A 93,897-nucleotide genomic window follows, 5' to 3' on the forward strand; every position below is an offset into this window, starting at 1 on the left:
CGGAGGCGGCGGCCGGCAGACGGTCCAGCAGGTGCACGAGGAAGGCGCGCTCGTACCGGTGCGAGGTGACCAGTTCCCGGTCCCGGAGCGAGGGCACGGCCTGCATCAGTTCGTAGCGTGCCAGGGAAGTTTCGCGGTGGCGCAGGTGGTGCTCGAACACCAGCAGGGCGGCGTCCTCGACGGCGGCGAGCGGATCCTGCCGGGAGTCGGCCAGCCGTCCGGTGACCTGCGCCAGGATCCGCTCGTGGTCGGCGAAGACCACGTCTTCCTTCGACCCGAACTTGCGGAAGAAGGTGCTGCGGCTCATCCCGGCGGCCTCGGCGAGTTCCTCCACGGAGGTGGCGTCGAAGCCCTGCCGGGCCAGCAGCCCGATGGCGGCGGCCGCCGGGCTGTCGGCGTCGTGGGTCAGGGGCTGGCTGGTCATGGCCCGAAAGTAGCACACCGCCGGGCCCGGCCCGGGTCGGATCGCCCCGGATCGCCCAGGCCCGGGCCGGCGCCGGATTCCTGGCTGGCCGGCGGGATGAGCCGTCCCATCAGGGACCCGGCACCGCTGCCCGGAGCCGGCGTGTAGACCACCAGGTGAAGGTCCGGCCGGTCCGAGGGGGAGAGCTGATGGTGTTCCAACCGCAGGATGCCGACGCTCGGGTGGCGGAAGACCCTCTCCCGCGACTCGAAGCCAAGAATGTCGTACCGGTCCCAGCCCTCCTTGAACTCCGGGCTGGCGGACTTGAGCCGTTCCACCAGGTTCCTGACGTCGACGTCGCCCAGGCGCTGCCCGGTTTCGGCGCGGAACTCGGCCAGGAACCGCTGGCTGGTCACCTCCCAATCCGGCAGGAGGTCCCGGACGTAGGGGTCGGTGAAGACGAGCCACAGCAGGTTGCGGTCGGCAGCGGGCACGGTGGCGATGTTGGGGAAGAGGGCCGCGTAGGCGCTGTTCCAGCCCGCAATGCCCCAGTCAGGAAACAGGGCGAACGATGGGTTCGGGTCCAAGGCGTCGAGCAGGCGCTGGAGATGGGCGGGGGCGGTGGCCGCCGCGGCGGGACCCGGCCCGACGGCGGCGTAGCCCCCGAGGGAGAGGACGTAGTCCAGTCCGGCGTCCGAGAGATGCAGGGCCCGGCCGACCGCTTCGAGGACCTGGCGGGACGGGTTGATGTCCCGTCCCTGCTCCAGCCAGGTGTACCAGGTCACGCTGACGCCGGAGAGGAACGCTACCTCCTCGCGGCGCAGGCCCCGCTCGCGGGTGCGGGACAGGGGTGGGAGGCCGTAATCCACCCGAACGGCCTGGTTCCGACGGGCCCGCAGGAAGAGCCCCAGTTCTTTGCGACGATCGGCGTGCTGCACCTAGAAATACTATTACTCTGTTAGTTCTACTACTAGTATCAAGGCCGTCTTCACCCCGGCTGCGGCGCAGTGCAGGATGATACACATGCCTGCACTTCGCTCTAAAACAGTCACCCACGGCCGGAACATGGCCGGAGCCCGCGCCCTGCTGCGCGCCTCCGGCGTCGCCAACTCGGACATCGGAAAACCGATCATTGCCGTGGCCAACTCCTTTACGGAGTTCGTCCCCGGCCACACCCACCTCGCCCCCGTGGGGCGGATCGTCTCCGACGCGATCCTGGCCGCCGGAGCGGTTCCCCGCGAGTTCAACACCATCGCCGTGGATGACGGCATCGCCATGGGCCACGGCGGCATGCTGTACTCGCTGCCCTCCCGCGACCTGATCGCCGACTCCGTGGAGTACATGGTCAACGCCCACTGCGCCGACGCCCTGGTCTGCATCTCCAACTGCGACAAGATCACCCCCGGCATGCTGATGGCCGCGCTGCGCCTGAACATCCCCGTGGTGTTCGTCTCCGGCGGCCCCATGGAGGCCGGCCGCGTCACCCTGACCGACGGCTCCGTCCGCTCCCTGGACCTGGTGAACGCCATCTCCGACGCCGTGGACGAGTCCATTTCCGACGCCGACATCAACCTCATCGAAGAAAACGCCTGCCCCACCTGCGGATCCTGCTCCGGCATGTTCACCGCCAACTCGATGAACTGCCTCACCGAGGCCATCGGCCTGTCCCTGCCCGGCAACGGCTCCGTGCTCGCCACCCACACCGCGCGCAAGGCGCTGTACGAGAAGGCCGGGGCCACCGTCGTCGAGCTCGTGAAGCGTTACTACGACGGCGACGACGAGTCGGTGCTGCCCCGTTCGATCGCCACCGCCAAGGCCTTCGACAACGCCATGGCGCTGGACATCTCCATGGGCGGATCAACCAACACCATCCTGCACCTGCTGGCCGCAGCCCAGGAGGCGGGCGTTGACTATGGCCTGGCCGAGATGGACGCCAAGTCCCGCCAGGTACCCTGCCTGGCCAAGGTTGCCCCGAACGTGGCCAAGGACCGGACCTACTACATGGAGGATGTACACCGTGCCGGCGGCATCCCCGCACTGCTGGGCGAGCTGAACCGCGGCGGCCTCCTGCACAAGGACGTCCACTCGGTGCACTCGTCCGACCTGGACGGCTGGCTGGACGACTGGGACATCCGCGGCGGCAAGGCCACGGAGGAAGCCAGCGCCCTGTGGCACGCGGCCCCCGGCGGCGTCCGGTCCTCCACCGCGTTTTCCCAGTCGAACGAGTGGACCTCGCTGGACACCGACTCCGCCGAAGGCTGCATCCGCTCCGTGGAGCACGCCTACTCCAAGGACGGCGGGCTGGCCGTGCTCCGCGGCAACGTGGCCGTGGACGGCGCCGTGGTGAAGACCGCCGGTGTGGATGAATCCATCTGGACCTTCTCCGGCCCGGCCGTGGTGTGCGAATCCCAGGATGAGGCCGTGGAGAAGATCCTGAACAAGACGATCAAGGAAGGCGACGTGGTGGTCATCCGCTACGAGGGGCCCAAGGGCGGTCCGGGCATGCAGGAAATGCTGTACCCGACGTCGTTCCTCAAGGGCCGCGGCCTGGGCAAGAAGTGCGCCCTGATCACCGACGGCCGCTTCTCCGGCGGCACCTCCGGCCTGTCCATCGGGCACATCTCCCCGGAGGCTGCCTCCGGCGGAACTATCGCGCTGGTCGAAGACGGGGACATCATCAGCATCAACATCAGCCAGCGGTCCCTGCAGCTTGAAGTCAGCGATGAGCTGCTGGCCGAGCGGCGGGAGAAGCTGCTGATCAACGGCGGCTACAAGCCCAAGGACCGGGAACGCGAGGTCTCGGCCGCGCTGCGGGCATACGCCGCCATGGCCACCTCCGCCGACAAGGGCGCCGTCCGCGACGTAACGCTCCTGGGCGGCTAGTCCCCGCCGTCTTACTGTCCGCGCACGGCAGCGGCGGCCCGTTGCCCTATCACCTATGGTGCCTATGACTCCTCCGAGGCACCCGGAAGTGATAGGGCAACGGGCCGTTCGTGTGCCAGCATGGGCGGACGAACGACGCCAGGGAGGGAATGGAATGAAATCCAACGAACTGCTGCTCGATGCTTTTGGCCGGATCCGCGAAACGGTGGAGGCCGTGCTGGACGGAACGGGCGAACGAGACCTGGCCCGGCGCCCGGGAGGGACCGGTAACTCCATCGCCTGGCTTCTCTGGCACCTGGCCCGGGTGGAGGACTCCCAGGTCTCCTCCGCCGCCGGCCTTCCGCAGGTCTGGACCGCCCAGGGCTTCGCCGGCAGGTTCGGCCTCCCGCTGCCCGAGCGGGACACCGGCTACGGCCACTCCTCCGCCCAGGTGGATTCCGTGACCGTCGGGCCGGACCTGCTGTTGGAGTACTACGACGCCGTCCACCGGCAGACCGCCGGCTTCATCGAAGGCCTGGACGACGGCGCGCTGGACCGGGTGGTGGATGAGCGGTGGGATCCGCCCGTCACCCTGGGCGTGCGCCTGGTCAGCACCGTGGCGGACTGCCTCCAGCACGTGGGCCAGGCTGCGTACGCCAAGGGCCTGGGCGGCTGATCCGCCCAGGCCCCTGGTCAGGCTGGTTGCTGCGTGTGAAACCGCCGGCGGTTACCTGCCGGCGCTGAGCACCATGGCCGAGCCGCCGCCGCGACGGACCGGTTCGGCGGCGGCGGTCAGCCGTCCGCCGGGCCCGAACTCGATCGCCGTCGCGGCGCCGATCTCCGCCGCGGACGTGAAGGCGTCACCCGACGGGGTGAACTGGTGCCCGAACGGCGTGAGCTGATCGCCGTAGGCCGCAATGAAGGCAGGCTCCGCGGTGACCTTCGCCGTGTTCCGCTGCGAGGCGCGGGGCGCGGCGATGGCCTCCGAAATGGTCATGCCCAGGTCCACCCGGTTCAGGATGGTCTGCAGCACGGTGGTGATGATCGTGGACCCGCCGGGCGAGCCCAGGGCGACGAACGGGGCGGCGTCCTTGAGGATGATGGTCGGGGACATCGAGGAACGGGGACGCTTCCCGGGTTCGATCCGGTTCGGGTCCTGCGCGTCATAGACCGTGGAGAAGTCGGTCAGCTCGTTGTTGAGCAGGAAACCGCGGCCGGGAACCACCATGCCGGAACCGCCGGTCTGTTCGATCGTGAGCGTGTACTCGGCCACGTTGCCCCACTTGTCCGCCACCGTGAGGTTGGTGGTGGAGATGTTCTCGGTGTCCTTTTCGCTGGCCGCCGGCGCCGTGGAGGCGGGGCACACGCCGTCGTAGTTGGCGACATCGCCCGGCGCCACCGGCTTGGTGGCCGCGTGCAGGGGATCGATCAGGCAGGCGCGCTCCTTGCCGAAGAGCGGATCGGTCAGGGCCGCCGTCGGGACCGTGACCTTGGCCGGGTCGCCGACATACTTGCCGCGGTCGGCGAAGGACAGGGCGCTGGCCTCCAGGTAGTGGTGCAGCGCGCCGGCGGTGGACAGGCCGGAGAGGTTGGTGGGGGCCAGGATGTTCAGGGCCTCGCCCACGGTGGTGCCGCCGCTGCTGGAGGGAGCCATGCCGTAGACGTCCAGTCCGCGGTAGCCCACCCGCGTGGGGGCCTGGTCCGCGGCCCGGTAACCGGCCAGGTCCGCCGTCGTCATCGATCCCGCGGGCACGGGCAGCGTGGTCCCGGGGGCCTTGGCGGGGTTCTGGACGGTGGCCGCGATGTCGGCGGCCAGCGGCCCGGTGTAGAAGCCCGCGGTGCCCTGCTTGGCCAGGAGCCGGTAGGTCGCGGCGAGGTCGTGGTTCTGGAAGATGCTGCCGACGGCGGGGGCGTCGCCGCCGGGAAGGAACAGCTCGCTGGTGGCCGGGAACGCGGCGAACCGGGCCTTGTTGTCCAGGGTCTGCTGGCGGAAGGTGGGGTCGACGACGAAGCCGCGGTCGGCCACCTTGATGGCCGGTTTCAGGGCCTCGCCCAATCCCAGGCTGCCCCACCGTTCCAGGGCGCGCTGCCAAGTGGCCGGGGTACCCGGGACGCCGACGGCGACGCCGCTGGTGACCAGTTCCGGGGTGAATCGGTAGGGCTTCCCGGTGGACTTGTCGATGAAGGCGTCGGGGGTGATGCCGGCCGGCGCGGTTTCCCGGCCGTCGATGGTGCCCACTGACTTGCTCTTGGCGTCGTAGTACACGAAGTACCCGCCGCCGCCGACGCCGGCGCTATACGGTTCGGTGACACCCAGGGTGGCGGCCGCCGCGACCGCCGCGTCGGCCGCGTTGCCGCCCTTGCGGAGGACCTCGATCGCCGCAGCGGACGCCTCCGGATCGACGGTGCTCACGGCACCGCCGTACCCGGTGGCGGTGGGGGTCTTCTCCGTCTCGCGGGGATCGGCGACGGCGGGGCCCGCGACGGCGCCGCCGGCCACGGTGAGTGCCAGCGCCGCCGTCAGGGCGGAGAGCCTGCGTCCTGGTGTTTTCATGAATGCTCCCGGTGAAGAGGTCAGTCGATTGATGTCACACTACGTGTCGATTTTGTGACATTCAATGACAAGACGTTCTGCGACGAGGCGTCAGGTCGGTTCCGGCCTCCTGTCGAGGCGCCGGACCAGGGCGTCGAGTATGGGGAGCTGGCCGCGGACCAGCCGGAGCCTGGCCTCGTCCTCGCCAACCCATTCGGCTGCGTCGATCTCGGGGAATTCCCGGATGGTGCCCGAGCCCCTGGGCCATTCCAGCGGGAAGGTGTTGCTGACGATCCGCTCCGGGGCGAAGTCCGTCTCCGCGGCGAAGACGGTGACTACCTTCCCGGATGACTGCCGGAAGCTGCCCAACTGAATGTAGTCGGCCTCGGGCGGTGGGGTGCCGATCTCTTCGGTGAACTCACGCCGGGCCGCGGCGAGCGGGTCCTCCTGGTCCGTGTGGATGCCCTTCGGGATGGACCAGGACGCGGTTTTCTTGCGCGCCCAGTAAGGACCGCCCATGTGGGCGATCCAGACCTCCAGCCCGGCGCCGGTCCGGCGGTAGAGCAGCAGGCCCGCGCTGTGGACGGTCACTTGGCTGCCGGGTCCGCTTCGTTGCCGGTCCCGTGTTCCGGCGCGGCGTCCTTGAGCGCGGCCACGGCCGAACGCACCGCGTCGGGCATGGTGGTGGCCGGCCGCCCGATCAGGGATGCGAGCTGGCCGGAGGTGACCAGAAGGTCGCCGCGGGCAATGCCGACGTCGGAGTCGGCGAGGATGCCGGCGAAGTCCGCGGGGACCCCGAATCCGGCCAGCATCGCGGCGTAGTCCGCGGCAGGGAGGTCCTGGTAGGCCACGGGTTGTCCGGCCGCCGCGCTGATCTCGGCCGCCAGTTCCGCCATGGTGAAGGCCTGGTCGCCGCCGAGTTCATAGACCTTGCCGGCCTGGTCATCGGCCAGGAGCACGGCTGCCGCCGCGTCCGCGTAGTCGGCGCGGGCGGCGGCGCTGACCTTGCCGTCACCGGCGCTGCCGGCGAAGCCGCCCTGGGCCAGGGTGCCCGGCAGCTGTTCGGTGTAGTTCTCCAGGTACCAGCCGTTGCGGAGGAGGACGTGGGGCAGTCCGGACTCGGCGAGGAGCTTCTCGGTGGCCTGGTGTTCGGCGGCGAGCTTCATCCCCGTGCTGTCCGCGTTGGCGATGCTGGTGTAGGCGAGGAGTTCCACGCCCTCGGCCCGGGCGGCGTCGATGACGGTCCGGTGCTGTTCGAGGCGCTGGCCGACGGCGCTGCCGGAAATCAGCAGCACCTTGGACGCACCCTTGAGGGCCGCCGCGACCGACCCGGCGTCGTCGTAGTCCATGGCCCGGACCTGGACGCCGCGGCCGGCGAAATCATCCAGCTTGTCGACGGCGCGGCCGACGGCGACGAGCTCGCCTGCGGGGGCGCCTCGGCGGAGCAGGGATTCCAGGACGAGGCGGCCCAGGTGGCCGGTGGCGCCGGTGACAACGATGCTCATGATGGTTCCTCTCGGGTGGTGTGCTCTTCCGAGGGCTTCAACACGCGGGCGGCACCGGATCATCCCGGCGGCTCACGCAGTCCAACCATCCGGCCCGGGGGGCGCCTGACCCGGGAGGCCGGGCCCGGGCCGCTACCAGTTCTGCGGGTCGTTGAGCCGGCACAGCTGCGAGCTGCACTGCCGGTCGCTGACCTGCCAGTCGGGTTGCCGGGCGGACGCCTGCCGCTGGTCGGTCCAGTTCGGAACCACCCGGGATCCGCAGGCCGGACAGGGCGGCTCAACGTGGGCGCGTCGCTGTGCCTTATTCATATTTCCCCCAAGAAATGTTGAAACGTACCCGCCACGGTAGCAATAACTCCAGTGACGTTACAAAACCCGGGGGCGGGGGTGGCTCCTAGGCGTCGTCGTCGGTGTGGCGGCGGAAGTCGCGGGATAGATAAAACGCCAGCGCGGCGAAGTTGCCGCTGTCCACCGTAACCGCCACCGTGTTGCGGCCCTGTATCTGGAGGGTGTCGAGGCAGTGGCTAAGCAGTTCGTCAGCCAGGCCCTGGCGGCGGAAGTCGGGGTGGGTGAAGAGTTCGGCGATCACGGCGTCCCATTCCCCGTCGCTGCCGGGGGCCGGTTCGGTGACGATGATGGCCGCGGTCAGCTGGCCCTCTGGTCCGGTCAGGACGGCGGAGGCCTCGGGAAGGTGGGCGCCCTCCGCTCCGGAGAGCAGCGCGTCGATCCAGCCCGTGGCCCGGTCGGGCGGCTGGGGAAGGCTCTCCGCGTACGACTCGTGATACATCCGTGAGAGTTCGTCGACGTCGTCGGCCTTGATGGGGCGGAGGGGCACGCCGCGGCGGGCGGAGCCGCCAGTGGCCGTTTCAGCGGTGAGGACGAACAGGGGATTCACGGCGACCTGCACTCTCTCCTGGGCGGAGTCGGGGGATGCCCGGGCCGGGGCGGTGCGCTCCGGCCTTCCATCCAGACTGTACCGCCAATATTGCGCCCCGGTTTCGGGCCGGTGATATTTGTGGAGATCTTTCGGTTGGCCCACGGCCCGGACACAGGAACGGCCCGGCGGCACAGGGGATTCCTGCGCCGCCGGGCCGTCTGCCGGCACCGCGGGCGGGCCACACGCGGCGGACCATCCCGGTGACGGGGTGCCTAGCTGAGCGTGGCCGTGTCGATGACGAAGCGGTAGCGCACGTCGGAAGCCAGGACGCGCTCGTAGGCCTCGTTGATCTTCTCGGCCGGGATGACCTCGATCTCGGCGCCAAGGTGGTGCTCGGCGCAGAAGTCCAGCATCTCCTGGGTCTGGCGGATGCCGCCGATCATGGAGCCGGCGAAGGAGCGCCGGCCGCCGATCAGGGCGAACGCGTTGACCGGCAGCGGCTCGGCGGGGGCGCCGACGTTGACCATGGTGCCGTCGAGGCGCAGCAGCTGCAGGTAGGAGCTGATGTCGATCGAAGCGCTGACCGTGTTGATGATCAGGTCGAAGCTGCCGGCGAGCTCACTGAAGGTGTTCTCGTCGCTCGTGGCGTAGTAGTGGTCGGCGCCCAGCTTCAGGCCGTCTTCCTGCTTCTTCAGCGACTGCGAGAGCACGGTCACCTCGGCGCCCATGGCGTGGGCGATCTTGACGGCCATGTGGCCCAGGCCGCCCAGGCCGACGACGGCGACCTTCTTGCCGGGGCCCGCGTTCCAGTGCTTCAGCGGGGAGTAGGTGGTGATGCCGGCGCACAGCAGGGGAGCGGCGACGTCGAGCTCGATGCCCTCCGGGATCCGCACCACGAAGTCTTCGGTGACGACGACGTGGGTGGAGTAGCCGCCCTGGGTGATGGTGCCGTCACGGTCGACGGCGCCGTAGGTGCCGGTGTTGCCCTTGAGGCAGTACTGCTCTTCGCCGGCCTGGCAGTTCACGCAGTCGCCGCAGGAGTTGACCATGCAGCCGACGCCGACGCGGTCGCCGACGGCGTGCTTGGTGACGGCGGAGCCGACCTCGGTGACGATGCCGGCGATCTCGTGGCCGGGAGCGAGCGGGTAGGACTGGGGGCCCCAGTCGCCGCGGACGGTGTGGATATCCGAGTGGCAGATGCCGGCGAACTTGATCTCGATCAGGACGTCATGGGGTCCGACGTCGCGGCGTTCGATCGTGGTGGGGACCAGGTCGCCGGTGGCGGACGGTGCGGCATAAGCGTTAACGGTAAGCATGTATCTCCAGTGTGTATCTGTGATTCGTTAGCGGTCTGGGGAGAATCAACAACAGCTGCCGGCGGGGGATCAGCCCAAGGCTGCGCCGGAATGTGACCCCGGCCGGCGAACCGATCGGAGCCTCAGTGGGAGACAACAGCGCACCCGGCGGGATTGTTCCGCAGTGTGCTGATTAATTTTTTGTTTGAGTCCGACGCCGGCGCCGTGGGGGTGGTTGGTCAGGCGCGTGGGTGGCGGGTGGAAGACGGGTCAGGCGCGTCCGCGGGCCATGTGCGGGTGGACGCGGACGTACTCGATCCGGTTGCCGGAGTTGGTCCGTGCCTTCGGTGTCCGGGAGAAGCCCTTCGCGTCCAGGTTGTTTCCGGCCCGGAACTCGGCCAGCGACCGGTCGTAGGCGGCGTTGAGGTCCCATCCGGTGAACTCCGCGGTGGAGCCGTCGCTGAAGGTGATGGTGACGGGGGTGCCGGCCGGAAGGTGCCGAGGCATCCGGATGAAGCCCTCGTCGTCCTGCTGGAAGTGCATCAGGGGGTCTGCTCTCTGTGGGGGACAGGCTCAGCGCCAGCCCAGTTGCGGGGCGACGTGCTTGAGCACGGACTCGATGACGTGGGCGTTGTAGTCGACGCCCAGCTGGTTGGGGACGGTCAGCAGCAGGGTGTCGGCCGCGGCGATCGCCTCGTCCTCGGCCAGTTTGGCGGCAAGTTCGTCCGGGGCTCCGGCGTAGGAGCGGCCGAAGATCGCCCGGGTCTTCTCGTCGATGTTGCCGATCTGGTCCGAGCTGCTCCGGTCACGGCTGAAGTAGTGCCAGTCCCGCTCGTCCGTCAGGGCGAAGATGCTGCGGCTGACCGACACACGGGGTTCGCGCTGGTGGCCGGCGTCTTTCCAGGCCTCCCGGTAGAGCTCGATCTGTTCGGCCTGCTGGATGTGGAAGGGCTTGCCGCTCTCGTCGTCCTTGAGCGTGGAACTCTGCAGGTTCATGCCGAGTTTCGCAGCCCAGACCGCGGTGGCGTTGGAGCCGGAGCCCCACCAGATCCGCTCACGGAGCCCCGCCGAGTACGGCTCAATCCGCAACAGCCCCGGCGGGTTCGGGAACATCGGCCGCGGGCTCGGCGCGGCGAAGCCCTCGCCCTTCAGTACCTCGAGCAGCCGTTCGGTGTGGCGGCGGCCCATGTCGGCGTCGGATTCGGCGTCCGCCGGGGTGTAGCCGAAGTGCCGCCAGCCGTCGATGACCTGCTCGGGTGACCCGCGGCTGATGCCGAGCTGCAGCCGCCCGCCGCTGATCAGGTCCGCCGCCCCGGCGTCCTCGGCCATGTAGAGCGGGTTCTCGTAGCGCATGTCGATGACGCCGGTGCCGATCTCGATGCGGCTGGTCCTGGCACCGACCGCCGCCAGCAGCGGGAAGGGAGAGGCGTACTGCTGGGCGAAGTGGTGGACGCGGAAGTAGGCGCCGTCCGCGCCCAGTTCCTCGGCCGCGACGGCGAGGTCGATCGCCTGCAGGAGTGCGTCCGAGGCGCTGCGGGTGCCGGACTCCGGGTGGTCGGTCCAGTGGCCAAAGGACAGGAAGCCAATGTTTTTCACACCAGCCCCAACGCGCCACCGGGGGTTCCTATTCCGTCCGTCGGGCCGTTCTGCGGGTGGGGAACGGCGGCGTGCGGCCCGGTGCGCCGGGGCGGGGAGAATGGAAGCGTGACTGCACCCGCCCGGAATCCGCGCCCCTATCGCCGCCCGTTTGATGTGGCCGCCATCGGCGCGGGCCTGGTATTCGCCGGGTCCCTGGAAGAGCTGGCCGGGGCGCTGGCGGCCGGTGGCCCCGGGGCTGCCGCGGTGGTGGAGGCGCCGCCGGGGACCGGAAAGACCACGCTGGTCCCCCCGTTGCTGGCGAACCTGGCCCTGGCCGGCGCCGCGGCCGCGGACACGAACGGGGCGCCCGCCCGGATCGTGGTCACCCAGCCCCGCCGGGTGGCCGCCCGCGCCGCCGCCCGCCGCCTCGCGGCCCTGGACGGCAGCCCGCTGGGGGATCGGGTGGGCTACGCCGTGCGCGGCGAGCGGCGGACCGGCCCGGACACGCTCGTGGAATTCGTCACCCCCGGGATCCTGCTGCGTCGCCTGCTCGCCGACCCTGGACTGGAGGGGATCGCCGCCGTCGTGCTGGATGAGGTGCACGAACGCGGGCTGGAGACGGATTTGCTGCTGGGCATGCTGGCCGAGGTGCGCCAGCTCCGCGGCGACCTGGCCCTGGTCGCAATGTCCGCCACCCTGGACGCGCGCCGCTTCGCCGAACTGCTTGGGGACGCCGATGCCTCCCCGGCCGTGCCGGCGCCCGTCGTCGGCTGCCCCAGCGCGCTCCATCCGCTGGAGGTGCAGTGGGCGCCCGCGCAGGGACCGCGGCTGGACGCCCGCGGCGTGACCCGCTCCTTCCTGGACCACGTCGCGGACACGGCGGCCGCCGCGCACGCCGCCGCCCTCGCCGCCGGGGACGATCTCGACGCGCTCGTCTTCGTGCCGGGCGCCCGGGAAGTCACGCACGTGGCGTCCCGGCTGCGGGGACGGACGACGGCGGAGGTGCTGGAGCTGCACGGCCAGGCAGACCCCGCGACCCAGGACCGGGCGGTGTCCGGGCGCGTCTCCGGCGAACAGCCGCGGATCATCGTCAGCACCGCGCTCGCCGAATCATCCCTCACCGTCCCGGGCGTCCGCCTGGTGATCGACTCGGGCCTGGCCCGCGAACCGCGCCGCGACGCCGCCCGCGGAATGACCGGCCTGGTCACCGTGTCCTGTTCCCGGGCGTCCGCGGGCCAGCGGGCCGGCCGTGCAGCGCGCCTGGGCCCGGGCCGGGTGGTGCGCTGCTACGACGAGCGCAGTTTCGGTGCCGCCCCCGCGCACCCCACCCCCGAGATCTCGGTGGCGGACCTCACCGGGGCCGCCCTGGTGCTCGCCTGCTGGGGTTCCCCCGAGGGCCGCGGCATGGCCTGGCCGGATGCCCCGCCGGCCGCGGCGATGGCCGACGCCGCCGAGGTCCTGCGGGAACTGGGCGCCGTCGGCCCCGACGGCCACGCCACCGGCCTCGGCCGCACCCTGGCACGCATCCCCGCCGACCCGCGGCTGGGCCGCGCGCTCCTGGAGGGCGGTACCGCGGTGGGCCCCCGAGCGGCCGCCGAGGCCGTCGCCGCCGTGTCCGGCGGCCAGCGCGCCCCCGGGGCGGACCTGCCCGGGCTGCTGGCGGCACTGCGCTCGGGCAGGGATCCCGGCGCCCGCGCCTGGGCCGACGAGGTGCGGCGGCTGGAGTCGATCGCCCGTACCGCGGGCGCGCGTGGCCGAATTGCGCCCGAACCGGCGCCCTCCGCCGCCGCGGAGAGCGGGAAGAAACCGGCCGGCCCGGGGGCGCCCGGTGAGGAGGCCGGCCACGTCGTCGCCCTCGCCTTCCCCGACCGGGTGGCGTGCCGGGTGCCCGGCCCCGGCGACCGTTACCTGCTCGCCTCCGGCACCCGCGCCGCCCTTCCCGGCAGCAGCCGCCTCTCCGGGCAGGACTGGCTCGCCGTCGCGGAGGTCAGCCGCGCCGACGGTCACGAGGCCGCGGGCACCGGCGCCGTCATCCGCGCCGCGGCGCCGCTTGTCCCGGCAGATGCCGAAACCGCCGCCGCGCACCTGCTCACCGACACGGTGGTCGCGGCCTTCGACGGCGGCCGGGTAACCGCCCGCCAGGAACGCCGGCTGGGTGCGATCGTGCTGTCCTCCACCCCGGTGCGTCCGACGCCGGAAACGGGCCGCGCGGCCGTGGGCCGCGCCCTCGCCGGGGCGGGGCTGGGCGCCATCGGCTGGTCACCGGCCGCCGACGCGCTCCGCCGCCGGTTGGCCCTGCTCCACCGGGAGCTCGGCGCGCCGTGGCCGGACGTTTCGGAGGAGGCCCTGTTGGCCCGGCTGGAGGACTGGCTGGCGCCCGAACTCGAGGCGCTGGCCGCGGGCGGCCGCACTGCCGGTGTCGACCTCCTGGACCCGCTGCGGCGACTGCTGCCCTGGCCCGAAGCGTCCCGCTTGGCCGAGCTGGCGCCCGAATCCCTGAAGGTTCCCAGCGGCTCGATGGTCCGCATCGACTACCCCGCGGCGGACGACGACGGCGGCCGGCCCGTCGTCGCGGTCAAACTGCAGGAGTGCTTCGGCTGGGACCGGACGCCCCGGCTGGTGGAGGGCCGGGTGCCGGTGCTTTTCCATCTGCTGTCCCCGGCGCGGCGGCCGCTGGCGGTCACGGACGACCTTGCCTCGTTCTGGTCCGGGCCGTACGCCCAGGTCCGCGCGGAGATGCGCGGACGCTACCCGAAGCACCCGTGGCCGGAGGACCCGTGGACGGCCCCGGCCACCGCGAAGGTCAAGAACCGGATGTAGGCGCCTAGTGGGGCAGGTGCTCCTGGTCCCGGTGGGCCGCCGGTTCGAGCTGGAAGGTGGAGTGCTCCACGGAGATGTCGAAGTGTTCGGCAACGCAGCGCTGCAGGTCGGCCAGGATGGTCGCGGCGTGGCCGTCGGTGAGGCACTCGTCCTCGAGGGTGACGTGCCCGGTAATGACCGGGGTGCCGGACCCCACCAGCGAGGCGTGCAGGTCGTGGACGTCGATCACGTGCGGCAGCGCCAGGATGTGGGTCCGCACCTGGCCCAGGTCGAGGCCCTTAGGGGTGCTCTCGAGCAGGACGTGCACGGTCTCCATCAGCAGTTTGAGGGTCCGCGGGATGATCAGCGCACCGATCAGCAGGGACACCAGCGCGTCGGCCCGGGTCCAGCCGGTCCAGGCGATCACCAGGGCAGCGACGATCACCGCCACGGAGCCCAGAGCGTCATTGAGCACCTCGAGGAACGCGGCGCGCATGTTGAAGTTGTGCTTCCGGCCGGCGGCCAGGACCAGCAGGCCCACGGCGTTGCCGGCCAGGCCGATCACGCCGAACCAGAGCATCAGCGAGGATCCCACCTCGGGGGGCTCGAACAGGCGCCGGATGCCTTCGACGATCACGAACGCGCCCACGATCAGCAGAAGCCCCGCCTGCAGGGCCGCGGCCAGGATCTCGGCGCGCTTGAAACCCCAGGTCCGCTTCATGGTGGCGGGCCTGAGCGCCAGGGACGCCGCGATCAGCGCGATCAGCAGGCCGGCCGCGTCCGTGAACATGTGTCCGGCGTCGGCCAGCAGGGCCAGGCTGCCCGAGAGCACCGTGCCGGTGATCTCCGCAACCATGACCAGGACCGTGATGCCGAAGACCAGCAGCAGCCGGGTGCGGTTGCCGTCGGCGTCGACGGCGTGGGAGTGGTCGTGGTGCCCGCTCACGGCGCGCAGTCCTCGTCCGGGCAGGTGCAGATGGGCTCCACGGTGAGGATGACCTCCAGCAGGTCCCCGAGGGCGTGGGCGAGCTTGGCGTCCGAGAGTTCGTAGCGGACCTTGCGCCCGGCCGGTTCGGCGACGACGAGGCCGCAGTCCCGCAGGCAGGCCAGGTGGTTGGAGAGCATCTGCCGGCTTACGCCGAGGGACTCGGCCAGCTCGCCCGGGAACGCCGGCCCGTCCTTGAGCCTCAGCAGGATCGAGGACCGGGTGGGGTCCGCGAGCGCCTTGCCGAACCGGGCCAGGACGCCCGTGCTGGTCAGTGTCTGCATGCGAAAATACTACAGCGATTTCTGTACTGTCGAAGCGGGTATCTTCGCAGCGGTTGGTGTCGGGGGCTAGCCGGCCTCGGCGCCGTCCCAGGCGACGTGCACCCAGCGCTGTCCCTCGTCGTCCCAGGATTCCGAGTGGCCCAGCAACGCCAGGTCCTGGAAACTGACCTCGATGCCGTCGCGCTGCAGGGTGTCGCGGAGTTCGTTGGTGGCCTCGCGGACGGCGGACGTCACCGCCTCCGGGTTGTCGGACTCGATGGGGCGGGACGCTTCATAGGGTTTCGTCATGGGACCCATCATTCAGGCTCGGCGCGGATAAGGGAACAGCTGAAGGACCAGCGCCGTCCCCGATCAGCCGGGCGCCGTTGTCCCAGCACACGGCTCGCAGCCAGGCGTCGTCGAGCCGCGGTTCCCGGTCCCGCAGCCGTTCCAGCGCCTCCAGCTGGTGGGCGTAGGGATAGGGGATGTTGGGGAAGTCGCTGCCCAGCACCACCCTGTCGCCGAGGTCCGCCAGCCGGGGGAGCAGGTCCGCCGGGAACGGTGTCACGGACTCGAAGAAGTCGGTGAAGGCCATGGTGGTGTCCAGGTGGACGCGGGGGTAGCGGTCCGCCAGGTCCAGGAACTCGGCGTACTCCGGGGCGCCGAGGTGGGCGACGACGGCGGTCAGGTCCGGGTGGCGGCGCAGCACCCCTTCGAGCTTGTCGGGGCCGGTGAATCCGTGCCGGGGGACGGGGCCGGAGCCGACGTGGATGACGACGGGGATGCAGGCGTCGGCCAGGAGTCCCCAGGCCTGGTCCAGGATGGGCTCGCGCAGGTCGAAGCCGCCCACCTGGGCATGGATCTTGAAGACCCTGGCACCGCGGGAGAGGGCCCGCTCCATCTGTCCGACCACGCCCTCCTCCGGGTAGAAGGTTGCGCTGGGGACGCAGTCCGGCTCGGCGGCGGCGAGGTCCAGGGCGAAGTCGGTGAGGTCCGCCGCCATGTCCGGCCGGTGCGCATAGGTCAGGGCGGTGAAACGCCGGACGCCGAGGGCGCGGAGGGTGGCGAGCCGCTGGTCCTGCGCGGTGCGGTAGGTGATCGGCCAGGGCCGGCCGACGAGGGGGCCGGCCTCGTCGAAGTGGGCCCAGACCCGGCGGAGCATCCGTTCCGGGAGGAAATGCGTGTGGATGTCGATCAGGCCGGGCAGGCCGAGCCGCTGCCACCAGGCCGGGACGTCGGCGTCGGTGAGCGCGGCATGACCGTGGCCGCCGCTCACTTCCCGGTTCCTTCCGGGGCATGGGACCGGAGGAAACGGGCCACCGGTTCCGCCAGTCCCGCGCCGATCTGGTCCGCGGGGCGCTTCCTGCCGGCCACGGCGAAGGAGTGGTCCCCGCCCTCGACCCACTGCACCTCGGCGGAGGGCCCGATCCGGGCGGCAACCGTGTCCAACAGGTTCCCGGTGGCGAAGGTGTCCCGGGTGCCCTGCAGGAACAACATGGGCACGCTCACGCCGTAGAGGTGTTCGTCCCGGAGCTTCTCCGGCTTGCCCGGCGGGTGCAGCGGGTAGCCGAGGTAGACAAGGCCGGCCGCCGGCATCCCCTCGGCCACCGCCATGGACGCCATCCGGCCGCCGAAGGACTTCCCGGCCGCCCAGACCGGCTCGCCGGTGGAGCGTTCGCGTGCGGCAGCCATCGCGCCCCGCCACGTTGCGATGGCGACTGGCGGGCGGTCCGGGAACTTCCGCCCGGCCTCCCGGTAGGGGAAGTTGAAGCGCAGGGTGGCGACGCCGTCGTCGTTCAGGGCGGCGGTGAAGCCGGTCATGAAGGGGTGGTCCATCCCGGCGCCGGCCCCGTGCGCCAGCACCAGCGTGGCCACCGGGTGGTCGGGCCGGGCATAAACGGCGGACACCGCGGTGCCGTCCACGTCGATGCTCAGCGCCTCCTCAACCACGGGCACCTGCCGCCCGCGTTCCGGGGACCAGGGCCCTCAGCGCCCAGCCCGCGGCGCACACCAGGGGCACCGCGGCGGCCATCAGGACCACCGGGTTGGGTCGGAATACGCTCCGGCCATCGCGGCCGCCCGCATACACTCCCAGCGGCAGGACAAACCCGCCCCCGCCTCCGCCGGCCCCGCCGGGTTCCTCCCCGGATGCCGGCGCGCTGCCGCCGCCGAACCCGAAGGACACCAGCGCAACGGGCAACACCCGCTCTCCCGCGAGGTCGATCGGCTCGCCGTACGCCCGGGAGACCCCCACCGTCTTGAATGCGTCCGCCAGGGACGCCAATGCCTCAGCCATGGAAGCCACCCTAGCCAGCGGCGGCAGCCGGAGCCAGACGCCGGGCCGCGGCTCCCGTGGCGACCGGACCGGCGGCGACGCGTTCCCGGCGGGTGTCGCCGGGACCGAGCGCGGGGTAGCCTGCCCTCATGGCAAGGGAAGAGACGATGGTGACGGTTCCGGGTCCGCACGGCGAGCGGGAGGTCCGGATTTCCAGCCCGTCCCGGCTGGTCTGGCCCGCCGCAGGGGTGACCAAGCTGGACCTGGCGCGGTTCATGATCGACGTCGGCGAGGCCTTCCTGGCCGCGAACGGGGACCGGCCCATCACCCTGCAGCGTTTCTCCGGCGACGTCGACGGCGAACAGTTCTTCTCCAAGAATCCGCCCAAGGGGGCGCCGGACTTCGTCAGGTCGGTGCCGGTGGTTTATCCCAGCGGACGCTCCCACCCGCAGCTTGTGATCGACGAAGCAGCTGCCGCGGTCTGGGCGGTGCAGATGAACACCGTGGTTTTCCACCCCTGGGCGTCGCGGGCCGGGAACCCGGACAACCCGGATCAGCTCCGCATCGACCTGGACCCGCAGCCGGGAACCTCCTTCAGGGACGCCGTCCCCGCCGCCCGGGAGCTGCGGAAGGTCCTCGCCGACGTCGGCCTGGAGGCCTTCATCAAGACCTCCGGCAACCGCGGGCTGCACGTGTTCGCGCCGATCGAGCCGGACCACGAGTTCCTGGACGTCCGGCATGCCGTGATCGCCGCGGCCCGTGAACTGGAGCGCCGGATGCCCGAGCAGGTAACCACCGCCTGGTGGAAGGAGGAGCGCGGGGAACGGGTCTTCATCGACTTCAACCAGGCCAACCGGGACCGCACTATGGCCGGGGCCTACAGCCCGCGGGCGCTGCCGGGGGCCACGGTGTCCTGCCCGCTGACGTGGGAGGAACTCGACGACGCCGATCCGGCCGCCCTGACCGTGGCGACGGTGCCGGACCGGCTGCGGTCCACCGGTGACCCCTGGGCCGGGATGCACGCCAACCCCGGCTCGATCGAGGGCCTGCTCGGCTGGTGGGAGCGGGACGCCGCGGCCGGCCTCGGCGAGCTGCCGTTCCCGCCGGACTTCCCCAAGATGCCGGGCGAACCGCCGCGCGTACAGCCCAGCCGCGCCAAAGCCAAGGACTAGCCGGCGGCCGCCCGCCGCCGCTCCAGGACCACGACGTCCCGCCCGAAGGACAACACCAGCAGGCCGAGTGCGGCCGCGACCGCAGCGGTCGCCGCGGCCCCCGGGATGCCGGGCACCAGGGCGAACAGCAGGGCCGCCGGCTGCAGCGCACCGATCACCTTCCGGGCGGCCGACGGCGGCAAAGGTGCGCGAAGCGGCGGCCGGACCCGGCCCGCGGCCTGGAACACGTAATAGAGAAGGCCGGATCCGAGCGCCCAGACGCCAAGGCTGCCCGCCACGGCGCAGGCCAGCACCAGCGTCAGTGCCGCGTCGGTGGCGGTATCGAGGCGGGCGCCGTCGGCCGAGGCGGTCCCGGTCCTCCGCGCCACCGGCCCGTCCACGGCGTCCAGGGCGAAGGCCGCCGTCCCGACGGCGAGCAGCGGCAGCCCTGACGGGCCGCCGGTCAGCAGCCCCGACGCGGTGAGCGCGGCGCAGCAGGCCACCAGCACCGCCCGGGCCAGGGTGACCCGGTCCGCGGGGGTACAGGACGGGACGGCCCGGCCCAGCAGGTTTGCGCCGGCTCCGGTCAGCACCGCCGCGCCGGCGCCCACCGCGAGCAGTGCGCCCCCGCCGACGGGAAGCGACGGGCCGGCGACCACGGCGACGGCACCGAGGTACGCCACGGCGGCCACGGAAACGTCGGCCACCGCCGGGTGCGGGGCGGTCCGGAGTTCAGTCATGATGCGGCCATGGTATCGCCGCGGGCCGCTGCGGGGCCGCTGCCGTAATGCCCCGAAATCCCGGCACCGTGGGCTCCCTGAGGTCCCTGCACCCTAAAGTCGCGCTCACCGCGTTGGGCTCAGGCCGCCGTCGTCGTCCGTCCTCGACCGGCCCGGACGAACCCCGCGGCCGCCGCAACCGCGCCCAGGCCTTCCGCGGCGGCGCTGATCGACTTCTCCCAGAACCAGACCGGGTCGTACATCGCGGGGAAGGGACCGAACGCGGGGATATCGACGTAGCGGTAGAGCACCACGGCGGCGAAGGCGCTCAGGGAAACGAGGAACGCGAAGGCAAACGCCGCCCGGGAACCCCGCCAAAGGACGGCGACGGCGGCGAGCGCGGCGGCGGCCGCCTCGACGACAAAGAGCGTGCCCTGTCCGAGTCCCTGCGGCGAGCCGGCCTGGTAGCCGGGCGCCAGGTGAAGATGGACCCCGGCGTCGACGGCCAGGCAGCCGGCCGTCAGCAGCCGCAGGGCAAGGCCCCGGCTCCGGTGGCCGGCAACGCCCCGGTGTGCGGTGGCGCTCATTTGACCACCAGCGTTCCGTGCATGTTGGGGTGGAAGGTGCAGTGATAGGTGTAGGTGCCGGGCGTCCCCGGCGCGGTGAAGGTGGCCGTGCCGCCGCTGCCCTTGACCGTGACGTCGAAGGCGCCGCCCTGATCGGCGGTGACGGTGTGCGCGGCGCTGTCCGTGTTTGTGACCGTGACGGTGCTGCCCGCCGCCACCTCAAGGGTCGGGCCGTAGGCGAAGTTCTTGATGGTTATGGCGGCCCCGGCGGACGGTGACGTCGACGCGCCGGAAGAGGCAGTGGTGGCGGACGCGCCCGTGCTTGTTGAGGCGGCTGTGCTCGTCGAGGTGCCGGCGGTGTCCATCGGCATGGCGGCGCTCGCGGAGGTGCCGGACGGGGGAGCCGTGCCGCCTCCCGAGCCGCAGCCGGCCACACCCAGCACCAGGGCCGCGAGCGCAGCGACGACGCCACATTTTCTTCCGGTGACCATGACCCACCTCCGGCGAATCAGTTGACCTAAGCAACCCGCCTTAATTCTGCTCCGCATCGGTGCGGATGGCGCCGGGCATTTTGGCGGGTATTGCGGTGAGGGGGGCCGGGGCCGCCGCCGAGACGGCCTCGGTCCTAGCGTGACCCCGAGCGGGTGGCCTCCCACTCGCCGCGAAGGATCGAGAAGACTTCCTTGTCGTAGCGGGACCCGTCGAACACCCAGCTGCTGCGGAGCACGCCCTCCGAACGCATGCCGAGCCGCCGGGCGATGGCGACGCTGCGCAGGTTGTCGGTCCGGCACCGCCACTCCACCCGGGAGACGCCGCGTTCCTCGAAGGCCCATTCCATCAGCAGGGCGACCGAGCGGGTGACGAGTCCGCGGCCCACCGCGCCGGGTTCCAGCCAGCAGCCGACCTCGCAGATGCCCCAGCCGGCGTCGAAGGCCACGAACATGACGCCGCCAATGATGCTGTCCCCGTCCCAGAGGCCGTAGATGCGGGCGCCGTCGCGGGCGGTGGCCGTGGCGTAGCGCTGCAGGGTGGCCCGGGCGCCCTCGACGGTGTCGGTGACGAAAGCCGGTCCCACCCAGGGGCGGATGTGGTCCCGGGCCCGGTCCATGTGCTCGGCGAAGGCCGGGGCGTGCCACGGCTCCAGGGGTTTCAGGACGACGCCGTCCCGGACGGCCGTTTCAAACAGTGAAGAAGGCATGCCGGGAGCTTAGCTGATAGGCCGGTGTGGTCATGCGGCCTTGACCAGGGGGAGTTCGTCCCAGTGGGTGGTGTAGCGGGGGGAGAGCATGTCCCGCCTCATGCTCCAGTCCGGTCCGCCCCGTATGCCGCCGAAGCCCAGTCCGATGGAGCCGCGGCCGTAGCGGCGCGTGATGTCCTCCACCAGGCTCCCGATGTGGCGTTCCTCGTGCGGGTTCTCGAACGGGGACAGCGGTGCCTGGTTCCCGGTGGGCCGAAGGTCGGTGACCATGATGCCGGCCTTCGCGTACTTCACGCCGTCCACGATGCGGGGCAACAGCGCATGCGCCGCCCGCGTCAGGATCACCGGATCCGCCGTCGGCATCGGCAGGACCACACTGACCGTGGGGAACGAGACGTCCCGGGCGTTGAAGTGCGAGGTGCCCGCGAAGGCGGTGAGGAGCTTCGCCTGGAGTCCGTGCCGGGCTAGCCGGGCGGAGGCCTGTTGCCCGTAGACGCTCAGGACCTGCCGGAACCCGGCGGCCGAGGTCAGCGGGGTGGAGAACGAACGGGAGAAGATCAGTTGGTCCCGTCCGATGCGTTCCTCTTCCAACGGGATGCATGGGGTGCCCTGCAGTTCCAGGACGGTGCGCATCATGACCACGGAGAACCGGTCGCGGATCATCACCGGGTCCGCGCGGGCCAGGTCCAGAATCGAGTGGATGCCGAGGGCGTTGAGCCGCTTGGTCAGCCGGGTGGCGACGCCCCAGATTTCGATCACCGACAGGCTCCGCATCAGGCGCTCGCGGGCGGCGGCGGGCACGGATTCCCAGTGGCAGATGCCGTCGAAGGCGGGATTGTTCTTGGCCCACTTGTTGGCCAGCTTCGCCAGCGTCTTGGTGGGGGCGATGCCGACGCAGACGGGCACGCCGACGTTGCGTCGCACCGCCGTCTTCATCTGTCCGCCCAGCGCCAGCAGTTCCGCAGGGGTGCCCTTCACCCCCAGGAATGCCTCGTCGATGCTGTACACCTCCAGCCAGGCGGAGAAGCGGCCCAGCAGTTCCATCACCCGGGCGCTGATGTCGCCGTAGAGTTCGTAGTTGCTGGACAGCGCCACCAGTCCCCACTCGCTGGCCCGTGGGGCGAGCTTGAACCACGGCTCGCCGAGGGGAATCCCAAGCCGCTTCGCCTCGGGTGACCGCGTGACGGCACAGCCATCGTTGTTGGACAGCACGACGACGGGACGGCCCTCCAGGGCGGGGTTGAAGGCGCGCTCGGCGGAGGCGTAGAAGCAGTTGACGTCCACATGGGCGATCTGGGGCAGCTGGCGCATCGGGGCGGGCCTGGCCATGACGGCGCCCTAAACCACGTGGAGGCAGCGCGTGGCGACGCCCCAGACCACGAGTTCGGACAGGGACGGAACCCTGATGTCCGGGTAGGCCGGGTTCTCGGCCTGCAGCACCACCCCGTCGCGGGTAATCCGTAGCCGCTTGATGGTCAGCTCGCCGTCCAGGACCGCGACGACGACGGATCCGTCCACGGGGGTCAGCGCCCGGTTGACGATCAGTTCGTCTCCGTCGCTGATCCCGGCGCCCTCCATGGAGTCCCCGGAGACCCGGACCACGTAGGTGCTGGTGATGTCCTTGATCAGGTGTTCGTTCAGGTCGATGCGGCCGTCGAAGTAGTCCTGCGCGGGCGAGGGATAGCCGGCCGCCACCGGGACCGGCGAGATCAGCACGGAGAGGAGGGAAGTGCCCGCGTCTATCACGCGGGGTCCGATAATTGCGCCCACAACACACCTTAGTTCGAATATATGTTCGAATCTAAGTGTAAACCCGGGGGCGGACACTGGACCGGGGGAAACCCTTCGGTAGTAGTATCGGCCTCTGCTCCCGCGGGCCCGGCCGGCCCCGGGCTAGGGAACGGGACAGGAGTTGGGAACGCGGTGGGGAACAGTGCCGGGCCCTCACCGTGGAGCTCGCCCGGCGTCGTTGCGGGTGCCGGCGGAGTGGCGGTGATCCTCGTCGCCGCCCTGGTGCTGTTGCTGGGCCGACGCAGTCCCCTCGGGGCCGACGGACGCGACGGCGACGTCACCGCCGAACAGGCGAAGGGCTAGGCCGTCCCGATCCAGTAGCGGCGCTTGCCGTTCCGGGTGTCCTCGTAGACGCCGCCGTTCTTTTCGATGGTGGCGCGGGAGCCCGCGTTGTCCTCGTCGCAGGTCAGGAGTGCCCGATCGATTCCCAGGCCGCGGGCGATCGGCAGCGCCTCCGCCAGGGCTCCGGCGGCGTGACCGCGGCGCCGCGCCGACGGGCGGACGCTGTAGCCGATGTGCCCCACCTCGTTGAGGAGGAACTCGTTCAGGTGGTGGCGTACCGCGAGTGAACCGACGAATTCATCGCCCTCGACAATCCAGAGATATGTGCAGGGCACGTAGCCGGGTTTCCGGGGCGTCTCCGGTCGTGCGTCCCGGCGCAGAGTGTCAACAAAGTCGGCGAACGCGGCGGATCCCGCCAGGTCCGCGTCGGGCCGATGCTCTATCCCGCCGCCGTCCTGGTGCGCGCCGTCGAACTCGGCAAAGGCCTCCAGCCAGGAGGCGTGATAAGCGGTGTCGGGTGCGGTAAGCCGGGCCATGCCCCGATCCTAGCCGGGCCGGGGTCTAACCCTGTGAACCCGTGCGGCTACTCGAAGCGGGACGGGTCGCCCATGCCGCGGCGGACCACCTCGGCGGCGCCGCCGGAGAAGTCGATCACGGTGGTCGGTTCCGCGCCGCACTCGCCCGAGTCGATGACGGCGTCGACCACGTGGTCCAGCCGCTCCTTGATTTCCCAGCCCTGGGTCAGCGGCTCCTCCTCGTCCGGCAGCAGCAGCGTGCTGGAGAGCAGCGGTTCGCCCAGCTCCGCCAGGATGGCCTGGACCACGGTGTGGTCCGGGATGCGCACCCCCACGGTTTTCTTCTTCGGGTGCAGCAGCCGCTTCGGGACCTCCTTGGTGGCCGGCAGGATGAAGGTGTAGCTGCCGGGGGTCACCGCCTTGATGCTCCGGAAGACGTCGTTGTCGATCTGGACGAATTGACCCAGCTGCGCGAAGTCCTTGCAGACCAGGGTGAAGTGGTGCTTGTCGTTCAGGTGCCGGATGGCCCGGATCCGGTCCAGCGCCTCCCGGTTGCCCAGCTGCGCGCCGAGGGCGTAGCAGGAGTCCGTCGGGTAGGCGATCAGGCCCCCGGACTTGAGCAGCTCCACCACCTGGGTGATGGAACGCGGCTGCGGGTTGTCTGGGTGGACATCGAAGAATCTCGCCATGGCATGAGCTTACGCCCGGCCGCGCGGGGCACATCCATTCCCGCCCGGGGGCTGTGTCGCGTTTCATTTGCGCCCGGATCGGTGCTACCCCTTGAGGGACACCGCGCGACGGACGCACCGATGCAGCACCGACGAAGAGGAGTAGTACATGACTTTGCCCCGGGATGAAGACAGCTCACTGCGGCACTGGAGCGCGCGCCTGATCCAGGCCCTGCAGATCCTCGACCTGGAGGTGGACCACGAGAAGCTCGTGCAGCTCGCCGACGAATCGGTCAAGGCCGTGGGTCCGCACGCCGACGCCGTCAGCGCCTTCATCGTCGGCTTCGCCGCCGGAACGGCGTCCACCCACGGGCGCAAGAGCGTCGACGAGGCCGTCACGGCCGCCGCGGACAAGGTGATCGAGCTGTGCGAGCACGGCGAAGAGGGCGGCCCGGACGAGAAGGGCTGGACCAAACGGGCCCAGTAGCCCGCACAAAACGCACAGGCAACAGCCGGCAGGCCGCATCCCCGAGGGGACGCGGCCTGCCGGCTTTTCCGGAGAGATGCTAGGCGGACACCGTCGCGCCGGGGGCGGCGTGCAGGCGTCCCGGGCCGTCCGGCTGCTGGTCCGCGCTGGCTTCGAGCCGCACGATGACGGCCTTCGAGATGGGCGTGTTGCTGCCCTCCGCGGTGTGGTTCAGCGGCACCAGGACATTGGCCTCCGGGTAGTACGCTGCGGCGCAGCCGCGCGACGTCGGGTACGAGACCACGCGGAACTTGCGCAGCACGCGCTCCTCGCCGTCGTCGTGCACGCCGTGAATGTCCACATAAAGACCGTCCGCGAGCCCCAGCTCGGCGATGTCGTCCGGGTTGACGAACACCACGTGGCGGCCCTTCTTGATGCCGCGGTACCGGTCGTTGTGCCCGTAGATGGTGGTGTTGAACTGGTCGTGGGAGCGCATGGTCTGCAGGATCAGCGTGCCCTCGGGGCGTTCGACGTGTTCGAGGTAGTTCACCGTCAGCACGGCCTTGCCCGTGGGCGTGGCGAAGGTGCGCGAATCGCGGGGACCGTTCTCGAGCATGAAGCCGCCTTCCTGGCGGATCCGCTCGTTGTAGTCCTGGCAGCCGCCCACCACCCGGGAGATGTGGTCGCGGATCAGGTCGTAGTTCTTCTCGAAGCCGTCCCAGTCCGCCGCGATCCTGTCGCCCACCAGGGCCTTGCCCAGGCGGCTGAGGATCGCGGGTTCGGAGAGCAGGTGGTGGGAGACCGGTTCCACGCTGCCCCACGAGGGGTGCACGGCGCAGACGGTGTCCTCCACGGAGACGAACTGCTCGCCGGATTCCTGGATGTCGATCTCGGTCCGGCCCATCGTGGGCAGGATCAGCGCCTCGGCGCCGGTCACCACGTGCGAGCGGTTGAGTTTGGTGGAGACCTGCACGGTCATCTCCGTGCCGGCCATGGCGGCCTCCGCGGCGTTGGTGTCCGAGACGGCGGCGACGAAGTTGCCGCCCATCGCCATGAAGAACTTGATCCCGCCTTCGCGCATCTTGTTGATGGTTTCGACGGCGTCCACGCCGTGTTCGCGCGGCGGCTCGAAGTCGAACTCCTTGCCGAGCGCCTCCATGAAGGACTGCGGCATCTGCTCCCAGATGCCCATGGTCCGGTCACCCTGGACGTTGCTGTGGCCGCGGATCGGGGAGGCGCCGGCCCCGGGTTTGCCCATGTTGCCGCGCAGCAGCAGGAGGTTGATGATCTCCTTGATGGTGGCCACGCCCTTCTTCTGCTGCGTGACGCCCATGGCCCAGGTGATGATGACCTTGTCCGCCTTCAGGTACCGGGCGGCCAGCTCGTCGATCTCCTCGGAACGCAGCCCGGTGGCCTCCAGGACCTCCCGCTCGTCCAGCTGCGCAAGGTGTTCCTTCAGTTCGTCCAGGCCCTCGCAGTGCTCGGCCAGGAACGCGTGGTCCAGGACCGTCCCGGGGTTGCGGGTCTCGGCGTCGAGGACGCGCTTGGAAACGGCCTGCAGCAGGGCCATGTCCCCGCCGATCCGGATGTGCATGAACTGGTCCGCGATGGAGGTCCCGTGGCCGATCACGCCGCGGACCTTCTGCGGGTTCTTGTAGCGGTGCAGCCCGGCCTCGGGGAGCGGGTTCACGGCCACGATCTCACCGCCGTTGTGCTTGCAGTTCTCCAGCTCGGTCAGCATGCGCGGGTGGTTGGTGCCCGGGTTCTGGCCCATGATGATGATCAGGTCCGCGTCGGCGTAGTCGTCGAAGTTCACGGTCGCCTTGCCGATGCCGATGGTCTGGCCCATCGCCCAGCCGGAGGACTCGTGGCACATGTTGGAGCAGTCCGGCAGGTTGTTGGTGCCGTAGCCGCGCACCAGCAGCTGGTAGAGGAAGGCCGCCTCGTTGGAGGTGCGACCGCTGGTGTAGAAGGCCGCCTCGTCCGGGGAACCCAGGCCGTGGAGCTTGTCCGTGACGATCCGGATTGCCTCATCCCAGGAGACGGGGCTGTAGTGGTCTTCGCCGGCGGCCTTGAACACCGGTTCGGTGAGGCGGCCCTGCATGCCGAGCCAGTAGTCGGACCGGTCGCGCAGTTCGCTGACCGAGTGCTCGGACCAGAACGACGACGGAATCACCAGCGGCGTCGCCTCCCAGGTGACGGCCTTGGCGCCGTTCTCGCAGAACTCGAACGCCTTGCGGTGGTGCGGGTCCGGCCAGGCGCAGCTGGGGCAGTCGAAGCCGTCCTTCTGGTTCATCTTGAGGACCGTTTTGCGGGTCCGGTTGGGACCCATCTGCTTGATCGCCGGCTCCATGGAGTGGTAGACGCCGGGAACTCCGGCCGCCCAGTGCTTGGGCCGGTCGCCGACCTCCAGGTCCTTTTCGTTCGGTTCCTGTACCTCAGGTGTCTTGCGAGCCACGACAACTTCCCTTCTGCAGACGCCGCCGTTAGCCCGGCGGCGGGCACAACTCCTCTACGCACCCTACCCGCCTACGTGAGACACGACTCCCAGCCGGACCGGAGCGCCGCGGGGAATCGGCGGGGGCGGCCTATTCGGCCGCGCGTTCGGCGAGCGTTGCCTGGATCTCCCGGCGCAGGACCTTGCCGATCAGCGAGCGCGGGAGCCGCTCCATGACCACCACCTGCCGCGGCACCTTGTACGCGGCCAGGTGTTCCCGCGCGAAGTCCCGCAGGGCTCCGGGGTCCACGGTGCCGCCGGCGTCGGGCACGACGGCGGCCACCACGTCCTCGCCGCCGCCGGGCCGGGGGACGCCCACCACGGAGACCTCCGCGACGCCGGGGAACCTGGCCAGGACGTCCTCGACCTCGGTGGGCGAGACGTTGAAGCCGCCGGTGATGATCAGTTCCTTGATCCGGTCCCTGATGGTCACGAAGTGGTCCTTGTCGACGGAGACGATGTCACCGGTCCGGAACCAGCCGCCCTCCAGCAGGGCCTCCTCGGTGTCCTGCGGGCGGTTCCAGTAGCCGGCGAAGACCTGCGGGCCGCGGATCAGCAGTTCGCCTTGTTCGCCGGGCGCCCGGTTGACGAGGACGTTCCGGGGATCGACCACGCGGATGTCGGTGAGCGGGAAGGGGACCCCCACGGTGCCGGGCTTGCGGCTCGGGCCGAAGGGGTTGCCCACGGAGATCGGCGAGGTCTCGGTCAGGCCGTAGCCTTCGATCAGGTACCCGCCGGTGGCCTTTTCCCAGGTCTCCACCGTGGCCACCGGGAGGTTCATGGCCCCGGAGATGGAGTACCGGATGCCGCGCAGACTCACGCCCCGGCGCTCGGCCTCCGCGGCGAGCCGGTCATAGATCGGCGGGACGGCGGGCAGGAACGTCGCCGGCGAGCGCCGGTGCGCCTTCAGGACCAGGCCGGCGTCGAACTTCGGGAAGAGCACCAGCCGCGCCCCGATGCTCAGCGAAAAGGTCATGCAGAGCGTGAGCCCGTAGGCATGGAACATCGGCAGGACGGCGTAGACGGTTTCCTTGCCGTCCTGGAGGCCGGGTACCCAGGCGCGGCCCTGCGCGGCGTTGGCCTGCAGGTTCGCGTGCGTGAGCATGGCACCCTTCGGTGCGCCGGTGGTGCCGCTGGTGTATTGCAGGACCGCCAGGTCCCCGGGCGCGGGCCGCTGGTGGCGCCGCTTGAGCCGCCCGGCGTCCAGCAGCCGGCGCCATGGCAGCACCTGCCGTTGAACGACGGCGGCCCGGGTTCCGCGCGCGGGCTTCCCGGCGGCCAGGGCGGCGCGTGCCTTCCGTGCGGAGGGCAGTGGAAGCCGCAGCGCCAGCCGTTTGCCCAGCGGCATGGCCGGGATCAGCTCGACCGACACCACGGTGCGCTCGACCGACACCACGGTGCGGACGCCGATGTCAGCCGGCAGCCGCAGCACCCGGTCCACGGCCTTGTCCCAGACGATCGCGACGGTGGCGCCGTGGTCCTCGAACTGATGGCGCAGCTCGCGGTCCGTGTACAGGGGGTTGTGTTCGACGACGACGGCGCCCAGGCGCAGCACCGCGTAGAAAGCAATGACGTGCTGCGGGCAGTTGGGCAGGACCAGGGCCACCCGGTCCCCGGCGGACACCCCCAGCTTCTGCAATCCGGCGGCCACACGGTTGACCTGGGCGCCGAGCTCCCGGTAGCTGGTCCGCGCCCCGAAGAACTCCAGCGCCGTCCGGCTGCCGTAGCGCCGGACGGACTCCTCCATCATGTCCACCAGTGACCCGGCGGGCAGCACCAGGTTGGCCGGAACGCCGTCGCTGTAGTGGGCGGTCCAGGGCCGGTCCGCCCACGGGAGGCCCGGCACCTGTGGTTCCGGAAGAGATTTCTGCTTCATGCCTGGTCCTTGCCGTGGGGAGGGGGTCCGGCCGCTGACGGGTCCGGGGCAGTGGTTTGCGGCGGCTGCGGGACAAGTCGGCCACCCCAAAAAAGCCTACTGCCCGGTATCGGGTCCCGGAGACGGCCGTGCCCGATTTGCGATGCCAGTGGGTGGTCCCGGCGGGCTGTCCGCACGGTGGCGAGGGGCGCCGCGGCGCCGTGACTTTCGGCCCTAGGGAGCGTGGGCGATTGCGCGGAAGGTGGGGGTGACGGACTCGGGAACGGAACGCACCATGACACACGACCGGCCTTCCCTGCGGTTCCTCGGTGCGACAGACACCGTGACCGGTTCCCGGTACCTGCTCGAATCCGGCGGCCGCCGCGTCCTGGTGGACTGCGGGCTGTTCCAGGGCTACAAACGCAGCCGGGAACGCAACCGGGCCCCGTTTCCCGTACCGCCGCACTCCATCGACGCCGTCGTCCTCACCCATGCCCACCTGGACCACACGGGCTATGTCCCGGCCTTGGTCCGGGACGGCTTCAAGGGTCCCGTCTACGCCACCGACGGCACCGCGGAACTGTGCAAGCTGATCCTGCCGGACAGCGGATACCTCCAGGAGGAGGAGGCCAAGTACGCCACGCACCGCGGCTCGGCCAGCCATTCACCGGCCCTCCCGCTCTACACGGCGGCCGACGCGGTCCGGTCGCTGAACAGCTTCAAGGTCAGGGAGTTCGATGACCCGCTGGACCTCGGCGGCGGCATGGAACTGACCTTCGTCCCGGCCGGCCACATCCTCGGCGCCGCCCAAGTGCACGTGCGGTTCGGCTCGCAGACGGTCCATTTCACCGGGGACCTCGGCCGGAGCGATGATCCGTTCATGTACCCGCCCCGGCCGCTGGGAGAGGCGGACGTCCTGGTCACCGAGTCCACCTACGGGAACCGGAAGCACGCGGAGGCGGACCCGGAAGAGCAGCTGGGGGAGATCGTCCGGCGGGTGGCCAAACGCGGGGGAGTGGTCCTGTTCGCCGCGTTCGCCGTCGGCCGCGCCGAGACCCTGATGCTGTACCTCTCCAGGCTGCGGCGGAAGAATGCCATCCCGGACATCCCCATCTATCTCAACAGCCCCATGGCCATCGACGCCTCGGACATGTACCAGCGCCACCCGGAGGAACACCGGCTCCGGCCCGAGGAGTACCGGGGCATGTACACCGTAGCCACCTTTACCCGCAGCGTGGACGACTCGAAGCTGCTGAACCTGCGCGGCGGACCGATGATCATCATCTCCGCCAGCGGCATGCTCACCGGCGGCCGGGTGCTGCACCACCTCGCGGCCTACGGAACGGACCCGAGGAACGCCGTCGTCCTCAGCGGCTACCAGGCCGGCGGGACGCGGGGAGCGGCGCTCGCCGCCGGCGAGCGCAACGTGCGGGTCTACGGCGAGGACCTGACCATCCGGGCCGAGGTCATCCAGATGGAGAACCTCTCCGCCCACGCGGACACCGACGGGCTGATCGCCTGGATGAAGGCCGCGCCGCGTGCCCCGCGCATCGCGTATGTCACCCATGGCGAGCCGGACGCCGCGGACGCCTTGCGGCTGCGGATCAAACGGGAGTTGGGCTGGCGGGCCCGGGTGCCGGAGTACCTGGAACGGGTCGACCTGGGGAACCCGCGGTGAGCGCGCAGGTCACCCGCTCCGCGGTGCTGAGCGAGATCCACGCCCTGGCCCGGCCGCTGCGCAGCGACCGGGACCTCGACGCCGTCGTCCGCCGCGCGGCCGGCTGCCGGTTCACCGCCATCGGGGAGGCCTCCCACGGCACCCACGACTTCTATACCTGGCGGGCCACGTTGAGCCGCCGGCTGATCGAGGAGCAGGGCTACACCTGGATCGGGGTGGAGGGGGACTGGCCGGACTGTTGGCGGATCAACCAGTGGGTGCGCGGCATCACGGGGGCGGAACAGGGCGTGCATTCGCTGCTGGCGGGGTTCCAGCGCTGGCCCACCTGGATGTGGGCGAACGAGGAGGTGGCGGCGTTCCTGGACTGGCTGCGGACCTGGAACCTGCACCGGCCGTTGTCCCGGCGCGTGGGCTTCTACGGCTTGGACGTGTACTCGCTCTGGGACTCGCTGCGGGAGATCATCGCCTGGCTCCAGGCCCACCAGCCCGACGCCGTCCCCGCGGCGATGCGCGCCTGGCAGTGCTTCCTGCCCCACCACGAGGACCCGCACCAGTACGCGTGGAGCACACGCCTGGTCCCGCAGTCCTGCGAGGCCGACGTTGTCGCCCTTCTCCGGGAGATCCGCGCCCGGGCCTTCGACGCCGCGGAGCACGAGGACGACGACGCGTTCGATGCCGTCCAGAACGCGGAGGTCGCCGCCAACGCCGAGCACTACTACCGGATCATGGTCCGCGGCGACCGGCAGTCCTGGAATGTCCGGGACCATCACATGGCGGACAGCATCGACCGGCTGAGCCACCACCTGGGGCCAGAGTCCCGCGGCATCGTCTGGGCCCACAACACGCACGTGGGCGACGCGCGGGCCACGGACATGGCGGTGGACGGGCTGGTCAATGTGGGGCAACTGCTGCGGGAGCGGCACGCCGCCGACGGGGTGGCGCTGGTGGGCTTCGCCGGCCACCGCGGCACCGTGCTGGCCGCCGGGGCCTGGGGGACCCCGGAACGGATCCTGGAAGTCCCGGTCGCCCGGCCGGACAGCCACGAGGCGTTCCTGCACGAGGCGCTGGGTGTGCCCGCGGTGCTGGACTTCGGCGAGGACCGCACCGGCCCGTGGCTGGGCACCTGGCTGGGGCACCGGGCGATCGGCGTCGTCTACAACCCGGAGCGCGAGCGCGGCAATTACGTGCCCACACGGATGGGGGACCGCTACGACGCCCTGATCTGGCTCGAGGAGACCTCCGCCGTCCGGCCGGTCCACCACGAGGGACCGCCGCGCGAACCCGAATTCGAGACCGAGCCCAGCGGCTTTTAGCCCCTGCCGCAGCGGCGTGCCTGCCCCGAAAAGGTGCGGGGCTTAAGGCCCTAACCCGCCCCGCGGACCCGGGCCACACTGAGGTGTCGGCGGCTCCCAGGGGCGGCCGGCGCGTCATGCCAGACAGCAGCGGCCACGGCAGCGGCTCGTGCGGCGTCCGGGCGCAGCGGTCACAGAAGGGTGCGCTGCCGGGACCGCCGCGGCGGGGCGGCCAGCCTGGCCTACGACGGAAAAGAGCGATCAGCATGAGTAAACCAATCGTCGTCGGCGTCAACGGGTCCGCGGGCAGCGAAGCCGCGCTGGCCTGGGCGCTGGAACGGGCCGCCGCGGACAACGCCCCGGTCCTCTGCGTCCACGCCGTGGACGACCGCTGGATGTCCCCGGACTTCCAGTACCACGAGCTGATCCGCCAGTCCGGGATGGAGCTGCTGGAGAAGGCCAAGGCCGCCGCCGCCAAGCAGGCCCCGGACGTCACGGTCGACACCGAACTGCGGCACGGCAGCCCGGGCGCGGCGCTGCGCGAGGCGTCCCAGTCTGCCGCCCTCGTGGTGGTGGGCGGCCACGACAAGCACTGGCTCGACGGCGGCCCCATGACGGACCGCGCGCTGCAGGTGGCGTCCGCCTCCGAATGCCCGGTGGCGGTCATCCCCACCCAGCGCGGCACCGGCAACCGGGGCGTGGTGGTCGGCGTCGACGGCTCCGAGGAATCCCTGCAGGCCGTGGCCTACGCCGCCGCCGAGGCGGACCGCGGCGGCGACGAACTGACCGCGGTCCTCGCGTTCCGGAACCCGGCCCGCTGGGTGGAACGGCAACTGCCCGAGAGCGGACTGGCCGAGACGATCGTCGAGGAGGACCGGGTGGTGCTGGCCGAATCCGTCGCCGGGCTGCACGACAAGTACCCGGACCTGGTGGTCCATCAGCGCCTGGAAACAGACACCGACCCCGCGAAGGCCCTCTCGGACCTGGCGGGGGAGGCGCGCCTGCTGGTGATCGGAAGCCGCGGACGCGGCGGCTTCTCCCGGCTGGTGCTCGGCTCGACCGCACACGCGGTGCTCCTGAATGTACCGTGTCCCACCGTCGTGACACGGGTCCACAAGGTCAAGCACGGCGACTGAGCGGTCCTGCCGACGGGAAGCCCCCTCCACGGAGGGGGCTTTTCCCGTGTCCGGGCCGGTGCGAGGATGGGGCGGTGGATTCGATACTGACCTTCGTGGGCCATTACTGGTGGCTGGTGTTCCCACTCAGCGCCCTGGGCGGCAGCTGGGCCGGCGCCTGGCGGAAGGCCACCGAACGGCGGCACCGGCGCCGGGTGGAGCTGTACCAGCTGAAGAACCGGCAGGCCGAGGCGGAACAGAGCAGCCGGGCGGAGGTGCAACAGGTCCTGGACGCCCATGACGCCGTCAACCGCCGCTGGCTGGACTACGAGCTTGACGTCGGCAAACTCATCGACTTCCCGGCCATGACCGACGTTAGGGAACCCCTCACGGTGGCGTTCCTGCGCGCCAAGCGGGACGCTGACGGACTTCGCCCGGCAGGAACGGAGCAGCTGTCCGCCGCCCGGCTCGCCGAGTACCGGAACGCCGTCAACGCCTTCGAGGTGGCCTTCGACGTCGCCGAACGCGAGGCCCGGCGGATCCGCGACAGCAAGTTCACCGGCCCCGAACGCGACCGGCTCGCCACCGCCCGGAAACTGCTCCGGATCGCCTCCGACGCCGGGTCCACCCCGGCCGAACGGCAGACGGCGTACAAGCGGGCGCGGAGGGAACTGGACGGGCTGATCGTGCTTCCGGACGCGACGACGGCGGCCCTGGAAGCCAGGATCGCCGTCGCCCTCGACGCCGGGACGAGCGAAGACCTCCCGCGCCCCTGAGCGGGCGGCGCCGCTTCGGCTGCCGCCAGGTACCGGGGCAGGCTTTCCCGCTGTTTTGCCGTGCCCCCGTTGGCACGTACGATCTATAGGGTTTCAGGACAGCTTTGGTGAACCGCGCAAGTGGCACCTGCCAACCGGCGGGTGAACAGTGAATGACAAGGCCGCCACGGGGAATGAAACTGCTGACCGTCGACTCTGCAGATTGGGCAACAGGTGGAAATCACCGTAATGGTGGCGCTAGTCATAGCACTGGCGCTGTTCTTCGACTTCACAAACGGGTTCCATGACACCGCCAATGCGATGGCCACGCCCATCGCCACCGGTGCCATCAAGCCCCGCACCGCCGTCGCACTCGCCGCGGTCCTGAACCTCGTGGGCGCGTTCCTGTCCACCGAGGTGGCCAAGACCGTCTCCGGCGGCATCATCCGTGAGGGCTCGGACGGCATCCAGATCACCCCGGACATCATCTTCGCCGGCCTCATGGGCGCGATCCTCTGGAACATGATCACCTGGCTCAAGGGCCTGCCCTCGAGCTCCTCGCACGCGCTGTTCGGCGGCCTCATCGGCGCGGCGATTGCCGGCATCGGGCTGCACTCGGTGAACTTCACCTCCGTCCTGCAAAAGGTGCTCCTGCCCGCCGTGTTCGCGCCGGTGATCGCCGCGATCGTCGCCTACATCTGCACCCGGCTGGCCTACGCCCTGACCGCACGGCACGATCCCGAGACCGGGAGCAAGCTGACCCAGAAGCGCGGCGGCTTCCGCACCGGCCAGATCTTCACCTCCAGCCTGGTGGCCCTCGCCCACGGCACCAACGACGCCCAGAAGACCATGGGCATCATCACCCTGGTCCTCATCGCCGCCGGCAGCCAGGCACCGGGCACCGGACCCCAGCTCTGGGTCATCGCTGCCTGCGCCCTCGCCATCGCCATCGGCACCTATTCCGGCGGCTGGCGGATCATCCGCACCATGGGCTCGGGCCTGACCGAGGTCAAGCCCGCCCAGGGCTTCGCCGCCGAGACCAGCACCGCCGCCGCCATCCTGGCCTCCTCGCACCTGGGCTTCGCGCTCTCCACCACGCACGTGGCCTCCGGTTCCGTCATCGGCTCCGGCATGGGCCGCCGCGGCACCACCGTGCGCTGGGGCACCGCCGGCAAGATCGTCATCGGCTGGCTCTTCACCCTCCCCGCAGCCGGCATCGTCGGCGCCCTCACCGCCCTGCTCGTGCACACCGGAACGGTCGGGTTCGTCATCGCCGCCGTCGCCGGCACGGCCGCGGTGGTCTACATGTTCGTCGCCTCCCGGAAGTCCCACGTCGGCAGCCACAACGCCGTCGAGGTCGAAGAGGCCGGCCAGGCCATCCGGTTCGCGAAGAAGAAGGCAGCAGCGGTCAGCCGCGGCAACAAGTCCAAAGGTGGCCGTAAGTAAATGAAATGGCTTGAACTCTTCCAGGTGGCCGGCGCGACCCTCGTCGCCGCGGTGCTCATCACCGTTTTGTACTCACTCGGGGTGCGGCTCACGGCCATCGCCGGCGACAGCAGGACCGAGCAGCCCGGCTGGGTCCGGCCGCTGTCCTACGCCTGCTTCGGCCTCTGCGGCCTCGCCGTCCTGGCCGGGCTGTACCTGATCATTCCCTACTTCTCCAAGTAGCGGCTCGAAGTAGCGGCGGGGTCCGGGCCCCCGCGGGGCTGGGAACCCGGCGGGCCCTTGGCTAGGCTGGGCCCATGGCTGACTTCCAGTACTTTGTCGCGGCGTCCCTGGACGGTTACATCGCCACGGATGCGGACGGCCTCGACTGGCTGCTGCAGTTCGACGGGTTCGACGGGGGCGCCGAGAGCTACGATTCGTTCCTCGCCGGCGTCGGGTGCGTCGTCATGGGCGGCGGGACCTACGCGTGGCTGCTGGACCACCTGTCCGAGGGCTGGCCGTACCCAGGCATCCCGTGCTGGGTCTTCACCCACCACGAACTCGGGCCCGTGCCCGGGGCGGACATCACCTTCGTGCGGGGTCCCGTCACCGAATTCGCCGACGACCTCAGCTCCGCCGCAAAGGGCCGGAACGTCTGGGTGGTGGGCGGGGGAGTGCTCGCCGCACAGTTCGCCGACGCCGGGCTCCTGGGCGAGCTGATTCTCTCCGTCATCCCGGTGGTCCTGGGCCGGGGCAAACCGCTGCTGCCCCTCGCCGGTCCGACGGCGCCGCTGGAGCTCCTGGAATCCCGCACGATGGGCCGGGGCGTGGTAGAGCTGCGCTACCGGCTGCCCGCCCGTTCCTAGTCCGGTGGGCCGGGCCGACCTGCCCGGCGGCTACTGGCCTGCGTCGGGGGCGTTGTCGGGGGCGTTGTCGCGCAACAGGTTGGTGATGCGGGCGGTGGAGAGCCGGCGGCCCTGCTCGTCCGTCATGACAATCTCGTGCGTGGTGAGGGTGCGGCCCAGGTGGATGGCCGTGCACGTTCCCGTCACGGTGCCGGAGGCTATCGACCGGTGGTGCGTCGCGCCGACGTCGACGCCGAGGGCGTGCCGGCCCGGGCCGGCGTGCATCGCCGCGGCGAACGACCCCAGGGTCTCGGCGAGCACCACATGGGCTCCGCCGTGCAGGATCCCGGCCACCTGGGTGTTGCCCTCCACGGGCATGGTGGCCACGGTGCGTTCCGGGCTGAGCTCCACGAACTTGATACCCATCTTCACCACCAGGGACCCGACGCCCATCCGGCCCAGCCAGCCATGCAGTTCCGCGGGAATGCCGGCGGCCTCCAGTTCGGCGGCGTACGGGGCCGGCGTGAAATTGTCGATCATGCCAACTAGGCTGGCACCTGTGAGCGAAACTACCAAACCGGCCCCTTCCGCGTCCGCAGTGGACACCCTTCAGCCAGCCGCACCGGCGGCGGAGAGCCCCGCCGGGAAGGCCCCGGCCAAGGCGGCCGGCCACAGCCTCGCCGACCACCCCTCGGCCACCGAAGCCCCCGTCATCCCGATCACGGACCAGCCCCGGCTCCTCGTGCTCGACGGCCACTCCATGGCGTTCCGCGCGTTCTTCGCCCTGCCCGCGGACAAGTTCTCCACGGCCACCGGCCAGCACACCAACGCCATCCACGGCTTCACCTCCATGCTGATCAACCTGATCAAGGAGCAGAAGCCCACGCACATCGCTGTCGCCTTCGACGTCTCCGACGACACCACCCACCGCAAGGCCGAATACGACGGCTACAAGGGCGGCCGCAACGAGACCCCGCGCGAAATGAGCGGGCAGATCGACCTGATCGATAAGGTCATGGGCGCCTGGGGCATCAAGACCATCAAGCTGCCGGGCTGGGAAGCGGACGACATCCTGGCCACCCTCGCCGCCCAGGGCGAAGCGGCTGGCTTCGAGGTCCTGCTGGTCTCCGGTGACCGTGACGCGTTCCAGCTCATCACCGACAACGTCTTCGTTCTCTACCCGCGCAAGGGCGTCAGCGACATTCCCCGGATGGACGCGGAAGCCATCCAGGAGAAGTACTTCGTCAGCCCCGCCCAGTACTCCGACCTGGCCGCCCTGGTGGGCGAAACCGCCGACAACCTTCCCGGCGTCCCCGGCGTCGGACCCAAGACCGCGGCCAAGTGGATCAACCTTTACGGCGGCCTCGAGGGCGTGCTGGAGAACATCGACTCGATCGGCGGCAAGGTCGGCGACGCCCTCCGGGAGAACGTCGACGCCGTCAAGCGCAACCGCAAGCTCAACCGGCTGCGGACCGACCTGGAACTGCCCGTCACGCTCGAGGAGCTGGCCGACCCCAGGCCGGACCAGGCCGCGCTCGAGGACCTCTTCGACACCCTCGAATTCAAGACCATCCGCACCCGGCTCTTCGCCCTCTACGGCAGCGAGGTCACGGAGGCCGAACGCGAAACCCTGGCCACCCCGGACTACACCGTCCCCGCAACAGCGGAAGAGCTCGCCACGTTCCTGGCCGGCACGGAGGGTAAGCGGGCCGCCGTCGCCGTGGACCTGGTTCCCGGCCGGATCGGCGAGGACGCGGCCGCCGTCGCGATCGTCCACGGCGAATCCGCCGTCTACCTCGACCTCACCACCCAGGACGCCGACACCGAGAACGTCCTCGCCGCCTGGCTCCGGGACCCCTCGGCCGCGAAGGTGATGCATGGGTTCAAGGGTGCCCTCAAGGCGCTCTCCGCCCGCGGCATGGAGCTGGACGGCGTGGTCGATGACACCGCCATCTCCGGCTACCTTATCCAGCCGGACCGCCGCAGCTACGAGCTCGCCGAACTGGCCCAGCACCACCTGAACCTCACCGTCTCCAAGGAGGAGGCGAAGGCGGGGCAGCTGGAGCTGGCGTTCGACGGCGACGACGAGGCCTCGGCCGGCGCGTTGGTGCACGTCGCCGCCGTCGTCCAGGCCCTAAGCCGATTCTTCGAAGACGAACTCAGGGACCGCGGCGCCCTGGACCTGCTGACCACCCTGGAACTGCCGGTCAGCCGCGTCCTGGCGGACATGGAACTCGCGGGCATCGGCATCGACATGCAGCGCATGGACGAGCAGCTCTCCGACCTGGCCCGGGTGATCGACAACGCCCAGCAGCAGGCCTTCGCCGCGATCGGCCACGAGGTGAACCTCGGCTCGCCCAAGCAGCTGCAGACGGTGCTGTTCGAGGAACTCGGCCTGCCCAAGACCAAGAAGATCAAGTCCGGGTACACCACGGACGCCGCGTCGCTGAAAAACCTGCTCGAGAAGACGGGGCACGAGTTCCTGGTCCAGCTGATGGCGCACCGCGAATCCTCCAAGCTCCGGCAGATGCTCGAGTCGCTGAAGAAGTCCGTGGCGGAGGACGGCCGGATCCACACCACCTACGCGCAGAACGTTGCCGCCACCGGCCGGATCTCCTCGAACAACCCGAACCTGCAGAACATCCCGATCCGCAGCGAGGAGGGCCGGCGCGTGCGCGGCATCTTCGTGGTCAGCGACGGGTATGAGTGCTTGCTCTCCGCCGACTACTCGCAGATCGAGATGCGCATCATGGCGCACCTCTCCGGCGACGCCGGCCTGATCCAGGCGTACAAGGACGGCGAGGACCTGCACCGCTTCGTCGGCTCCAACATCTTCCACGTCCCCACGGACCAGGTCACCAGCGCCATGCGCTCCAAGGTCAAGGCCATGTCTTACGGCCTGGCGTACGGGCTGACCTCCTTCGGCCTGTCCAAGCAGCTGGAGATCTCCGTGGACGAGGCCCGGACCCTGATGAAGGACTACTTCGACCGGTTCGGCGCCGTCCGCGACTACCTCCGCGGCGTGGTGGAGAAGGCGCGGGTGGACGGCTACACGGCCACCATCGAGGGCCGGCGCCGGTACCTGCCGGACCTGACCAGCACGGACCGGCAACTGCGCGAGAACGCCGAACGCATCGCGCTGAACTCGCCCATCCAGGGTTCCGCGGCGGACATCATCAAGCGCGCCATGCTGGGCGTCTCCGGGGCCCTGGCGGAGCAGGGGCTGAAATCCCGGATGCTGCTGCAGGTCCATGATGAACTGGTCCTGGAAGTCGCCGCCGGCGAACGCGACGCCGTCGAGAAGCTCGTCACCGAGCAGATGGGCGCCGCCGCGGAGCTGTCGGTGCCGCTGGAGGTCCAGATCGGCATCGGCACCAGCTGGTACGAGGCCGGACACTAGCCGGAGCGCCGGGCCCGCCAGGGCACCGGCGGCCGGGTTTAGGTTTAACGCCGGGTTTTACGTTTCACACAGTCATCAGGGGGAGTAGCACGTGTCAGAACAATATGAGATCCGGCGGTTCACGCCCGCGGCCAAGGGCGAGACGGCCTACCCGGAGGCGGTTGCCTGGATGCGCGCCGTCGCCTTCGGCTTCCACGACGACCGCCGCACGGAGGAACGCGTGGACCGCGGCATCGCCATGCAGCGGACCGACGGCCGGGTAATGACCGGCGCCTACCAGACCGGCCGGGTCGCCGCGCACTCGCTCGACGCCGACATCCCGGTGGCCACCTTCGGCACCATGAACAAAACGCTCAACATCGGGTTCGGCCGCCTGCTCGACGCGCGGCTGGTGACGGCTGTGACGGTCCGGACCTCGCACCGCCGGCGCGGGCTGCTGCGCCGCATGATGGTGCAGGAAATGGAACTCGCCCGGAAGGAAGGCCTCGCCGTGGCGGCGCTGACCGCCTCGGAGGCGTCCATCTACGGCCGGTTCGGCTACGGGGTCGCCACGGCGGAACAGTCCATCAAGGTGGACACCAGCGCCCGCTTCGTCCTCAACCACGTGCCCGTGGGCAGCGTGGAGGTCGCCGATCCCAAGGTCCTCCTGGAGCTCGCCCCGCAGATCTTCGACCGGGTCCACCGCCAGACCCCCGGCTCCGTGGGCCGGCATGAGTTCTACCGGCAGTTCGTCTCCGGTGAGGTCAGCCGGGAAGCCAACGAGGACCCGAAGATCAAGACCGCGCTGCACTATGGCCCGGACGGGATCGTGGACGGATACGTCTCGTACAAGTTCGGCGGCTGGTCCAGCACGCCGGCCACCATGGAGGTCGTGGACCTGGTGGCCGCCACCCGTGACGCCTACCTCGAACTGTGGCAGTACCTCGGCGCCATCGACCTCGTGGAGCGCGTCACGTGGCAGGAGGCTCCCGTGGACGACCCGCTGCCGTGGGCGCTGAAGGACCCCCGCTGCGTGGAGGCCTCGGAACCCCGCGACATGCTCTGGCTGCGCATCCTGGACGTGCCCCGGGCCCTGGCCGCCCGGCACTACCCGGCCGACGGCCGCCTGGTGCTGACGGTCGCCGACGGCCTTGGGATCGCCGGCGGCACGTTCGCCCTCGACGTCGTCGGCGGGACCGCCACGGTCGCCGACGTCACCGGGCAGGGCGCTGACCTGCCCGCGGACCTGGAGCTGGACATCGCCGACCTGTCCTCGATGTTCGTCGGCGGCGTCAACCCGGTCACCCTCGCGGCCGCCGGCCGGATCCGGGAGCTCACGCCGTCGGGCGCGTTCCGCGCCGCCCGGATGTTCGCCGTCGAACGCCCCCCGCACTGCCTCACGCACTTCTAAGCGGGCCGCCCGCGGAGGGGCTGTTCAGGATCTCGCGCAGCCCGGCACCCGCCCGGTGCCGGGCTGCGCCGCGCCCGCATGCGCTTTGACCGGGCTCGGCGGATGGCACTAGACTAAGCGGGCGTGTACTACGTGTGCGCAACCAAATCCACAGAATCAGGATGACCCGGCAGATCGCCCGCGATCTGCCGTGCTTTCTCCCCGTGTCGCCGATGCGGGCTGGACGGTCTGCCTGACCGACTCACTATCCACAACGGAGCCCCTACTACATGACCATCACCTCTACCGAGAAGTCCGGTACCCCTGTCGTCGCGATCAACGACATCGGGTCCGCTGAGGATTTCCTCGCAGCTGTCGACGCGACCATCAAGTACTTCAACGACGGAGACCTCGTTGAAGGCACCGTCGTCAAGGTCGACCGCGACGAAGTCCTGCTCGACATCGGTTACAAGACCGAAGGTGTCATTCCCTCCCGCGAGCTGTCCATCAAGCACGACGTTGACCCCGGAGACGTTGTCTCCGTTGGCGATCAGGTCGAAGCCCTGGTGCTCACCAAGGAAGACAAAGAAGGCCGTCTGATCCTCTCCAAGAAGCGTGCTCAGTACGAGCGTGCCTGGGGCGACATCGAGAAGGTCAAGGAAGAAGACGGCGTCGTCACCGGTACCGTCATCGAAGTTGTCAAGGGTGGTCTTATCCTCGACATCGGTCTGCGCGGCTTCCTGCCCGCATCCCTCGTCGAGATGCGCCGCGTGCGCGACCTCGCTCCGTACATCGGTCAGCAGATCGAAGCCAAGATCATCGAGCTGGACAAGAACCGCAACAACGTGGTGCTGTCCCGCCGTGCATGGCTCGAGCAGACCCAGTCCGAGGTCCGCTCCACGTTCCTCAACAAGCTGGAAAAGGGCCAGGTCCGTCCCGGCGTCGTTTCCTCGATCGTCAACTTCGGTGCCTTCGTGGACCTTGGCGGCGTCGACGGCCTGGTTCACGTTTCCGAGCTGTCCTGGAAGCACATCGACCACCCGTCCGAGGTTGTCGAAGTTGGCCAGGAAGTCACCGTCGAGGTTCTCGAGGTCGACCTGGACCGCGAGCGCGTCTCCCTGTCGCTCAAGGCTACGCAGGAAGATCCGTGGCAGACCTTCGCCCGCACCCACGCCCTCGGCCAGGTTGTTCCGGGTAAGGTCACCAAGCTCGTTCCGTTCGGTGCGTTCGTTCGCGTCGAAGACGGCATCGAAGGCCTGGTCCACATCTCCGAGCTCGCCGTGCGCCACGTTGAGCTGGCCGAGCAGGTCGTCTCTGTTGGCGACGAGCTCTTCGTCAAGGTCATCGACATCGACCTCGAGCGCCGCCGCATCTCGCTGTCCCTCAAGCAGGCCAACGAGGGCGTCGACGCCGACAGCACCGAATTCGACCCGGCTCTGTACGGCATGGCCGCAGAGTACGACGAAGAGGGCAACTACAAGTACCCGGAGGGCTTCGACCCGGAGTCCAACGAGTGGCTCGAGGGCTACGAGACCCAGCGCGCCGCCTGGGAGCAGCAGTACGCTGACGCCCAGACCCGTTGGGAAGCCCACAAGAAGCAGGTTGCCCAGCACGCTGCCGACGACGCCGCTGCTGCGACGTCCGGTGACAGCGATTCCGGCACCACCAGCTACTCCTCGGAGCCGGCTGCGTCCGAGTCCAACACCGGTGGCGGCACGCTCGCTTCCGACGAGGCTCTCGCCGCCCTGCGTGAGAAGCTGACCGGCAACTAATTGCCAGCGGCCCGGGTTTCCCGGGCCACACACCAAGGGCCCCTGCACTATGCAGGGGCCCTTGGTGGTTTAAGCGGCGTCTTCAGCCGGCGAGGATCCGGTCCGTGGCGTCGTCCGCCGTGCTGTCGAAATACCGGTCGAGCAGTTGCTGGAATTCCGGCTGCCCGGGATCGGCCCGGAGGAACAGGGTCGCCGAGGACTGCAGCTTGCGGGCGTCGATGCCGCCGAAGATCTGCACGGCGCTGCGGCCGTCCACTTGGAGCACGGCGCGGGCACACTCCAGCAGCCGGGGGCCGAGCACCGGATGCGCCAGATAGGCGCGGGCCTCGTCCAGCGACGCGATGGCATACATGCGCGACGTCGCGCTCATGCCCAGGCCGGCGACCTGCGGGAAGACGAACCACATCCAGTGGCTGCGCTTGGCCCCGCCCTCCAGCTCGGCCAGCGCCTGCCGGTAGGTGCCGCCAGAGTCCTGCGCCGTCACGAACCGCTCCAAGTCATAGTTGCCGCTCATGCCGCTGCTCCCGTCCTTTGCCCTCGGCTGTTTCCTCCCATCGTGGCACACCCAAGTGACTCGCAGCTGAGGCCGTTATCAATGCTCACAACGGCCTCAGCTGCCAGTCAGATGGGTTGAGATCCTAGGGGAGCGGGATCCGGGCCGTGACCCGGGTGCCGTCGTCGGCGAGCGTCGCACCAAGGCCCGCCAGCAGGGACCGGGCCGCGGCGTTGACGGTGGCGGTGTCCGCCGTGAGGACCGCGGCCCCTGTGGCCGCCGCCTGCACCGTGACCAGCCGCAATGCCTCCCGGCCGATGCCCCGGCCGCGCAGGCTCCGGCGCAGCCAGATCCCGGTTTCAAGCACCAGGGAGCCCCCGGCGGTCCCCGGGACAGACACAGCCTTGAGCCGGACGGCACCGGCAAGCGTACCTCCCGCCGTGACCGCCCAGGTTTTCTCCCGGGCCGGCCCCTCCAGCCCGGCTGCCGCGGCCCGGTGGTAGGCGCGGAACCATCGGACGCGGTCCGCATTCCAGCCCGGAGACCAGCCCCCCGGTGGGGTTACCTCGTCGGCGTCCGCATCGTCCTGAGCGACGGCCAGCAGCCGCTTCAGCACGGCCTCCGTAACGTCGAGAAGTGCTACGTCGATGGGTGCCAGGTCAATGGGCGGCACGTCGGTCGGCTCTGCGGCGTCAGGGGAGCGGGACATCGACCCACTCCGTCCCGCCCGGTTGCAGGGAGGCCCCGCCGGCGGTGAGGGCGGCCACCCGCTCCGCGGCCCGGTCCAGCCCGGCGGGATCGTCCGGCAGCGCCAGCCGCAAGACGGTGGCGTGCTGCTCGTAGGCGGCCTCCGTCATCACGAACCCGGCGGCGCGGAGGTCGTTCTCCAGCCTTCCGGCGGTGGCGTGCGGCGCGGCGACGGAGCAGGTCCTGAGCCGCTGCCGGCGCACCATTGGCGCCAGGTCCAGGGCGGCGGACACCGATTCGGAGTAGGCGCGGACCAGGCCGCCGGCGCCCAGCAGGATACCGCCGAAGTAGCGGACCACGACGGCGGTGACGTCGCTGAGGTCCGCGGCGCCCGGGACGGTTTCGCGTTTCAGGAGCGCCTCCAGCATCGGGATTCCGGCGGTGCCGGACGGCTCGCCGTCGTCGCTGGAACGCTGGACGTCCCGGTCGGGGCCCAGCACGAACGCTGAGCAGTGGTGCCGCGCGTCGTGGAATTCCCGCCGCAGCCCGGCGACCACGGCCCGGGCCTGGTCCTCGTCGGCGGTGCGGGCGATCACCGTGATGAAGCGTGAGCGCTTGATCTCCAGCTCGTGCCGGAACTCCGGACCGGCGGGGACGGTGTAGGCGGTGGCCCGGCTCTCCTGGAATTCGGCGTCGTCAGGCACCCGTTCAGTTTAGTCTTGAGGTGTGCTGAAGATCGGTTTGACCGGCGGGATCGCCTCGGGAAAGTCAGTGGTGGCTTCACGGCTGCGCGAGCTCGGCGCCGTCCTGGTCGACGCCGACGCGCTGGCCAGGGAAGTGGTGGAGCCGGGCACGCCGGGGCTCGCGAAGGTGGTGGAGGCGTTCAGCTCCGCGGTGTTGGGACCCGACGGGCGCCTGGACCGGCCCCGCCTCGGCGCCCTCGTGTTCGGTGATCCGGAGCGGCTCGCCGTGCTCAACGGCATCATCCACCCGCTGGTGCGGGAACGGGCCGCTGCCCTCACCGCCGCGGCCCCCGCCGGCGCCGTGCTGGTCCAGGACATCCCGCTGCTGGTGGAGACGGGGCAGGGCGCCCACTTCCACCTCGTGGTGGTGGTCGACGCGCCCGAACCCGTCCGGGTCCGGCGGATGGTGGAGCACCGGAAGATGACCGAGGATCAGGCCCTCAGCCGGATCGCCGCGCAGGCCGGCCGGGAGGAACGCTTGGCCGCCGCCGACGTCGTGCTCGAGAACGCCGGCTCCAAGGACGAACTCCGGGACGCCGTGGACCGGCTCTGGAAGTTCCGCCTCACCCCCTACGCCGACAACCTCAACCGGCGCCGCGTGGCGGCCCGCACCGGTGGCCCCGCGCTGACCCCTGCCAACCCGGACTGGCCGGCGCAGGCCGCCCGGATCATCGCCCGGCTCCGGGTGGCGGCGGGGGAGGAGGCCCTGACGCTGGACCACGTGGGGTCCACCGCCGTGCCCGGTCTGGCGGCCAAGGACGTGCTGGACCTGCAGCTGGGCGTCGCGGACATGGCCGCCGCCGACCGGCTGGCAGCCGCCCTGACCGGCGCGGGTTTCCCGGTCTGGCCGGGCGTCCTCGCCGACCACCCCAAACCCGCGGACGCGGACCCCGGCCAGTGGGGGAAGCGACTGCACGGCAGCGCCGACCCCGGCCGGGCCGTGAACCTCCACCTCCGGGCCGCCGGCTCCCCGGGCTGGCGGTTCGCGCTGTGCTTCCGCGACTGGCTGCGCGACGACGACGGTGCCCGCGCGGCCTACCTCGCGGAGAAGCGCCGCGCCGCGCGCCTGCACGAGGTGGACCGGTCGACCGCCGGGTACGCCGCGGACAAGGAGAACTGGCTGACCGCATACGCCGTTCCCCGGATGGAGGAGTGGGCGGCCCGCACCGGCTGGCAGCCGCCGTCGTACGGCCTCCCCGGGGGCGGCCGTACCGCCCAAAGCTGAATCGGCTGTTCCTGTCGGTGCCCGGCGGTAAATTAGATTCATGAGCCTTGCCCAGGAAATCAACCGTGTCGTGGCGCCCTTCGAAGTCATCAGCGAGTTCAAGCCCGCCGGTGACCAGCCCGCGGCGATCGCCGAACTCACCGAACGGATTACCAACGGCGAGAAGGACGTGGTGCTCCTGGGCGCCACCGGTACCGGTAAGAGCGCGACGACGGCCTGGCTGATCGAGCAGGTCCAGCGGCCCACCCTGGTGCTGGTCCAGAACAAGACCCTCGCCGCCCAGCTGGCCAATGAGTTCCGCGAACTGCTGCCCAATAACGCGGTCGAGTATTTCGTCTCCTACTACGACTACTACCAGCCCGAGGCCTATGTCGCGCAGACGGATACCTTCATCGAAAAGGACTCCTCCATCAACGAGGAGGTCGAACGGCTCCGGCACTCGGCCACCAACGCGCTGCTGACCCGGCGCGACGTCATCGTGGTCGCCACCGTCTCCTGCATCTACGGCCTCGGCACGCCGGAAGAGTACATCTCCGGGATGGTCACGCTCCGCCGGGGCGCCGAGATGAACCGCGATGATTTGCTGCGGAAGTTTGTCTCGATGCAGTACGCGCGCAACGATATCGACTTCCACCGCGGCACCTTCCGGGTCCGCGGCGATACCGTCGAGATCATCCCGATGTATGAGGAACTGGCCATCCGGATCGAGTTCTTCGGCGACGAGATCGAGAACATCCAGACCCTGCACCCGCTCACCGGCGAGGTGCTCCGCGACGAGGATGAGATGTACGTCTTCCCCGCCTCGCACTACGTCGCCGGGCCGGAGCGGATGGGCCGCGCCATCAAGCGGATCGAGGACGAACTCGCCGACCGGCTCAAGGTCCTGGAGAGCCAGAACAAGCTCGTCGAGGCCCAGCGTCTCCGGATGCGCACCACCTACGACCTGGAAATGATGCAGCAGATGGGGTTCTGCAACGGCATCGAGAACTACTCCGCCCACATCGACGGCCGTGAACCGGGCACCGCCCCGCACTGCCTCCTCGACTACTTCCCGGACGACTTCCTGCTGGTCATCGACGAATCCCACGTCACGGTGCCGCAGATCGGCGCCATGTACGAGGGCGACATGTCCCGCAAGCGGAACCTGGTGGACTTCGGCTTCAGGCTGCCCTCCGCCATGGACAACCGGCCGCTGAAGTGGGACGAGTTCCTCGAACGCGTCGGCCAGACCGTGTACCTCTCGGCCACGCCGGGCAAGTATGAACTCGGCAAGGCGGATGGTTTCGTCCAGCAGATCATCCGCCCCACGGGCCTCATCGACCCCGAGGTGATCGTGAAGCCCACCAAGGGCCAGATCGACGACCTGCTCGGCGAGATCAAGACCCGCACGGCCAAGAACGAGCGCGTCCTGGTCACCACGCTGACCAAGCGCATGGCCGAGGACCTCACCGACTACCTCGTGGGCCACGGCGTGAAGGTGGAGTACCTGCACTCCGACGTCGACACGCTGCGCCGCGTCGAGCTGCTGCGCGAGCTGCGGATGGGCGTGTTCGACGTCCTCGTCGGCATCAACCTGCTTCGTGAGGGCCTCGACCTGCCCGAGGTGTCCCTGGTCAGCATCCTGGACGCGGACAAGGAAGGCTTCCTCCGCTCCGCCACCTCACTGATCCAGACCATCGGCCGTGCCGCGCGTAACGTCTCCGGCGAGGTGCACATGTACGCGGACAAAATCACCGACTCGATGGCGCAGGCCATCGACGAGACGAACCGCCGCCGCGCCATCCAGGTTGCCTACAACAAGGACCACGGCATCGACCCGCAGCCGCTGCGGAAGAAGATCGCCGACATCACGGACCAGCTGGCTAAGGAGGATGCGGACACCCGCGAACTGCTCGCCAGCGCCGGAAAGGGCAAGGGCAAGAACGGCGGCAAGGGCGGAGCGAAGGTCCGCGCCGACGGCCTCGCCGCGGCGCCCGCGGAGGACCTGGTGGGCCTGATCGAACAGCTCACCGAGCAGATGCACGCCGCCGCCGGCGAGCTGCAGTTCGAGCTCGCCGCCCGGCTCCGGGACGAGGTCGGCGACCTCAAGAAGGAGCTCCGGCAGATGCAGTCGGCAGGTCACGCCTGAGGTAAACTGGGAGGCACGTAGGGGAGTATCCCAAAGCGCTACGATCGTCAGCACGCATGGCACGGACGCCATGCCGGACGTAGCGGGCACCACACCAGATCCAGGAACGCGTTCCTGGCCGCCGTGGGGCCGGAGAGACTTACACCGTTGAGTCATGCCCTCCGAAAGGTTTCTACGTGCCTGAACTTCCCCTCTGGTTTGAGATCGGCTCCTTCGCCGTCCTCGGCCTGATTCTTGCCATCGACCTGCTGCTGGTCCTGAAGCGGCCGCACGAGCCGTCGATGAAGGAAGCCGGCCTCTGGGTCTCGTTCTACATCGGCCTGGCGCTGCTGTTCGCGGGCGCCATGTTCCTCTTCACCGGCCCCGAGTACGGCGGCCAATTCGTCGCCGGCTGGGTCACCGAGTACAGCCTGAGCATCGACAACCTGTTCGTGTTCATCATCATCATGGCGCGCTTCTCGGTGCCCCGGAAATACCAGCAGGAAGTCCTGATGGTGGGCATCATCATCGCCCTGATCCTGCGCGGCATCTTCATCATGCTCGGCGCGATCGTCATCGAGCAGTTCAGCTGGGTGTTCTACATCTTCGGCGCGTTCCTTCTCTGGACCGCCTGGAAGCAGGCCCAGGACGAGGGTGAGGACGAAGAGGACCGGGAGAACCCGCTGATCGCAAGGATCCGCCGCGTCCTGCCGATGTCCGAGAAGTTCGACGGCGGCAAGATCCGCACCGTGGTGGACGGCAAGAAGGTCTTCACCCCCATGGTGATCGTCTTCGTCACCATCGGCCTGACCGACCTCCTCTTCGCGGTGGACTCCATCCCGGCGATCTTCGGCCTGACGCAGAGCGCGTTCATCGTCTTCACCGCCAACCTGTTCGCCCTGATGGGCCTGCGCCAGCTGTACTTCCTGCTGGGCGGCCTGATGACCCGGCTGGTCTACCTCAAGCACGCGCTCTCGGTGATCCTGGCCTTCATCGGCGTCAAGCTGGTCCTGCACGCCATGCACGTCAACGAGCTGCCCTTCATCAACGGCGGCCGGCACATCGAATGGGCCCCGGAGATCCCCACCTTCGTCTCCCTCGGCGTCATCGTCGGCACCATCATCATCGCCGTCGTCGCCAGCCTCTACAGCTCCAAGGCCACCACCGCCAAGCTGGACGCCCGGCTCGAGGAAGACTCCCGCAAGAGCCTGACCGACGCCGAGTAGCGCCGACCCAGTACCGGCTAGCGCCGGTCGCGCTGGCAACAATGCCCGGGGAAGCCAGCGCTTCCCCGGGCATTGTTGTGCGCGGCTGTCCGGTACGGTCTGAGGCGGTAACGGGCGGCGCCAGACAGTGTCAGGCCGTGTGGGCCCGTGCCATCCCCAGCAGGCGGCCGAAGATCGCCTCGCCGTCGTCGGCAATGCCGTCGTGGTGGAACTCGTCCGTCTCCCAGACCTGCAGCCCGCGCACCGCGCGGGCGGTTTCCAGCGACAGGTCCCGGTCCACGTAGATGTCGTCGGTGTAGACGGCGGCCGCGACCGGCACCGTGGTGGCGGCCAGTCGATCCAGGTCGTAGAGCGGCGCCCAGTCGTCCTTCTCTGCCAGCAGGGCGGCGACGGCGCGCAGCGGCTCGAGCGCAGGGTCCTGTTCGAAGTACCAGGGGTAGACCATCTCGCCGGTGAGCAGCGGGGCCGGCACGTCCGGGCGGAACTCCGGGTGGTCCTGCAGCACGCGCAGCGCCGCCCAGTCCGTCGCCTCACCCTGGCCGTAGATGGATTCGTGCATCAGCGCGTAGAGCGGGTTGGCGGCGCGGGTGACCAGGCCGCGGACCTGCTCCAGGAAGGTGTCGGAGAGCCGGTCGCCGTCGGGAGTGGCGGTGAAGGCGTCCTCCAGCAGGTGGTGGAGGGCGTCCACGCGGGTGTTGCCGCCCAGGAAGGAACCCACCATCTGGAACCGCTCCACCGTCAACGGGCTGCCATCCGGCAGCACCTCCGGCGTCTCCCGCAGGTGCCGGGCGATCCGGTTCACGGTCTCCCGGTCCTCCGGGTACCAGCCGAAGTATTCGGCGTTGCGGGCGGCGACCCGGCGGAACGTGGCCTGGTAGACCCGGTCCGCGGGGCCGGTGAGGGGTGCGAGGCCCCCGGTGATCAGCACCTCGCGCAGACCCTCCGGGGCGAAGGACAGGTAGGTCAGGGCGCAGAAGCCCCCGTAGCTCTGCCCATAGATGGTCCACGGTGCCGCGCCGAGGGTCCGGCGGATGGCCTCGGCGTCGGCCACGATCGAGTCGGCGCGGAAGTGGGTGAGGTACTCGGCCTGGTCCCTGTCGCTGCCCCGCAGCGGCAGGGTGTGCCGGTCCGCGGGGGAGGACAGGCCGGTGCCGCGCTGGTCCAGCATGAGGATCCGGAAGTCCTTGGCCGCGGCCTTGCTCCAGCCGCCCAGGGACGGGAACCGGTTGCCGCGGCCGCCGGGGCCGCCCTGCAGGAAGAGCAGCCAGGGCAGCTCCTGAGCCTGCTCCTCGGTGTGGTCGGCGGAGACGTACTCGCGGGCGAAGACAGTGATGGTCTCGCCCTCGGGATCCGCATGGTCCAGGGGGACCTCGAAGTAGTGTTCGGTGGTGCGCATCCCCCGGTAGCTGTGCCGGCCCTTGACCACGTGCGGGACGGAGCCGGACTCGAGGACGGGCAGCGGGGCGTGCGCGGCGGGTGCCGGGGCCACGGTGTCAGCCACGGGCCGCCTCCGCGCGGGAACCGAACGCCGCCAGGGCGTCGCCGGTGAGCCGGAAGGTGGACCATTCGTCCATCGGCGCCGCACCGAGGTTCCGGTAGAACGCGATGGAGGGTTCGTTCCAGTCCAGGACGCTCCACTCCACCCGGGCGTAGCCGCGTTCGATGGCGGTGGCAGCCAGGTGCTGCAGCAGGGCCTTGCCGTGCCCGGCGCCTCGGGCCTCCGGCTTGACGTACAGGTCCTCGAGGTAGATCCCGTGGACGCCCTCCCAGGTGGAGTAGTTCAGGAACCACAGAGCGAATCCCTGAACCTCGCCCGCCTCGTTCTCGGCCATGGTGGCGAAGACCCGCGGGTTCTCCCCGAACAGCACTTCGGTGAGCATGTCAGGGGTGTTCCGGACCGCGTCCGGCTCCTTTTCGTAGATGGCCAGGTCGTGGATCATCTGCAGGATGGCGGGGACGTCGGAGGCGGCCGCGGGCCGGATTACAGTCATGGACTGCAGTTTACTAGCGGCTACAGACGGTTAACGTCGGTCACGCGCACCACCGCGCTGCCGGCCTCGTCGGAGGCGGCGAGGTCCACCTCGGCGGAGATGCCCCAGTCGTGGTTGCCCTCCGGATCGTCGAAGATCTGCCGGACCTTCCAGCGGCCCGGCTCCTCGGTGATGATCAGCAGCCCGGGTCCGCGCGCGTCCGGCCCGGTGCCGATGTCGTTGTGTTCGTCGAAGTAGTCGTCCAGGGCGTCCTCCCAGCGCTCGGCATCCCAGCCGGCGGCGCCGTCGAGCTCCCCGAGTTCGGTGGCGGCCTCGTCCGCGAAGAGCTCGACGCGGCGGAACATCTCATTCCGCACCATCACCCGGAAGGCCCGGACGTTGGATGTTAGCGACGGCGGCGGGGGAGGGGGAGCGTCGTGCGGGGTGGGCGCGGCGCCGGAGGTGAGTTCCTCCCATTCGTCCAGCAGGCTGGAGTCGACCTGCCGGACCAGCTCGCCGAGCCAGGCGATCAGGTCCTCGAGGTCCTCGCGCAGGGCGTCCTGAGGCACGGTCTGGCGGAGCGCCTTGAAGCCGTCCGCCAGGTAGCGGAGCACGATCCCCTCGGAGCGGGCCAGGCCGTAGAACTGGACGAACTCGCCGAAGTTCATGGCCCGTTCGTACATGTCGCGGATGACGGACTTGGGCGCGAGTTCGAAGTCGCCGATCCAGGGCGCGGCCTTGCGGTAGACCTCGAACGCCTCGCCCAGGATCTCGGCCAGCGGCTGCGGGTAGGTGACTTCCTCCAGCATGGCCATCCGCTGGTCGTAGTCGATCCCGTCCGCCTTCATCGCGGCAACAGCCTCGCCGCGGGCCTTCTTCTGCTGCGCGGAGAGGATCTGCCGCGGCTTCTCCAGCGTCGACTCGATCACCGAGACGACGTCCAGGGCGTACGACGGCGACTCCGGGTCCAGCAGGTCCAACGCCGCCAGGGCGAAGGGGGAGAGCGGCTGGTTCAGTGCGAAGTTGGCCTGCAGGTGCACGGTCAGCCGGACCGACCGGCCGTCCGGGCCCTGCTCGGCGGCCGGGATCCGCTCGACGACGCCCGCCGCCAGGAGCTCGCGGTAGATGCCGAGGGCGCGCTTCATCAGCTTCAGCTGCGCGGGCCTCGTTTCGTGATTCTCGGTCAGCAGCCGGCGGGCGGCCTGGAAGGGATCGCCGGGGCGTTCCATCAGGTTCATCAGCATCGCGTGCGTGACGGTGAAGCTGGAGACCAGGGGATCCGGCACGGACTCGACCAGCCGCTGGAAGGTCGGCTCACCCCAGGACACGAAGCCCTCGGGCGGCTTCTTCTTGACCACCTGGCGGAGCTTCTTCTGGTCGTCGCCGAACTTGGCGGTGGCCTTGGCCATCGCCTTGACGTTCTCGATCACGTGCTCGGGCGCCTGGACCACCACGGTGCCGGCGGTGTCGTAGCCGGCGCGGCCCGCGCGTCCGGCGATCTGATGGAATTCGCGGGAGTTCAGCAGGCGGGTGCGGACGCCGTCGTACTTGCTCAAGGCGGTGAGCAGCACGGTGCGGATGGGAACGTTGATGCCCACGCCCAGGGTGTCCGTGCCGCAGATGACCTTCAGCAGCCCCGCCTGCGCCAGCTGCTCCACCAAGCGGCGGTACTTGGGCAGCATGCCCGCGTGGTGGACGCCGATGCCGTGCCGGACCAGCCGGTTCAGGGTCTTGCCGAACCCGGGCGCGAACCGGAAGCCGGCGATGAGTTCGGCGATCCGGTCCTTTTCCTCCCGGGTGCAGACGTTGATGCTCATCAGCGTCTGGGCCCGGTCGATCGCCTCCAGCTGGCTGAAGTGCACCACGTACACCGGGACCTGTTTCGTGGAGAGCAATTCCTCCAGGGTCTCGTGCACCGGCGTCTGCTGGTAGTAGAAGTGCAGCGGGATGGGCCGCTCCACGGAGCTGACCGTGGTGGTGGGGCGGCCGGTCAGGTCGGTGATGCCGGTTTCGAAGCGGCTGACGTCCCCGAGGGTCGCGGACATCAGCAGGAACTGGGCCTGCGGCAGTTCCAGCAGCGGCACCTGCCACGCCCAGCCGCGCTGGGGGTCCGAATAGAAGTGGAACTCGTCCATGATCACGGAGCCGAGTTCGGCGGCGGAGCCCTCCCGGAGGGCAATGTTGGCCAGGATTTCCGCCGTGCAGCAGATGATCGGGGCGTCCTGGTTGACGCCGGAGTCACCGGTGATCATGCCGACGTTCTCGGCGCCGAAGATCTCGCAGAGCGCGAAGAACTTCTCGGAGACCAGGGCCTTGATCGGGGCGGTGTAGTAGCTGCGCTGTCCGCGGGCCATCGCCTGGTAATGGGCGGCAATCGCTACCAGCGATTTACCCGAACCGGTGGGGGTGGCGAGGATGACGTTGGCCCCGGAGGCCAGTTCCATGACGGCCTCGTCCTGGGCGGGGTAGAGGGCGATTCCGCGGCTCTCCGTCCACTCGACGAAGCGGGTGTAAAGCTCGTCCGGGTCCACACCCGCGCCGCCTGAAACGCGGGCGGCCGGGGCGGGGAGCTGATCTACGAGTTTCATTGCCTTCCAGCTTAGTGCCGCGGCCGTCAGGCAGGATTCCGCACCGGCGCAGCAAACACTTGAACATTCAACTGCAGCGGCGTAGTTTTAGTTGTAGCTTCAACTTATCAATTCGATCCCGGCAGAACAGAACCCCATGAAAAACCTCCTGGCACGCCTCTTTGGAAAGAAGAACCCCATGACTGACATCACCATCATCGGCAACGGCTCCATGGCCCGTGGCATTGCCACCCGCGCCCTCGCTGCCGGCCGCACCGTCGAAATCCTTGGCCGGGACGCGGACAAGGCCCGGACGCTGGCTGGTGAACTCGGCGCAGGCGTCGGCCACGGCAGCCTCGGGAGCGCCCCCGCCGGCGGCCTCCTCGTCCTCGCGGTTCCGTTCGACGCCGCCAGGGACGTGGTGGAGAGCTATGGCGCCGCCCTGGCCGGCAAGGTCATCGTTGACATCACGAACCCCGTCAACTTCGAGACCTTCGACTCCCTCATGGTCGCCCCGGGCAGCTCCGCGGCCGAGGAAATTGCCGCCCTGGCCCCCGCCGGTGCGCCCGTCGTCAAGGCCTTCAACACCACCTTCGCCGGAACCCTCATGACCGGCCAGTCCGCCGGGCAGCCGCTGGACGTCTTCATCGCCGGCGACGACGAGGCGGCCACCGCCGCCGTCGCCCGCTTCGTCAGCGACGCCGGCATGCGGCCCCTCGCCGTCGGACCGCTCAAGCGCGCCCGCGAACTCGAAGGCTTCCAGTTCGTCCTCATGACCATGCAGGCCAGCCCCGCGTTCCCCGACTTCACCTGGGACACCGGCCTGAAGGTGACGAAGTAAATGACGGACACCTATCCGGCGCCGGTGGTGGCGACCGCAGGGTCCGCAGACCCGAAGGCACCACTCGTGGTCCTGCTGCACGGCCGGGGATCGAACGAACGCGACATCCTGGGCCTGGCCGGCGCGTTGCCCGAGGGCGCCGCCTATGCCGCCGTGCGGGCCCCCATCGCCGAGGGCGGCGGCTATGCCTGGTTCGCCAACCGCGGCATCGGACGGCCCGTAGCCGAATCCCTGGCCGGGACCATGGCCTGGTTCCGGACATGGTTGGACGGGGCCGCCCCGGCCGGCCGCCCCGTGGTGCTGGTGGGCTTCAGCGGCGGCGCCGCCTTCGCCGGCGGGCTGCTGCTCTCCGACCCGGGCCGCTACGCCGGCGCGGCCATCCTCTACGGGACGCTGCCCTTCGACGCCGGAGTCCCCGTGACCCCTGGCCTGCTCGACGGGACGCCCGTCTTCGTGGCCCAGGGCGAGCAGGACCGGGTGATCCCCGCCGAACTGCTCGACCGCACCTGGCGGTACCTGCGGGGCGAATCATCCGCTGCCGCCCGCTCCCGGCGCGACCCGGGCGGCCACGGCATCTCGGCCCGGACCCTGGCGGAGCTGGGCTCCTGGATCGCGGACCTCGCGGACCTCGCGGCGGGCGCCGCGCGGACGGCGGGCCATGAGGCCCCGGAGGCCCCCGCCCGGGCTTAGGCTTCCCCTGGAAGAACGCTGCGGTGAAAGAACACTGCGGTTAAAGAGCATCGCGAGGCGGGGGAACTCATGAAGTGGGATGCGGCCAAGTATGCACAGTTCGGCGACCACCGGGACCGGCCCTTCTACGACCTGACCGGGCGGATCCGGGCCGAAGCGCCGCGGCAGGTGGTGGACCTCGGCTGCGGACAGGGCAACCTGACGGCTGCCCTCGCCGCCCGCTGGCCGGGTGCCCACGTGGTGGGTATCGACTCCTCACCGGAGATGCTGGAACGTGCAGCGGCGCTGGCCGGCGGCGGCCTCAGCTTCGAACGGGCCGACATCGCCGGCTGGCAGCCCGGTCCGGAAACCGACGTCGTGGTCACCAACGCGGCCCTGCAATGGGTCCCGGGCCACCGCGGGCTGCTGGAGGGCTGGCTGGCCGCGCTCCGCACCGGCGCGTGGTTCGCCCTCCAGGTCCCGGGCAACTTCGATGCCCCCTCGCACGCGCTGATGCGCTCCCTGGCCGGGACGGGGGAGTGGGCCGTACCGCTCGCCGGAGTCCTCCGGCACGACGACGTTGTGGGCCAGCCCGCCGACTACCTGAAGCTGATGCTCGATGCCGGCTGCGACGCGGACGTCTGGGAGACCACCTACCTGCAGGTGCTTCAGGGTCCGGATGCCGTCCTGGAGTGGGTCCGCGGCACCGGACTGCGGCCGGTCCTCGCCGCACTCGACGGCCCGGACGCCGAACGCTTCGAGGCGCAGTACGGTGCGATGCTCCGGGAGGCCTACCCGCGGGGGCCGCACGGGACGGTCTTCGAGTTCCGCCGGGTCTTCGCGGTCGCCCGCAAGCGCGGCGGCTCCCTCCTCGATTGACGGATGTGACACGCCGCGTGACAACTTCCGGTGAGTCGTAGGCATACAATGACAAAGCGGTCTGGGGGCGGCCGCCTGACTCTCCGCTTCCGGGTACCTTTCCGCCGCCAGGCCGGGGACGGTACCGGCCCGGCGGGCGACGGCTACGACGTCCGCCATCACGCTGCGTGACCCGACGTTGGAGGTTCTATGCTGTTTGCCCTGATCAGACGGGCGTTGGCCGCGCATCGGGGCGCGGTCGCGGCCATCATCGGGCTCCAGCTGCTCCAGACCACCGCCAACCTGCTCCTTCCTACCCTGAATGCGGCGATCATCGACCAGGGGATCGTCGCCGGCGACACCCCGGCCATCCCGCGCCTGGGGGCCGTCATGGCCGCCGTCGCCGCAGTGCAGGTGGTCACGGCCCTCGCCGCCGGCTACCTCGGCGCCGTCGTCGCCATGCGGGTCGCCCGGGACCTGCGCAGCGACCTCTTCGCCACCGTGCAGACCTTCTCCTCGCAGGACATCGCCGGCTTCGGCGCGTCCAGCCTGGTCACCCGGGCCACCAACGACGTCGTCCAGATCCAGAACCTCACCCTGCTGGTCCTGACCATGCTGGTGGCGGCGCCCGCCAGCTTCGTGGGCGGCATCGTGCTGGCGGTTCACCAGGACGTGGCGCTTTCCGGCATCGTGGTCGCCGTCATCCCGCTCCTGGCAGCGATCATGTTCCTGATCGTCCGCCGGCTGATCCCGCTCTACCGGGCCGGCCAGCAGCTCATCGACCGCGCCGGCCGGACGCTGCGGGAGCAAATCATCGGTGCCAACGTGATCCGCAGCTTCGTGCGGCAGGAGCACGAGATGCGGCGCTTCGGCGCGGTCAACCGGGACCTCACCCGCAACAACCTGGATTCGGCGCTGCTGGTGGCCGGGATGAATCCCCTGATCATGATCGTGGTGAACCTGTCATCCGTGGCGGTCGTCTGGTTCGGCGGGCACCGGATCGCCGCCGGGCAGATGAAGGTGGGCGCCCTGGCCGCGTTCATCGCCTACATCCTGCAGATCATGATCGCGATCGTCATGGCCATGTACGTGTTCACCACGGCGCCCCGGGCTGCCGTCTGCGCCGAACGGATCCGGGCGGTGCTGGACACGGAGCCGTCCATCGCCGACCCCGGCACCGCCGTCGTCCGCGCTGCAGTCCGGACGGTCGAACCCCGCGCCGCCGCCGGGACCGTCGAGTTCCGCGACGTCGGCTTCGCCTATCCGGGGGCAGAGAAGCCCGTGCTCTCCGGGATCAGCTTCACGGCCCGCCCCGGCACCACGACCGCGGTCATCGGCGCCACCGGCAGCGGGAAGACCACGCTGGTGAACCTCCTGCCACGTTTCCTGGACCCGACGCACGGCACCGTCTCCCTGGGCGGGGCCGACATTGCCACGCTGCCCCTGGACCAGCTGCGCGGCAGGATTTCGCTGGTGCCGCAGCACTCCCACCTTTTCGGCGGGACCGTGGCGCGGAACCTCCGGGTGGGCGGGCCCGACGCCACCGACGCCGAACTGTGGGAGGCGCTGGAGGCCGCGCAGGCCGACGTCTTCGTCCGCGAACTCGACGGCGGGCTCGACGCCCCGCTCAGCCAGGGCGGCGCCAACCTCTCCGGCGGCCAGCGGCAGCGGCTCTGCATCGCCCGGGCCCTGCTCCGCCACGCCGACGTCTACCTCTTCGACGACAGCTTCTCGGCCCTGGACTACGGCACCGACCACCGGCTGCGCCGCGCCCTGCAGCCCCTGCTGGCGGACGCCACCGTGCTGGTGGTGGCCGAACGGGTGGCCAGCATCGCGGACGCGGACACCATCCTGGTGCTGGAGGAGGGGCGGGTAACCGCGCAGGGCGGCCACGACGCGCTGCTGGCCGGCTCCGCGGCGTACAGGGACATTGCCGCCTCCCAGCTGATCCTGGCGGACAGCCTGTGACCGCCGACGGCGCCGCCGGCACGGCCGAAACCGATACGGCCGTCACCCCGCCGCCCCCGCCGCGGCGGCGGACGGCAGCCCGGCTGCTCGGACTGCTCCGGCCCGTGCGGCTCAGGATGGCAGGCGTCGTCGCGGCAACCTGCGGCTTCGCCGCCCTGAACGTCGCCGCACCGAAGTACCTGGGCGACGCCACCGACATCGTGGTCCGCGGCGTCATGGGCCGGGGCTTCGACGAGGCGCACCTGGGCCGGCTGCTGCTGGCGGTGTCGCTGATGTACCTCGGCGCCTCCGTCTTCAGCTGGATCCAGGGCGCCCTCACCGCCACCGCCGTGCAGCGGCTCAGCTACGGCCTCCGGGCCGCCGTCGAACGCAAGGTCCACGTCCTGCCGTCCGCCCACTTCGAGGGCCAGCACCGCGGCGACGTGCTGAGCCGGGCCACCAACGACGTCGACAACGTCTCCCAGTCCCTGAACCAGCTGCTCAACCAGCTGATCATGTCCGTCCTGATGCTCACCGGCGCGCTGACCATGATGATCTGGCTTTCGCCGCTGCTGGCGCTCATCGCGCTCGTTTCCGTGCCGGTGTCCACCCTGGTCACCGTCCTGGTGGCACGCCGGTCGCAGGCGCACTTCGGCGAACAGTGGAGCAGCACCGGTGCCGTCCAGGCCCACCTCGAGGAATTCTTCTCCGGGCACGAGGTGGTCAAGGCCTTCGGCCGCCAGGAGGCCGCCGCCACGGTCTTCCGCGCCGGGAACGAGCGGCTCTACCGGGCCGCCTCCAGCGCCCAGTACCTCTCCGGGATGGTGCAGCCGCTGATGCTGTTCGTCGCCAACCTCAACTACATCGCTGTCGCCGTCATCGGGGCGCTCCAGGTGGCCGCGGGAACCATGAGCATCGGCGGTGTCCAGGCCTTCATCCAGTTCAGCCGGCTCTTCAGCCAGCCGATGGGGCAGATCGGCGGCATGCTCACCCTGATCCAGTCCTGCCTGGCGTCCGCCGGGCGCGTCTTCGCCCTGCTCGACGCGGACGAAATCCCCGCCGACACCGCCGGAGGCGCCGACCCCGTCGATACCGCAGGCACCGGCAACGCCGCCCTTCCGGCCGGACGGATCCGCTTCGAGGGGGTCAGCTTCGGCTACCGCCCGGACGCACCGGTGGTCCGCGACCTCAGCTTCACGGCCGAACCCGGCCAGACGGTGGCGATCGTCGGCCACACCGGCGCCGGGAAGACCACGGTGGTCAACCTCCTGATGCGCTTCTACGAGCCCGACGCCGGCCGCATCACCATCGACGGCGTCGACATCGCGGAACTGCCCAGGGACGTCCTCCGGGCGGGCATCGGCACCGTCCTGCAGGACGCCTGGCTCTTCACCGGCACCATCCGGGACAACATCGAGTACGGCCGGCCCGGTGCCCCCGACGCGGACATTATCGCCGCAGCGCAGGCCAGCCACGTCGACCCGTTCGTCCGCGCCCTCCCGGACGGGTACGCCACCGTCCTCGGCAACGACGGCGGCTCGCTCAGCCGCGGCCAGCGCCAGTTGATCTCGATCGCCCGCACCCACTTGGCCGGCGGCAGCATCCTGGTCCTGGACGAGGCCACCAGTTCCGTGGACAGCAGGACCGAGCTGCAGATCCGGGAGGCGATGGCACGGCTCCGGGAGGACCGGACCAGCTTCGTGATTGCCCACCGCTTGTCCACCGTCCGGGACGCTGATCTAATTCTCGTCATGGACCAAGGACGCATCGTTGAGCAGGGCACCCACCAGGAACTGACCGGACGGGGAGGCCACTACGCCGCGCTGTGCCGCGCCCAGTTCGCCGGGCTGCCGGCCGCCGCGGACGCCCTGGAGTCCGGCCGGTGACGCCTCCCGCCGCCGGCACGGCCGCCTTTCCGGGCACCTGGAAGCCCAGCACCGCCAGCTCCGTCCCGCTGTTCGAGCAGCTGCGGCTGAACATCATCGAACGGGCCGACGACGGCACGCTCGCCCCCGGAACCCGGCTCCCCGCCGTCCGCAGCCTGGCCGCCGAGCTGGGCGTCGCGCCGCACACCGTGGCCCGCGCCTACAAGGAACTCGAGGCCGCCGGCGTCGTCAGCACCCAGGGCCGCAACGGCACGGTGGTCTGCGCGCGGGACGAGGCCTGGGGGTCCCTCGCCGAGTCCGCCGCCGACTACGCCGCCGCCGCGCGGGCCAAGGGCGCCAGCTTCGCCGAGGCGGTCCAGCTGCTCGCCGCCGCGTACGACCGCCACTGAGCGCCCCTGACCGGGGTGCCCTAGCACACGCACCGCCCGAATAGCGATTCGAAGAAGTTTTCGATTAGCATGGTAAGCGTGCCTAAAGCCGTAGCTGAAGAACCCGCCGTCGTTATCCAGCCTGACGCCACCGCGCCGGAGCCCGGAAAAGCCGTGTCCCGGACCGAAGGAAAGACGGCCCGGGCGGCCACCGCGGTGCCGGAACGGCCCGACCTCTCCCGCCTGGTGGTCAAGGGCGCCCGCGAGCACAACCTGCGCAATGTTGACCTGGACCTGCCGCGCGACGCGATGATCGTCTTCACCGGCCTCTCCGGCTCCGGCAAGTCCTCCCTGGCGTTCGACACCATCTTCGCCGAGGGCCAGCGCCGCTATGTCGAGTCGCTCTCCGCCTACGCCCGGCAGTTCCTCGGCCAGGTGGACAAGCCCGACGTCGACTTCATCGAGGGACTCTCGCCCGCGGTCTCGATCGACCAGAAGTCCACCAGCAAGAACCCCCGCTCCACCGTGGGCACCATCACCGAGATCTACGACTACATGCGCCTGCTCTGGGCCCGTGTGGGGCGCCCGCACTGCCCGGTCTGCGGCGAGCCCGTCACCAAGCAGACCCCGCAGCAGATCGTCGACCAGCTGCAGGAACTGCCCGAGGGCACCCGGTTCCAGGTCCTTGCGCCCGTGGTCCGCGGCCGCAAGGGCGAATTCGTCGAGCTCTTCAAGGAGCTCAGCGCCAAGGGCTACTCCCGCGCCCGGGTGGACGACAAGCTGGTCCAGCTCAGCGACCCGCCCAAGCTGGGCAAGCAGTTCAAGCACACCATCGAGGTGGTGGTGGACCGCCTGGTGGTGAAGGAAGGCATCCGCCAGCGCCTTACCGACTCGGTGGAGACCGCCCTGGGGCTCGCCGAGGGCCGCGTCCTGGCAGAGTTCGTAGACCTCGACGCCGACGATCCCGAGCGGATCCGCGCGTTCTCCGAGCACCTCGCCTGCCCCAACGAGCACCCCCTCGCGCTGGACGAGATCGAGCCCCGCTCCTTCTCCTTCAACAACCCGTTCGGTGCCTGCTCGGTCTGCAGCGGCATCGGCACCCGGCTCGAGGTGGACGAGGAACTCATCGTCCCCAACCCCGAGCTGTCCCTGGCCGAGGGAGCCATCGCCCCCTGGTCGATGGGCGCCGCCACCACCGAATACTGGATTCGTCTCCTCAGCGGCCTCGCCAAGGACGTCGGCTTCTCCATGACCACGCCCTGGGAGAAACTCTCCAAGGATGCCCGCCAGACCGTGCTGCACGGCAAGGACCACAAGGTGGTCGTGCAGTACCGCAACCGCTTCGGCCGGGAACGCAAGTACAGCACCGGCTTCGAGGGCGTCGTGCAGTACGTGCACCGCAAGCACACCGAGACGGACTCCGACTCGGCCCGCGACCGGTACGAGGAATACATGCGGCAGGTCCCGTGCCCGGCCTGCAACGGCGCCCGCCTGAACCCGGCCTCGCTCTCCGTGCTGATCAACGGCAAATCCATCGCCGAGGTCGCCGCCCTGCCGATGCGCGAGTGCGCGCACTTCCTGGACACCCTGGTGCTCACCGGCCGCGAGGCCCAGATCGCCAACCAGGTGCTCAAGGAGATCCAGGCCCGCCTGACCTTCCTGCTGGACGTCGGCCTCGAATACCTGAACCTGGAACGGTCCTCGGGCACCCTGTCCGGCGGCGAGGCCCAGCGCATCCGGCTGGCCACCCAGATCGGCTCCGGCCTGGTGGGCGTGCTCTACGTCCTCGACGAGCCCTCGATCGGCCTGCACCAGCGCGACAACCGCCGGCTCATCGAGACCCTGACCCGGCTCAGGGACCTCGGCAACACCCTGATCGTGGTCGAACACGACGAGGACACCATCCACGAGGCCGACTGGGTGGTGGACATCGGACCGGGCGCCGGCGAGCACGGCGGCAAGGTGGTCCACTCCGGCTCCTACCAGGACCTGCTGAAGAACACCGAGTCCCTCACCGGCGACTACCTCTCCGGCCGGAAGGCCATCGCGGTGCCGAAGAAGCGCCGCAAGTACGACAAGAAGCGCGAGCTGAAGGTCGTCGGGGCCAAGGAAAACAACCTCCTCAACGTGGACGCCTCCTTCCCGCTGGGTCTCTTCACCGCGGTCACCGGCGTCAGCGGCTCCGGCAAGTCCACGCTGGTCAACGAGATCCTCTACAAGGTCCTCGCAACCAAGCTCAACGGCGCCAAGCAGGTGGCCGGCCGGCACAAGACCGTCCAGGGCCTCGAGCACCTGGACAAGGTGGTCCACGTCGACCAGAGCCCCATCGGCCGCACGCCCCGGTCCAACCCGGCCACCTACACCGGCGTCTTCGACCACATCCGGAAGCTCTTCGCCGAGACCACGGAGGCCAAGGTCCGCGGCTACCTGCCCGGCCGGTTCTCCTTCAACGTCAAGGGCGGCCGCTGCGAGGCGTGCTCCGGCGACGGCACCCTGAAGATCGAGATGAACTTCCTGCCCGACGTCTACGTTCCCTGCGAGGTCTGCCACGGCGCCCGCTATAACCGGGAAACGCTCGAGGTCCACTACAAGGGCAAGACCATCGCGGACGTGCTGAACATGCCGATCGAGGAGGGCGCGGAGTTCTTTGCCGCGTTCTCGCCGATCGCCCGGCACCTGCGCACCCTGGTCGACGTCGGCCTCGGTTACGTGCGGTTGGGCCAGCCCGCCACCACCCTCTCCGGCGGCGAGGCGCAGCGCGTCAAGCTCGCCGCGGAACTGCAGAAGCGCTCCAACGGCCGCAGCGTCTACGTCCTGGACGAGCCGACCACCGGCCTGCACTTCGAGGACATCCGCAAGCTCCTCATGGTGCTGCAGGGCCTCGTCGACAAGGGCAACACCGTGATCACCATCGAGCACAACCTTGACGTGATCAAGAGTGCGGATTGGATCGTGGACCTGGGTCCCGACGGAGGCTCCGGCGGCGGGCGGATCGTCGCCTCCGGCACCCCGGAACAGGTTGCCAAGTCCAAGGACAGCCACACCGCGGCGTTCCTCGCCGAAATCCTCGGCTAGCCCCCTCTCGACGCATCAAGAGGCTGTCGACACGCAAATGCCCTGCCGCACCCGGAATTCCGGGCGCGACAGGGCATTTGTGCGTCGAACGACACCCGTGGCAGCGCGCCGCACGGGAGCCGGCCTCCGGTTAACCGTTCGTCTGGACGAATTTCGGCCTTCCGGCCCCTCGTGAGAAACTAGGGCCCGTGATGCCTACCCCCGTGCCCGTGATCTTCGACCTGGACGGCACCCTGGTGGACCCGGCCGGCGGCATCACCGGAGGCATCGCCGCCGCCCTGCGGCAGCTCGGGATGCCCGTTCCGGCCCCGGCCGACCTGGACGCGATGGTCGGGCCCAAGCTCAGCCACTCCCTGCTGGAGATCGCCGGCGTCCCCGCCGACCGGCTCGAGGACGTCATCCGGCTCTACCGGGCGCACTACCTCGCCGAGGGCATCGCCCGGAGCCGGGTCTACGACGGGATCCGCGAACTGCTGGAGTCCTTCGCCGCCGACGGCCGGCCCGCCGCCGTCGCCACCCAAAAACCCGAGCACCTGGCCCGGATCGTCCTGGACCACCACGGCCTGACCGGTTTGTTCCACACCGTCCGGGGCTCCGCCGCGGACGAGTCCGCCTCCGCGCACGGACCGGCCGGGAAGGCCGGGATCGTCGCCGCCGCCCTGGCCGACCTCGGCACCGGGCACGCCGTCATGGTGGGGGACCGGGCCCAGGACGTCGCCGGAGCGGCTGCCAACGGTCTGGAGTGCATCGGGGTAGGGTGGGGTTTTGCGCTCGACGGCGAACTCGCCGGGGCGGGCGCGGTGGCGGTCGTGTACAGCACCTCCGACCTAACCGACACGATTACCCGGCTGGACGCCGTCCGGACCGGTGCCCTGCAGGCCCTGAACGAGGTGCACACCGATGGCAATGTTTGACGCGATCCGCTGGACCACGCGGGGGCTGGTCAGCTCGACCTGCCGCCCCACGGTCATCGGACTCGAGAACGTCCCCACCACGGGACCGTTTATCGTGGCGCCGAACCATCTGTCCTTCCTGGACAGTGTGATCGTCCAGGCCCTCATGCCGCGGCCGGTGGCGTTCTTCGCCAAGGCCGAATACTTCACCACCAGCGGCGTCAAGGGCCGCCTGATGAAGGGCTTCTTCGAGGCCGTCGGTTCCATCCCGGTGGAGCGCGGCGAGCAGGCCGCCAGCGTGCAGGCACTCAAGACGCTCCTCGACATCCTCGAAGCCGGCAAGGGCATCGGCATCTACCCCGAGGGCACCCGCTCCCGCGACGGCATCCTCTACCGCGGCCGCACCGGCGTCGGCTGGCTCGCCCTGACCACCGGGGCCCCGGTCATCCCGGTGGGCCTGATCGGCACCGAGAACCTGCAGCCGGCGGATAGCAACAAGGTCCGCCCGCAGCACTTCACCATGAAGGTGGGGGAGCCGCTTTACTTCGAGAAAACCGGCCCGGACCACTCGCTCCCTGCCCGGCGCCAGGTCACCGACAAGATCATGGACGCCATCGCCGAGCTGAGCGGCCAGGAACGCGCCACCACCTACAACCAGAGCAAAACCGTCGAGTAGCGCCAACCCCGATACGGGAGGGCGGCGCGTGCGGCGTGCCCCGATGCGGGGGCGGGGCGTGCCGCTCAGTAGAATGAACTAGTGGCACATCCAGCGAGTTACCGCCCCAAGACCGGGGAAATCCCCACCAATCCGGGCGTCTACCGTTTCCGGGACCCGCACGGCCGGGTCATCTACGTCGGCAAGGCCAAGAACCTCCGCTCCCGGCTGAACTCGTACTTCGCCAATCCCGCGGGACTGCTGCCCAAGACCCACGCCATGGTGCACACCGCCAGCAGCGTGGAGTGGACGGTCGTCGGCAGCGAGCTGGAATCCCTGCAGCTCGAATACACCTGGATCAAGGAATTCAAGCCGCGGTTCAATGTGATGTTCCGCGACGACAAGAGCTACCCATACCTCGCGGTCACCATGTCGGAAAAGTACCCGCGCGTGCAGGTGATGCGCGGCGACCGGCGCAAGGGCACCCGCTACTTCGGCCCCTACACGGCCGGCGCCATCCGCGACACCATGGACACGCTGCTGCGCGTCTTCCCGGTCCGCAGCTGCAGCCCCGGGGTATTCAAACGCGCCGAGGCCAGCGGTCGGCCCTGCCTGCTCGGCTATATCGACAAGTGCTCCGCGCCCTGCGTCGGCCGCATCTCCCCGGAGGACCACCGGGCCCTGGCCGAGGACTTCTGCGCCTTCATGGGCGGCGAAGCCAAGCGCTTCGTCTCCCGGCTGGAAAGGGACATGGCCGCCGCCGTGGCCGAACTCGACTACGAGCTGGCCGCCCGGGTGCGCGACGACATCGTCGCCCTGAAAAAGGTCTTCGAACGCAACGCCGTCGTCCTCGCCGAGGACACCGACGCCGACGTCTTCGCCCTCTACGAGGACGAACTGGAGGCGGCGGTCCAGGTCTTCCACGTCCGCGGCGGCCGGATCCGCGGCCAGCGCGGCTGGGTAGTGGAAAAGGTCGAGGACTCCACCACCCCGGACCTCGTCGAACACCTCCTGCAGCAGGTCTACGGCGCGGAGGGCGAGGTCCAGGGCCGGCTCCCGCGCGAGGTCCTGGTCCCCGCCGAACCCAGCAACGCCGAGGAGCTGGCCCAGTGGCTGAGCGGCCTGCGCGGCGCCCGGGTGGACATCCGGGTCCCGCAGCGCGGGGACAAAGCCACGCTGCTCTCCACCGTCCGGGACAACGCCGAACACGCCCTCAAGCTGCACAAGTCCCGCCGCGCCGGCGACCTGACCATGCGGTCCCAGGCGCTGAACGAACTGCAGGAGGCGCTGGACCTGCCGGTGGCGCTGCTGCGGATCGAGTGTTTCGACATCTCGCACGTCCAGGGCACCAACGTGGTCGGTTCCATGGTGGTGGTCGAGGACGGCCTGCCGAAGAAGTCGGACTACCGCAAGTTCTCCGTCACCGGGCCCGCCGCCAACGACGACACCGCGGCCATGCACGACGTCCTGACCCGCCGCTTCCGCAACTACCTGCAGGAGCAGGCCGTCACCCCCGGCTCGGAGCCGGGCTCCGGCCCGCTGGCAGCCGCCCAGGCCGCCGCCGTCGCCCCCGCCGGGGCCCCGTCCGCCCCGTCCGCCGCGCCCGGCTCCGGCCCGGTTACCGACACCACGACGCCGGCGCCCAAGGCGAAGTTCGCCTACCCGCCCAACCTCGTCGTCGTCGACGGCGGCAAGCCCCAAGTCAACGCCGCAGCCAAGGCCCTCGCCGACCTCGGCATCCAGGACGTCTACGTCGTCGGCCTGGCCAAGCGGCTCGAGGAGGTGTGGCTGCCGGACAGCGACTTCCCGGTCATCCTGCCCCGCGCCTCCGCCGGGCTCTACCTGTTGCAGCGGATCCGCGACGAGGCCCACCGCTTCGCCATCACCTTCCACCGGCAAAAGCGCGGCAAGGCCATGACCGTCTCCGTGCTCGACGGCGTGCCCGGCCTCGGCGAATCCAAACGCAAGGCCCTGCTGAACCAGTTCGGCTCGGTCAAGAGCATCAAGGCCGCCAGCGTCGAGGAGCTCACCGCGGCCAAGGGCATCGGTCCCGCGCTGGCCGCCGCGATCGTGAAGCATTTCGACGCCGGCGACGGCGGCGACGAGCCCGCCGCGCCCGCGATCAACATGACCACGGGAGAAATCCTGGAAACTTAGCCCGGGCCGGCAAACTTGGCTAGGGTTAGAGGCTGATGCACGACGCGCGGCCGGCAGCACTTGCCCCGCGCGCCGTGCCGACGGCAGAGCAGACAGCAGAGATGGGGCACGACCGATGACAGAGTCACCTGCGGGAACCGGAGCAGAGGACGACCTGACCCCGGTGAAACCCGTCGAGGGGGAGCTGCTGGTGGTCACCGGCATGTCCGGCGCCGGGCGCAGCACCGCCTCCGACGCGCTCGAGGACCACGGCTGGTACGTGGTGGAAAACCTCCCGCCGCAGATGCTCGGCACCCTCGCGGAGCTGGTCTCGCACGCCCCGGGCTCCATCTCCAAGCTCGCCGTCGTGGTGGACGTGCGCAGCAAGGACCTGTTCGCGGATATCCGCGCCGCGCTGCGCAACCTCGAGGCCAGCGGCGTGACCTTCCGGGTGCTGTTTCTCGACGCCAGCGATGACGTCCTGGTCCGCCGCTTCGAGCAGGGCCGCAGGCCGCACCCGCTGCAGGGCGGCGGCCGGATCCTCGACGGCATCTCCGCCGAACGGGAACTGCTCCGCGAGCTGCGAGAGTCCTCCGACATCGTCCTGGATACCTCCCCGCTGAACGTCCACGGCCTCGCCACCGCCATCACCGAACTCTTCAGCGAGACCGGACCCGTGGCGCTGCGCCTGAACGTCATGAGCTTCGGCTTCAAATACGGGCTGCCGGTGGACGCGAACTTCGTCGCCGACGCCCGCTTCATCCCCAACCCGCACTGGGTCCCGCAGCTGCGCCCGCACACCGGGCTGGACAAGGACGTCAGCGACTACGTGCTGGAGGCCGAGGGCGTCAGCAACTTCGTGGAACGCTACGTGCTGGCCCTGGAACCGGTCCTGGACGGCTACCGGCGCGAAAACAAGCACTACGCCACGATCGCCGTCGGCTGCACCGGCGGCAAACACCGCTCCGTCGCCGTAGCCGTCGAACTCTCCCGCCGGCTGGCCCAGTACCCCCGGGTGACGGTCACCACGACCCACCGGGATCTGGGCCGCGAATAATGGCGCTCCGCACCGGCCCCCTGCCCCTGGTCCCGGCCGCCAGCGCCGCCTCCGCCGGCCAGCAGGACAAGGGCCCCTCCGTCGTCGCGCTCGGCGGCGGCCACGGACTGGCCGCCTCGCTCTCCGCGCTGCGCCTGCTGACCTCCGAACTCACCGCGATCGTCACGGTCGCGGACGACGGCGGCTCCTCCGGACGGCTGCGCGAGGAGTACGGCGTGCTGCCCCCCGGCGACCTGCGGATGGCCCTCTCCGCCCTGTGCGATGACACCGACTGGGGCCGGACCTGGCGCGACGTCATGCAGCACCGCTTCAAGCCCGGCCGCGGAACGGGCGGCTCGCTGGACGAACACGCGATGGGCAACCTGCTGATCGTGACCCTCTGGGAACTTCTCGGCGACACGGTGGCCGGGCTGCAGTGGGCCGGCGCCCTGCTCGGCGCCCGCGGCCAGGTGCTGCCGATGTCCACCACCCCGCTGACCATCGAGGGCCAGGCCCGGGTCCCCGGACCGGACGGCACCCCCGTCCTGGAAACCATCCGCGGCCAGGCCCGCTGCGCCGTCGCCGGCACCCTCGAGGCCGTGAAGCTGCTGCCGGAGGCGGCCCCCGCCTGCGTCGAGGCGCTCACCGCGATCGAACTCGCGGACTGGGTGGTCCTCGGACCCGGGTCCTGGTACACGTCCGTGCTGCCGCACCTGCTGCTGCCGGAGATGCGCAGCGCGCTCTGCAACACCGAGGCTCGGCGCTGCCTGACCATGAACCTGGCAACCAACACCAAGGAAACCGCCGGCATGTCCGCCGCGGACCACCTCCGGGTGCTCCGGGACTACGCTCCCGACTTCACCGTCGACGTCGTCCTCGCCGACCCCGCCTCCGTGCCGGACGTCGCCGACTTCGAACGGGCCGCCGCGATGCTCGGGGCCGAGGTGGTCTTGGGTAAGGTTAGGGCGTCGAGCCGCCGGCCCGTGCATGATCCGCTGCGCCTGGCGACGGCGTACCACGACATTTTTGGAAACAGGTAGGAAGGTGCCATGGCACTGACAGCATCGGTCAAGGAAGAACTTTCCCGGCTGGACATCAAGAAATCCTCGGTCCGCAAGGCCGAGGTCTCCGCCATGCTGCGCTTCGCGGGCGGCCTGCACATCATCTCCGGCCGGATCGTGATCGAGGCGGAGGTGGACCTGGCGTCCACCGCCCGCCGGCTCCGTGCCGCGATCGCCGAGGTGTACGGCCACCAGAGCGAGATCATCGTCGTCTCCGGCGGCGGCCTGCGCCGCGGCAGCCGCTACGTGGTCCGCGTGGTGCGCGACGGCGAGGCGCTGGCCCGCCAGACCGGCCTGCTGGACGCCCGCGGCCGGCCCGTCCGCGGCCTTCCTTCCGTCGTCGTCAACGGCTCGGCCGCCGACGCGGAGGCCGTCTGGCGCGGCGCGTTCCTGGCCCACGGCTCGCTGACCGAACCGGGCCGGTCCTCCGCGCTCGAGGTCACCTGTCCCGGCCCCGAATCGGCGCTGGCCCTGGTCGGCGCCGCCCGCCGGCTCGGCATCCAGGCCAAGGCCCGCGAGGTCCGGGGAGTGGACCGCGTGGTGATCCGCGACGGCGACACCATCGCCGCGCTGCTGACCCGGATGGGCGCGCACGACGCGCTCATGGTCTGGGAGGAGCGCCGGATGCGCAAGGAAGTCCGCGCCACCGCCAACCGCCTGGCCAACTTCGACGACGCCAACCTGCGCCGCTCCGCCCAGGCCGCCGTCGCCGCCGGTGCCCGCGTGGACCGTGCCCTGGAAATCCTCGGCGACGACGTCCCGGACCACCTGAAGTACGCCGGCGAACTCCGCGTGGCGCACAAGCAGGCCAGCCTGGACGAGCTGGGCCGCCTGGCCGACCCGGTGATGACCAAGGACGCAATCGCGGGCCGCATCCGCCGCCTCCTGGCCATGGCGGACAAGCGCGCCCAGGACCTCGGCGTCCCCGGCACCGAGGCCAACGTGACCCCCGAGATGCTGGACGAGTAGCGGCACCCGGGGATCAGCGACAGAATCGGATCCAGGGCACGGGAATACCTCGCCGGCAGCGGAGGCTATGCCCATCGGGTCCACCCACAATCTTCCGGATGTCCAAGCATCCGGAGGCACAATCCGAGAGTTAGCAAAACCGGACCGTCGGGTCCACGACATTGGAGGATTTTGTGACCGAGTACGTACTGCCAGAGCTCGACTATGACTACGCCGCGCTGGAGCCCCACATCTCCGCGAAGATCATGGAGCTGCACCACAGCAAGCACCACGCCACCTACGTCGCCGGCGCCAACAACGCGCTGGCACAGCTGGCCGAGGCCCGTGAAAAGGGCGACTTCGCCAACATCAACCGCCTCTCCAAGGACCTCGCGTTCCACACCGGCGGCCACATCAACCACTCCGTCTTCTGGAAGAACCTCTCCCCGGACGGCGGCGACAAGCCCGAGGGCGAGCTGGCCGCGGCGATCGATGACGCGTTCGGTTCCTTCGACGCCTTCCGCGCCCAGTTCAGCGCCGCGGCGCTGGGCCTGCAGGGCTCCGGCTGGGGCTTCCTGGCCTACGAGCCGATCGGCGGCAACCTGGTCATCGAGCAGCTCTACGATCAGCAGGGCAACGTGGCTCTCGGCACCACCCCGCTGCTGATGCTGGACATGTGGGAGCACGCCTTCTACCTGGACTACGTCAACGTCAAGGCCGACTACGTCAAGGCGTTCTGGAACATCGTGAACTGGGCCGACGTCGCCAAGCGTTTCGACGCCGCCCGCAGCAACGCGACCGGCCTCATCACCCTCTAGCCGGACCTCCGGCGGAAACCCGCGTGTAACAAACCTCACATTTTGTTGCGCAAGGGGCCGAATCACGGACGGCCCGCCCCTTTTGTTGCAGGGGCGGGCCACCTTAAACGTAAGATGGATCACGGAAGGCGGTTAGCCTTCAGCAACGTGGCTGGTCGCCCTCCGATCTGGTAATCATCTCTGCCCAATGGCGTGCGGGATCTGTTAGTTGGCTTGAACGCCTACTCAACTAATCGTGCTTGAGAGAGCACCAAGGAGACTGAAAACGTGACGACACGTATTGGTATCAACGGCTTCGGCCGCATTGGCCGCAACTACTTCCGCGCCGCCCTCGCACAGGGCGCCGACCTTGAGATCGTTGCCGTCAACGATCTCACCAGCCCGGAAGCCCTGGCCCACCTCTTCAAGTACGACTCCGTCGGCGGCCGCCTGGCCGAGTCGATCGAGGTCAAGGACGGCAACATCGTCGTCGACGGCAAGACCATCAAGGTCCTGGCCGAGCGCGATCCCGCGAACCTGCCCTGGGGCGAGCTCGGCGTGGACATCGTGATCGAATCCACCGGTTTCTTCACCAAGGCCGCCGATGCCAAGAAGCACATCGACGCCGGCGCCAAGAAGGTCCTGATTTCCGCACCCGCCTCGGACGAGGACATCACCATCGTCATGGGCGTCAACGACGGCCTGTACGACAACGATGCGCACCACATCATCTCGAACGCCTCCTGCACCACCAACTGCCTCGGCCCGCTGGCCAAGGTCGTCAACGACGCGTTCGGCATCGAGCGTGGCCTGATGACCACCGTGCACGCCTACACCGCCGACCAGAACCTGCAGGACGGCCCGCACAAGGACCTCCGCCGCGCCCGCGCCGCAGCCATCAACATGGTCCCCACCTCCACCGGTGCCGCCAAGGCCATCGGCCTGGTCCTCCCGGAGCTCAAGGGCAAGCTGGACGGCTACGCCATTCGCGTTCCCGTCCCCACCGGCTCCGCCACCGACCTGACCGTCACCGTCTCCCGCGAGACCACCGTCGAGGAAGTCAACGCCGCCCTCAAGGCCGCCTCCGAGACCCCGGAACTCAAGGGCCTGCTGACCTACACCGACGAGCCGATCGTCTCCTCCGACATCGTCGGTGACCCGGCCTCGTCGATCTTCGACTCCGGCCTGACCAAGGTCATCGGCAACCAGGTCAAGGTTGTGTCCTGGTACGACAACGAATGGGGCTACTCCAACCGCCTCGTCGACCTCACGGAGCTCGTCGCATCCAAGCTGGGCTAGGGTAAGAGCCATGACATTCCACACCCTCGACGAACTGATCGCTGAAGGTGTCCGCGGGCGGTACGTTCTGGTCCGAAGTGACCTGAACGTGCCGCTCGACGGCTCTACAGTGACTGATGACGGCCGGATCAAGGCCTCCCTGCCGGTCCTCACGAAGCTCACCGACGCCGGTGCGCGCGTGCTGGTCACGGCGCACCTGGGCCGCCCCAAGGGCGCCCCGGAGGAGAAGTACTCGCTCAAGCCCGCCGTCGCGCGCCTGGCCGAGCTCGCCTCCTTCCCGGTCACCCTCGCCGACGACACCGTGGGGGAGTCCGCCACGGCGGCCGCCGCCGCGCTGTCTGACGGTGCGGCTCTGGTGCTCGAGAACGTGCGTTTTGACGCGCGGGAGACCTCCAAGGACGACGCCGAACGCGGCGCCTTCGCGGACGAGCTGGTCGCCCTCACCGGCGGCAACGGCGCCTTCGTGGACGACGCCTTCGGCGCCGTGCACCGCAAGCACGCCAGCGTCTACGACGTCGCCACCCGCCTGCCGTCCTACCAGGGCGACCTGGTCCGGACCGAGGTCGAGGTGCTGCGGAAGCTCACCACGGACACCCAGCGGCCCTACGTGGTGGTGCTCGGCGGTTCCAAGGTCTCGGACAAGCTCGCCGTGATCGAGAACCTCATCGGCAAGGCCGACACCATCCTGGTGGGTGGCGGCATGCTGTTCACCTTCCTCGCGGCGGCGGGCCACAAGGTCGCCGGCAGCCTGCTCGAAGAGGACCAGATCCCCGTCGTCCAGGACTACCTGAAGCGCGCGGCCGACGCCGGCACCACCTTCGTCATCCCCACCGACGTCGTCGTGGCCGCCAAGTTCGCCGCCGACGCCGAGCACGAGACCGTGCAGGCGGACGCGATCGAGGAGAGCCGCTTCGGCACCTCCGGCATCGGCCTGGACATCGGCCCCGACTCCGCGGCAGCCTTTGCCGCGAAGATCGCCGAGGCGAAGACCGTGTTCTGGAACGGCCCCATGGGCGTCTTCGAATTCCCGGCCTTCGCCGGCGGCACCCGTGCCGTCGCCGAGGCGCTGACGAAGACCGGTGCCTTCACCGTGGTGGGCGGCGGCGACTCCGCCGCTGCGGTCCGGACCCTCGGCTTCGCCGACGACCAGTTCGGGCACATCTCCACCGGCGGCGGCGCCAGCCTCGAGTACCTCGAAGGCAAGGACCTCCCCGGCCTGAGCGTGCTGGACCGCTAGACCCTTCCGGCCGGCCGGGCGCCCACGGGTGCCCGGCCGGCCCCTTTTTCACCGCAACGACTTTTGGAGACCTCGTGACCACGTCAACCAACGGCAAGTTCGACCGGAAGCCCTTCATCGCGGGCAACTGGAAGATGAACATGGACCATGTCCAGGGCATCACCCTGCTGCAGAAGCTCGCCTGGACGCTCTCGGACGCCAAGCACGACTACAACCGCGTGGAGGTGGCCGTCTTCCCGCCGTTCACCGACCTCCGCGGCGTCCAGACCCTGGTCCAGGGCGACGACCTGCAGGTGGCCTATGGCGGCCAGGACCTGAGCCAGTTCGACTCCGGCGCCTACACCGGCGACATCTCCGGTGCCTTCCTCGCCAAGCTGGGCTGCAGCTACGTCCTCGTCGGCCACAGCGAACGCCGCACCATCCACCAGGAGACCGACGAGGTCCTCAACGCCAAGACCAAGGCCGCCTTCAGCCACGGCCTCACCCCGGTGCTGTGCGTGGGCGAAGGCCTCGAGGTCCGCCAGGCCGGAACCCACGTCGAGCACACCCTCGCCCAGCTCCGCGCCGGCGTCGAGGGCCTCACCGCCGAGCAGGCCGCCGAACTGGTCGTGGCCTACGAGCCCGTCTGGGCCATCGGCACCGGCGAGGTCGCCGGACCGGAGGACGCGCAGGAAATGTGCGCCGCGATCCGCGCCGAGCTCGAAAAGCTCTTCGACGGTTCCGTGGCCGCGAAGACGCGCCTGCTCTACGGCGGTTCCGTGAAGGCCAACAACGCTGCCGCTATCCTGAAGGAACGCGACGTGGACGGGCTGCTGGTAGGCGGCGCCAGCCTGGACGCGGCCGAGTTTGCTAATATTGTCAGGTTCGAGAGCCACCTCACGGCGGAGTAGTCCGCCGCAGGCACCGGTTCCCGCAATCCCCTCTTTCGAAAGGCCGTCGTGGACGTTCTTCATGTCATCCTGCAGGTGCTGCTGGGTATCACCAGCCTCCTGCTGACCCTGCTCATCCTGCTGCACAAGGGTCGCGGCGGCGGTCTGTCCGACATGTTCGGCGGCGGCATGAGCTCCGGGCTCAGCTCCTCCGGCGTGGCCGAGCGGAACCTGAACCGTTTCACGATCGTCCTCGGCGTCACCTGGGGCGTGGTCATCATCGCCCTCGGCCTGCTGATGCGCTTCAGCACCGGCGCCGACTCCTAGCGCTGACCGCGGGCCCCTCACGGGGCCGGTGCAGACAATTTCATACGGGCCCTCCGGCCCTGACCGCATCGGGAACTTCCTGCTTACACTGTCGCTGGCAACCGCCAACGGACCATGACAGTAGCCAGGAGTTCCCGATGCTGCATTCTGCGACAGGTTTCAGGGGTATCCGCGTCGGCGCGGTGGCCGGCGCGTCCGCCCGCCACGAGCCGTTCGACGGCGGCGCCACCCCGCCCCGGGTCAGCGTGTGCTTCCGCTGCGCCAAGGGACACGAGACATCCGTCGTCTTCGCCCGGCTCCCCGAGGACCAGATCCCGGGAGTGTGGGACTGCCGCCGCTGCGGTTGCCCGGCCACGCGGGACGAGGCCCGCTTCGCCCTCGAGGACGAGCCGGGGGACAGCTACAAGACCCACCTCGAATACGTTAAAGAGCGGCGCTCCAGCCAGGACGCCGAAGACGTCCTGGCCGGAGCGCTGGAAAAACTACGCGCCCGACGCGCTCTTGCGGACCAGCTGCTCCGGGACGCGTGAGGCCGCTTCCTCGTCGATCAGCCAGAGCGTCTCCAGGCGGCCGCGCGGCCCGGCCGCCGGGACCTGGACGGGGTTGGCGCCGGCCAGGGCCAGGCCCACTGCACCGGCCTTGTCGTCACCGGCCACCACCATCCACACCTCGTCCGCGGTATTGATCGTCGGCATCGTCAGCGAGACGCGCAGCGGCGGCGGCTTGGGGGAGTTGCGGACCCCCACCACCGTCAGCTGCTTTTCCCGGATGCCCGCCTGCTCGGGGAACAGCGAGGCCACGTGGGCGTCGGGGCCGACGCCGAGGAGAACGATGTCCAGCCGCGGGAGCGTGCCCGGCTCCTCCGGACGGTCATCGGACGTGTCCGCCGCGTGTTCCGCGGCGGCGGCCTCGGCCAGCCGGCGCGCGTAGTCCGCGGCCGCCTCCTCCGGGGTGTCGAATTCGTCCGAGGAGCCAGGGACGTGCACCCGGGCGGGGTCGACGTCGATGTGCGCGAGCAGGGCCTCCTGGGCCTGGCGGGCGTTCCGGTCGGCGTCGTCGCGGCCGACGAAGCGCTCGTCGCCCCACCAGAAGTTGACCTTGGACCAGTCCACCGCGCGGACCGCGGGGGATTCGGCCACGGCCTTGAGCGATCCGATGCCCATGGTGCCGCCGGTCAGGACCACCGTGGCCTGGCCGTGCTTGTCCTGGATGTCCACCAGCTTGGTGATCAGCCGGGCGGCGATCGCCGCCATCAGGACCTTGGAGTCGGGGTGGATGCTAACTCTGGGCTCAACGCTCACTGGGACGGACACTCCTTAGGTTGGTACGCGGCAGTCCAATGGTAATCACTTCGCCGAAGACCTCGTCCGGGTCCAGGCGCCGGAGTTCCTCGGCCAGGCAGTCCTTGAGGCTGCGCCGCGGCAACGAGATCCGCTGCACAGGCTGGCCCGGCTGGCTCAGCTCGGCCACGTCCAGGCCCGGCCGGAACAACTGCACGTCCCCGCCGGTGCGGCAGAGCCGCACCCGGCGGATGCCGGTGCCTGCCGGGTCGGCGACGATCGTCACGGGTGCGTCGAGTGCCAGCGTGAGCCAGGCCGCGAGCAGCAGCGTGCTGGGGGAGTCGGAGGCGCCCTCGACGGCGACGGCGGTCACCGGGGAGGCATCCACCTGGTCCAGCACGGCGGCCAGCTGGATCCGCCAGTTGGTCAGGCGGGTCCAGGCCAGGTCCGTGTCGCCGGCCTTGTAGGTGCTGCGGATGTTCTCGAGCGCCGCGTACGGGTCCGGCTCGTTGGCCGAGTCCGTGATGCGGCGGTGCGCGATCCGTCCGATGGAGGTCTCGCAGGCGTTGCGCGGGGCACCGTGCGGCCACCAGGCCACGATCGGAGCGTCCGGCAGCAGGAGCGCGGCCACCAGGGACTCGCTCTCCTCGGCCAGTTCGCCGTAGCCGCGCAGCACGATCACCTCGGAGGCACCGGCGTCGCCGCCAACCCGGATCTGGGCGTCCAGCCGGGTGGGGGCGGAGGCCCCGGCGTCGGCGAGGACGATGATCCGGCAGGGGTGCTCCCGGCTGGCCTCGTTGGCCGCCTGGATGGCTTCCTCCTCCAGGCCGGACTTGGTGACCACCACCAGGGTCAGCACTCGGCCCAGGGCGATCACCCCGCCGCGTTCGCGCAGCGACATGATCTCCTTGGAGATCTTGGACGTGGTGGTATCGGGAAGATTGACGATCATGGCCTTCTCCAGGTCCGCCCGTCGCGGGCAAGCAGTTCATCGGCGGAGGCGGGGCCCCAGCTGCCGGGCGCGTAGGGCTCCGGTTGTTCCTTCTTCGCGGCCCAGTGTTCCTCGAACGGGTCGAGGATCTTCCAGGAGAGCTCCACCTCCTGGTGTCGCGGGAATAGCGGCGGCTCGCCCAGGAGCACGTCCAGGATCAGACGCTCGTAGGCCTCCGGGCTGGACTCGGTGAACGAGTGGCCGTAGCCGAAGTCCATGGTCACGTCGCGGACTTCCATCTGCGTGCCGGGAACCTTGGACCCGAAGCGGATGGTCGCGCCCTCGTCCGGCTGGACGCGGATGACGACGGCGTTCTGCCCGAAGGTGTCCTCGCCGTGGTCGCGGAACAGCAGGTTGGGGGCGCGCTTGAAGACGACGGCGATTTCGGTCACCCGGCGGCCCAGGCGCTTGCCGGCGCGCAGGTAGAACGGCACCCCGGACCAGCGGCGGGTGTTGATGTCCACCCGGATGGCGGCGAAGGTCTCGGTGTTGGAGTCCTTGGGGATGCCCTCTTCCTCCAGGTAGCCGAGCACCTCCTCGCCACCCTGCCAGCCGCCGGCGAACTGGCCGCGCGCCGAGTGGGCGGACAGGTCCTCGGGCAGCCGGACGGCGGCGAGGACCTTTTCCTTCTCCGCGCGCAGGTCGTCGGCGTTGAAGGAGATGGGTTCCTCCATGGCCGTCAGCGCCAGCAGCTGCAGCAGGTGGTTCTGGATGACGTCGCGGGCCGCGCCCACGCCGTCGTAGTAGCCCGCGCGGCCGCCGGTGCCGATGTCCTCGGCCATGGTGATCTGCACGTGGTCGACGTAGTTTGCGTTCCAGAGCGGCTCGAACAGCTGGTTGGCGAAGCGCAGCGCCAGAATGTTCTGGACCGTTTCCTTGCCGAGGTAGTGGTCGATGCGGAACACGGCGTCCGGCGGGAAAACGGACTCGACGATGTCGTTGAGCTGCCGGGCGGACTCCAGGTCGTGGCCGAACGGCTTCTCGATCACCACGCGGCGCCACTTGTCGCCCTCGGCCTGGGCCAGGCCGTGCTTGGACAGCTGGCGGCAGACCAGCTCGAAGGCCTTCGGCGGGATCGAGAGGTAGAAGGCGTGGTTGCCCTGGGTGCCGCGCCGTTCATCGAGCTCGTTGATCGTCTCGCTCAGCCGTTCGAACGCCTCGTCGTCGTCGAATTCGCCCTGGACGAAGCGGATGCCCTCGGACAGCTGCTCCCAGACGGTCTCGTCGAACGGGGTGCGGGCATAGCTCTTGACCGACTCCTTCACCTCGGCGGCGAAGTCCTCGTCCTCCCACTGCCGCCGCGCGAAGCCCACCAGGGCGAAGCTGGGCGGCAGAAGTCCGCGGTTGGCCAGGTCGTACACGGCCGGCATGAGTTTCTTGCGGGCCAGGTCACCGGTGACGCCGAAGAGCACCAGGGATGAGGGGCCGGCGATGCGGTTAAGTCGGCGGTCCCGCGGGTCGCGGAGCGGATTGCGCCCCCGGCCCGCGGCCTTCTGACCGCCGTTGTGCGTGGATGGCATGGTTGGTCTGGTGCCTTAGCTTTCGGGGGACGAGGGGGAGTGGCCGGTGCCTGCCGCGCCGGGCAGCGAGCGGACCAGCTGCTGCAGCTGGGCGACGCCGGCGGCCCGGTCGGTCAGGTGCAGCCGCAGGACGGGACGGCCGTGCTCGGAGAGTACCTGCGCGTCGCCTGCGGCCTGGGCGGAGATGAGTTCGCCGAAGCTGAACGGCCGGTCCGGGATGGCCAGGTCCGTCGCGGAGGCCGCGGTGACCTGCAGGAACACGCCGATCGCGGGTCCGCCCTTGTGGAACTGTCCGGTGGAGTGAAGGAAGCGCGGGCCCCAGCCGAAGGTCACCGGCCGGCCGGTGGCGGCGGCGAGTTCGTCGCGGACGCCCTCCAGCGGGGCGTAGCTGAGCCGGTCGAAGTAGGCCTGGACGCTGAGGTAGCCGTCCGAACCGAGCTGGCCGAGCAGCGCGGTGACGGCCTCGGCGGCCGTCCCGGCCCCGCCCAGCCAGTCGCCGCCGCGGACCTCGATGGCGCCATCGGTGAAGTTGGCGGGCGTGGGCTTGGGCTGGGCGTCCAGCAGGCCGCGGGCGGCCACCTTGGCGGCCTCCACGTCGGGCTGGTCGAACGGGTTGATGCCCAGCAGCCGTCCGGCGACGGCGGTGGCGAATTCCCAGGTCATCATCTGGGCGGCGAGGCCGCCGGCGATGGCGGCCTGGTCGCCGGAGAGTTCGACGTCGGCGTCGGCCGCCACGAGCCGGACGACGAGCACGTCCGCGGCGCCGGAGGTGACCTCCGGGGCTTGGGGGCCGGCGACGACGGGCAGCACGCCGGTGCCCAGCTTGCCGGTGGATTCAGCGATCAGCTGCTCGGCCCAGTCGGCGAAACCCTTGATCCCGGAGCCGTCCTCGGCGATGACGATCTTGTTCCGCAGCGGGCTGGTGCCGCCCAGGGCGGCGCCGAGGGCCAGGCCGATGTTGTCCTCGCTGTCCTCGTTGAGGATCTCCGCGGTCTCCTCGGCCTCGTCCAGGAACGCCTGGATGTCGACGCCGGCCAGGCCCGAGGGGACCAGGCCGAAGGCCGTCAGCGCCGAGTAGCGGCCGCCGACGTTGGGGTCGGCGTTGAACACGGCACGGTAGCCGGCCTCGCGGGCGGACTTGTCCAGCGGCGAGCCCGGATCCGTGACGATGATGATGCGGCTCTTGGCGTCCAGGCCGGCCTCGGTGAAGGCGTGCTCGAACACCCGGCGCTGCGAGTCGGTCTCCAGCGTGGAACCGGACTTGGAGGAGACCACGATCGCGGTCTCGGCCAGGCGGTCCGCCAGGGCGGCGGAGACCTGTTCGGGGTCGGTGCTGTCCAGGACCGTCAGCTCGACGCCGGCGGTGCCCGCGATGACCTCGGGGGCCAGCGAGGAACCGCCCATGCCGCAGAGGACGATGCGCGTCACCCCGTCGGCGTGGAGCTCGTCACGAAGGGCCAGGATGTCCTGGACCAGCGGCTGGGAGACCGTGGCGGCCTCCACCCAGCCGAGCCGGACCGAGGCCTCGGACTCGGCGTCGGCGCCCCAGAGCGTGGGGTCCTTGGCGAAGATCCGGGTGGCGACCCGGTCCTCCAGCAGGGCGGGCAGGTGCTGTTCGTGGGCCGAGCGGGCTGCTCCCGCGGCGTCGTAGCTGAGAGTGGTCATGGGGACTAGGCGTCCTTCCGTGCAGCGGCGAGGGCGCCCTCGACGTCGGCCAGCAGTTCCTTCCAGCTTGCCACAAACTTCTCCAGGCCCTCGGACTCGAGCTGGGCGACGACCTCGTTGTAGGAGATCCCCAGCTCATCGAGGGCGTTGAGGGTGGCGTTGGCGTCGTCGTAGCCGCGGGTGACGGTGTCGCCGGTGACGGCGGCGTGGTCGAAGGTCGCGTCCAGGGTCTTCTCCGGCATGGTGTTCACGACGCCGGGGGCCACCAGTTCGGTGACGTACAGGGTGTCCGGGTAGGCGGGGTCCTTCACACCGGTGGAGGCCCAGAGTGGACGCTGCGGGCGGGCCCCGGCGTCGGCGAGGAGTTCCCAGCGTTCGGTGGAGAACAGTTCCTGGTAGACCTGGTAGGCCAGGCGGGCGTTGGCCAGGCCGGCCTTGCCCTTGAGTGCCTTGGCCTCGTCCGTGCCGATCGCGTCGAGTCGCTTGTCGATCTCGGAGTCGACGCGGGAGACGAAGAAGGACGCCACGGAGTGGATCTTCGAGAGGTCGTGGCCGTTCTCCTTGGCCTGCTCGAGGCCGCTCTGGAAGGCGTTGATCACGGCGCGGTAGCGTTCGAGGGAGAAGATCAGGGTGACGTTGACGCTGATGCCGGCCGCGAGCGTGGCGGTGATGGCCTCGAGGCCCTCGAGGGTGGCAGGGATCTTGATCAGGACGTTGTCCTTGTTGACCCGCTCGTAGAGTTCCTTGGCCTCGGTGATGGTGCCCTGGGTGTCCCAGGCCAGGCGCGGGTCCACCTCGATCGAGACGCGGCCGTCGACGCCGTGGGTGGCCGCGGCGACGGGGGCGAAGAGATCGCAGGCGTCGGCGACGTCGGAGGTGGTGATCGAGAAGATCGTGTCCTCGACGTTCGCGCCGGCGGCGGCCTTCTCCTTGATGATTTCGTCGTAGTCGTGGCCGGAGGTGATGGCGGCCTGGAAGATGCTGGGGTTGGTGGTGACGCCAACGACGTTCTTCTCTTCGATGAGCTTGCGCAGGGTGCCCGTGGTGAGGCGGCCGCGGGAGAGGTCGTCCAGCCAGATGGAGACGCCGGCGTCGGAGAGTTGCTGCGTGGGGGTGGTGTTCATGGGTTACTCCTGAAAAATCTGGGGCCGCCGCCGGTGGGCGGCGGCCCAGGGGATGAAGAGTGTTAGGCCGTGAGGCCGGCCAGGGATTCCTTGGCGGCGGCGGTGACGGCTTCGGCGGTGATCCCGAACTCCTGGAAGAGGCGCTTGTAGTCGGCCGAGGCACCGAAGTGCTCCAGGCTGACGGACCGGCCGGCGTCGCCGACGTAGTTCCGCCAGGTCAGGGCCAGGCCGGCCTCGACGGAGACGCGGGCCTTGACGGCGGCGGGCAGCACGGCTTCGCGGTAGGAGGCGTCCTGGCGTTCGAACCACTCGACGCAGGGCATCGAGACCACGCGGGTGGGGATGCCCTCGGCCTGCAGCGCCTCGCGGGCCGCGACGGCCAGCTGGACCTCGGAGCCGGTGCCGATCAGGATGACCTTCGCCTCGGCGGTGGCGCCGTCCTTGGACGCTTCGGCCAGGACGTAGCCGCCCTTGGCGACCCCGGCGGTGGAGGCGAAGGTGTCGCCCTCGGCCTCACCGGTGCCACGGTCCCAGGTGGGGATGTTCTGCCGGGTCAGCACGATGCCGGCCGGGTTGGCGTGGTTGGTCAGCATCGCCTGCCACGCCGCTGAGACCTCGTTGGCGTCGCCGGGGCGGACGACGTCCAGGCCCGGGATGGCGCGCAGGGACGCCAGCTGCTCCACCGGCTGGTGGGTGGGGCCGTCCTCGCCGAGGCCGATCGAGTCGTGCGTCCAGACATACAGGGACGGCACGCCCATCAGGGCACCGAGCCGGATCGCGGGGCGCTGGTAGTCGGAGAAGATCAGGAACGTGCCGGAGAACGCCCGGGTGGGCCCGGCGAGGGTGATGCCGTTCACGATCGACGCGGCGGCGTGTTCGCGGATGCCGAAGTGCAGGACGCGGCCGTAGGGGTTGCCCTTCCACGCCTCGGTCTGCCGGGACGCGGGGATGAAGGAGGGCGAACCCTCGATCGTGGTGTTGTTCGACTCGGCGAGGTCGGCGGAGCCGCCCCAGAGTTCGGGCATGACCGGGCCGATCGCGTTCAGCACCTTGCCGGACGCGGCACGGGTGGAGACGTCCTTGCCGGCCTCGAACACCGGCAGGGCGGCGTCGAAGTCTTCGGGCAGGGTTTGGGACTCGACGCGCTGCAGCAGGGCGGCGGACTCCGGGTAGGCGGCCTGCCAGGCGTCGAAGCCTTCCTGCCAGGTCTTGCGCTCCGCGGCGCCGCGGTCGGCCACGGCGCGGGTGTGGGCCAGGACCTCCTCGTCGACCTGGAAGGACTTCTCCGGGTCAAAGCCCAGGACCTGCTTCAGGCCGGCGACCTCGTCGGCGCCGAGGGCGGAGCCGTGGATCTTGCCGGTGTTCTGCTTCTTCGGTGCGGGCCAGCCGATGATGGTGCGCAACGAGATGATGGAGGGCTTGTTCGTCTCGGCCTTGGCCGCGAGGAGGGCGGCGTGGAGTTCGGCCACGTCCTCCTTGTACTCACCGGTGCGGGTCCAGTCGACGCGCTGGGTGTGCCAGCCGTACGCCTCGTAGCGGGCCAGGACATTCTCGGTGAACGCCACGTCCGTGTCGTCCTCGATGGAGATGTGGTTCTCGTCGTAGATCACTACGAGGTTGCCCAGTTCCTGGTGTCCGGCCAGCGAGGACGCCTCGGAGGTCACGCCCTCCTGGAGGTCGCCGTCGGAGGCGATGACCCAGACGGTGTGGTCGAAGGGGCTCTCGCCCGCGGGAGCCTCGGCGTCGAACAGGCCGCGCATGCGGCGCTGGGAGTACGCGAACCCGACGGCGGAGGCCAGGCCCTGGCCCAGCGGGCCGGTGGTGATCTCCACGCCCTTGGTGTGCTTGTACTCCGGGTGGCCCGGCGTCAGCGAACCCCAGGTGCGCAGCGCCTCAAGGTCCTTCAGCTCCAGGCCGTAACCGGAGAGGAAGAGCTGGATGTACAGCGTGAGGGAGGTGTGCCCGGGGGAGAGGATGAACCGGTCCCGGCCCAGCCACTGCGGATCCGACGGGTCGTGCCGCATCAGCTTCTGGAAGAGCAGGTACGCGGCCGGGGCCAGGCTCATGGCCGTGCCCGGGTGGCCGTTACCGACCTTCTCCACCGCGTCCGCGGCCAGGACCCGGATGGTATCCACGGCCTTCTGGTCCAGGCTGGTCCATGACAGTTCTTGCTCTTCCAAATGTGGCACGTAAACCGGGCCCCTCTCTGTGCTGACGGCCGGAGGTACGGGGCATGGCCTCGAGAGGCGTCCGCCGGGGCACACGAGGTGCCCGCGTGGGTGTACCAGCCGTTCACCATCGAAACGTTGATCTATCACTCAGTCGCAAGCGCAGGGGCGTGGAATGCCGCCGGGGCGGTATGCCCGCGCGAGCCGATCTGTCAGCCAGCTTAGTCCCATTCCGGCGGCCCTGAGGCGTATGTGTCGGGATTTGGACGGGTTTCCCGCGTAGCTGAATTCGAGCCGCTTCCCGACCGGGCCGGGGCGGGGGCCACGGCCGCCGGGTCGGGGACCGGCGCGCCGCCACGGTATGATGGTCGGAGGCTCCGGAAGGGGCGCTATTTGGCCTGCGCGCCGCGCGGTTCCCGGCGGGAACCGAGCCCCGCCCGGGCACCGTCGGCCGCCGTCCGGTCCGTGGCTTTTCCTTAGGTCCGGGACCCTGCGGGCCTGGCCGACTGATCCAGCAGACAGAACAGCAGACAGAACAGAGTGACTGCCACCGTGAGCACAACAGAAACGCCGTTGAGCGTCCCCCAGGCCCGGATCGGCTTCCGCCGCAAGGCCAAGGCCTACTTGGCGCTCACGAAACCGCGGGTCATCGAGCTCCTGCTGGTCAGCACCCTCCCCACCATGATTTACGCCGAGCGCGGCTTCCCGTCGCTGGGCCTGATCCTCGCAACCCTGGTGGGCGGCGCCTTCGCCGCCGGCAGCGCAGGGTCCTTCAACTGCTACATCGACCGGGACATCGACAAGCTGATGCACCGGACCGAGAACCGCCCGCTGGTCACCGGCGAGGTGACGCCCCGCGAGGCGCTGGTCTTCTCGTGGCTGCTGGGTGCCGCCGCGATCGTGATCCTCTGGTTCGGCGCGAACCCGCTCTCCGCCTGGCTGGGCCTGGGCGCCATCGTCTTCTACGTGGTGATCTACACCATGATCCTCAAGCGCCGGACCGCGCAGAACATCGTCTGGGGCGGGGCCGCCGGCTGCTTCCCCGTGCTGATCGCCTGGGCCGCGGTGACGAACACCGTTCAGTGGCCCGCCGTCGTGCTGTTCATGGTGATCTTCCTCTGGACCCCGCCGCACTACTGGCCGCTGTCCATGCGCTACGGCGAGGACTACCGCAACGCCAACGTCCCGATGCTCGGTGCGATCGCCGGCGCCCGGGTGGTCTCCGTCCAGGTGGTGCTCTACGCCTGGGCCATGGTGGCCTGCTCGCTGCTCCTGATCCCGGTCGGCGGCGCCGGCTGGGTCTACACCATCACCGCCGTCGCCGCGGGCGCCTGGTTCCTCTACGAGTCGCACGCCCTCTACGCCCGCGCCCAGGGCGGGGACGTGTCCAACAAGGGCGCCATGAAGGTCTTCCACGGCTCCATCAGCTACCTGACCCTACTCTTCATCGCCCTCGCCGTTGACCCGTTCGTGGGTTCCGCGCTCGTCGGTTAGGACTCCCAGGAAGAACACCCGGCTGGGAGACCTCCGCTAGGCCTCTTCGGAGGCTGCCGGTTCCGGTTCCCGGCGTGCCCTGCGGGAGCGCCGCAGGTGCCAGACGACCAGGCCGACAATGCCCAGCACCACGATGACTGCGGTGATGTCCTGCCCGGCAGCCTTGGCGACGGCGTCGTAGGAATTGCCCGCGAAGAAGCCCAGCAGCACGAATCCGGTGCCCCAGACCAGGCCGCCGGCGGCGTTGAAGGCCAGGAACCGGGGGTAGTGCATCCGCGAGGCCCCGGCCAGCGCGGGCATCACGGCGCGGAAGAAGGCCACGAACCGGCCCAGGAACACCGCCGAGCCGCCGCGCCGGCGCAGGAACGCCTGGGCTTTGGCCAGGCCGCGGCGGCGCCGCTTCATGATCCGGATGTCCAGCAGCCGCGGTCCCACGTGCTTCCCGATCTCGTAGCCCACGGTGTCCCCGGCGATCGCGGCGGCGACCACGACGGCGGCCATGCCCCAGAGCGGAACCTCGCCGCGGCTGGAGATGACGCCGCCGAGGACCGCCGCGGTCTCACCCGGGATGACGAAGCCCACGAAGATGGCGTCCTCGGCAAAGACCAGGCACGCCACGATGGTGAAGGCCAGTGCCGGGCTGATGTTCAGGATTCCCTCGACAACCGCGCCCACATTCCCTGCCCTCCTCCGCCGTGATTCCGGCGGTTACAGGGTCAGGGTACCGGGTCAGGCCCGGGGGCTGCTGTGAGCCAGGTCCGCGGCGTTGGTGGAGGCGGCCATCAGCAGGGCGGCGCCAAGCATGTGCGCGGCCACCAGGAGCGCGGGGATGCCGTTGTAGTACTGCGTGAAGCCGATGACCGCCTGCAGGACCGTGACGCCCAGGAGCAGGAACGCGGCGGTCCGGAACGGTCCGGTGATCCGGCCGTGGAGCACCAGGTAGACGCCAAACAGGGCGCCGGCGGTGACCAGGTAGGCCGGGACGGCGTGGATGTGGGAGACGAAGTCCCAGTCGAGGTTGTTGCGCGGGGCGTCGGCGTCGCCGGCGTGCGGTCCGGCACCGGTCACCACGACGCCGAGGCAGACGGCGACGGCGGAGAACAGGGCGGCGGCGGTCAGCACCGGCCGCGCGGCGCCCGGCAGGGCCGGGAGGGTGCGGTTGCGGGCCCGGCCGGTCCGGCCGTAGGCGCGGTTGACCAGCAGGGTCGCGAGGACCACCAGGGCCATCGAGACCAGGAAGTGCAGGCCCACCACCCAGGGGTTCAGGCGGGTCAGGACGGTGATGCCGCCGATGATGGCCTGCGCGGGGATGCTGGCCAGCAGGCCCAGGGCCAGCAGGAACAGGTCGCGGCGCTCCTTGCGGAGGTTCCACAGGTAGACCAGCATGGCGACGGCCACGGCGGCGAGGGCGAAGGTCAGGAGCCGGTTGCCGAACTCGATGAAGCCGTGGATTCCCATCTCCGGGGTGTTGACCAGGGAGTCGCTGGTGCAGCGCGGCCAGGTGGGGCAGCCGAGGCCGGAGGCGGTGAGGCGGACGGCGCCGCCGGTGACCACCAGGACGGTCTGGCCGATCAGCGACAGCAGCGCCAGCCGGCGGATCGCCGGGTTGACGGTGGTGGGCAGCCGGGAGGACATCCGGGACAGGATCCGGGCGGGGCGGGATACCGTGCTCACATCATTCTCAATTCCACTTGAACCAACGGGCCGCCGCGGCGCCGGCGAGGGCCGTCCACAGCAGCAGGATAAGGACGGCAAAACCATTGACGGTGCCGGTCAGGAGCGCGTCGCGCAGCGCCTGGCCCAGCGCGCCGGAGGGCAGGAAGTGCACCACCGCCTGGGCCAGGGCGGGGAGCCGTTCGGCGGGCAGGACGATGCCGCCGAGTGCGCCGAGGAGGATCCAGAGCAGGTTGGTGATGGCCAGCGTGGCCTCCGGCCGCACCGTTCCGGCCACCAGCAGGCCCAGCGAGGTGAACGCGGCGGCGCCCAGGACCAGCAGAAGCAGGGCGGGCAGCAGTCCGGCGGCTTCGGGACGCCAGCCCATCGGCAGGGCGACGGCGGTGACCACCAGTACCTGGACCACCAGCACGGCCAGGACGGCCAGGATCTTGCCGACGATCAGGCCGGTGCGGCCCAGGGGTGTGCTGGAGAGGAAGCGGAGCACCCCGTACCGGCGGTCGAAGCCGGTGGCGATGCCCTGCCCGGTGAATGCCGTCGACATGGCGCACAGGGCCAGGATGCCGGGCACGGCGATGTTGACCCGGCTGTGGCCGAGGCCGTCCAGCAGGGGAGTGACGGCCAGGCCGATCAGGGCCATCAGCGGCAGGATGACGGCCAGGATCAGCTGTTCGCCGTTGCGCAGCATGGTGACCGTCTCGTAGCGGCCCTGGAGCAGGATGCGGCGGACCAGCGGCGCGGGTTCGCTGCCCAGCGGGGCGGGCGCGGCGGCGGCCTGCGGTGCGGGGGCGGAGCTCATCGGGTCTCCCTTCCGGAGATGTCGAGGAACACGTCCTCCAGGCTGCGGGCGGCCAGGCTCATCGAGGCCGGCATGATGCCGCGGGCTGCCCACCAGGCGGTGACCGCGGCCAGGTCGGCCGGGGTCAGGGCACCGGAGACGCTATAGCTGCCGGCCCGGGTCTCGCGGACGTCGACGGCGGCGGGCAGCACGCCGGTCAGGTCCAAGCCGGGCTCGGCCTCGAAGAGCAGGGTGCGGACGTTGCCGCCGGGGGCGTCGGGGGTCAGTTCGTGGCGCAGCAGCTGGGCGACAGTGCCCTCGGCGACGTTGCGGCCGTTGTCGATGATGTAGACGTAGTCGGCCAGCCGCTGCGCATCATCCATCAGGTGGGTGGTGAGGATGATGGCCATGCCGCTGTCGCGGAGTTCGCCGATCAGGTCGAAAACCAGCTGGCGGGACTGGGGGTCCAGGCCCGCGCTGGGCTCGTCGAGGAACAGGACCTCGGGCCGGCCGGCCAGGGCGGCGGCGAGGGCCAGCCGCTGCTTCTGCCCGCCGGAGAGGCGCCGCACGCCGGTACGGCTGAAACTTTCGATGCCCAGCCGGGCCACCAGGTCCTCAACCGGCCACGGATCCTTGTACATGCCGGCGATGTGGTGGAGCAGGGGGATGGGACGGGCCGACGGCGGGAGGCCGCCGTCCTGCAGCATCACCCCCACCCGGGAGCGCAGCTCGGCCCCCGCGGTGTCCGGGTCTTGTCCCAGCAGGCTGATGCTGCCTCCGGTGCGCTTCTGCATCCCCTGGGCGCACTCGATGGTGGTGGTCTTGCCCGCACCGTTAGCGCCCAGCAGGGCCGTCACCTGGCCGCGCTCGGCCACCAGGGACACGTCGCTGACCACCCGCAGCATCTTGCCGTCCAGGCTGGGAACGGGGCCAACATCCTTGATGAGACCCTGAATGGCCAGGGCGGGGGATTCGGGAGATCGCACCGGAACATTCTACGGGATGTAGTAGGGCGCCAAGCTGGGAGCGGGCCGGGGGCCCGGGTGGGGAGGTTCCCCGGTGCCGGCCTCCGCCGGGGAAGCCATGCCTTACTGGAACGCCGGACTAAATTACGACATGATTGTGTTGTGTATTCCATGAGTTCTGTGACTGCTTCCGCCGCGCCCCCAGCGCGCGCGGATCAGGCGCGCCCGGCCATCGGGGCGCGGGAGACTCCAGCGCCGCCGGTCACCGCCGCGGACGCCGAGGAGCGCACCCGGGACCGCGTGCTCAGCGCGGTGCTGGAACACGGCCCGATCAGCGCCGCCGAGCTCGGCGAACTGCTGGGCTTCACCCCGGCCGCCGTCCGCCGGCACCTGGACCACCTGTCCCGCCGCGGTGTCATCGAAGTCAAGCGCGTCGCGCGCGCGGGCGCCGGAGCCGGCCGTCCCGCCCGTCGCTACGTGCTGAGCTCCCAGGGCCAGTCCAGCCTCGGCAACGACTACCTGGACATCGCCGCGTCCGCCCTGCGCCGCCTCGGCGCGGCCGCCGGGGATGACGCCGTCCGGGAGTTCGCCGTCGAACGCTTCGAGGCAATGGAGCGACGCTACGCCCCCGCGATCGAGGCCGCGGGCAGCGACATCACCGCCCGCGCCCAGGCGCTCTCCGACGCCCTGAGCCGGGACGGTTTTGTCGCCTCCGCCCAGACGATCGAGGCCAAGGCGCCCCTGCCGGCTGCGCTCTCCAGCGTGCAGCTGTGCCAGGGCCACTGCCCGATCCAGCAGCTCGCCGCCCAGTTCCCCGTGTTCTGCGACGTGGAGACCGAGGTGTTCTCCCGGCTGGTCGGCGTCGACGTCCGCCGGCTCTCCACCCTGGCGCGCGGCGGCCACGTCTGCACCACCCACATACCTACGGGCCGTCCGGCCGCCGTCGGGACCACCGGTCCCGACGCTCCGGGCAACCCGGACGAAGTATCCAACCATCTGCAAGAAAGGCCGTGATGACGGACCAACTATCAGAGAAGAAGGTTGCTGAATCCACTGTGATCTCGGAGATTCTGGAAAAGAACCCCGAGCTGCACGGAATTGGCACCTACGAGTACGGCTGGGCCGACAAGAACGACGTCGGCGCCAACGCCCGCCGTGGCATCGACGAGGAGGTCGTCCGCGACATCTCGGCCAAGAAGAACGAGCCCGAATGGATGCTCGACCTTCGCCTCAAGGGCCTGAAGTACTTCGACCGCAAGCCCATGCCCACCTGGGGCGCGGACCTCTCGGGCATCGACTTCGACAACATCAAGTACTTCGTGCGGTCCACCGAGAAGCAGGCCGCCAGCTGGGAAGACCTGCCCGAGGACATCCGGAACACCTACGAGAAGCTGGGCATCCCGGAAGCCGAGCGCAGCCGCCTGGTCTCCGGCGTCGCCGCCCAGTACGAGTCCGAGGTGGTCTACCACCAGATCCGCGAGGACCTCGAGGCCCAGGGCGTCATCTTCCTGGACACCGACACCGCCCTGCGCGAGCACCCGGAGATCTTCCAGGAGTACTTCGGCACCATCATCCCGGTGGGCGACAACAAGTTCGCCTCGCTGAACACGGCCGTCTGGTCCGGCGGTTCCTTCGTGTACGTGCCCAAGGGCGTCCACGTGGACATCCCGCTGCAGGCCTACTTCCGGATCAACACCGAGAACATGGGCCAGTTCGAGCGGACCCTGATCATCGCCGACGAGGACTCCTACGTCCACTACATCGAAGGCTGCACCGCGCCGATCTACACCTCGGACTCGCTGCACTCGGCCGTCGTCGAGATCGTCGTGAAGAAGGGCGCCCGCGTCCGCTACACGACCATCCAGAACTGGTCCAACAACGTGTACAACCTGGTCACCAAGCGCGCCATCTGCGAAGAGGGCGCCACCATGGAGTGGGTCGACGGCAACATCGGCTCCAAGGTCACCATGAAGTACCCGGCCGTCTACCTGGTCGGCGAGGGCGCCAAGGGCGAGACCCTCTCGATCGCGTTCGCCGGCGAGGGCCAGCACCAGGACACCGGCTCCAAGATGGTCCACATCGCGCCGAACACCAAGAGCTCGATCATCTCCAAGTCCGTGGCCCGCGGCGGCGGCCGTGCCGCCTACCGCGGCCTGGTCCAGGTCCGCGAGGGCGCCAAGCACTCGGCCAACACCGTGCGCTGTGACGCCCTGCTGGTGGACACCATCAGCCGCTCCGACACCTACCCCTACATCGACATCCGCGAGGACGACGTCGTGATGGGGCACGAGGCGACCGTCTCCCGCGTCAGCGAAGAGCAGCTCTTCTACCTGATGTCCCGCGGCATGCGCGAGGACGAGGCCATGGCCATGATCGTGCGCGGCTTCATCGAGCCGATCGCCCGTGAGCTTCCCATGGAGTACGCGCTGGAGCTGAACCGCCTGATTGAACTGCAGATGGAAGGATCGGTCGGTTAATGACTGACATCACTACTGAAAAGGCCCGCATCGGCGCGCCCTCGACCCAGCCGCTGATCGACGGCTTCACCGAGGAGGGCGAAAACCTCTCCCCGCTGAACACCGTCGATTCCAAGGCGCCGCTGGGCGGGGACGCCGTCAAGGCCCACTCGCACGGCGGCGGCGTCGGCGTCCCGGACAGCTCGCGCGCCGGCCGCCTGACCTCCTACGCCCTGGCGGACTTCAAGCCGCTGACCGGCATGGAGGAGGACTGGCGGTTCACCCCGCTCAAGCGCCTCCGCGGCCTGCACACCGAGGTCCTGAACGGCGCGGCCCCGGCCGTTACCGTGACTGCACCTGACAGCGTCCGGGTTGAGTCCGTGGACCGCGGCGATGCCCGCATCGGCTCCGCCGCGATCCCGGAGGACCGGGTCTCCGCCAACGCCTGGGAGAACTTCGCCGGCGCGACCGCCGTCACCATCCCGGCCGAGGTCCAGGCCGAGGGCGAGATCACCCTCGTGCTCACCGGCCAGGGCGACGCCCCAGCCGCGCAGCACATCGTCATCACCGCGGAGAAGTTCTCCAAGGCCGTCGTCGTCCTGGACCACCAGGGCAGCGCCGTCGTCTCCGAGAACGTCGAAATCCTGGTCGAGGACGGCGCCGAACTGACCGTCATCTCCCTGCAGGAGTGGGCCGACGACTCCGTCCACGCCTCCTCCCAGCAGGCCAAGCTCGGCCGCGATGCCAAGTTCAAGCACATCGTCGTCAGCCTCGGAGGCGACCTGGTCCGCGTCACGCCGTCGGCCCGCTTCACCGCCCCCGGCGCCGAAGCCGAAATGTACGGCCTGTACTTCGCCGACGCCGGCCAGCACCTGGAGCAGCGCCTCTTCGTGGACCACGCCGTCGCCAACTGCAAGTCCAACGTGCTCTACAAGGGCGCGCTGCAGGGCAAGAACGCGCACACCGTGTGGGTGGGTGACGTCCTGATCCGCAAGGAAGCCGAAGGCACCGACACGTACGAGGCCAACCGCAACCTGGTCCTCACCGACGGCGCCCGCGCCGACTCCGTGCCGAACCTGGAAATCGAGACCGGCCTGATCGCCGGCGCCGGCCACGCCAGCGCCACCGGCCGTTTCGACGACGAGCACCTGTTCTACCTGATGGCCCGCGGCATCCCGGAGAAGGTGGCCCGCCGCCTGGTGGTCCGCGGCTTCCTCAACGAGATCATCCAGCAGATCAAGGTGCCCGCCATCGAGGAACGCCTCACGGCCGCCGTCGAGCGCGAGCTCGCCGCGACGGACAACTAGGGCGCGGCAGCGGCGGACACGGAACAGGACGGACACATGACGGAACAGCCCAAGGGCGAGCTGGTATGCACTGCCGGCGACATCCAGGTCAAGCAGGCCCTGCGGATTCTGATCGACGACTACCCCGTAGCCGTGGTCAGGGACTCGATGGGGGAGATCCACGCGATCGGTGACACCTGCTCGCATGCGGACATCTCCCTCTCCGAGGGCGAGGTGGAAGGGTGCGCGATCGAGTGCTGGGGCCACGGCTCCCAGTTCGACCTGCGCTCCGGCCAGCCGCTGCAGCTGCCCGCCTATGACCCGGTGCCCGTCTTCGCCGTCACGATCGCTGACGGCAACGTCTACGTTGACGTCAGCACCGTGCTCAACGGCGCCGAGGCGCCCAACGCCGGCTGACCGCCGCCGCACCGCAGTCCACTGCACCAGGTAAGTACCCACACTTTTTAGACGAGAACCATCCGGCCGCAGAGGCAGCCGGACAGAGGAGAACACGACACATGTCCACTCTTGAGATCAAGGACCTGCACGTCAGCATTGACACCGAGCAGGGCACCAAGGAAATCCTGAAGGGCGTCAGCCTGACCATCCGGACCGGCGAGATCCACGCCATCATGGGCCCCAACGGCTCCGGCAAGTCCACCCTGGCCTCCACCATCGCCGGGCACCCGCGCTACAACGTCACCAGCGGCTCCGTCACCCTCGACGGTGAAGACGTCCTGGAGATGAGCGTCGACGAGCGCGCCCGCGCCGGCCTCTTCCTGGCCATGCAGTACCCGGTGGAGGTCCCCGGCGTGAGCATGACCAACTTCCTGCGCACCGCCAAGACCGCCATCGACGGCGAGGCCCCCAAGCTCCGGACCTGGACCAAGGACGTCAAGGCCGCCATGGAGCAGCTGCGCATCGACGCCGACTTCACCCAGCGCAACGTCAACGAGGGCTTCTCCGGCGGTGAGAAGAAGCGGGTGGAGATCCTCCAGCTCGAGCTCTTCAAGCCGAAGTTCGCCATCCTCGACGAGACGGACTCCGGCCTGGACGTCGACGCCCTGAAGGTCGTCTCCGAGGGCGTCAACCGCGCCCAGTCCGGCGGCAACATGGGCACCCTGCTGATCACGCACTACACCCGGATCCTGCGCTACATCAAGCCGGAATTCGTGCACGTGTTCGTCGACGGCAAGGTTGTCGAGGAGGGCGGCCCCGAGCTGGCCGACCGCCTCGAAGAAGAAGGCTACGACCGCTACGTCCAGGGTGCCGGAGCCGCAACCATCGCTGCCGACGCCGCAGCACAGGCCTAGTAAGGACTACGCCATGACCGAAACGAATACGGCCCGCACGGGCCTCGAGGACGTCGAGGAGGCGCTCAAGGACGTGATCGACCCCGAACTCGGGGTTAACATCGTGGACCTTGGCCTGCTCTACGGTCTGAAGTACTCCGACGACGACGGCGCCCTGCTGATCGACATGACGCTGACGACGGCCGCGTGCCCGCTCACCGACGTGATCGAGGAGCAGGTGGGCCAGGCCCTCGACGGGATCGTCGACGACTGGCGGCTGAACTGGGTCTGGATGCCGCCGTGGGGTCCGGAACGGATCACCGAGGACGGCCGCGACCAGATGCGCGCCCTCGGGTTCAACATCTAGGTCCGTCCCCACCGCCTCCGGGCAACGGCTTAACGACGACGGCGGCCGCCCACCTTGGCGGTTTCTAGTGGTCGTTGCAACACTGCTGGTGGCTAGGTAGCTAGTAGTAAATCACGCAGACGCTCGGCCGGGGTATCCCAGCCGAGCGTTTTGCGTGGGCGGCCGTTGAGTTCCTGGGCGACG

General features: G+C 69.8%; 87 protein-coding genes (1 of these 87 running past the window's edge). 45 read left to right on the forward strand and 42 right to left on the reverse strand.

Features of this window, described 5'->3' with window-relative positions:
• Both ACFVY3_RS07105 and ACFVY3_RS07110 read right to left on the reverse strand, forming a co-directional pair.
• Nucleotides 1-424, reverse strand: the 5' portion of a protein-coding gene (locus ACFVY3_RS07105; RefSeq protein ID WP_364137537.1) for a TetR family transcriptional regulator. The gene continues 332 nt to the left of window position 1, outside the view; 424 of the gene's 756 nt are visible here — the first part of the coding sequence; its start codon is at nt 422-424; its stop codon lies beyond the left edge, outside the window.
• Complete coding sequence (locus ACFVY3_RS07110) at nt 421-1,341, reverse strand: helix-turn-helix transcriptional regulator (RefSeq protein WP_364137535.1); 921 nt, start codon at nt 1,339-1,341, stop codon at nt 421-423. Before ACFVY3_RS07110 ends, ACFVY3_RS07105 begins: the two co-directional genes overlap by 4 nt.
• Nucleotides 1,342-1,426: 85 nt before the next feature.
• Here ACFVY3_RS07110 and ilvD point away from each other — a divergent pair, with 85 nt between their 5' ends.
• Together ilvD and ACFVY3_RS07120 are read left to right on the forward strand one after the other, a co-directional pair.
• The gene (ilvD, locus tag ACFVY3_RS07115) at nt 1,427-3,286 is read left to right on the forward strand and encodes a dihydroxy-acid dehydratase (protein ID WP_400159239.1); all 1,860 of its coding nucleotides are present in this window, start codon (nt 1,427-1,429) and stop codon (nt 3,284-3,286) included.
• A 154-nt stretch (nt 3,287-3,440) separates the two neighbouring features.
• Nucleotides 3,441-3,941 carry a DUF664 domain-containing protein gene (locus tag ACFVY3_RS07120; RefSeq protein ID WP_400159240.1) on the forward strand — a complete coding sequence of 167 codons (501 nt, stop codon included), beginning with the start codon at nt 3,441-3,443 and terminating at the stop codon, nt 3,939-3,941.
• A 51-nt stretch (nt 3,942-3,992) separates the two neighbouring features.
• Here ACFVY3_RS07120 and ggt read toward each other — a convergent pair whose 3' ends face one another.
• The 7 genes from ggt to ACFVY3_RS07155 all read right to left on the reverse strand — a co-directional run bounded on the left by ggt (nt 3,993) and on the right by ACFVY3_RS07155 (nt 11,071).
• Nucleotides 3,993-5,819 (reverse strand): gamma-glutamyltransferase, encoded by a 1,827-nt coding sequence (ggt, locus tag ACFVY3_RS07125; protein ID WP_400159241.1) that lies wholly within the window; start codon nt 5,817-5,819, stop codon nt 3,993-3,995.
• Nucleotides 5,820-5,909: 90 nt separating this feature from the next.
• Complete coding sequence (locus ACFVY3_RS07130; RefSeq protein WP_400159242.1) at nt 5,910-6,389, reverse strand: NUDIX domain-containing protein; 480 nt, start codon at nt 6,387-6,389, stop codon at nt 5,910-5,912.
• Nucleotides 6,386-7,303 carry an SDR family oxidoreductase gene (locus ACFVY3_RS07135; RefSeq protein ID WP_400159243.1) on the reverse strand — a complete coding sequence of 306 codons (918 nt, stop codon included), beginning with the start codon at nt 7,301-7,303 and terminating at the stop codon, nt 6,386-6,388. Before ACFVY3_RS07135 ends, ACFVY3_RS07130 begins: the two co-directional genes overlap by 4 nt.
• Nucleotides 7,304-7,697: 394 nt before the next feature.
• Complete coding sequence (locus ACFVY3_RS07140; protein WP_400159244.1) at nt 7,698-8,198, reverse strand: GNAT family N-acetyltransferase; 501 nt, start codon at nt 8,196-8,198, stop codon at nt 7,698-7,700.
• Nucleotides 8,199-8,452: 254 nt separating this feature from the next.
• Nucleotides 8,453-9,496, reverse strand: coding sequence for an NAD(P)-dependent alcohol dehydrogenase (locus ACFVY3_RS07145; RefSeq protein ID WP_400159245.1), 1,044 nt, complete (start codon nt 9,494-9,496; stop codon nt 8,453-8,455).
• A 249-nt stretch (nt 9,497-9,745) separates the two neighbouring features.
• The gene (locus ACFVY3_RS07150; protein ID WP_400159246.1) at nt 9,746-10,018 is read right to left on the reverse strand and encodes a hypothetical protein; all 273 of its coding nucleotides are present in this window, start codon (nt 10,016-10,018) and stop codon (nt 9,746-9,748) included.
• Between the two features lie 30 nt (nt 10,019-10,048).
• Nucleotides 10,049-11,071: an LLM class flavin-dependent oxidoreductase gene (locus ACFVY3_RS07155; protein ID WP_400159247.1), complete on the reverse strand. Its 1,023-nt coding sequence runs from the start codon at nt 11,069-11,071 to the stop codon at nt 10,049-10,051.
• A gap of 108 nt (nt 11,072-11,179) precedes the next feature.
• Between ACFVY3_RS07155 and hrpB the strand changes: the two genes are divergently transcribed.
• On the forward strand, nt 11,180-13,873 hold the full coding sequence (gene hrpB, locus ACFVY3_RS07160) for an ATP-dependent helicase HrpB (protein ID WP_400159248.1): 2,694 nt from the start codon (nt 11,180-11,182) through the stop codon (nt 13,871-13,873).
• A gap of 4 nt (nt 13,874-13,877) precedes the next feature.
• Here the strand turns inward: hrpB and ACFVY3_RS07165 are convergent, their stop codons facing one another.
• The 6 genes from ACFVY3_RS07165 to ACFVY3_RS07190 form a co-directional block, all read right to left on the reverse strand.
• Nucleotides 13,878-14,798, reverse strand: a complete 921-nt coding sequence (locus tag ACFVY3_RS07165) for a cation diffusion facilitator family transporter (RefSeq protein ID WP_364137515.1) — start codon at nt 14,796-14,798, stop codon at nt 13,878-13,880.
• Nucleotides 14,795-15,121, reverse strand: coding sequence for a metalloregulator ArsR/SmtB family transcription factor (locus tag ACFVY3_RS07170; RefSeq protein ID WP_364137513.1), 327 nt, complete (start codon nt 15,119-15,121; stop codon nt 14,795-14,797). Before ACFVY3_RS07170 ends, ACFVY3_RS07165 begins: the two co-directional genes overlap by 4 nt.
• A 66-nt stretch (nt 15,122-15,187) precedes the next feature.
• The gene (locus tag ACFVY3_RS07175) at nt 15,188-15,409 is read right to left on the reverse strand and encodes a hypothetical protein (protein WP_290257971.1); all 222 of its coding nucleotides are present in this window, start codon (nt 15,407-15,409) and stop codon (nt 15,188-15,190) included.
• On the reverse strand, nt 15,393-16,376 hold the full coding sequence (locus tag ACFVY3_RS07180) for an amidohydrolase family protein (RefSeq protein WP_400159249.1): 984 nt from the start codon (nt 16,374-16,376) through the stop codon (nt 15,393-15,395). The genes ACFVY3_RS07175 and ACFVY3_RS07180 overlap by 17 nt, the downstream gene beginning before the upstream one ends.
• Nucleotides 16,373-17,056, reverse strand: a complete 684-nt coding sequence (locus ACFVY3_RS07185) for an alpha/beta family hydrolase (protein WP_400159250.1) — start codon at nt 17,054-17,056, stop codon at nt 16,373-16,375. Before ACFVY3_RS07185 ends, ACFVY3_RS07180 begins: the two co-directional genes overlap by 4 nt.
• Nucleotides 17,043-17,396, reverse strand: coding sequence for a hypothetical protein (locus tag ACFVY3_RS07190; protein ID WP_400159251.1), 354 nt, complete (start codon nt 17,394-17,396; stop codon nt 17,043-17,045). The genes ACFVY3_RS07185 and ACFVY3_RS07190 overlap by 14 nt, the downstream gene beginning before the upstream one ends.
• 128 nt (nt 17,397-17,524) lie before the next feature.
• Between ACFVY3_RS07190 and ligD the strand changes: the two genes are divergently transcribed.
• Nucleotides 17,525-18,547 (forward strand): non-homologous end-joining DNA ligase, encoded by a 1,023-nt coding sequence (gene ligD, locus ACFVY3_RS07195; RefSeq protein ID WP_364137505.1) that lies wholly within the window; start codon nt 17,525-17,527, stop codon nt 18,545-18,547.
• On the opposite strand, the gene ACFVY3_RS07200 is transcribed toward ligD, so the two are convergent.
• From ACFVY3_RS07200 to ACFVY3_RS07225, 6 genes are all read right to left on the reverse strand, one after another.
• Nucleotides 18,544-19,266 carry a CDP-alcohol phosphatidyltransferase family protein gene (locus ACFVY3_RS07200; RefSeq protein ID WP_364137503.1) on the reverse strand — a complete coding sequence of 241 codons (723 nt, stop codon included), beginning with the start codon at nt 19,264-19,266 and terminating at the stop codon, nt 18,544-18,546. The genes ligD and ACFVY3_RS07200 overlap by 4 nt on opposite strands.
• Before the next feature lie 119 nt (nt 19,267-19,385).
• Entirely contained in the window at nt 19,386-19,832 is a 447-nt protein-coding gene (locus tag ACFVY3_RS07205) for a hypothetical protein (RefSeq protein ID WP_290257965.1), read from the reverse strand.
• Nucleotides 19,829-20,302 (reverse strand): cupredoxin domain-containing protein, encoded by a 474-nt coding sequence (locus tag ACFVY3_RS07210; RefSeq protein WP_400159252.1) that lies wholly within the window; start codon nt 20,300-20,302, stop codon nt 19,829-19,831. The genes ACFVY3_RS07205 and ACFVY3_RS07210 overlap by 4 nt, the downstream gene beginning before the upstream one ends.
• A 134-nt stretch (nt 20,303-20,436) precedes the next feature.
• A complete protein-coding gene (locus ACFVY3_RS07215) occupies nt 20,437-21,009 on the reverse strand; it encodes a GNAT family protein (protein ID WP_364137497.1) in 573 nt (190 codons plus the stop codon).
• A 30-nt stretch (nt 21,010-21,039) separates the two neighbouring features.
• Nucleotides 21,040-22,338, reverse strand: coding sequence for a Y-family DNA polymerase (locus tag ACFVY3_RS07220; RefSeq protein ID WP_400159253.1), 1,299 nt, complete (start codon nt 22,336-22,338; stop codon nt 21,040-21,042).
• 9 nt (nt 22,339-22,347) lie between these two features.
• Nucleotides 22,348-22,779 carry a LexA family protein gene (locus ACFVY3_RS07225; protein WP_400159254.1) on the reverse strand — a complete coding sequence of 144 codons (432 nt, stop codon included), beginning with the start codon at nt 22,777-22,779 and terminating at the stop codon, nt 22,348-22,350.
• Between the two features lie 153 nt (nt 22,780-22,932).
• Here ACFVY3_RS07225 and ACFVY3_RS07230 point away from each other — a divergent pair, with 153 nt between their 5' ends.
• On the forward strand, nt 22,933-23,103 hold the full coding sequence (locus ACFVY3_RS07230; protein WP_400159255.1) for a hypothetical protein: 171 nt from the start codon (nt 22,933-22,935) through the stop codon (nt 23,101-23,103).
• Here the strand turns inward: ACFVY3_RS07230 and ACFVY3_RS07235 are convergent.
• A complete protein-coding gene (locus ACFVY3_RS07235) occupies nt 23,100-23,618 on the reverse strand; it encodes a GNAT family N-acetyltransferase (RefSeq protein WP_400159256.1) in 519 nt (172 codons plus the stop codon). The genes ACFVY3_RS07230 and ACFVY3_RS07235 overlap by 4 nt on opposite strands.
• Before the next feature lie 47 nt (nt 23,619-23,665).
• A complete protein-coding gene (locus ACFVY3_RS07240) occupies nt 23,666-24,286 on the reverse strand; it encodes an L-threonylcarbamoyladenylate synthase (protein WP_364137490.1) in 621 nt (206 codons plus the stop codon).
• 148 nt (nt 24,287-24,434) lie between these two features.
• Here ACFVY3_RS07240 and ACFVY3_RS07245 point away from each other — a divergent pair, with 148 nt between their 5' ends.
• On the forward strand, nt 24,435-24,752 hold the full coding sequence (locus ACFVY3_RS07245; RefSeq protein ID WP_290257957.1) for a DUF6457 domain-containing protein: 318 nt from the start codon (nt 24,435-24,437) through the stop codon (nt 24,750-24,752).
• A 79-nt stretch (nt 24,753-24,831) separates the two neighbouring features.
• Here the strand turns inward: ACFVY3_RS07245 and ACFVY3_RS07250 are convergent, their stop codons facing one another.
• Nucleotides 24,832-27,189, reverse strand: a complete 2,358-nt coding sequence (locus ACFVY3_RS07250; RefSeq protein ID WP_400159257.1) for an FdhF/YdeP family oxidoreductase — start codon at nt 27,187-27,189, stop codon at nt 24,832-24,834.
• A gap of 130 nt (nt 27,190-27,319) precedes the next feature.
• Nucleotides 27,320-29,104: a long-chain-fatty-acid--CoA ligase gene (locus ACFVY3_RS07255; protein ID WP_400159258.1), complete on the reverse strand. Its 1,785-nt coding sequence runs from the start codon at nt 29,102-29,104 to the stop codon at nt 27,320-27,322.
• A gap of 274 nt (nt 29,105-29,378) precedes the next feature.
• On the opposite strand from ACFVY3_RS07255, the gene ACFVY3_RS07260 reads away from it, so the two are divergent.
• From ACFVY3_RS07260 to ACFVY3_RS07290, 7 genes are all read left to right on the forward strand, one after another.
• On the forward strand, nt 29,379-30,761 hold the full coding sequence (locus tag ACFVY3_RS07260) for an MBL fold metallo-hydrolase (RefSeq protein WP_400159259.1): 1,383 nt from the start codon (nt 29,379-29,381) through the stop codon (nt 30,759-30,761).
• A complete protein-coding gene (locus tag ACFVY3_RS07265; protein WP_377970638.1) occupies nt 30,758-32,074 on the forward strand; it encodes an erythromycin esterase family protein in 1,317 nt (438 codons plus the stop codon). The genes ACFVY3_RS07260 and ACFVY3_RS07265 overlap by 4 nt, the downstream gene beginning before the upstream one ends.
• 245 nt (nt 32,075-32,319) lie before the next feature.
• On the forward strand, nt 32,320-33,189 hold the full coding sequence (locus ACFVY3_RS07270; protein WP_290257951.1) for a universal stress protein: 870 nt from the start codon (nt 32,320-32,322) through the stop codon (nt 33,187-33,189).
• A 74-nt stretch (nt 33,190-33,263) separates the two neighbouring features.
• Nucleotides 33,264-33,944, forward strand: coding sequence for a hypothetical protein (locus tag ACFVY3_RS07275; protein ID WP_400159260.1), 681 nt, complete (start codon nt 33,264-33,266; stop codon nt 33,942-33,944).
• Nucleotides 33,945-34,157: 213 nt separating this feature from the next.
• The gene (locus tag ACFVY3_RS07280) at nt 34,158-35,369 is read left to right on the forward strand and encodes an anion permease (RefSeq protein WP_400159261.1); all 1,212 of its coding nucleotides are present in this window, start codon (nt 34,158-34,160) and stop codon (nt 35,367-35,369) included.
• Nucleotides 35,370-35,591, forward strand: coding sequence for a hypothetical protein (locus ACFVY3_RS07285; protein ID WP_290257948.1), 222 nt, complete (start codon nt 35,370-35,372; stop codon nt 35,589-35,591).
• A gap of 74 nt (nt 35,592-35,665) precedes the next feature.
• Nucleotides 35,666-36,214 carry a dihydrofolate reductase family protein gene (locus tag ACFVY3_RS07290; protein ID WP_400159262.1) on the forward strand — a complete coding sequence of 183 codons (549 nt, stop codon included), beginning with the start codon at nt 35,666-35,668 and terminating at the stop codon, nt 36,212-36,214.
• A gap of 30 nt (nt 36,215-36,244) precedes the next feature.
• On the opposite strand, the gene ACFVY3_RS07295 is transcribed toward ACFVY3_RS07290, so the two are convergent.
• On the reverse strand, nt 36,245-36,733 hold the full coding sequence (locus ACFVY3_RS07295; protein ID WP_400159263.1) for a hotdog fold thioesterase: 489 nt from the start codon (nt 36,731-36,733) through the stop codon (nt 36,245-36,247).
• Nucleotides 36,734-36,953: 220 nt separating this feature from the next.
• Between ACFVY3_RS07295 and polA the strand changes: the two genes are divergently transcribed.
• The 3 genes from polA to rpsA all read left to right on the forward strand — a co-directional run bounded on the left by polA (nt 36,954) and on the right by rpsA (nt 42,734).
• The gene (gene polA, locus ACFVY3_RS07300; protein WP_400159287.1) at nt 36,954-39,593 is read left to right on the forward strand and encodes a DNA polymerase I; all 2,640 of its coding nucleotides are present in this window, start codon (nt 36,954-36,956) and stop codon (nt 39,591-39,593) included.
• A gap of 91 nt (nt 39,594-39,684) precedes the next feature.
• Nucleotides 39,685-40,983 (forward strand): GNAT family N-acetyltransferase, encoded by a 1,299-nt coding sequence (locus tag ACFVY3_RS07305; RefSeq protein ID WP_400159264.1) that lies wholly within the window; start codon nt 39,685-39,687, stop codon nt 40,981-40,983.
• Nucleotides 40,984-41,252: 269 nt separating this feature from the next.
• Nucleotides 41,253-42,734, forward strand: coding sequence for a 30S ribosomal protein S1 (gene rpsA / locus ACFVY3_RS07310; protein WP_290257943.1), 1,482 nt, complete (start codon nt 41,253-41,255; stop codon nt 42,732-42,734).
• An 82-nt stretch (nt 42,735-42,816) separates the two neighbouring features.
• Here the strand turns inward: rpsA and ACFVY3_RS07315 are convergent, their stop codons facing one another.
• The 3 genes from ACFVY3_RS07315 to ACFVY3_RS07325 form a co-directional block, all read right to left on the reverse strand.
• The gene (locus tag ACFVY3_RS07315) at nt 42,817-43,248 is read right to left on the reverse strand and encodes a DUF1810 domain-containing protein (RefSeq protein ID WP_400159265.1); all 432 of its coding nucleotides are present in this window, start codon (nt 43,246-43,248) and stop codon (nt 42,817-42,819) included.
• A 124-nt stretch (nt 43,249-43,372) separates the two neighbouring features.
• On the reverse strand, nt 43,373-43,936 hold the full coding sequence (locus tag ACFVY3_RS07320; protein WP_400159266.1) for a GNAT family N-acetyltransferase: 564 nt from the start codon (nt 43,934-43,936) through the stop codon (nt 43,373-43,375).
• A complete protein-coding gene (locus ACFVY3_RS07325; protein ID WP_364137461.1) occupies nt 43,920-44,618 on the reverse strand; it encodes a YigZ family protein in 699 nt (232 codons plus the stop codon). Before ACFVY3_RS07325 ends, ACFVY3_RS07320 begins: the two co-directional genes overlap by 17 nt.
• Nucleotides 44,619-44,640: 22 nt before the next feature.
• Here ACFVY3_RS07325 and coaE point away from each other — a divergent pair, with 22 nt between their 5' ends.
• The 3 genes from coaE to ACFVY3_RS07340 all read left to right on the forward strand — a co-directional run bounded on the left by coaE (nt 44,641) and on the right by ACFVY3_RS07340 (nt 49,215).
• A complete protein-coding gene (coaE, locus tag ACFVY3_RS07330; RefSeq protein WP_364137459.1) occupies nt 44,641-45,882 on the forward strand; it encodes a dephospho-CoA kinase in 1,242 nt (413 codons plus the stop codon).
• A gap of 40 nt (nt 45,883-45,922) precedes the next feature.
• On the forward strand, nt 45,923-48,010 hold the full coding sequence (uvrB, locus tag ACFVY3_RS07335; protein WP_364137457.1) for an excinuclease ABC subunit UvrB: 2,088 nt from the start codon (nt 45,923-45,925) through the stop codon (nt 48,008-48,010).
• A gap of 176 nt (nt 48,011-48,186) precedes the next feature.
• The gene (locus ACFVY3_RS07340; RefSeq protein ID WP_400159267.1) at nt 48,187-49,215 is read left to right on the forward strand and encodes a TerC family protein; all 1,029 of its coding nucleotides are present in this window, start codon (nt 48,187-48,189) and stop codon (nt 49,213-49,215) included.
• A 130-nt stretch (nt 49,216-49,345) separates the two neighbouring features.
• Here the strand turns inward: ACFVY3_RS07340 and ACFVY3_RS07345 are convergent, their stop codons facing one another.
• The 3 genes from ACFVY3_RS07345 to ACFVY3_RS07355 form a co-directional block, all read right to left on the reverse strand.
• Nucleotides 49,346-50,611 carry an alpha/beta fold hydrolase gene (locus ACFVY3_RS07345; protein ID WP_400159288.1) on the reverse strand — a complete coding sequence of 422 codons (1,266 nt, stop codon included), beginning with the start codon at nt 50,609-50,611 and terminating at the stop codon, nt 49,346-49,348.
• A 97-nt stretch (nt 50,612-50,708) separates the two neighbouring features.
• The gene (locus tag ACFVY3_RS07350) at nt 50,709-51,206 is read right to left on the reverse strand and encodes a GNAT family N-acetyltransferase (RefSeq protein WP_400159268.1); all 498 of its coding nucleotides are present in this window, start codon (nt 51,204-51,206) and stop codon (nt 50,709-50,711) included.
• A gap of 20 nt (nt 51,207-51,226) precedes the next feature.
• Nucleotides 51,227-53,773: a DEAD/DEAH box helicase gene (locus ACFVY3_RS07355; protein ID WP_400159269.1), complete on the reverse strand. Its 2,547-nt coding sequence runs from the start codon at nt 53,771-53,773 to the stop codon at nt 51,227-51,229.
• 178 nt (nt 53,774-53,951) lie between these two features.
• On the opposite strand from ACFVY3_RS07355, the gene ACFVY3_RS07360 reads away from it, so the two are divergent.
• From ACFVY3_RS07360 to ACFVY3_RS07450, 19 genes are all read left to right on the forward strand, one after another.
• Nucleotides 53,952-54,593, forward strand: a complete 642-nt coding sequence (locus ACFVY3_RS07360) for an NADPH-dependent F420 reductase (protein WP_377970614.1) — start codon at nt 53,952-53,954, stop codon at nt 54,591-54,593.
• Complete coding sequence (locus tag ACFVY3_RS07365) at nt 54,594-55,283, forward strand: alpha/beta hydrolase (protein ID WP_400159270.1); 690 nt, start codon at nt 54,594-54,596, stop codon at nt 55,281-55,283.
• Nucleotides 55,284-55,352: 69 nt separating this feature from the next.
• Entirely contained in the window at nt 55,353-56,141 is a 789-nt protein-coding gene (locus tag ACFVY3_RS07370; protein ID WP_400159271.1) for a trans-aconitate 2-methyltransferase, read from the forward strand.
• Nucleotides 56,142-56,330: 189 nt separating this feature from the next.
• Nucleotides 56,331-58,088, forward strand: a complete 1,758-nt coding sequence (locus tag ACFVY3_RS07375) for an ABC transporter ATP-binding protein (protein WP_400159272.1) — start codon at nt 56,331-56,333, stop codon at nt 58,086-58,088.
• A gap of 116 nt (nt 58,089-58,204) precedes the next feature.
• On the forward strand, nt 58,205-59,953 hold the full coding sequence (locus tag ACFVY3_RS07380; protein WP_400159289.1) for an ABC transporter ATP-binding protein: 1,749 nt from the start codon (nt 58,205-58,207) through the stop codon (nt 59,951-59,953).
• Nucleotides 59,950-60,342: a GntR family transcriptional regulator gene (locus tag ACFVY3_RS07385; RefSeq protein ID WP_290257930.1), complete on the forward strand. Its 393-nt coding sequence runs from the start codon at nt 59,950-59,952 to the stop codon at nt 60,340-60,342. The genes ACFVY3_RS07380 and ACFVY3_RS07385 overlap by 4 nt, the downstream gene beginning before the upstream one ends.
• A 78-nt stretch (nt 60,343-60,420) precedes the next feature.
• A complete protein-coding gene (gene uvrA, locus ACFVY3_RS07390) occupies nt 60,421-63,396 on the forward strand; it encodes an excinuclease ABC subunit UvrA (RefSeq protein WP_377970605.1) in 2,976 nt (991 codons plus the stop codon).
• A gap of 191 nt (nt 63,397-63,587) precedes the next feature.
• Nucleotides 63,588-64,310, forward strand: coding sequence for an HAD hydrolase-like protein (locus ACFVY3_RS07395; protein WP_400159273.1), 723 nt, complete (start codon nt 63,588-63,590; stop codon nt 64,308-64,310).
• On the forward strand, nt 64,297-64,965 hold the full coding sequence (locus tag ACFVY3_RS07400) for a 1-acyl-sn-glycerol-3-phosphate acyltransferase (RefSeq protein WP_290257928.1): 669 nt from the start codon (nt 64,297-64,299) through the stop codon (nt 64,963-64,965). The genes ACFVY3_RS07395 and ACFVY3_RS07400 overlap by 14 nt, the downstream gene beginning before the upstream one ends.
• An 81-nt stretch (nt 64,966-65,046) precedes the next feature.
• Entirely contained in the window at nt 65,047-67,101 is a 2,055-nt protein-coding gene (gene uvrC, locus ACFVY3_RS07405) for an excinuclease ABC subunit UvrC (protein WP_400159274.1), read from the forward strand.
• A 115-nt stretch (nt 67,102-67,216) separates the two neighbouring features.
• Complete coding sequence (gene rapZ, locus ACFVY3_RS07410; protein WP_290257926.1) at nt 67,217-68,137, forward strand: RNase adapter RapZ; 921 nt, start codon at nt 67,217-67,219, stop codon at nt 68,135-68,137.
• On the forward strand, nt 68,137-69,156 hold the full coding sequence (yvcK, locus tag ACFVY3_RS07415) for a uridine diphosphate-N-acetylglucosamine-binding protein YvcK (protein ID WP_400159275.1): 1,020 nt from the start codon (nt 68,137-68,139) through the stop codon (nt 69,154-69,156). The genes rapZ and yvcK overlap by 1 nt, the downstream gene beginning before the upstream one ends.
• A gap of 9 nt (nt 69,157-69,165) precedes the next feature.
• Nucleotides 69,166-70,146 carry a DNA-binding protein WhiA gene (gene whiA, locus ACFVY3_RS07420; protein ID WP_290257924.1) on the forward strand — a complete coding sequence of 327 codons (981 nt, stop codon included), beginning with the start codon at nt 69,166-69,168 and terminating at the stop codon, nt 70,144-70,146.
• Nucleotides 70,147-70,319: 173 nt separating this feature from the next.
• On the forward strand, nt 70,320-70,943 hold the full coding sequence (locus tag ACFVY3_RS07425) for a superoxide dismutase (protein WP_364137436.1): 624 nt from the start codon (nt 70,320-70,322) through the stop codon (nt 70,941-70,943).
• A gap of 267 nt (nt 70,944-71,210) precedes the next feature.
• The gene (gene gap / locus ACFVY3_RS07430) at nt 71,211-72,221 is read left to right on the forward strand and encodes a type I glyceraldehyde-3-phosphate dehydrogenase (protein ID WP_290257922.1); all 1,011 of its coding nucleotides are present in this window, start codon (nt 71,211-71,213) and stop codon (nt 72,219-72,221) included.
• A 10-nt stretch (nt 72,222-72,231) separates the two neighbouring features.
• The gene (locus tag ACFVY3_RS07435; protein WP_364137434.1) at nt 72,232-73,458 is read left to right on the forward strand and encodes a phosphoglycerate kinase; all 1,227 of its coding nucleotides are present in this window, start codon (nt 72,232-72,234) and stop codon (nt 73,456-73,458) included.
• Nucleotides 73,459-73,532: 74 nt separating this feature from the next.
• Nucleotides 73,533-74,348 (forward strand): triose-phosphate isomerase, encoded by an 816-nt coding sequence (gene tpiA / locus ACFVY3_RS07440; RefSeq protein WP_290257920.1) that lies wholly within the window; start codon nt 73,533-73,535, stop codon nt 74,346-74,348.
• Nucleotides 74,349-74,396: 48 nt separating this feature from the next.
• Nucleotides 74,397-74,654, forward strand: a complete 258-nt coding sequence (gene secG / locus ACFVY3_RS07445; RefSeq protein ID WP_290257919.1) for a preprotein translocase subunit SecG — start codon at nt 74,397-74,399, stop codon at nt 74,652-74,654.
• Between the two features lie 137 nt (nt 74,655-74,791).
• Nucleotides 74,792-75,184, forward strand: coding sequence for an RNA polymerase-binding protein RbpA (locus ACFVY3_RS07450; protein ID WP_290257918.1), 393 nt, complete (start codon nt 74,792-74,794; stop codon nt 75,182-75,184).
• Here the strand turns inward: ACFVY3_RS07450 and pgl are convergent.
• The 6 genes from pgl to tkt all read right to left on the reverse strand — a co-directional run bounded on the left by pgl (nt 75,137) and on the right by tkt (nt 83,414).
• On the reverse strand, nt 75,137-75,955 hold the full coding sequence (gene pgl, locus ACFVY3_RS07455) for a 6-phosphogluconolactonase (RefSeq protein WP_377970595.1): 819 nt from the start codon (nt 75,953-75,955) through the stop codon (nt 75,137-75,139). The two genes, ACFVY3_RS07450 and pgl, sit on opposite strands and share 48 nt — an antisense overlap.
• Nucleotides 75,945-76,886 carry a glucose-6-phosphate dehydrogenase assembly protein OpcA gene (locus ACFVY3_RS07460; RefSeq protein WP_290257916.1) on the reverse strand — a complete coding sequence of 314 codons (942 nt, stop codon included), beginning with the start codon at nt 76,884-76,886 and terminating at the stop codon, nt 75,945-75,947. The genes pgl and ACFVY3_RS07460 overlap by 11 nt, the downstream gene beginning before the upstream one ends.
• On the reverse strand, nt 76,883-78,445 hold the full coding sequence (gene zwf, locus ACFVY3_RS07465; protein ID WP_290257915.1) for a glucose-6-phosphate dehydrogenase: 1,563 nt from the start codon (nt 78,443-78,445) through the stop codon (nt 76,883-76,885). The genes ACFVY3_RS07460 and zwf overlap by 4 nt, the downstream gene beginning before the upstream one ends.
• A 15-nt stretch (nt 78,446-78,460) precedes the next feature.
• Nucleotides 78,461-80,110: a glucose-6-phosphate isomerase gene (locus ACFVY3_RS07470; protein ID WP_400159276.1), complete on the reverse strand. Its 1,650-nt coding sequence runs from the start codon at nt 80,108-80,110 to the stop codon at nt 78,461-78,463.
• Between the two features lie 5 nt (nt 80,111-80,115).
• Nucleotides 80,116-81,234 (reverse strand): transaldolase, encoded by a 1,119-nt coding sequence (gene tal / locus ACFVY3_RS07475; RefSeq protein ID WP_290257913.1) that lies wholly within the window; start codon nt 81,232-81,234, stop codon nt 80,116-80,118.
• A gap of 62 nt (nt 81,235-81,296) precedes the next feature.
• Entirely contained in the window at nt 81,297-83,414 is a 2,118-nt protein-coding gene (tkt, locus tag ACFVY3_RS07480) for a transketolase (RefSeq protein ID WP_400159277.1), read from the reverse strand.
• A 528-nt stretch (nt 83,415-83,942) separates the two neighbouring features.
• Between tkt and ACFVY3_RS07485 the strand changes: the two genes are divergently transcribed.
• A complete protein-coding gene (locus ACFVY3_RS07485) occupies nt 83,943-84,896 on the forward strand; it encodes a heme o synthase (protein WP_290257911.1) in 954 nt (317 codons plus the stop codon).
• 36 nt (nt 84,897-84,932) lie between these two features.
• On the opposite strand, the gene ACFVY3_RS07490 is transcribed toward ACFVY3_RS07485, so the two are convergent.
• From ACFVY3_RS07490 to ACFVY3_RS07505, 4 genes are read right to left on the reverse strand one after another with little or no spacing between them, the layout of a single operon-like run.
• Nucleotides 84,933-85,571, reverse strand: coding sequence for a DedA family protein (locus ACFVY3_RS07490; protein ID WP_290257910.1), 639 nt, complete (start codon nt 85,569-85,571; stop codon nt 84,933-84,935).
• Between the two features lie 54 nt (nt 85,572-85,625).
• Nucleotides 85,626-86,570, reverse strand: coding sequence for a heme A synthase (locus ACFVY3_RS07495; protein ID WP_400159278.1), 945 nt, complete (start codon nt 86,568-86,570; stop codon nt 85,626-85,628).
• Between the two features lie 7 nt (nt 86,571-86,577).
• The gene (locus ACFVY3_RS07500) at nt 86,578-87,369 is read right to left on the reverse strand and encodes an ABC transporter permease (RefSeq protein ID WP_290257908.1); all 792 of its coding nucleotides are present in this window, start codon (nt 87,367-87,369) and stop codon (nt 86,578-86,580) included.
• Nucleotides 87,366-88,334 (reverse strand): ABC transporter ATP-binding protein, encoded by a 969-nt coding sequence (locus tag ACFVY3_RS07505; RefSeq protein WP_290257907.1) that lies wholly within the window; start codon nt 88,332-88,334, stop codon nt 87,366-87,368. Before ACFVY3_RS07505 ends, ACFVY3_RS07500 begins: the two co-directional genes overlap by 4 nt.
• A 150-nt stretch (nt 88,335-88,484) precedes the next feature.
• Here ACFVY3_RS07505 and ACFVY3_RS07510 point away from each other — a divergent pair, with 150 nt between their 5' ends.
• From ACFVY3_RS07510 to ACFVY3_RS07535, 6 genes are all read left to right on the forward strand, one after another.
• The gene (locus tag ACFVY3_RS07510; protein WP_290257906.1) at nt 88,485-89,327 is read left to right on the forward strand and encodes a metalloregulator ArsR/SmtB family transcription factor; all 843 of its coding nucleotides are present in this window, start codon (nt 88,485-88,487) and stop codon (nt 89,325-89,327) included.
• The gene (sufB, locus tag ACFVY3_RS07515; RefSeq protein ID WP_290257905.1) at nt 89,327-90,790 is read left to right on the forward strand and encodes a Fe-S cluster assembly protein SufB; all 1,464 of its coding nucleotides are present in this window, start codon (nt 89,327-89,329) and stop codon (nt 90,788-90,790) included. Before ACFVY3_RS07510 ends, sufB begins: the two co-directional genes overlap by 1 nt.
• Complete coding sequence (sufD, locus tag ACFVY3_RS07520) at nt 90,790-92,076, forward strand: Fe-S cluster assembly protein SufD (protein WP_400159279.1); 1,287 nt, start codon at nt 90,790-90,792, stop codon at nt 92,074-92,076. Before sufB ends, sufD begins: the two co-directional genes overlap by 1 nt.
• Nucleotides 92,077-92,112: 36 nt before the next feature.
• Entirely contained in the window at nt 92,113-92,472 is a 360-nt protein-coding gene (locus ACFVY3_RS07525) for a non-heme iron oxygenase ferredoxin subunit (protein WP_400159280.1), read from the forward strand.
• 101 nt (nt 92,473-92,573) lie between these two features.
• Nucleotides 92,574-93,368 carry a Fe-S cluster assembly ATPase SufC gene (sufC, locus tag ACFVY3_RS07530; protein WP_400159281.1) on the forward strand — a complete coding sequence of 265 codons (795 nt, stop codon included), beginning with the start codon at nt 92,574-92,576 and terminating at the stop codon, nt 93,366-93,368.
• Between the two features lie 13 nt (nt 93,369-93,381).
• Entirely contained in the window at nt 93,382-93,714 is a 333-nt protein-coding gene (locus tag ACFVY3_RS07535) for a metal-sulfur cluster assembly factor (protein ID WP_290257901.1), read from the forward strand.
• Nucleotides 93,715-93,897 lie beyond the last annotated feature (183 nt).

The organism is Arthrobacter sp. BPSS-3 (genome assembly GCF_044628475.1).
In the GTDB taxonomy this organism is placed as follows: Bacteria; Actinomycetota; Actinomycetes; order Actinomycetales; family Micrococcaceae; genus Arthrobacter.

Coding starts and splice junctions, on each gene's coding strand:
- ilvD (WP_400159239.1), top strand. CDS start 1,427: ATGCCTGCACTTCGCTCTAAAACAGTCACCCACGGCCGGAACATGGCC.
- ACFVY3_RS07120 (WP_400159240.1), top strand. CDS start 3,441: ATGAAATCCAACGAACTGCTGCTCGATGCTTTTGGCCGGATCCGCGAA.
- ggt (WP_400159241.1), bottom strand. CDS start 5,819: ATGAAAACACCAGGACGCAGGCTCTCCGCCCTGACGGCGGCGCTGGCA.
- ACFVY3_RS07135 (WP_400159243.1), bottom strand. CDS start 7,303: ATGAGCATCGTTGTCACCGGCGCCACCGGCCACCTGGGCCGCCTCGTC.
- ACFVY3_RS07145 (WP_400159245.1), bottom strand. CDS start 9,496: ATGCTTACCGTTAACGCTTATGCCGCACCGTCCGCCACCGGCGACCTG.
- ACFVY3_RS07150 (WP_400159246.1), bottom strand. CDS start 10,018: ATGCACTTCCAGCAGGACGACGAGGGCTTCATCCGGATGCCTCGGCAC.
- ACFVY3_RS07170 (WP_364137513.1), bottom strand. CDS start 15,121: ATGCAGACACTGACCAGCACGGGCGTCCTGGCCCGGTTCGGCAAGGCG.
- ACFVY3_RS07175 (WP_290257971.1), bottom strand. CDS start 15,409: ATGACGAAACCCTATGAAGCGTCCCGCCCCATCGAGTCCGACAACCCG.
- ACFVY3_RS07190 (WP_400159251.1), bottom strand. CDS start 17,396: ATGGCTGAGGCATTGGCGTCCCTGGCGGACGCATTCAAGACGGTGGGG.
- ligD (WP_364137505.1), top strand. CDS start 17,525: ATGGCAAGGGAAGAGACGATGGTGACGGTTCCGGGTCCGCACGGCGAG.
- ACFVY3_RS07200 (WP_364137503.1), bottom strand. CDS start 19,266: ATGACTGAACTCCGGACCGCCCCGCACCCGGCGGTGGCCGACGTTTCC.
- ACFVY3_RS07205 (WP_290257965.1), bottom strand. CDS start 19,832: ATGAGCGCCACCGCACACCGGGGCGTTGCCGGCCACCGGAGCCGGGGC.
- ACFVY3_RS07210 (WP_400159252.1), bottom strand. CDS start 20,302: ATGGTCACCGGAAGAAAATGTGGCGTCGTCGCTGCGCTCGCGGCCCTG.
- ACFVY3_RS07215 (WP_364137497.1), bottom strand. CDS start 21,009: ATGCCTTCTTCACTGTTTGAAACGGCCGTCCGGGACGGCGTCGTCCTG.
- ACFVY3_RS07220 (WP_400159253.1), bottom strand. CDS start 22,338: ATGGCCAGGCCCGCCCCGATGCGCCAGCTGCCCCAGATCGCCCATGTG.
- ACFVY3_RS07235 (WP_400159256.1), bottom strand. CDS start 23,618: ATGGCCCGGCTTACCGCACCCGACACCGCTTATCACGCCTCCTGGCTG.
- ACFVY3_RS07240 (WP_364137490.1), bottom strand. CDS start 24,286: ATGGCGAGATTCTTCGATGTCCACCCAGACAACCCGCAGCCGCGTTCC.
- ACFVY3_RS07245 (WP_290257957.1), top strand. CDS start 24,435: ATGACTTTGCCCCGGGATGAAGACAGCTCACTGCGGCACTGGAGCGCG.
- ACFVY3_RS07255 (WP_400159258.1), bottom strand. CDS start 29,104: ATGAAGCAGAAATCTCTTCCGGAACCACAGGTGCCGGGCCTCCCGTGG.
- ACFVY3_RS07260 (WP_400159259.1), top strand. CDS start 29,379: ATGACACACGACCGGCCTTCCCTGCGGTTCCTCGGTGCGACAGACACC.
- ACFVY3_RS07270 (WP_290257951.1), top strand. CDS start 32,320: ATGAGTAAACCAATCGTCGTCGGCGTCAACGGGTCCGCGGGCAGCGAA.
- ACFVY3_RS07285 (WP_290257948.1), top strand. CDS start 35,370: ATGAAATGGCTTGAACTCTTCCAGGTGGCCGGCGCGACCCTCGTCGCC.
- ACFVY3_RS07290 (WP_400159262.1), top strand. CDS start 35,666: ATGGCTGACTTCCAGTACTTTGTCGCGGCGTCCCTGGACGGTTACATC.
- ACFVY3_RS07295 (WP_400159263.1), bottom strand. CDS start 36,733: ATGATCGACAATTTCACGCCGGCCCCGTACGCCGCCGAACTGGAGGCC.
- polA (WP_400159287.1), top strand. CDS start 36,954: ATGGCGTTCCGCGCGTTCTTCGCCCTGCCCGCGGACAAGTTCTCCACG.
- rpsA (WP_290257943.1), top strand. CDS start 41,253: ATGACCATCACCTCTACCGAGAAGTCCGGTACCCCTGTCGTCGCGATC.
- ACFVY3_RS07315 (WP_400159265.1), bottom strand. CDS start 43,248: ATGAGCGGCAACTATGACTTGGAGCGGTTCGTGACGGCGCAGGACTCT.
- ACFVY3_RS07320 (WP_400159266.1), bottom strand. CDS start 43,936: ATGTCCCGCTCCCCTGACGCCGCAGAGCCGACCGACGTGCCGCCCATT.
- uvrB (WP_364137457.1), top strand. CDS start 45,923: ATGAGCCTTGCCCAGGAAATCAACCGTGTCGTGGCGCCCTTCGAAGTC.
- ACFVY3_RS07345 (WP_400159288.1), bottom strand. CDS start 50,611: ATGCGCACCACCGAACACTACTTCGAGGTCCCCCTGGACCATGCGGAT.
- ACFVY3_RS07350 (WP_400159268.1), bottom strand. CDS start 51,206: ATGACTGTAATCCGGCCCGCGGCCGCCTCCGACGTCCCCGCCATCCTG.
- ACFVY3_RS07355 (WP_400159269.1), bottom strand. CDS start 53,773: ATGAAACTCGTAGATCAGCTCCCCGCCCCGGCCGCCCGCGTTTCAGGC.
- ACFVY3_RS07360 (WP_377970614.1), top strand. CDS start 53,952: ATGACTGACATCACCATCATCGGCAACGGCTCCATGGCCCGTGGCATT.
- ACFVY3_RS07365 (WP_400159270.1), top strand. CDS start 54,594: ATGACGGACACCTATCCGGCGCCGGTGGTGGCGACCGCAGGGTCCGCA.
- ACFVY3_RS07370 (WP_400159271.1), top strand. CDS start 55,353: ATGAAGTGGGATGCGGCCAAGTATGCACAGTTCGGCGACCACCGGGAC.
- ACFVY3_RS07375 (WP_400159272.1), top strand. CDS start 56,331: ATGCTGTTTGCCCTGATCAGACGGGCGTTGGCCGCGCATCGGGGCGCG.
- ACFVY3_RS07380 (WP_400159289.1), top strand. CDS start 58,205: ATGGCAGGCGTCGTCGCGGCAACCTGCGGCTTCGCCGCCCTGAACGTC.
- ACFVY3_RS07395 (WP_400159273.1), top strand. CDS start 63,588: ATGCCTACCCCCGTGCCCGTGATCTTCGACCTGGACGGCACCCTGGTG.
- ACFVY3_RS07400 (WP_290257928.1), top strand. CDS start 64,297: ATGGCAATGTTTGACGCGATCCGCTGGACCACGCGGGGGCTGGTCAGC.
- rapZ (WP_290257926.1), top strand. CDS start 67,217: ATGACAGAGTCACCTGCGGGAACCGGAGCAGAGGACGACCTGACCCCG.
- yvcK (WP_400159275.1), top strand. CDS start 68,137: ATGGCGCTCCGCACCGGCCCCCTGCCCCTGGTCCCGGCCGCCAGCGCC.
- whiA (WP_290257924.1), top strand. CDS start 69,166: ATGGCACTGACAGCATCGGTCAAGGAAGAACTTTCCCGGCTGGACATC.
- ACFVY3_RS07435 (WP_364137434.1), top strand. CDS start 72,232: ATGACATTCCACACCCTCGACGAACTGATCGCTGAAGGTGTCCGCGGG.
- ACFVY3_RS07450 (WP_290257918.1), top strand. CDS start 74,792: ATGCTGCATTCTGCGACAGGTTTCAGGGGTATCCGCGTCGGCGCGGTG.
- ACFVY3_RS07460 (WP_290257916.1), bottom strand. CDS start 76,886: ATGATCGTCAATCTTCCCGATACCACCACGTCCAAGATCTCCAAGGAG.
- zwf (WP_290257915.1), bottom strand. CDS start 78,445: ATGCCATCCACGCACAACGGCGGTCAGAAGGCCGCGGGCCGGGGGCGC.
- ACFVY3_RS07470 (WP_400159276.1), bottom strand. CDS start 80,110: ATGACCACTCTCAGCTACGACGCCGCGGGAGCAGCCCGCTCGGCCCAC.
- tal (WP_290257913.1), bottom strand. CDS start 81,234: ATGAACACCACCCCCACGCAGCAACTCTCCGACGCCGGCGTCTCCATC.
- ACFVY3_RS07500 (WP_290257908.1), bottom strand. CDS start 87,369: ATGAGCTCCGCCCCCGCACCGCAGGCCGCCGCCGCGCCCGCCCCGCTG.
- ACFVY3_RS07510 (WP_290257906.1), top strand. CDS start 88,485: ATGAGTTCTGTGACTGCTTCCGCCGCGCCCCCAGCGCGCGCGGATCAG.
- sufB (WP_290257905.1), top strand. CDS start 89,327: ATGACGGACCAACTATCAGAGAAGAAGGTTGCTGAATCCACTGTGATC.
- sufD (WP_400159279.1), top strand. CDS start 90,790: ATGACTGACATCACTACTGAAAAGGCCCGCATCGGCGCGCCCTCGACC.
- ACFVY3_RS07525 (WP_400159280.1), top strand. CDS start 92,113: ATGACGGAACAGCCCAAGGGCGAGCTGGTATGCACTGCCGGCGACATC.
- sufC (WP_400159281.1), top strand. CDS start 92,574: ATGTCCACTCTTGAGATCAAGGACCTGCACGTCAGCATTGACACCGAG.
- ACFVY3_RS07535 (WP_290257901.1), top strand. CDS start 93,382: ATGACCGAAACGAATACGGCCCGCACGGGCCTCGAGGACGTCGAGGAG.